Origin of the sequence: Anaerosalibacter sp. Marseille-P3206, from assembly GCF_900155565.1 — a bacterium.
In the GTDB taxonomy this organism is placed as follows: domain Bacteria; phylum Bacillota; class Clostridia; order Tissierellales; family Sporanaerobacteraceae; genus FUHM01.
Genome location: NZ_FUHM01000002.1, coordinates 1,499,460 through 1,614,802 on the forward strand (window position 1 = coordinate 1,499,460; position 115,343 = coordinate 1,614,802).

A 115,343-nucleotide genomic window follows, 5' to 3' on the forward strand; every position below is an offset into this window, starting at 1 on the left:
TCACATGTTGAGGAAGAAGATGAAGACGAAGAATTACCAGAAGTTGAAGTTATAGGAGAAGAAACTGAAGAAACAGATTCAGAAGAATAAACTATCGAATTATGTCGAAATAAGTATTAGTATTTGATATAATATAATAAATAGACAATACTGTGGTGGTGACCTATGAAATATATTATATCTGTATTAATGCTAATAATTATGTTTACTTTCATTTTCTATATTTGTGGAGATGTATTTGCTAATTTAATATGTAGAAAAAAGCAAGTGAAAAGAAATAGTGAAGCTATTAAAAAAACTAGGCATTCTAGAAAATGATAATAGATTTAAAATACCCTTTTAGGGTATTTTTCTTTTTTTGTTTGATATTTCATTAAATATTGCTTAAAATAATAATTAAGGGGGTGTTATTGATGGTTGAAATTGAAGAAAGAAAGGAAAAACCTTATTTAAAAGTTTTTGCATCAGTTATAGGTTCCGTAATTTTTATAGATTTTGTTATATTTATTGCTAATAAATATACAGAAAAATACCCTTATTTGACCAATATATTAGTATTGTTTTTACTTATATTTACTTGCAGTTTAATAATTATTAAATTCTTTTCTAAATATAGTTATACCTTAGAAGAAGAACAATTAAAATTTCATAGACTTATCGGAAAAAAATCTTTTTCAATGTTACAATTAGAGTTAGACAGTATTTCAAATGTTAGGCCATATAGAGATGAAGAGTTAAATTTCAAATATAAATTTGTATTTGGAAAGGATTATACAAATTGTTATGTAGGGGAATACATGGAGAATGGAGAGGTTTGCTATTTTTTATTTAAACCTAGTAGCAAAATGTACAATGTATTGAGTAAAAAAATAAATTAGATTATTGTATTAATATATTTGGAATAAACATGGAAATTGTATAAGCACAAATTTATAAATTGTGAATACTATATAATATAGTGGCAATAATCAAGGTAAAGCTTAATTGAGGGGATGATTTGGTGTTTTGTTCATTTTGCAATCAAAACAAAAGTGAAGGAGTAAGTTTCTTAAATGTTGAATTATGTAATAGTTGCATGGAGGAGATTACCAATATCACAGTTGAAGATGATAAGTACCATTACTACATAGACATTATAAAGAATATATTTAAAAAATGTCAGTTGGATAACTGACATTTTTTTTGAGTGAAAGGAGGACAAGATGGATATTCCTATTTTTGAAGGACTTAAAAAATATATTGAAGAAAAGAATATTTCATTTCATACTCCAGGGCATAAGGGGAAAAATACCCTTGTAGATTGGGGAAAATATATTCCACAAATAGATTTGACAGAAGTAGAAGGTCTTGATAATTTGCATGATCCAAGGGGTATAATTTTAGAAAGTCAAAGTTTAGCAGCTAAGACATTTAAGGCAAAAAAAACCTTGTATTCAGTAAATGGAACTACAGGAGGAATACATATAGCATTGGCTGCAGCTACAAATCCTGGGGAAAAAATTCTCATTCAAAGAAATTCTCATAGTTCTGTTTATAAAGGTGCTATTCTAAATAGACTTCGAATTGAATATATTTATCCTAATTATAATAAAAAATATAATTTACTAACAGGAATTAAGACTCAAGATGTAGAATCTATACTTATGAAGGATTCAAAAATAAGTGCTGTAGTGATTACTTATCCTTCTTACTATGGTATATGTAGTGATTTAGAAAAGATTGCAGAAATAGTTCACAAATACGACAAAATACTCATAGTAGATGAGGCACATGGGAGTCATTTTATATTTTCCAATAGATTGCCAAAATCCAGTTTAGAATTAGGCGCAGATATAGTAGTTCAAAGTACTCACAAGACATTACCTAGTTTTACTCAAACATCTATGATTCATTGTGGTTCCCATAGAATTGACATAGAAAAATTAGAAGAGATGTTTAATCTCTATCAGACTACAAGTCCTTCCTATCTGTTTATGGCATCACTTGATATAGCTAGGGCATATATGGATGGAGAAGGAAGAGATAGACTAGATGAACATTTAAGGAATATAGAAGAGATGGTTAACAAATTAAATAACATAAATGGGGTTTTTGCCTTTACAGGGGATGAAGAAGATGAAACCATCAGTGATTTTGATAAAACTAAGGTTCCTATAAGACTTAAAAATATTAGAGGAACTACTTTGGAATCCTTATTGAGGAAAAAGTATAATATACAGCTTGAAATGTCAGATTATTATTATGGATTATTATTAACTACCCTTATGAATAGCTATGATGAATTGAATTTATTTGAAGAAGCTATTCTGAACTTAGCAACAATTGAACCTTTGGAAGAAATGGTTGATTTTGATTTTGAAATGAACAGTCCTAAGATTGAAATTCCTTTAGATGAAGCATTTTATAAGAAGAAGGAAGTTGTAGGGCTAAGGGAGAGCGTTGGAAGAATATGCGGAAACTATATCATACCATATCCTCCAGGAATTCCACTTATAGTTCCAGGAGAGTTAATTACCAGTGATATTTGTGAGAAGATAGAGTTCTTAAGGAAAAATAATGTGGAAATAGTTGGCTTACTAGATTATAATAAAGAAAAGATAGTGGTTGTAAAATAGGAAAGGAAGACTGAAGATGAGTGGAATATTCATAACATTAGAGGGACCAGATGGCTCTGGAAAGAGTACTGTTGTTGAACAACTCTCTCAATATTTAAAGAATAGCAATATTGAATATATATTTACTAGAGAACCTGGAGGAACTGAGATAGGAGAAGATATACGAGATATTATACTTGATAATAATAATACCAACATGTCTCCTAGAACAGAAGCACTTCTCTATGCAGCTTCAAGAAGTCAACATGTTCATGAAAAGATAAAACCAGCATTACAAGCTGGAAAGGTGGTTCTCTGTGAGAGATTTGTACTTTCAAGCCTTGTGTATCAGGGAATTGGAAGAGGATTAGGAATTGTAGATGTAAAGAATATAAATGATTTTGGTATAGAAGGTGTGAAACCAGATCTTACTCTATTTTTTGATATTGATCCAAGCGTATCTTTGAATAGAAAAATGGTAGGACAAGATATTGATAGATTAGAAATGGAAGGAATTAATTTTCATAAAGAAGTTTATAATGGGTATTTAGATCTTATAAATAAGTATCCTGAAAATGTAGTGCTAATTGATGCATCAAAATCTAAAGAAGAAGTTTTCAAACAAGTAAAATCAGAAGTGGAAAGAATACTTAAAGAAAGGGGTTTGGTAAAATGAAACTTATAGTTGCTATTGTTCAAGACCAAGATGCTCCAACTCTAATAGATGAACTTACAGAAAAGGAATACAGAATTACAAAGCTTGCTAGTACAGGAGGATTTTTAAAATCTGGCAATACTACACTTTTAATAGGTGTGGAGGATGAAAAAGTAGAAGAAGTAATAGATATTGTTGAATCAACTTGTAAGACTAGGGAGATTACAACTTCATTGTTAACTGTATCAATGCCAGGAGATACTTATATACCTTATCCACTGGAAGTGAAAGTAGGAGGAGCAACCATATTTATTCTAGATGTAGAGAAATATGTGAGGCTTTAATTGAAAGGGAGTGATAGAATGAAGCTTTTAATAGCAATAGTTCAAGATGCAGATACACAAAAACTTGTAAAGGAATTGATGAGCAAAAAATACAGAGTTACAAAACTTGCTAGTACAGGAGGATTCTTAAAAGCTGGAAACACTACTCTTTTGATCGGGGTAGAGGAAGAAAAGGTTGAAGAAGTTATTAGTACCATAGAGGGAATATGTAAGTCTAGAGAAGCAAAACAAGGAGTAAATGTGGGAGGCGCCACAGTATTTGTAATGGATATAGATAAATTTAAGAGGGTATAACAATGGACTTTAATGATATATTGGGTCATGAAAATGTTATTAAAAACTTAAAAAGAGCAATGGAAAAGGGAAACTTAAGTCATAGTTATTTGTTTGTAGGTCCTGAGGCTATAGGCAAAAAAAGAGTAGCAATGGCATTTTCTAAAGCCCTCCTTTGTGAAAATGGAGGGCTAGAACCTTGCAATAAATGTACTTCGTGTAGAAAATTTGATTCATCAAATCATCCTGATTTTTATTATGTAGAGCCTATTAAAGACTCAATCAAAAAAGAACAAATAGAAGAGATTATCAAAACTATGCTCACTAAGCCTTTAGAAGGTAAAAGAAAAGTTTATCTTATTGATGATAGTTATACTATGAATAGACATTCTCAAAATGCCTTTTTAAAGACTTTGGAAGAGCCACCAAGCTATGTAAATATTATTCTAATAAGTACAAGCAGTAAAAATCTATTGCCTACTATAATATCTCGCTGTGAAGTCATTAAGTTTTCGCCTTTAGAAAAGGAGGATATTATTAATTTTGCAATTGAAGAATATGAAAAAACTAGAGAAGAAGCTGAATTTCTTTCTTCCTATTCAAAAGGCAGTATTGGAAGGACAATTGAACTTTTAGAAAATGATGAGTTTTTAAATTTGAGAGAAGATACTATTAATACAATAGATGGGGTATTAAAAGGTGATGAGTTAAAGGTACTTAATTCACTAAGTTTTTTTGATGAAAATGAAGAGAATTGTGAAGAAATATTGGATATAATACTTTATTGGTTTAGGGACTTATATATTTACAATGAGATAGGAGAAAGTGATTTGATCATCAACAGGGATAAAATGGAATTGTTATCTACCGAAACTTTTTTATCAAGAAGCAAAATTAATGATATAATAGAATTTATATTGGTGACCAAAGAGAATATACAAAGGAAAGTGAACTACCAACTATCCATAGAGACAATGCTTTTAAGAATGCAGGAGGTATGAGAAATGATAACAGTTGTAGGAGTTAGATTTAAAAGCGCAGGGAAAATTTATTATTTTGATCCAGATGAATTAGATATAAAAGAGGAGGATCATGTAATAGTAGAGACTGCTAGGGGCATCGAGTTTGGTCACGTTGTAGTAGGATTAAAGCAGGTGACAGAGGAAGAAATTGTGCCACCACTAAAGAAAGTACTAAGAATTGCAACAGATGAAGATAGACAAATCCATATGGAGAACAAACTAAAAGCCAAAGAGGCTTTTTCCATATGTTTAGATAAAATAGAAGAGCATAAACTTGAGATGAAACTAATAGATGTAGAATATACTTTTGACAACAACAAAGTTATATTTTATTTTACAGCTGATGGAAGAGTAGACTTTAGGGAACTAGTTAAGGATTTGGCATCGATATTTAGGACTAGGATAGAATTGAGGCAAATAGGTGTAAGGGACGAATCCAAGATGATGGGAGGATTAGGTCCTTGTGGGAAACCTATATGTTGTTCAACTTTCTTAGGAGAATTTGAGCCTGTTTCTATTAAGATGGCTAAGGAACAAGATTTGTCATTAAATCCTACTAAGATTTCAGGACTTTGTGGTAGGCTTATGTGTTGTCTAAAATATGAGCAGGAAGTATATGAACATATTCTAGATAAAATGCCTGAAATAGGAACTATAGTTATTACCCCTTTAGGAAGGGGAACAGTAGTAGAAACACGTACATTAATGGAAAGTGTAAAGGTAAAAGTAAAGTTGCCTGATGATACTGAGGATTTGATATTATATAAAATCAATGAAATAGAGTTTACAGATGAGAAGGATCCAGCTTATATTAGGGTGGATGAAGATGAAAACCATTAAATATATTTAATATCTCTTTAAATATATTCAAATTAATGTTAGAATAATAGCAGGAAATGACAAGTTGGTTGAGGGGGTGAAATAGATGGCTTACAAAATTACAGATGCTTGTATTAGCTGTGGCGCTTGTGCTGCAGAATGTCCTGTAGAAGCAATATCAGCAGGAGATGATAGATACGTTATAGATCCAGAAAAATGTATTGACTGTGGTTCTTGTGCAAATGTATGCCCAGTAGATGCTCCACAACAAGACTAATTTGATTTTAATTAGAAAAGACCCTTTGAGGGTCTTTTTTTTGATATAATAAAATAGAACAATATTATAGAAAACAATTAAAGGAGTTATCATGAACATAGAATTGAAAGAAGGAGAAAAAATTGATATTATTCCTGGGAGCACATTTAAGATAATACAAAACAGGGGAAGATTTAGTTATGGAACAGACGCTATATTGCTTTCTAGTTTTGCTAAATTCAAGAAGAATTCTAAGATAATAGATTTAGGGACGGGAACAGGTATTATTCCACTATTCTTATGCTCAAGATATGAAATCAGCAAGGCTTATGGTATAGAAATACAAGAAGAAGTGGCAGAGATGGCAAATAGAAGTATAAAACTTAATAGACTAGAAGAAAAAGTTAAAATACTTAATATGGATTTAAAGGATTTACCTAGTATATTTGAAGCTGGTGAATTTCATGTAGTTACCTCAAATCCACCATATATGGTAGGGGGAGGAGGATTAGTAAATAAAGACGACAATTTCAAAATATCTCGTCATGAAATAGCTTGTAGCTTAGAGGATGTAGTGAGAATAGCTAGTTATCTATTGAGGGAAGGCGGTAAGTTCTTTTTGGTTCACAGGCCTTCTAGATTAGCAGATATTATTTGGCTTTTGAGGAAATATAGATTAGAACCTAAATCTATTAGATTTGTCCACCCTAAGATGGGGAAGGCGCCAAATATTTTACTTTTAATGAGTATGAAGGGTGGAAAACAAGAACTTAAATTTCAAGATCCCCTATATGTTTATGGTGAAGATGGAAAATATACAGATGAAATCTATAAATTATATGGAATGGACGTGAAGTAAAAAATGAGTAATGGAACACTTTTTGTATGTCCAACTCCCATTGGCAACTTGGAAGATATTACGCTTAGGACACTAAAAGTATTAAATGAAGTGGATATAATTGCAGCAGAAGATACAAGACATACTTTAAAACTATTGAATCACTATGAAATAAAAAAACCACTTACAAGTTACCATGAGCACAATAAATGGGAAAAAGGGCAGGTAATATTGGAAAAGCTTAAGTTAGGGAAAAATATAGCATTGGTATCAGATGCAGGTATGCCAGGTATATCAGACCCAGGAGAAGAGCTAATCGGATTGGCTATAGCTGAAGATATTCATGTGGTGGCATTGCCAGGGGCAACTGCGTCTATTACAGCGCTTATACTTTCAGGACTACCTACAAGGAAATTCGTTTTTGAGGGATTTCTTTCTTCAAATAAGAAAGAAAGGATTAGTGAACTAGAAAGACTTAGAGGTGAAACTAGAACCATAATACTATATGAAGCACCTCATAGATTGATGTATTTATTAAAAGATATGAAAGAGGTTTTAGGAAATAGGAATATATCCATTTCAAGGGAGTTGACAAAGGTCTATGAGGAAACCTTTAGGGGAACTATTGAAGAGGCAATTTTAGCTTTTAAGGACAATCGTAGGGGCGAATTCGTCATAATAATTGAAGGCGGGAAAATAGAAGAAGTAAACCCCTATGAAAATATTTCTATCAAAGAACATATAAAAGCTTATTTGGAAGAAGGCATGACTAAAAAAGATGCTGTAAAAAAGGTAGCTTCTGATAGAAATTTGGCAAAAAATATAGTATATAAAGAGAGTATTGACCTATAAACTAAAAATTCCCGTCCAAATTTGGGCGGGAGTTTTATTAGTTATTATTTTTGTAATTCTTCTAAACAAGCTGGGCAGATGTTTTTACCTTTGAATACTTGTACATCTTTAGCTTGTCCACAGAAAATGCAAGCAGGTGCATATTTTTTAAGTATTATTTGTTCCCCATCAACATAAATTTCTAATGCATCTTTTTCAGCAATTTCCAATGTTCTTCTTAATTCTATTGGGATTACTACTCTACCCAATTCGTCTACTTTTCTTACAATGCCTGTTGATTTCATTTGTCATTCCTCCTAAACATTTGTCAAATCGACTTTTTTCTACAAATTAAATAGTACCATATATGTCAATTATAGTCAACACCTTTTTAACAAATATTTAAATTATTATTTAGAGGAATATTATGATGTATATATTTAGTGTAAAAGTTTTGATATATTATATATAATGAGTTTTTTAAGTGAGGTGTTTTTATGTATGGTGTGAGTGAAGAGTTAAAAGAAAAGGTAAATGAACTCAATATGATCCTAAATGAAAAGTATAGGAAACTTCTTGATATGAACAATGATGATTTGAGAGATTTTATACAACAAAATATTGGAGAAATTGTGAAAGTGGAAAAATTATCCACAGAAGAATTGGACAGCTTCTACAATAGAGGTGGCATAATAGGTGTAGACGGTTCGAAAAATAGATTGGGAGGAGCATATCCCCATTATGTAGAAATATATCAAGGGCTGGCAAAGAGTTCAATATCTAGCAATGAACCTGTATATATTGCAGATTTTTTTACACCATTGAACACGGAAGAAGAAGATGAAATTATCAAGAGAAATGGCAAGGATACTTTGGATACAAGTGGAAATGAAGAATTTATAAGAAACTATAAATTGTCTGGGATAGAAGTTGACGTAGCATTAGAAAGTGTAAAAAAATATAATCCCTATGCCATAATGATGGATGGCTCTCTTATTCGATATGATATTGAATGTTTTGAAAAATGGGTAGAACTTAGGAAGGAATGTGAAAAAAGAGGAGTAATACTCATTGGAGTTATAAAGGATATAAAGACTTCCATGGTTGGAACCATGCTGTTAGAGGAAGGAGTTTTAAGAGATGCAGACTATTTATATGATAGAGAGATGCTCTATGGACTTCTTGGGTACGGAGAGATGATCAAAATAAGGGAAGATGTTGCTAAGAAATCTAAGGAAGGTTTTGCTTCTGTTTTTATGAGAAGTTCTAATACACCAAATGTGATTGGAATGGATATAATAGACAGCCAAAGAGAGTATTTAGATGAGATGGCTAGACTTGTGTTCACTCTTACACCAGTAAATAGTAGAGGTGTTCCATTGTGGCTTGATATTGTGGACAAGGAAGTGAAGCTTTCAGACAAGATGATGAGAAGTTTATTGGAAAATTATTTGGATAGGGACATATTGGAGAAGTTCTTTATATCTGAAAGAGATAAAAGAACACTTTAGGAGGGATAGTATGAAGGTTGTAGGTATAACAACTCAGCAAGAAGTCTATATTGGGTCAAAGGATAGAAATTTTAGAATCAATGAGTTTTTAATTATAATGGATACTTATCAGGGAGAATTGATGGGGGAAGTGGTAGAAGCTAAGACTTATAACAGATATATTCCCCTTAATATCAATGGAGACTTAGTAGATGCTTCAGTTTTAGAATCATTGAGGGCAATAGGATATAATATAGATGAAGATACTATCTATATTGCAAAGGTAAGATTGTTAAATGAAGCCCAATACCCAATTCAAACAGGTTCTGATGTGAGAGTTCCAGAGTTTCATGAAGTAAAAGATATTATGATACAGTCATCAGTGGAAAAGGGATTGGTATTAGGAGTTATAAGGAATACTGATCAGATGGAAGAAGGAATGGATGAGGAATTAAAGGATCTATTATATTTATTTGAAGATGATAAGCTTAAACCTCAAAAGGGGATACCCTATATATTTGATCTAAAATCCATGCATCAATATCCTCATGTAGGTGTATTTGGCGGGTCTGGCTCTGGAAAGTCTTTTGGACTAAGGGTGGTATTGGAAGAACTAATGAGACAAAGTATACCAACTATAATACTGGATCCCCATTTTGAAATGGATTTTAGTGAACCACAGGATTATTTGCCAGAAGAAAAAAAGGAAGATTTCAGTGGAAGATTTAAATGTCTACAGGTAGGATACCATGTAGGAGTTAGATTTGAGGATTTAACTGCACAGGATTTAAAGAATTTGCTAGATGCTTCTAGTCCAATTACTGATGCCATGAGTAATGTGGTAGATATATTATTTAAGAGAAATGATTCTTATCAAAGTTTCCATGACAGATTAAAGATGCTAAGTGAAGCACAAGAAGAAGGTACCCAAGAAAAACTGAGAAGAAGAATAGAAGAAGCTACTACAAATGTTGAAAAGGAAGCTTGGAAGAAGAGAAGGGAATTGTATGATAGCTATGACAAGACTTGCCCTTATAGTTCTGTGAGGGGAATATATTGGAGACTTAGAAAGCTATATTATGAAGGGGTTTTCTCAAATGATATTCATGAAATAGAAGAAGGATTGTTGTTAGGAAAGTTGATTGTGATTCAAGGTAGTACAAGGATGTTACAAGTGTTTAGTACTTATTTACTTAATAATCTATATCACAAGAGAAGGGATTTCAAAGACGCTCAGTATAAACACACTACAGCAGATTATTTTCCTCCATTTTTCATAGTAACAGATGAAGCTCACAATTTTGCACCAAAGGGTTATGATTCTCCATCAAAATCCATATTGAAAGAGATTTCTCAAGAAGGTAGAAAATATGGAGTATTTTTGATATTGGCAACACAAAGACCTACCCTATTAGATGAAACTATTACTGCCCAATTGAATACTAAGTTTATATTTAGAACTGTAAGAGCGTCAGATATTCAGACTATAAAAGAAGAAACAGATATAAAAGAGGAAGAAGCAAGGAGACTACCATATCTTAAATCAGGAGATGTATTTGTATCTTCAGCGACCATAGGAAGAACTATATATGCTAGAATACGAGCTTCTAAGACTTCTAGCCCTCATACTTTAAATCCATTTGACGAACTGTTTAATTACAACAATGAGAAAGAAGAAAAGTTCTACAAAGTTGTTGCAGATAAACTGCCTATAAACGATTCTCAGATACTATCTATTTTAGGAGAAGTAGAAAGAGAATATGGAGAGAGTATGACTATAGAACAGTTCAAAGAGAGAATGGATAATTTAGCAATAAACAAAAAAGTAGAAAAGGTTTCTACACCTTTTGGAGACATGTACAAATGAGTCAGGGGACGGTCCCTTGACTCACTCACATTCGCAAAAAAATGGTTAATACTATTATTAAAAACTCCTTCATATATTAATATGAAAGGGGTTTTTTAATTGATAAGTACAATTTGGTTTTTGATGATATTTATTGGAATCATATATGCTGTTTATACAGGAAATCTTGGAGAGATAAACAATATTATTTTGAGTGAAGCGGAAGAAGGGGTTATGTTTACTATAAGCCTCATAGGCATTATGGCCTTTTGGCTAGGGCTTATGAATATAGCTGAAAAGTCTGGGCTTATTAAGTCTATTGCAAAGTTTTTTAGACCATTGATAAGGCTATTGTTTCCTGAAGTACCAAAGGGTCATCCTGCAGAAAGATGGATACTCATGAATTTTATAGCCAATATGTTTGGCGTAGGGAATGCAGCAACTGCCTTTGGTCTTAAGGCAATGGGGGAATTAAATAGTTTAAATAAGGATAAAAAAGTTGCTACAAATTCTATGGCAATGTTTTTGATAATCAATATGTCTTCACTTCAATTAGTGCCATTGACAGTTCTAAAGATTAGACATGACTATGGTTCATCAAATCCAACTGATATCATAGGGCCTACTATTGTTGCAACAACTCTTTGTACAATAATAGCTATAATAATAGGAAAATGTTTTGAGGTGGCGAAAAGATGATAGAGTTTATTTCAATAGGTATAATACCTTTTATGGTTTTGATAATAGTACTTCATGGTTACATAAAAGGAGTAGATGTTTATAATAGTTTTGTAGAAGGGGCAAAGGAAGGTATGAAAACCTCCATCAAAATAATGCCCTATTTGATAGGCATCTTTATTTCAATAGGTATTTTTAGAGGATCTAATGCAATGGATATGTTTATAGATTTATTAAGCCCTATTACTAATGTCCTTGGCATACCTAAAGAAATACTTCCTTTAGTCCTTATAAGGCCTATATCTGGTAGTGGTGCATTAGGAGTTGTGAAAGATACTATAGCTCAATATGGGCCTGATTCTATGGTTGGCAGACTTTCCTCAATAATGATGGGTTCTTCTGAGACTATTTTTTACACTTTGGCTGTATATTTTGGCTCCATTGGAGTTGAGGATTATGGTCATACTTTAAAGGCAGCACTACTTTCCTATGTAATATCAATTTTCATATCAATATTTATATGTAATTTATTAATTTGAAAAGTTCCTCCCATGTATAGGAAGGAACTTTTTTCATAATTATTTTTCTAAAATATAAACTTTTACTTTTCTTCTACCAAACTGCTTACAGGCTTCTCCACTTGTAAAAAACAAGTCAATCCTGTTACCTTTTATAGCACCACCTGTATCCTCTGCTGTAGCAAAGCCATAATCATTAGTACCATCTAGGGATTCAATATAAAGCTTTGTACCCAGAGGTATAACTCTTGGGTCAACAGATACTACACCTGGTCTGGCTTTAGTACCTGAAGCTGTAATACCATATCCCCTATCTCCTGGATGTTTACCACAACTTGCATAGGACAAATCATAGGCTGTAGCTGTAACAACAAAACTTCTCTTAAATCTAAAGTTTCCTCTTGAGGCAACAATAAAATCTTTTGTGCCTTCTTCAACTATATTTGCCACTGGTTTTGTTACAATTTTTTCAGCGACAATATCTTCTGAGTTTAACTTCCCATTTTTAAAGATTTTTTTAACTTGAACTTCTTTTAATCCATTTTTACCTTCTTGGACAACTTGTGTAGTTCCCTTAGCCAACTTATTAGATTTTCTTGATATGTTTTCAAAAGGAATTTCTTCCTTTACTATATCGGTGGTTTCTTTTATTTGTACCACCTCAATGTTATCCATAGGGTTTACTCTTTCCTTAAGATCAGGATAAGTATAATCATTTTTTCCTAAATCAATTTTTAAGCTTTCAAGTATATTCTCAACTGTGTTCTCTGTAGATTCAACTTCAATCACTTTATTTGCAACTTTTACCCTATAGGTCTTAGGATTCTTAATGACTATAGTAGTGTCATCTTTCAATTCTTCGGTAGCTTTATAATTTATATAAGCTCCTTTTGTAAGTTTTATTCCTTGTTTTTCGAGAAGTTCTCCAACAGTAGATTTAAATGTTCTAACTGTTGCTTTACTATCATCTATGCAAATATTCACCTTTTTTGTCTTGTACTCAATAATGCTAACTATAAGCATAGTTGCTACAGCGAGGATTGTAATAATTTTCAGATGGTGCTTATTAGGTACTGAAAATTTTTCCATATTTTTCCCTCCTCTTAGTTGACTGTATGTTATTCTATTTAATATGAAATAATTTGTCAAATTTCCTTGTAACTTGTAAAAAGATTCAGTAAATTTAGAAAAAGTGCCTTATAAGTAGCTATTATTACCAATTTGAATTAATGCTATTCAACACATTTTAAATTCATTTTTAAATTTCCAAAAAAAAATTATGTGTTTCTAAGCCGCATGTAAACTCAATTAGCTTAGAAACACAGTTCACAAATTCCAAAAAAGTTACTAACAATATTTTACAAAATCGCTTAACGGTACTATTCTTCTATATCCTGAGGGATAAAATTTTCAATATTTTCATGGGATAAATTATCTATTTCATTCATTTCCATAGGATATTCAGGATACATTGGTCTTCTACAACGGTTCATACACATTTCGACACATTGCCTTAGCATAGGATCTCTCATTAGTGGACACATATACATATCATTAGGCGGATATACAGGTTCAGGCATATATGGATGCTCAGGATATATAGGTTCACAAGGTGGATACATAGGTACAGGTTCAGGCATACATGGCGGTTCTTGTGGACACACAGGTTCAGACACATATGTTGGTTCCATTATATACATTGGATATAATGGTGGTACCGCTGGCATATATGGATCTGGATTCATAGGTGAATACATTTAAAAATCAACTCCTTTTTTTAATCTCAATAATAGTATATGAATATACTATCTAGTGGTTCATATAAAATTGACCTTGACAATTTACAAATGTTCATATATATTTATAAGATAAATAGGTAATAATAGTAATAGGTAATGCAGGGAAGAGTAAGTTTAATAGAAAACTAAAGAGAGCTGGACTAGGTGAGAACCGGCGTTTGAAATTAAGCTGAATATGGCCCCTAAACTTTGTAGCTGAAAATAAGTAGGCTATGACGGATTTGCAACCGTTAAAATTGCAAGGTTGTAGAATGCAACCTAAAGAGATTCAAACTGTGAGGTTTGAATAGTCTAGAGTGGTACCGCGAAGATAGCCTTCGTCTCTAAAATAGAGATGAAGGCTTTTTATATTAGGAGGTATAGAAATGGAAAAGAAATATTATCTTACTACGCCAATATATTATCCAAGTGATAATCTTCATATTGGCCATACTTATACAACAGTGGCAGCAGATACTATAAAGAGATACAAACAATTACAAGGTTATGATGTGTTATTTGTAACAGGTACTGATGAACATGGTCAAAAGATTCAAGAAAAGGCAAAGGAAGTTGGTGTAAAACCTAAGGAATATGTGGATAAGATTGTGAAGGATATAAAAGAATTGTGGAAAACTCTAGATATATCCTATGACACATTTATTAGAACTACAGATGAATATCATGAAAAGGCAATTCAAAATATTTTCAAAAAGTTATATGAAAAAGGAGATATATATAAATCAATGTATGAAGGACTTTATTGTACTCCATGTGAATCCTTTTGGACAGAAAGCCAACTTGTAGATGGAAAATGCCCTGACTGTGGTAGAGAAGTTCACAAGACAAAAGAAGAAGCTTATTTCTTCAAACTATCTAAATACACGGATGATCTTATTAAATTATTTGAAGAACATCCAGAATTCTTACAACCAGATTCTAGAAGAAATGAAATGATGAACAACTTCTTAAAGGCAGGATTAGATGATCTATGTGTTTCTAGAACTACATTTGATTGGGGAGTTAAAGTTCCTTTTGATGATGAGCATGTGGTTTATGTATGGTTAGATGCACTACTATGCTATATAACTGCATTGGGCTATGGTTCAGACAATGATGACAGGTTTAAAGAATACTGGCCAGCAAATGTACATCTAGTAGGTAAAGAAATAGTTAGATTCCACACTATCATTTGGCCAGCAGTGTTAATGGCATTGGATATAGAACTTCCTGAAAAGGTATTTGGTCATGGTTGGATACTATTTGAAGATGACAAGATGTCAAAATCAAAAGGAAATGTAATCTATCCAGAACCTCTTATTGAGCTATATGGAGTAGACGCTTTCAAATATTTCTTATTAAAAGAATTCTCCTTTGGTCAAGATGGTTCTTTTGCTAAGGAAAAATTCTTAACTAGACTTAATTCAGATTTGGCAAATGACTTAGGTAATTTGCTTAGTAGAACAGTTGCCATGGTTGAAAAATATTGTGATGGCGTAGTCCCAGAACCTATGGAAACTGGAGAATATGATGATGAACTGATTAAACTTGCAGGAGAAGTTCCTCAAAAGTATGAAGATTATATGGAAAAATTCAATTTTAGTAATGCATTGGAAGAAGTATGGAAATTAATTAGAAGAACAAATAAATATGTAGATGAGACTACACCATGGATACTTGGCAAAGAAGGAAATACTAAAAGATTAAATACAGTATTATATAATCTATGTGAAAGTTTGAGGATTGTATCTATACTTATAAAACCATTTATGAAAAACACTTCTACAGAGATGGTAAGACAACTTGGATTGTCAGAGGAAAGTGCATCTTGGGAAAAGGCAACAAAATGGGGAGTTACTGTAGCTGGTCAAAAGGTAGTAAAAGGAGAAGCATTATTCCCAAGATTGGATATAAAGAAGGAATTAGTTCGACTAAATGAAGCAAATGAAAAGCTTATAAAAGAAAGAAGTAAAAATAAAAAAGCTAAAGAAAAAGAAGAAAGTAAAGAAGAAGAGTTTATAACTATTGATGATTTTGATAAAATAAAATTAAAGGTAGCAGAAGTTGTAAGTGTAGAAGACCATCCAAATGCAGACAAACTTTTAGTTTTGAAACTTAAACTTGGAGATGAAATTAGACAAGTGGTTTCTGGTATTAAAAAGTATTATAATAGGGAAGAACTATTAGGCAAAAAAGTAGTTGTTGTAACTAATCTAAAACCTATAAAACTAAGGGGAGTAGAATCTCATGGAATGGTATTAGCTGCCTCATGTGATGGAAAGCTTACCTTAGTTAGTACTCTAGAAGATATAGCTTCAGGTGCACAAATAAGTTAAGGAGTGTTAAATATGCTTATAGATAGTCATGCTCATTTAGACGAGGATAGATTTGACAAGGATAGAGATAAATTGATCAAATCCTTAAATGAAAACGGAATATCCATGGTTATAAATCCAGGAGCAGATTTGCCAAGTAGTATAAAATCTGTAAAGCTCTCTGAACAATATGATAACATCTATGCTGCAGTGGGGGTTCATCCCCACTCAGCTGATGAGATGGATGAAGGCACAATAGAAGTGTTAAAGGCCTTTGGAAATAGAGAAAAAGTAGTGGCTATAGGTGAAATAGGACTAGACTTCTACTACGACAATTCTCCTAGAGATATTCAGAGGAAATGGTTTAAAAGACAAATGGAACTTGCAAAAGAGTTAAATTTGCCTATTATTGTCCATTCAAGAGAGGCAGATCAAGAGACTTTTGACATGATAAAAGCACAAAGTGATGGAAATCTAACAGGAGTAATACATTGCTATTCTGGAAGTGTAGAGCTTATGAAAGAGTATATAAAATTAGGCTATTATATATCTCTTGGAGGCCCAGTGACTTTCAAAAATGCTAAGACTCCTAAGGAAGTGGCTAAGGCTGTACCACTAGATAGGCTATTAGTGGAAACAGATTCACCGTATTTGACTCCAGAACCTTATAGGGGTAAAAGAAATGAACCCCTTTATGTTAGACATGTAGCAGCTATGATAGCAGAACTTAGAGAAATGACCATTGAAGAGATAGCTAGAGCTACTAGTGAAAACACCAAAAGACTATTCAATCTAAGATAATATTAAGGAGAGATTGACTTGATAAAGGAAATAATAGTAGTAGAAGGAAGAGACGATATTCAAGCTGTAAAGAGAGCAGTAGATGCAGAAGTAATAGCTACGGGAGGCTATGGATTCAATAGAGAATTTCTAGAGAATCTAAAGGTCATTTCAGAGAAAAGAGGAGTTATAATCCTTACAGACCCAGATTTTGCAGGAGATAAGATAAGAAGAGAAATCTCAAAAAAGCTTAAAAATTGCAAGCATGCTTTTCTTCCTAAGGGAAAAGCTATGAAAAATGGGGATATTGGTGTTGAAAATGCCAATAGCGAAGATATACTTGAAGCTATAAACAAGGCAAGACCTATAGTCACCGAAAAGAGAATAGAATTTACCCAAAGAGACATGATACAATATGAACTCACAGGTGAAGAAAATGCAAGAGAGAGAAGAGAAACCTTAGGAAAGATATTGGGCATAGGCTATGGCAATACAAAACAGTTTTTAAATAGACTCAATAACTATGGTGTTACGAGAAAAGAATTCTTAAATGCATTGGAGAGGATGAATAGAGGAAATGAATGAAAAACGACTTTACTCTCCTAGTTATATAAAAGAGATAATAGATTCATATGGATTTAGATTTTCTAAGAGTTTGGGGCAAAATTTTCTTATAGATGGAAATATTGTTAGAAAGATTTGCGAAGAAGGCCAAATCACTAAAGATGATGAGGTTTTGGAAATAGGCCCTGGAATAGGTACATTGACGGAAGAACTAGCCCTTCGTGCTAGAAAGGTAGTAGCAGTAGAAATAGACAAAACACTACTTCCAATACTAGGAGAAACTCTAACTGATTATGATAATATAGAGATTGTCCATGGAGATATACTAAAACTTGATTTACAAGAACTTTTCAAGGAGAAATTTGAGAGTAAAAGCATTAAAGTAGTGGCAAATCTTCCATATTACATTACCACTCCAATTATAAGCAGATTTTTGGAAGAAGAAATAGATGTAGACAGTATCTTGGTAATGGTTCAAAAAGAAGTAGCAGAGAGAATGGGCGCTTCTCCAGGAAGCAAAGACTACGGTTCTCTGTCTGTATTTGTACAGTACTATACAGAGCCGGAAATAGTCCTAACAGTTCCTAAAAATGTATTTATGCCAAGGCCAAATGTGGATTCTGCAGTTATACGTCTTAAGATGAGAAAGGAAAAAATAGCTCTCAAAGATAAAGATATCTTTTTTAAGGTAGTTAAAGCTGCTTTTTCAAAGAGGAGAAAAACCATATTAAATTCTCTTTCCCAAGGATTAAATATGGAAAAAGAAAAAATTAGAGAAATCTTAGAAAAGGCAGGAATTAGCCCAACAGAGAGAGCAGAAAACTTAAATATAGAAGAATTTTCAAAGATTAGTTCACTATTCCCTCCTTTTAACATATATTAATAATAAGATTTAAAAGGAGGGATATTCTTGTCTGGAGAATTCATATATACTAGAAAATATATTATATTTAAAAACGACAAATCAAACATTTCAGGTATAAACCCTAAGGGCCATGGACTATTAGAAGTAAGAGAAAACAAGGGGAATTTGAGTGTAAATGTGGAAAGATGTCAAAGCGATTATTATTACAATATTTATTTAATTGGACGAGAAGGAGAAAATATTGTAGAGACACTCATTGGCAAGGTGATTACAGATGATATAGGTAAGGGCTCAGTAGAATTATACTTTAATCCTAGAAATGTGGAAGGTTCAAATAATCCTATTGAAAATTATACTGGTTTAGTTTTGAGAAGAGGAACTCAAGTTTTACTTATTGGACATATTAAAAATGATAGAGGAATTTTGGAGAAATATCTTTCAAATATAGAGGTACAAGATGATGAAGAAGTAGTGGAGGAAGTTGAAGTAGAACAGGAAATCAAAGAGCCTGATGAAGTTGTAAAAGAGATTGTTGAAGAAATTATTGAAGAATATATTGAACCAAGAGAAGATTATGAAGAAGAAATAGTAGAGGAAAAAGACAAACCTCCTCACACAAAATTCAAATCTCAAATGACTGATTATGTATTGAGCATTTTGAGATTTTTCCCATATGTAAAACCATTCAATGTAGAATTAAATGGATATGATTGGTGGAGAATAGAATCAGATGGAGTGAACATACATAGGGGATTTTTGCCGTTTTATAATTATCTTCTAAATATGTATCATAATTATCCTAATATGCAAAATACAACCACTTGTCAATATCTAATACAAAAGTACAAACACTATTTATTTGGAATCTATAAAGTAAATGGAGATGCTAGATACTATATCTACGGTGTGCCAGGAAGTTTTACTACATTAGAACATCCTTTTAGAGGAGCAACTGGGTTTAATACATGGTATGAATCAAAGGATGGCTTTGGATATTGGCTAATATACATTGATCCCCTTACAGGAAAGGTAATGTATACTATAAATCCTATGATACCTACTTGTTAATTATGGTATAATATAGTCAAAGCTTTTGAAGGGAGGTATATTGCTTAGTTGCAATGGGAAAATGAAAAGAGAAACCAATGAAAAAGAAATATACGAAATAAGTTCATTAGATGATGAAAAAATAACTCGCCTCTCTGAAATCTTCAAAGCACTATCTGATCCAACAAGGCTTAATATTATATATGCTCTTTCTCAAGACTCCCTATGTGTTTGTGATATAGCTCAAGTCTTGGACATGACTCAATCAGCAATATCACATCATTTAAGGATATTGAGAAATTTAAAGTTAGTTAAATTTAGAAAAGAGGGGAAAATGGTTATATACTCTTTGGACGATGACCATGTACTTGAATTATTCAGACAGGGATTAGATCACGTGAACCATCAGTAAACATACAAAATGAGTCAAGGGACCGTCCCTTGACTCATTTGTTGTGCTCATTTTTAGATACTTCTTGTATGGATTCAGCAACTTTTGCTAAAACGGAAATTCTCTTTTGCCTATTTAAAATAAAGGTCTTTTTTTCACTTTCTTCTGAAGAAGAGAGAAAGTATTTAGGCTCTAGATTATTTAAGGCAATAGACTTTATGTCATCAATACAATCATCACATTTACAAATGTCATAATTATCAATTACTTCATTAAGCACTTCGGAAACCAATATTTCCATATAATTTGTTACCATTAATACATCAGCCCTTTTCAATTAACTAAATTATAATTTTATCATATAATTAACTAATTGTATAGTGGGTATAAGAAAAATGTCAAAATATTTTTTAATATGTTGAATTCCAAATATTGATTAAATATATATTAAATAGGGTACTATAAAATTGAAACATTATAAGCTATAAGAAAGGAGATTTTTGTTGTGAATGCTACAATATATACAATAGATACTTGCATTTATTGTACTAAGGTAAAAAAATATCTCTCAGAAAAGAAAATAAAATACGAAGAAAAAAATGTTCAAGAGGATTCAAAAGCTAGAGAAGAACTATTGTCTATGGGATACCGTACAGTTCCTGTGATAGTTTTAGGAAAAGAAGAAATCGTTGGATTTGATAAAGAAAAGATAGATAAAATTATAAGATAATTACCCCTTGACAAATATACCTATAGGGGGTATATTATATATAAAGTTAAAAGATGTGAAATATAGAGGAGGAGTTAGAATGGCTGATATAACTATTTATTCAACAAATACTTGCCCACATTGTGTAGCAGCAAAAGAATACTTTGATCAAAAGGGAATTCCATTTACAGAAAAAAATGTTCAAACTGATATGAATGCAAGAAAAGAATTAATGTCTATGGGACACATGGGAGTACCAGTAATTTTTATTGATGGAGAAGAAGTTGTAGGATTTGATAGGGAAAGAATAGAAGATCTCCTTAAAAAGTAAAAAACAAAAAACCACCCCTAATGAGTACGCATACTCAACAGGGGTGGTTTTTTCTATTGGTTTAATGCTCTAAGCAATTGTTCTAGATCTAATCCATGAACCATAGCTGCTTCTTCTAGTGATTCCATTTGGCTTGATGGACAACCTACACATCCCATGCCAAATCTCATTAATATTTCTATAGCTTCTGGTTTTTGACGAATTAATTCGCCTATAAGCACATCTTTAGTTATCATTGTTTTTTTCCTCCCTTAAAATAACTTTATGAATATAATAGCATACTAATCATAATTATTATACCCTTTTTAATTTTTTTAAAAAAATAAATTAAAAAGCATAAAAAAATTAATTATGGAGAACATTATAACAGGAGGTGTTAAAATGGATAACAATGATAACAACAACAAAACAAGAGATACAAAGAACATCAGTATAGGAGAAATACTACTTAGGATTCTCATCACAGCCATAGTAGTTGGGGTAGCTGCTTTCTTTACTCCCGGATTTTCAATTAACAATCTATGGAGTCTAATATTAGCAGCAATAGTAATAGCGTTATTAGATTACTTTGTACAGAAGATTGCAGGCATAGATGCTTCTCCTTTTGGAAGAGGAATCACAGGATTCATTGTATCTGCAATCATATTATATGTTACAAAGTTTATTGTACCTGGATTTAATATATCTCTTTGGGGTGCCATTATAGGTGCTTTAGTAATAGGAATAATAGATGCAATAATCCCTGGAAAACAAGGGATGTAAAAAAAGGCTTTCTAGCTAAATTTAGCTAGGGGCCTTTTTTCAGTATAAAAATAATTGACAATCCAAAAATAATATTATAAAATATGTTTCAACATACCTATAGGGGGTATATAATAAAAAAGAAAACAAGGAGGAATAAATTATGAATATAAAATTAACAGAATTAGCTCAAGAAGAGTTAAGAAAACAATTACAATCAAAGGATAACAAGTCATTGAGGCTATATATAGCAGGCATGGGCTGAGGTGGACCAACATTTGGTATTGCTTTGGATGAGCAAAAAGATAGAGATGAAGTTATCAAGGTAGATGATTTTACATTTTTATTAGACGAGGATATGAGAGCAAACTTCGATGATTTCAACATAGATTATTCTAATAATTGGTTGAGAAGAGGATTTAATATAAGAGCTGGTAGGGGAGGTTCTTCCTGCTAAAATAAAAGATAGGCAAGGCCTATCTTTTATTTTGTCTAAAACTATTTAAAAAAAACTATTTTTGTGTATATAATAATGTGTAAGGAAAAAATAAGGAGTGATAGATTTGAATATAGACAAAATATATGAGGCATTAGGGAATGTCAATGATCCTGAGCTAAAAAGAAGTTTAGTAGACTTAAATATGATAAAGTCAGTTTCAGAGGAAAAGGGTCATGTAAAAGTAGTAGTGAATTTGACAACAATGGGTTGTCCGCTAAAAAATACAATCAAAGACGATATAATAAGAGAAGTAAGTGCATTAGATGAAGTGAAAAGTGTAGAAGTAGAATTTGGAGAGATGACAAAAGAAGAAAAGGAAAAAATATTTGGAGTGCCAGAACAAAAGGTGAGAAGTTTTGAAAATACAACTGTTTTAGCTATTGGAAGTGGAAAGGGAGGAGTTGGCAAATCTACAGTTACAGCCAACTTAGGAGTTGCTTTAAGTAAGATGGGATACAATGTAGGTATAATAGATGCAGATATATTAGGATATAGTATTCCTCAAATAATGGGAATAAAGGATGAAAGACCTACAGTTATAGGAGAGCAAGTTATTATTCCTGTAGAAAAAGAAGGAGTAAAAATAATGTCTATGGGAAATTTAGTAGGAGAAGATGAAGCTCTTATCTGGAGAGGACCAATACTTACTGGGGTATTACATCAATTTTTAAACGAGGTTCATTGGGGAGAATTAGATTTTCTACTATTAGATTTACCTCCAGGAACAGGAGACATACCTCTAAGTATTATGCAGGAAATGAAGAATTCTAAATTTTTAATAGTTACAACTCCACAGATTACTGCTAAAGGCGTAGCAAAGAGATTGGGTATTATGGCTCAAAAGACAAATACTGAAATAATTGGCGTAGTTGAAAATATGTCTTACTTTATCTGTGATAATTGTAATGAAAAGCATTATATATTTGGTCAAGGAGAAGGAGAGAAATTGAGTAATGAACTAGGAGTAAACTTCCTAGGAGAGATACCTCTTCTTAAGACTATAAGAGAAAGTAGTGACAAAGGAGTTCTTCCTTCATCAGATTTAGAATCAAATATTGGCAGTATTTATAAGGCTATTGGAGAAAAAATTATTAAAAATATTTAATAGTTTCTTGAAAAAATTTCTATTATATAATAATCTATAGATGTGGTTATATCCAACCCTAGAAGAAAAATATTGGAGGTGATGGTCGTGGATTCTGGGCCCTTATGGGATTATTTGTGTGGAGAACAACATAATAAAGGGAAGAACCATGAACATTACCTTTTTTCATTGGTTCTTCTAAGGAGGGAGAATAATGGATCAAAGAATTTTAGAACAATACTTGCAAGATAAAAAGTATCGTGAACTTAGAAGTGAACTCATAGATATGAGAGAAGTAGACATAGCAGAGTTTTTAGAGGAAATAGACATTACTACAGCACTTATGTTGTTTAGAATGTTGCCTAAAGATTTAGCGGTAGAAGTATTTTCATATTTTCCAAGTGAAAAACAAAAAGAGATAGTCGGAAATATTACAGACAAAGAAATACAGTTTATAGTAGATGAAATGTACTTTGATGACATGATAGATTTATTAGAAGAGATGCCAGCTAATGTAGTGAAAAAAATTCTTAGTAATTCAAGTGCTGAAGAACGCAAACTTATTAATCAGTTTTTAAACTACCCTCAAGATTCTGCTGGCAGTTTAATGACTATTGAGTATGTAGATTTGAAAAAGAAGATGACTGTAAAAGAAGCATTAGCTCATATAAAGGACATAGGGCTTTCTAAGGAAACTGTTTATACCTGTTATGTAACCGATAAGAATAGGAAATTAGAAGGAATAGTTTCTCTTAGGAAACTTGTAGTAGGAGAAGAAGAAGAGCTTATCAAAGACATAATGGAGGAAGATGTAGTATATGTAAACACTCATGATGATCAAGAGACTGTAGCTGATGTGTTTAGACGTTATGGTTTTATAGCTCTTCCAGTAGTTGACATGGAAGGTAGACTTACAGGAATTATAACCGTAGATGATATCGTTGATGTTATAGACAAAGAAAGTACTGAAGACTTTCAAAAGATGGCGGCTATGTCACCATCAGAGGAAAGATATCTCGATACAAGTGTATTTACTTTGGCTAAGCATAGAATAATATGGTTGTTGTTTTTAATGGTTTCTGCCACATTTACAGGAGGAATAATCAAAAGGTATGAAAGTGTATTAGAGTCTTCAGTATTGTTAGCTGCATTTATTCCAATGCTCATGGACACTGGAGGAAATGCAGGTAGCCAATCTTCAACCCTTGTGATAAGGGGTTTGGCATTAGGGGAAATTGAGTTAAAAGACGCAGGAAAAGTAATATGGAAAGAGTTTAGAATAAGTACCATAGTTGGAATTATTTTGGCTATAGTTAATTTTGCTAGAATATATTATTTTGAAAAAGTTAATTTTCTTGTAGCATTTACAGTTTCAGTAACCTTAGTAGTAACTGTTGTAGTTTCTAAGATGATTGGTGGATTGTTGCCAATCATAGCAAAAAAGATGAAAATTGACCCAGCTATAATGGCTGGACCACTAATTACAACCATAGTGGATGCATTGAGTTTAACTGTATATTTTACAATTGCTTCAGCTATATTAAACATATGAGAGTGAGCCAAACTGAGTCAGGAGACCGTCCCCTGACTCAGTTTTTTTAATCACCATTAAAACTATAAATACATAATATATATTAAGAGTTATATTAAAGGGGGCTTTAATATGTATGATTTTAAATTTGCAGAAAAACCCCTTGAAGAAATGGTGAAACTGTTACTCCCAACACAGATTGATATAAATTTTCATATAGAATGTTTGAAAGCTCAAGCCATTGTGATAAGAAATAACTTACTCAGAAGTTCCATAAATAATGGAGACGACTGGGATGATTATAGTGGTATAAATTTAGACAAAATTAATAGAGCAGTAGATGAAACAGAGGGTTTAATCATTACATTTGAAGGAAACCCTATAATGGCCTATTATCATGATAGCTGTGGAGGAAGTACGGAAAATTCTGAAGATGTATTAGATTGTAGTGTTACTTATTTGAGGAAAGTCCTTTGTGACTATTGCAAAGATTCTCCAAATTATATTAGTTCAAAACAATATAGTATTGAAGATTTGGAGAGAATTTTAAAAGCAAAAATTCCTAAAGAGAACACTCATGAAGGGGAAATTTCTGGTTTTATTGATAATATAGATAGAGATGAAGAGGGAAGAGTCAAAAGATTGACTATAGGAAGGGTCGAATATACTGGCACAGAGTTAATGGATATGCTGGAATTAGGATCTACTAGATTTTATATTTCTCCATTAAATATACAATTGACCTCTATTGGTAGGGGTCATGGATTGGGTTTTTGCCAAAATGGTGGCAATGAAATGGCCAAAAGAGGATTTTCATTTGATGAAATTCTCAAGTACTATTATACAGGAGTAAAAATAGAAAAATATGTTCTTCCTAGTATAAAAAACCCACTTTTAGGGAAAGTATTAATATTAGACCCAGGTCATGGTGGTAAAGATTTCGGACATATAGGAAAATTAGGTTTAAAAGAAAGCGAAATAGTTCTTAAGGTTTCTAAAGCTGTAAAAGATAAACTTGAAGCACTAGGTGCTGTGGTTTATCTTTCGAGGGATGAAGATAGAGAAGTATTGTTAAAAGAAAGGGTAGAGTTTGCAAATCATATTAGGCCAAATTTTTTAATTTCATTTCATATGAATTATTTTCCTAATTCAAATATGAAAGGCTGTGAAATTTATCACTACAGAGGAGATGTGGAGAGCAAAAACTTGGGCAATATTATACAGAAAAACTTAGAAGGAGAAATGAATATTGTCAACAGAGGTGTAAGAGAGGGGAAGTTTTCCCTATTTAGAAATATAGGTGTGAATTCCATGATCATAGAATTGGGGTTTTTATCAAATGAATATGAAGAAGAAACATTCTTTGATGAGAAATATTTAGATAATATCGCAGAAGTTATAAGCAAAAGTATATTAGAATATTTTGAAAATTATTTTTTGCCCTATTATCGTTGACAAGTCATCTTATTAGTAGTATAATAATTTATTTGACAAACCGGACAATCTATGTTATAATTACTAACATGAGTGTCCTATTGCACTCCTTCTAGCCCCCTTAAAAGAGGGGAGAAATCAAAGGAAGGTGAGGTCTTTGTTAGAAAGGAATTCCCTAACTAAAATTAAAAAGGATGTAGAGGATTCAGTAGGCAAAAAGGTCATATTAAAAGCTAACAAAGGTAGAAAAAAGATTGCAGTAAAGGAAGGAATATTAGAGAGCGCTTATCCCAGTATATTTGTTGTAAAGATATCTAATCAATATGACTCAGTTAGAAGAGTATCGTATACTTATTCGGATATATTGACTGAAACAGTTGAAGTAACGGTATGTGACGGAGAAGAGAGAAAAATCAAAATAAGTTAATTTTAAATCGGACAGGGAATATTCTCTGTCCGACTTTTTTTCCTCCAATTAGTAATTTTTTGGGACATTTGTACATATATTTTCTCATAGGATGTATAAATGGATATAGGGGGGATAATATGCCAGCAGAACTAGTTAAAGATATTCTAAAAGTCGATGAGATAAAGGGTTCGGAAAGTGTCCAAACCTTAGTTGAAACAGAAATATATCTAAATCAATCAAAGCCTGAAATAGAAAACATATTGTGGACTGACGGAAAAGTAGAAATAATGAATGTAAAGATAGTTAAAGACATGGTAATAGTAAATGGAATTTTAATACTTAAAGTTATCTACAAATCTAAAGATGAACATATTCCAATAGTAACAACAGAGACAAAAGTTGACTTTAAAGAAGAGATAAATATGGTTGGAATAGATGAAGAAATGATTGCAACAGTAAAGCCACAGATAGAACACATTGAGTATGAAACCATAGAAGGAAGAAAGATAATACTAGAAGCATTAATAAACTTATCATCCAAAGTAAAAAGAATAAACTCAATTGAAATCGTAAAAGACATTGTAGGTGGAGATGGACTTCAAACTTTAAAGGAAAAAGTAAGATACAATAGGCTGTTAGGAGCAAATGAATCTTATGCTCAAATAAAAGAAGCTTTTGAAATCAAAGAAGCTATGCCAGACATTGAAGAAGTATTGAAATTAGACACAAATATCTATGAACAGGAGACAAAGGTAGTTGAAGACAAGATAATAGTATCAGGGCTTATAGAAGCAGCTATTATATATTATGGCGGTGAAAAGCTCAATACAGTGAGAAGAGAAGTGAATTTCAATCACTTTGTAGATGTAGAAGGTGCGGTAAAAGATGCAGATTGTGATGTAAAACTTGAAATAATGGATGGAGATTTTGAAGTCAAGGAAGATATAGAAGGAAACCTAAGAATAATAGACTTAGAAGTAAAAGTAAAAGTAAGTGGTAAGGTTTATGAAATAGAAGAAAAAGAGTTAGTGCTAGATGCATATTCTACTAAGAAATTGATAAATGTAACAACAGAAGAGATAGAAGTTGGAGAAAATATAAAAAGATTAAAGACAAAAGAAATAATAACTGAAACTTTCAAAGAAACAGGCTTTAGGGAAGTTTACAATGTAGAAGGAGTTCCAAATCTATTAGATTGTAGAATAATTGAAGACAAAGTGGTATTAGAAGGTCTTTTGTCAATGAATGTACTATATCTAGATTCTCTATCAAAAGAAGTAAAATCTATAGTAGAAGAGATTCCATTTAAAACCTATTTAGATGTAGAAGGTATAGACAAAACCATGAAGGCAGATGTAGATATTGTGATAGAGAAGATAGACTACAAAATTGAGGATGAAAATTTAGAAGTAGAAGTTCATCTTCAAAATGTAGTATCCCTTAATAGAACTAAGAAATTGAATATCATATTGGATTTAATAGAAACTGAAGAATATGTTAATAAGAGAAACAGACCTAGCATAACTATATATATAGTTCAAAAGAATGATACTCTTTGGGATATAGCAAAGAGGTATAATACTACTGTAGAAGATTTAATCATTTCAAATAATATCTCATCACCAGATAATTTGATGCCTGGAGAAAAGATAATAATAGAAAAGATTATTGATCTTGGTTTTTAAACTGTGATAGGCGGGCGGGGACAAAGAATCATCCCCGTCTTCTTATTTTTGTGATATAATAACTATGTTAAAAGTAAATGGAAAAGGAGACTAGCATGGAATCAATCACATTAGAAGCCTATGGAAAGATAAACTTATCCTTAGATGTACTAGGAAAAAGAATAGATGGATATCATGACATAGAAACTATAATGCAATCCATAGACTTAAAAGATAAAGTAGTATTAAGAGATAGTGAAGAAGGTATAACTATAGAATGTAACAATCCCCAAGTGCCTACTGATTCTACAAACTTAGTTTATAAGGCATATAGGATATTGAGAGATATGTATAGTATAAAAAGAGGAGTCCATATAAAGATTCAAAAAAACATACCAGTAGCTGCTGGACTAGCTGGGGGAAGTACAAATGCTGCAGCAACTCTTATAGGATTAAATGAACTATGGGGACTTAAATTGTCCAAAGAGAAACTAATGAATATTGGAGTGAAAATAGGTGCTGATGTGCCCTTTTGTATAATGGGAGGCACAGCACTAGCAAAGGGTATAGGAGAAGAACTTATAAGTTTAAAAGATTTTTCTGGTCATTTGGTTTTGTTGGCTAATATTGGAATAGAAGTATCTACAGCTCATGTATATAGTAGCTTGAAAATCGATAATATAGCTAATAGACCTAATATGGACAAGTTGCTTTTGGGAATAGATAAAAATGACCTAAATATTATTTCAGAGAATATGGTCAATGTATTGGAGGAAGTTACCATTGGAGAACATGGCCAAATACAAGATATAAAAAATGAGATGCTAGAGTTTGGGGCCTTAGGTAGCCTTATGAGTGGCAGTGGTCCAACTGTATTTGGATTTTTCGATAATGAAGAAGACTTACTAAAATGTAAAAAAAGTCTAGAAAAAAAAGTTAAAACATTGATAATAACTAAAACTATTTGAATAAATTTTCCACTTCTTGCGAATTATAAGTATATAGTTCGTACAAAGGAGTGGAAATTTTGTTTTTAAGGGTTCTTTCAATAATAAAAGGGTTTTTTAGTTATTATCTCGTTTTTATAATGTTAATTGTAAGCCTATTCACATTGGTGGTTGACATTCCAAAACTTAAAAAAGGTAATTTCAATAGAGAAGCAAATATAGCAAAGGCAATATCAATAATCTACATAATATTAGGCCCTATAATTTATATATTATTGAAGAAAATTTAGGGGGGATAATTATTCTTTCAAAAAAGCTTAAAAAAAATTTAGAAGATATAAAGGAGATCTTAAAAGACTGTGATGATGTTGTATACAGAGATTTCAAAGTAGGTGTAAACGAAGAATATTCTCTAGCACTTATCTATACTGATGGTCTTATCGATAAAAAGCTTATTAGTGAATTTACTATGATGCCCTTAATGATAGGGGTGCGAGAAGTAAACCCCACTCCATTGATTGTAAAACAAGATTTATTAAAGGATATTACAACAAGAAGTTTACCTAATGCTGAAGTTAGTGAATCTGACACAATGGAAGATACTATAGATGCGATATTATCTGGTGATACAGCATTATTAATAGATGGATGTGATAGCACCATAATAATATCTTCAAGGGGCTGGCCTACTAGAGGCATTGAAGAGTCATCATCAGAAACAGCATATCGTGGTCCAAGAGATGGTTTTAATGAAACACTAAAATTTAATATTTCTCTTATTAGAAGGCGTATTAAAGACCCTAAACTTAAAGTAAAAATGCATAAAGTTGGGGTAAGGAGTAAAACTGATGTAGCTGTTATGTATATTGAAGATATTGCAAACGATATGTTTTTGAGAGAAGTAAACAATAGACTAGACAATATAGATGTAGATGCTATCATTGAAAGCTCTATACTAGAGGAATTCATACAAGACAATCCTTATTCACCTTTTCCCCAAGTAGAGAATACAGAAAGGCCTGATGCTGTGGCTGCCTCTCTATATGAGGGGAGAATAGCTCTGATAGTAGACAATACTCCTTCTGTGTTGATAGCTCCTGCAACTATAGGTACACTTATGCAGTCTACTGAAGATTATTATTCAAGATGGCCTATAGCTACTATTGTGAGGATTATTAGATATTTAGCAGCATTTGTTGCAGTATTATCACCTGCTCTTTTTATATCTGTTACATCTTTTAATCCTGGAGTATTACCAACTAGACTTGCTTTTTATGTAGCAGCTACTAGAGTCAATGTACCCTTTCCATCTGTGATAGAGGCGTTTTTGATGGAACTTACAATAGAGTTTTTAAGGGAAGCGGGAACTAGAATATCTGGACCAATAGGAACCACTATAGGCATAGTAGGTGGTTTAATAATAGGTCAGGCTGCAGTTGAAGCTGGAATTGTAAGCCCTTTAATGATAATTGTAGTGGCGATAACTGCTATAGCTACTTTTGCCCTGCCAAGCTATGAACTTTCAGCTGCATTGAGAACCTATAGATTCATACTAATGGTATTTGCAGCAGTATTAGGTGTATATGGGGTAATGTTAGGTGTAATTATAATGGCTACAAATATGGTCAATTTAAACAGCTTTGGAATACCTTTTGCTTCACCATATTCAGGATTAGGGCTTTCAGATGGTGATATAAAAGATACCTTAATCAAAGTGCCTATAAAAGACCTAAAATATAGACCCAAATTTACTTTCCCTAGAGATAAAAGGAGAATGAAATAGGTGATAATATGAATAGAAAAAACAACATTTCATTAAATCAACTTGAATCATTGATAATAACTTCAGTCATAGGAGTAGGAATACTAACTGTCCCTTCTGTAGCAGCAAATATATTAGGTAATGATGGCTGGCTTGTAATATTATTAGGAGGACTTCTAGCCATACCATTTATATACATAATGAATAGACTGAACAGATTGTATCCGGGAAGAATATATTATGATTTTGGCAAGGACATAATAGGACCATATTTATTTAATGTTATCAACTTCATATATGCATGCTTTTTTTTAATCATTGTGGCTTTTACAGTTAGAGTATTTGCAGAAGCTATAAAGATTTTTCTTTTGAACGACACTCCTACAGAAGTGATTATAATTACTATGCTTTTTACTTCTTCTTACATAGCTAGAAATAGTATTGAGTCATTAGCTAGAATGGCGGTTTTGATTTTGCCTATTATCATAATAATAACTCTACTGTTTACCATTCTAGCTATTCCTGCTATAGATTTTACTAATATACTTCCTCTATTTAAATTCAATTTTGGTGATTTAAAAAATATATTTAGAGGGGTAGGAATAGTGTTTTTTAGCTATTCAGGTTATGAAATAATGCTTATAGCTATGGCCTATGTTGGTGAAGGAAAGAAATCTGTAAGATATAGTATTAGGGCTATTTCATATGTGATTATTATATATTTAGTTATGTTTTTTGTTACCCTTGCTGAATTTGGTGTATATGAGCTTAAACGGGAAATTTGGCCATCTCTATCTATGATGAGGGAGATAGAACTTCCAGGATTTTTTATTGAAAATGTAGATGGACTTATATTGTCAGCATGGGTATTAGTTGTATTTGCTACAATTGGACCATATCTATATAGTTTAAGCGTTATACTTTCAAAGATGTTTAATACCCAAAAGCACAATATATTTGTATTACCTGCAATACCAATAATATTTGTACTATCTTTAATACCTCAAAACTTAATTGAAGTATATACCTATATGGAAGTTATATCAAAATACATGGGGATATTAGTAGTAGCCATATTTCCAACCATATTATATATAATTGCACTTATAAAGAGGAGAAGAGAAAAATGTACATAAAGAAAATACTATTTATAATACTAAGTTCAACAATCATATTTCTAACAGGATGCTGGGATTCTGTAGAAATAAATGAAAGGATTTTTGTCACTGCAGTTGGACTTGATTTGAATACAGATCCAAATGCAGAAGGTCGATATTTAGTGACCTATGTATATCCAAATATAGGTGCTTTAGGGAAGAATCCAAGTCAAAAGGAAACGAAAATAATAAAGTCCACAACTGCTATAGCAGGATCTGATGGCAGTAGGCAATTGACCACCAGAGTTCAAAATCCTATATATCTAAAACATTTAAAAGTGTTTGTAATAGGAGAAGAACTATTTAAAAACCCAGATCTTATAAAAGAATATTTTGATGGATTGGCAAGAGACCCTAGAATGAATAGAAAAATTGGCATAATAGTAGCACAAGGTAGTGCTAAGGATGTACTGTCTACAAAAGTAGAAGAATTAGCCATCATAGGAGGACAACTAAATAGTATGCTCAACAATGATAAAGTGGCTGCAAGATTTACAAAGCGGACTTTTTCAAGTATAATGAAAGATTTTCAGTTTTCAAGGGCTTCCCTAGCTCCAAGAGCTGTACCTAAAAAGGATGAATACAAATTATCTGGAGCGGGGATTTTAAAGGATTATAAGCTAATAGGTTGGATTGGGGAAAAAGAAAATAGAGCTATTGCAATAGCTAAAGGTGATTTTAAATCGGATATTATAGATGTAAAATACAATGATGTTATTGGTACATATGTAATTACAGATCACATATCTAATAAGAAAATTGCAAAGGAAAAAGATAATTTAAAGGTAAATTTAAATATTTCATTAGAAGGTTATTTGCAGCAATACAAATTAGGGGAAGATATAAGCATTTTTAATATTAAATTCATAAATAATCTTGAAGAAGAGATAGAAAAGAAAATTGAGAAAGAAATACAAAATGTAGTAAATAAGCTTCAAAATGAATACAATGCAGATGCATTGGGAATTGGAGAATATCTATGTAAATTCCAGCCAGATATTTGGGAAGTTGTAAAGGATGAATGGGATGAAATTTTCCCAAGTATCGATATCAAAGTAAATGTAGTGGCGAAAATAAGAAGAACTGGACTAACTAAATAAATGTAGAAAAGTTGAATATAAAAAACAAAATTGTTAATACTTACAATTAACAGAGAAAAAGTAATAGTTTGGTTTTAGAGGAGGCAATGAAATGAAAAAAATAATTTTAATATTGTCCATGTTCATTATCACTATAGTATACATAGTACATCCCTATATATATGAACCTAGATGTGAATATGAAGAGATTAATGATAAGTTGATTAGATTTCATGTTATAGCTAATAGTGATTCTCCAGAAGATCAAAACTTAAAACTTAAAATAAGAGACAAGATATTAGAAGAAATGGGAGATAAATTTGCCCAATCCACAAGTATAGAAAATTCAAGACAAATAATTGAACACAATATAGATAAAATAGAAAATTTAGCAAAAGATGAAATAAATAAAAATGGCAAAAACTATGATGTAGTTGCTACACTATGTCAAGACAAGTTTCCCACAAAGAGCTATGGAGATTTAACTCTTCCCGCAGGAGAATATGAAGCATTGAAAGTAATTATAGGAGAGGGGAAAGGTAAAAACTGGTGGTGTGTAATGTTTCCGCCACTATGTTTTGTAGATATAACTCATAGTAAAACAACCACAAATGTAAATAATGTAAATTATGATTTAAACAATGGAAAAAAGAATGGAAAGCAACAGATAGTACTCAAATCAAAAGTTGTAGAACTATTTGAAAAAACAAAAATAAAATTTGCAAAAATGAAGTGAGTCAGAGTGAGTCGGGGGACGGTCCTTTGACTCATTTGCTTTTTCGTTGCATAAAAATAAGTTATTTGCAAAAAATAGATGTAAATCAAATGAAAGGAGGATTCTTTTGAAAAAGTGCATGCTTTTAACAACAATATTTGTTTTAGTTTTTCTTTCTATATTCATGTTTTATGAACCTAAAAACTCACTAGAGTCATCAGCAAATGGATTTTTAATGGCACCAAAAGTACTCTATTGGGGAACTACAGGTCAAGATGTAAAAAATGTACAATGGAAACTTAGAAACTGGAAATATTATGATGGAAAAGTTGATGGAGTTTATGGCGCTAGAACCTACAGAGCTGTCAGAAGATTTCAAGCCAAAAATGGTTTAAAGATAGACGGTGTAGTAGGGCCAAGTACTGCTAAAGCTATGGGACTTAATGTATCAGGTACTAAAACGGTTGCAAAGACTTCAACATCAGGTATTAATCAAAAAGGTGATGTGTATCTATTAGCAAGGGCTATTCATGGAGAGGCAAGAGGAGAACCATATGTAGGCAAGGTGGCAGTTGGTGCAGTTATATTAAATAGGGTTAGACATCCATCCTTTCCTAATACTATAGCGGGAGTTATATATCAACCATTAGCTTTTACAGCTGTTGCTGATGGTCAAATGAATCTTACTCCAGGAAAGGATTCTATCAAGGCAGCTAGAGATGCATTAAATGGTTGGGATCCCACTTATGGATGTGCGTACTACTGGAACCCTGCTACTGCTACAAGTAAGTGGATTTGGTCAAGAAAAGTAGTACTGAAGATAGGTAAACACTGGTTTGGGAATTAGGGAGGTGAAAATGTGAAAGATAAAAGATGGATTGCACCAACCATATTGGCTTTAGTTTTGGTGTTATCAGTGGTATGGGGTTACAATCAATATACCTTAAGTGGAAAATTAAATACTGCCCTTACAAATAGTCACCAAAGGCTTTTGTTTGATGTTAAGAAACATGTGGAAAATGTTCAAGTATCTCTATCTAAGGCCTTAGTATCTGAATCTAGAGAGCAAAATGTATTACTCCTTTCCCAAATAATGAATGAGGCGTATTTTGCTCAGGATAAGTTATCTCAATTACCTGTAACACATGCAGATATAGCTAAAACAGAAAAGTTTTTAACTCAAGTGGCAGACTATAGTTATACCCTTATGCAAAATCATTTAAGTGGTCAAGAACTGACAAGCAAACAGAGAGAAGCATTATTTAATCTTCAAAAGGGTTCCGCAGATTTCAATGCAGAGTTGTCAGCTCTTCATGACAAATTGGTAGAAGCAAATTTCAATATAAATAGTATTACTGGAAAGGGAAAAAACAAACTTCAAAAGGCAAATGAAGACACCCTTCAAACAAGACTTACATCACTAGAAAAACAAATGGGTAAGTCTCCAGAATTAATATATGATGGTCCTTACTCAGATCAACAATTAAACAAAAAGCCTTTGGCTTTAGGGGACAAAAAAATCACCATAGCTGAAGGCGAAAAAAGAGCAAGGAATTTTGTTGGGACTAAAAAAGTTGGAAAGGTAACAGCTTTTGAAAGCGGTAAAGATGCAAGTGCAGCTAGAATCCCGTCCTATACCTTTAGTATTGTTCCTAAAAATGCTTCTAAGGAATCAGCAATATACATAGGAGTTAGTACAAAGGGTGGAAAGATTGTATGGATGGAAAATCCTAGAGCTGTTTCAAAGGCAAATATATCTGTTACTCAAGCAGAGAAAAAGGCGTTAAAGTTTCTAGAAGAAAAAGGTTATCCAAATATGGAACCTAATTATTCATTAAAATATGATGGTACAGTTATTTTCAACTTTACTTACAAAGATGGAGATGTAACTATATATCCTGATTTGATTAAGGTAAAGGTTGCTCTTGACAATGGAGAAGTAGTTGGATTTGATGCTTCAACTTATCTAATGAATCATCAAAACAGGAAGATTCCTACACCTGAAATAACAAAGGATAAGGCTAGGGAATATGTAAAAATAGATTTTGATATAGATAGTACACGATTAGCTTTAATTCCTAAGGGTAAAAATGAAGTATTATGTTATGAATTCAAAGGTAAATATAAGGATTCAGATTTTATAATCTATATCAATGCATTAAATGGAAGTGAAGAAGATGTACTTCAAATAATTAAGAATGAAAATGGAACATTAACCTTCTAAAAATAGTTGTCAATTCCCCCTTTTAAATATACAATATAGATAAAGGGGGAATTTTTATGGACAATAGGCCTATTGGAGTATTTGATTCAGGAATAGGTGGATTAACAGTACTTAATGAAATAATGGAACTACTTCCTGGGGAAGATGTTGTTTATTTTGGAGATACAGCAAGAATTCCCTATGGAACAAGATCAAAAGAGACAGTAATAAAATACGCTTTTCAATGTATAAGATTCCTCTTAAAGAAGGATATAAAAGCTATAGTGGTAGCTTGCAATACAGCTAGTGCCTTAACACTAAAAGAAGCACAAGCTAATTTTCAAATTCCAATCATTGGAGTTATTGAACCAGGAGCAGATGCAGCTATATCCTCAACTAAAAACAACAAAGTAGGCGTTATAGGAACTACAGGCACTGTAAACAGCGAGGCCTATCAGAGAAGAATACGAAGACTTCTACCTTCCTCAGAAGTCATTGGAGTTTCTTGTCCCCTATTTGTTCCCATAGTAGAAGAAGGCTGGGAAGATACAGATATAGCCTTTTTAACAGCTGAGAAATACTTACAAGAATTGAAAGAACATAATATCGACACTTTGGTTATGGGTTGCACTCATTATCCTATACTAAGATATACTATAGGAAAGGTAATGGGAGAAAGTGTAAATCTCATAAATCCTGCCTTTGAAACAGCCAAGGCTACGATGGTATTGTTAGAAGAAAAAGGATTGAAGACAGATAAAATTGATGGTGGAAAATATGAATTCTATGTAAGTGATGACCCAGAGAAGTTTAGGAGAATCGGAGGAAATATATTGAGAAAAGAAATAAGTACTATTGAACAAGTGAATATAGAACAATTATAATAGGCACGTTTTTAGTGCCTAAAATTTGGCTGTTGGTGCCTAAAATCAAGCACTAAAGAGGGGTGAAAAAATGAATGATACCTTTATAAAAGAAAATATATATGAAATACTTGATCATGTAGATGAAGGTATTCACATTATAGATAAAAATGGGAGGATAATCTATTATAATAGATTTGCCCAAACAATTGATGATATTGACAGAGAAAGAGCTGTAGGAAGACATATATTAGAGATTTACCCTTCCTTATCAGATGACACCTCAACTCTCTTGACCGTTATGCGGACAGGAGAGCCCATATACAATGTGGAGCAGACCTTCATAAACTACAAGGGAAAGAAGATTACTACTATTAATTCTTCAATTCCAATAAAGGCCAGTGGCAAAATAGTTGGGGCATTGGAAATTTCAAAGGATATAACTCAAGTAAAGGAAATGTCTGAAACCATAGTTGATTTACAAAGTAAACTCTATAGAAACAATAAAGATAAAAATATAGATTCTAAAAACAAAGAAAGAGGAAAATATACTTTTGTAGATATAATAGGCGAGAGCAAAGAGATGCTAGCTCTTAAATCCCTTGCTTTAAAGGCTTCAGAAACAGATGCTCCTGTACTAATATATGGAGAAACAGGAACAGGAAAGGAATTATTTGTTCATTCTATACACAATGCTAGTCCAAGAAGATACAATCCATTTATTGCACAGAACTGTGCAGCTCTTCCTGCAAATCTACTAGAGGGAATACTATTTGGTACAGTAAAAGGTGGATTTACAGGGGCAGAAGACAGGGAAGGACTATTTGAACTAGCTCATGGAGGAACACTTTTCCTAGATGAAATCAATTCCATGCCATTAGAACTTCAGGCAAAACTTCTTAGAGTACTTCAAGACAGCACAATTAGACGAGTTGGTGGAACAAAGACCATAGATGTAGATGTGAGAATTGTTTCAGCAACCAATATCCCACCAGAAGAAGCTGTCGAAAACAAACTTTTGAGAAAAGACTTATATTATAGATTGAGTGTAGTTAATTTTCAAATACCTCCCCTAAAACAAAGAAAGGGAGATATAAAACTACTTACAAATTACTTTATCAAGAATATGAATGAAAAACTTAATAAATCTGTAGTGGGAGTTTCCAATAAAGTGATGAAAATATTTGAAAATTACCAATGGGAAGGAAATGTGAGGGAATTAGAAAATACTATAGAAGGAATAATGAGTTTATACGATATGGAAGTAATAGATGTAGAGCATATCCCTCAGAAGTTTAAGACTCATATTGAAAGGGAAACAAAGCCCCATGGGAAATCTTTAAAAGAAGTGATTGAAGACACAGAAAGAAATATAATAGAGGATACACTAAATATGACAGATGGAAATATAACTCATACAGCGGAAATTTTAAAGGTCCCTAGACAGACATTACAGTACAAAATAAACAAATATGAACTAAAATAGTGCCCAAAATTAGGCGGAAAATATTTTTGGAATGAAGGGCTTTAAAATAGAATGAGGTGTTTACTAGCCTTCAAGGGATTGATATAGTTGGCATATATTTTGCATATTTAATATATACAGAGAAAACAAATTTCATTGACAATATTTTAACAATAGGAGGAATGTAAAAATGAAAAAAGGATGTCCTTACGGAACACACAGAGTTATTGAACCAAAGGGAGTATTACCACAACCAGCTCTTAAAATTGACAATGATATGGAAATATACGACAACGAAATATTAATTGATGTTCAAACACTTAATGTTGACTCAGCTAGTTTTACACAAATTAGAGAACAAGCTAATGGAGATCATGAAGAAATCAAAAAGATCATGAAGGGTATTGTTGCTGAAAGAGGTAAACATCAAAACCCTGTTACTGGTTCAGGCGGAATGCTTATAGGTACAATTGAAAAAATCGGACCAGCACTAGAAGGAAAAACTGATCTTAAAGTTGGAGATAAAATAGCTACATTAGTTTCATTATCCTTAACACCACTTAGAATTGATGAAATAACTGAAATCAGATCAGAAATTGACCAAGTAGATATCAAAGGAAAAGCAATATTATTTGAAAGTGGAATATATGCAAAGATTCCAACAGATTTACCAGAAAACTTAGCACTATCAGTATTAGACGTAGCAGGAGCACCAGCTCAAACTGCAAAATTAGTTAAACCTGGAGATACAGTAGTTATATTAGGTGGAACAGGAAAATCAGGTATGCTTTGTCTATACGAAGCTAAGAAGAGAGCAGGAGTTACAGGAAAAGTTATTTGTATAGGTTCACGTGATAAGACTATTGAAAGAGTTAAGAATGCTAATTTGGCAGATGTTTATATCAAAGCTAATGCAACTAATGCAGTAGAAGTAATGGACAAAATTGCTGAAGCAACTAATGGAGAAATGGCTGACATTGTTATCAATACAGTTAATATTCCAAACACTGAAATGTCAAGTATATTAGCAGCAAAAGACGATGGATTAGTATACTTCTTCAGTATGGCTACTTCCTTTACAAAAGCAGCTCTAGGAGCAGAAGGAGTAGGAAAAGACGTAACTATGATTATGGGTAATGGATATACTAAGGGACATGCTGAAATTTCACTACAAATCATGAGAGAAAGTGAAACATTGAGAAAGATATTTGAAGAATTATATGCTTAATGTAAAATCAAACCTTAAAAAGGAGGAAATCTCAAATGAGGTCATGTAAAGATATCGAAATATGGAAAAACGTCACAGAAGAAGAATGGAATGACTGGCAATGGCAAGTAAGAAATAGAATCACTGATGTAGAAACACTTGGCAAAGTTATCAATCTTACAGAACAAGAAAAATCAGATATAGGGGAAGTACTAAAGAAATTTAGAATGGGTATTACTCCATACTATGCTTCATTAATGGATCCAAATGATCCAAATTGCCCTATTAGAAAACAAGCAGTTCCAACTATTATGGAAACTCATCTAAGTGCTAGTGATATGGAAGACCCACTACATGAAGATACGGATTCACCAGTACCAGGATTAACTCATAGATATCCAGATAGAGTACTATTCTTAATAACTGACCAATGTTCTATGTACTGTAGACATTGTACTAGAAGAAGATTTGCTGGACAAAATGATATGGGTGTACCAATGGATAGAATAGACAAATGTATAGAATATATCAGAAATACTCCTCAAGTAAGAGACGTATTACTTTCAGGTGGAGATTGTCTATTAGTATCTGATGACAAACTTGAATACATCATCAAGAAATTAAGAGAAATTCCTCATGTTGAAATAGTAAGACTAGGTTCACGTACACCAGTTGTTATGCCAATGAGAATTACTGACAATTTAGTAAATATGCTTAAGAAATATCATCCAATTTGGCTAAATACTCATTTCAATCATCCAAAGGAATTTACTCCTGAATCAGCAGAAGCTTGTAGGAAATTAGCAGATGCTGGTATTCCACTAGGAAACCAATCTGTATTATTAAGAGGAGTAAATGATTGTCCAAACATCATGATGGAATTAATGCATGGATTAGTTAAGATGAGAGTTAGACCATATTATATTTACCAATGTGATTTATCAATGGGAATTGAACACTTTAGAACAAAAGTATCTAAAGGTCTAGAAATAATGGAATCTCTAAGAGGACATACTTCTGGATATGCAGTACCAACATTTGTAGTTGACGCTCCAGGTGGAGGAGGAAAAACTCCAGTTATGCCTCAATATCTAATTAGTTCATCACCTACAAAAGTAGTTTTGAGAAACTATGAAGGTGTTATTACAACATACACTGAACCACAATATATAGAAGAAGAATGTAATTGTCCAGTTTGCCGTGGTGAAAGAGAAAGACATATTGGCGGAGTTGCAGGACTTCTTCGTGGACCTGAAGTAAAAGCTCTTGAGCCTACACAATTAGACAGAAGAGAAAGGGCAGAAAAGAGAAATCAAAACAAATAGTCATATAAAGGGGTGTTCTAGTTGCTTTTAGAACTTATCAGAGGAAAATACAAAACAATATCTATAGTAGGAATGGCAAAAAACACAGGTAAAACTGTCACTTTAAACCACCTTATTGAAGAAGCAATTGATGAAGATATTACCATTGGAATCACCTCTATAGGACGAGATGGGGAAAGTGTGGATTTGGTTACAGAAACAGAAAAGCCCAAGGTGTTTGTTGAAGAAAACACCTTGGTAGCTACCACCACAGATGTGCTTCAACTTGGAGATGCAAAAGTAGAATTGATAAAGGTGACAGATTTTAGAACTCCCCTAGGTGCTATTGTAATAGGCAGAGTAAAAGATAGCGGATATATACAGATAGCAGGTCCTCAAAGAGTAAAAGAAGCAAAGGAAATCTCGGATTTTATGCTTCAATTAGGAGCGGAATTTGTCATAATAGATGGAGCCTTAGATAGGGTGTCCTCAGCAGCCCCCTCTGTTTCGGAAGGGACTATCCTAGCTACAGGTGCTACATTGAGTAGAGATATGAACAAAGTAATTGAAGAAACACTACATGCAGCTAATTTATTTAAATTGCCAGAAGTTGAAGATGAAAACACGAGAAGTATCATAGAAAACATAATGGAATCAGGAAGGGTTTCGACTATTGACAAGGACGGAAAGGTAAATGAACTTAATGTGAAAACAGCTCTAAGTTGCGGAAGTATAATAGGAGACCACATAAGTGAAGATACCGAATATGTAGTTCTTCCAGGTTCGTTAGTTAAAAATACTATAGAGGATATGATTAAGACTACTAGAAGATATAAAAATGTTACTTTGGTAGTTAAGGACGGAACCAAAATATTTATACAGCCAAAAGATTGGCTTAGATTCAATAAATATGGTGTGAAAGTCAAGGCATTTAATAAGATAAATCTTGTTGCAATAACAACAAATCCTTATGCTCCTCAAGGATATTATTTTGCTCCAAGAGAATTTGTAGACAAATTAAGAACCTACGTTGTAGATGTGCCTGTTTTAGACGTAGTGCTTGGTGGTGAGTAAAATGGAGTTTCTAGACAATTTAACAAGTGAAGCATTGGATTTTCCTTATATCCTATCAAATATAAAAACCCTAACTCCCTATGGAAAGACTTACAAAGACCAGTTGCGACCATATCTTCCAGGGGAGGAAGCATCCCTTGTTCGTGAATTAGACAAAATAGATAGTGTATTGAAACATGTTCAGGATAGTGAGTTTAAAAAAGATATAAAAGGGATACTTGTTCACATAAAGGACTTGAGAACTTCTGTAAAAAGAACAATGGAAGGCAGCGTTCTCAATGAAGTAGAGTTGTTTGAATTGAAGAATTTTGTATTCTTTTTAAGAGACTTAGAGAAAATAATTAAGAAATACAATTTAGATCAATTTGAAGATATTGAAATAAAGAGAATAGAAAAACTTGAGAAACTGTTAGATCCAGAAGACACGAAAATTTGGACTTTTTATATATATGATGTCTATTCTGACGAACTTAAGAGGATAAGAGAACAGAAAAGACAGACGGAAAAGCAGATAAAAATAGAAAAAAAGGCATTAAAGGTAAAAATAAAAGAAGAATTGCAATTAGACCTTCGTCCCGATGGGACATTAGTAATTTCTAAAGAAGATGCTGATAATCTCCAAATTGTCGAAAAGCATCCTAATCTTTCTTATATTTCAGAAACCTATATGAATGTAAAATTTACAATCAAGCCAACGGAAGAGATAAGTGAACTTGATAGAAAATTGGTACATTTAAAAGAGAGAGAAGAATTAGAAGAGTTCAAAATTCGGGAAAAATTGAGCGGTGAAATTGCCAATTGCAGAAAGGCACTTTTTAGGAATATGGCGAGCATAGGTAAATTGGATCTGATTCTTGGGAAGGCTCAATATGCTGTTGATATAAATGGAGTGAGACCGGAAATATCTGAAAACCACCACATATATATTGAGAGCGGAAGACATCCTAAAGTTGAAGAGTTTTTAAGGAAAAAAGGATTAGAATTTACTCCTATAACTATTGAACTTGATAAAGGAGTTACTTGTATTACGGGAGCTAATATGGGTGGAAAGACTATAAGCTTAAAATTGGTAGGTCTTTTAGCCTCAATGGCACAGTATGGATTATTTGTCCCAGCAAAAAAGATGAGTCTTGGCTTAAGCAATTTTGTATCTACTTCCATAGGAGATATGCAATCTACAGATAAGGGACTTAGTACTTTTGGAGGAGAGATAAAATTAGTTCAAGAAGCTATCATGAAAGCTGATAAGAAAGGTATTATCTTAGTGGATGAACTAGCTCGTGGAACAAATCCAGAAGAAGGATATGCAATATCTAAGGCAGTTGTTAAAGATTTAAAGGACAAAGACTCTATAACTTTAGTTACTACCCATTATGATAATATTGCAAACTTAGAAGGAGTTTTACATTTACAAGTAGTAGGACTTTCAAAGATAGACTTTGATGTATTAGATAGTGAATTAAAAGATGTAGATGCGGACAAAATGGATATAATCAATAGATTCATGGACTATAGACTCAAAGTAGTAGAAAGGACTAGCGAAGTGCCTAGGGATGCAATAAATATTGCTAGACTTATGGGATTAGAAGAGAAAATAATAGAAGATGCTTTAAAGATACTAGAAGAAAAGTAAAGGAGGTTGAAATATGAATAGCAAATTGAATTTAGATCCAAATATCATTGATAGTGCCAGAAATGCTGCAGCAAATATTGCTGAAGATGTTCAAACATTTATAGATGCTCACACTACAACAGCTACAGAGAGAACAGTAGCAAGACTTCTTGGTATAGATGGCATTGATGAAATTGAAAGACCGCTTCCAAATATAGTGGTAGACAATATAAAAGAAGGTGGCGGACTAGGAAGAGGAGCTTCTTTTTGGATAGGAAATGCTATGGTACAAACAGGTGATGATCCTCAAACTATAGCTGAAAAGATTTCCCGTGGTGAAATCGATATAACAAGACTTCCTATAGCAGATGAACAAAAGATAAAAGAAGCAATATTACCAGTAGCAAAAAAAACTGTAGCAAAGATAAAGGCTAATAGAGAAAAGAGAGAAGAATATTTAAGAACATTAGGTGAAGGAAAACAACCTTATATTTATGTTATAGTTGCAACAGGTAATATCTATGAAGATATCCTTCAAGCACAAGCAGCAGCAAAACAAGGTGCAGATATTATAGCTGTAATAAGAACAACAGGTCAAAGTTTACTTGACTATGTGCCATATGGTGCAACTACAGAAGGATTCGGTGGAACCTATGCAACACAAGAAAACTTTAGACTCATGAGAAAAGCTCTAGATGAAGTAGGAGAAGAAGTAGGCAGATATATAAGATTATGTAACTATTGTTCTGGTCTTTGTATGCCTGAGATTGCAGCTATGGGAGCTATTGAAAGATTAGACGTTATGTTAAATGACGCACTATATGGAATACTATTTAGAGATATAAACATGCAAAGAACATTAGTTGACCAATTCTTCTCAAGAGTTATCAATGGATATGCTGGAATAATGATAAACACTGGTGAAGACAACTACTTGACTACAGATGATGCAGTAGAAGCAGCTCATACAGTATTGGCATCTCAGTTTATAAATGAGCAATTTGCCCTAAAAGCAGGACTTCCAGAAGAGCAAATGGGTTTAGGTCATGCATTTGAAATGGATCCATATCTTGAAAATGGATTTTTGTATGAATTAGCTCAAGCACAAATGGCAAGAGAAATATTCCCAAATGCTCCACTTAAATATATGCCTCCAACAAAATACATGACAGGAAATATATTTAGAGGTCATGTACAAGATGCTATGTTTAACATGGTTTCCATCATGACTCATCAAGGACTTCAACTACTTGGAATGCTTACAGAGGCAATTCATACTCCTCATTTACATGATAGATTCTTGGCTATTGAAAATGCTGAGTATGTATTCAACAATTGTAGAAACTTAGGAGATGAAATCGAATTTAAGGAAGATGGAATCATCCAAAAAAGAGCACAAGAAGTTTTAAAAGATGCAGAAGAATTATTAAAACAAATAGACAGAGAAGATTTATTCTCAACAATTGAACGTGGTAAATTTGGTGGAGTAAAAAGACCAAGAGATGGTGGAAAAGGACTTGACGGAGTATGTAAGAAAGATACAGGATATTTTAATCCATTCATCAAATTGATGCTTGGAGGTGAAAGATAATGGCACAAGTTGCAAAAGTAGATTTTACAAAAGTAAAACCTTATGGAGATACGATGAATGACGGAATGGTTCAACTTAGTTTTACCTTACCAGTACCAGATGGAGACGAAGCTATGGAAGCAGCAAGACAACTTGTTAAAAAGATGGGATTAGAAGAACCAAGTGTAGTTCATCATGCAGATTTAGGTTGTGAATATAGTTATTTTGTAGTTTATGCGAAATGTACTCACACTGTAGACTACTCAAAGATAGAAGTACCAAAAGTTGATGTAGAAACTATGAGTAAAGAAGAAGTAGAAGAATATATTGCAGAAAACATCAAGAGAAAAGTAGTAATAGTTGGAGCTTGTACAGGAACAGATGCCCACACAGTTGGAATAGATGCCATTATGAATATGAAAGGCTACAATCATCACTTTGGATTAGAAAGATATGAAGGAATGGAAGCTATAAATATGGGAAGCCAAGTTCCCAATGAAGAACTAGTAGCAAAGGCAATAGAAACAAATGCAGATGCAATACTAGTTTCCCAAGTAGTAACACAAAAGGATGTACACATCCCAAACTTAACACAACTAGTAGAACTACTAGAAGCAGAAGGACTAAGAGATAAGATAGTACTAGTATGTGGTGGACCAAGACTAAGCCACGAGCTAGCAAAAGAGCTAGGCTATGATGCAGGATTTGGCCCAGGAAGCTATGCAGAAGATGTAGCAAGCTTCGTAGTAACTGAAATGGTAAACAGAAACTTAATATAAGTCATGCGACAGCGTGTGAGTCATGAGTCAGGGGACAGTCCCCTGACTCATTTGTCAGTCGGTAAAAATGGTAAAAATGCGACAAACAAACTTACTTCCATTATTATACTTGAAAAAACTTCAACAATTGTTTGACTATTACAAAATTTTATCCTATAATTAATAGTAAATACAATAAAAGGAGGTAAAAGGATGTCTGACAAAGTTAATAAGGGGAGTGAGTTTAAGCCTTATGTGCCAGCCGATAAGGTAATGCCTGAGTTTACCGGCACTGCAATTTTCATTGGAGTAATCATGTCTATAGTATTTGGTGCAGCAAATGCCTATATTGGCCTTAGGGTAGGTATGACTATTAGTGCTTCTATACCTGCTGCAGTTATATCTATGGGAATCATCAGGGGTATCTTAAAGAGAGATTCCATATTAGAAAACAACATGGTTCAAACAATAGGCTCAGCTGGAGAATCATTGGCTGCTGGTGCCATATTTACATTGCCAGCATTATTCATTTGGTCTCAAGAACTTGGCATGGCAGAACCAAAATTATTGAACATCATAGTTATATCATTAGTTGGCGGAACATTGGGAGTATTCTTAATGTTGCCACTTCGTAAAGCTTTGATAGTAAATGAACATGGGACACTTCCATATCCAGAAGGAACTGCATGTGCAGAAGTATTAATAGCTGGAGAAACTGGAGGTTCTAAAGCTAGAACCGTATTTGCAGGTTTAGGAATAGGTTCATTATTCAAATTCATTGCAGATGGAATAAAATTATTCCCAAGTGAAATCGAATATGCTTTCAAAGGTTACAAAGGTGCTGCCATTGGTATGGATACATTGCCAGCACTACTAGGTGTAGGGTTTATTGTAGGCCCACAGATTTCAGGGTATATGCTTTCAGGAGCTATATTAGGATGGTTAGTTATCATTCCTCTTATGACACATCTAGGTCAATTTGTTACAACTGCTATATATCCAGCATCAGATCCATTATCTACATTAGGCTATTGGGATATGTGGTCATTTTATATTAGATATATAGGAGCTGGGGCTGTAGCATTTGGAGGAATATTGAGTTTAGTTAAATCATTACCGTTAATTTTCAGAACATTCAGAGATGCACTAGGTGGACTTAAAGAATCAAGTGGAACTAGAACAAATCTTAGAACAGATGAAGATATGTCAATAAAGATTGCTATCATAGGAGTTATCGCAATAGTATTATTTATAGGATTAACAGATATTATTCCAGTAGGAGTATTAGGTGCAATTATTATAGCCGTATTTGGATTCTTCTTTGCAACAGTATCAGCAAGATTGGTAGGGCTTGTTGGAAGTAGTAACAACCCAGTATCAGGAATGACTATAGCTACACTTTTAATTACAAGTATAATATTTAAGGCAACAGGATTTGTTGGAGAAGCAGGTATGATTGGTGCACTATCAGTTGGAACAGTTATTTGTATCATCACAGCTATGGCTGGAGATATGTCTCAAGACTTAAAAACTGGATTCCTTGTTGGTGCAAGTCCTAAGAAACAACAATATGGAGAACTTATAGGAGTTTTGGCTTCAGGTTTAGTTATAGGTTTAGTATTAGCATTATTAAATAAAGCATGGGGATTTGGTTCATCAGAATTACCAGCACCACAAGCAACTCTTATGAAACTTGTTATTGAAGGAGTAATGAGTGGAAATCTTCCTTGGGTATTGGTATTCATGGGAGTAGGTATAGGAATAATGGTTGAATTACTTGGTATTCAAATACTTCCATTTGCAGTAGGACTATATTTACCAATTCACTTGAGTACACCAATTATCATTGGAGGTATCTTAAGAGGATTACTTGATAAAAAGAAAATGGACGAAAAAGTTCTTCGAGAAAAAATTGATGGTGGAGTACTTTATTCTTCAGGATTGATAGCTGGAGAAGGTTTAGTAGGTATAATATTAGCAATATTAGCTATAATTCCTGCAACAGCAGACAAGAGTGTAGGAGATATTGTTGCATTTGGAAACAATATGCTAGGACAATGGGGTTCATTAATATTCTTTGGATTGTTGATTTTAACTTTGGTTAAGAACTCTTTCTGGAGGAAGGTTGACAATTGAAAAAAACCCAAAACTATTTAGACTATATTCCTGAGAAAGTTGAGAATATAAGTTCAAGGGAAACAGAAGATGGTAGAACACAGTTGATTATTGACAGAAACTCAACTTTAGAAAGAATACTGAGAAAGATTATATATATTCCAGAGAAGTACTATGTGGATTTAGACCCACTAGGTAGTTTTGTTTGGAACAATATAGATGGTGATAGGAGCATTTTTGAAATATCACAAATGGTAAAAGAAGAGTTTCAAGATCAAGCAGAACCTCTATATGAAAGATTGATAGAATATTTTGTCATATTAAAAAACAATAAATTTGTAAAGCTAAAGTGAGCTTTGCGACAGCGGGGACGGTTCTCGCTGTCGCATTTTTTAACCCCAGGCACCAATATTTAAATTATGGTATAATAAAAACAAAATAATCTAAATCTATAGGTATGGAGGTTAAACAATGGTCTTAACAGTTTTGCTGTTATTAAAAATAATGCTTTTTATATATCTTACAAGGATTGAATACAATAAAGTATTAATATTTATTGTTAGCAGTTTGTATATAGTATTTTTCTTTTCTTTAATATACTTTAGTAACAAAAAGAAAAAGCAGGCTATAGCTTTTAGTTTTTATAATATAATATCTGCCATTATGTTTGCGGATACAATGTATTTTCACTATTTCAATGGTATGCCATCAATTAAAATGTTAAAGCAATTAGGACAAGTGGCAGCTGTAGGAGATAGTGTAAAATCAGTTTTAAATCCATTAAATATTTTATTCTTGATAGATATACCTTTTTTATGTTTTTATTCTAGCCAAAAGAAGAAGAAACTTAAAAAATCACAGAAAATTTATAATAGAGATTTAAAAATTGGGATTCCCTATGTAATTATTTCAACTCTCTCAATTTTAATGATAATGATGTATACAAGTGGATATGGTTCTATTATTAGCAAACAAGAGCTGTTCACTTATCATGCTAAAGACATAGTATCTATTTTTAAAGATGAAGGGGAAGCCGTCATGGGTGAAGAACTATTCACCAATGAAGATTTAAGAAACTTAAGAGAAAGGGCCTCTACAATAGAGGGCAAGTATACTGGTATAGGTAAAGACAAAAATTTGATAGTAATTCAAGTAGAAGCACTACAAAACTTTGCATTAAATAGATATTATGAAGGGAAAGAAATCACACCAAATCTAAACGCATTTTTAGAAGAACAGGGAATCATTTATTTTGATAGATATTATCAATTAGTAGGATTAGGCAGTACTTCCGATGCTGAATTTGTTACATTAAATTCTCTATATCCTTCAATGAAAGATCCTAGCTATAATTATTATAAAGACAAAACTTTTTATGGATTGCCTTGGATATTAAGAAATGAAGGATACACTGCTTGGTCATTTCATGGATACAAGAAGGAGTTTTGGAGTAGAAATACTGCTCACAAAACTCAAGGATTTGAAAGATTAATAAGTGAAGAAGATTATGAAGTAGGAGATAAAATAGTCTTAGGGATTACAGATGAAGATTTTTTGGATCAGACTGTTCCGTATATAAAACAATTACAAGAACCTTATTTTTCATTTGTAATTACACTATCCAGTCATAATCCCTTTAATCTTCCTGAAAAGTATAAGGAAATTGATTTGAAGCCAGAACACGAAAACACTTTGTTTGGAAATTATATTCAATCTATTCACTATGCTGATAAAGCTTTAGGTCAATTTTTAACAGATTTAAAAGAGGAAGGATTATACGATGATACAGTTATAGCACTGTATGGAGATCATTTTGCTCTATCCAGTATGGATGAAGAAAACGTAAAAATAATGACTGATTATATGGGTAAACCTTATGATTTTGATGAAATGATGAATATTCCTTTAATAATTCATGTTCCTGAAGAAGAGATAAATGAAACAATATCAACTGTTGGCTCTCAGATAGATTTTTTACCTACAATACTAAATATTATGGGAATTAAAAATGAAAAGGGTGTTATGTTTGGAGTAGACCTAGCAAATTCAAATGAAGGAATTGTTGCTCAACAGATACACATGCTGAAAGGGTCCTTTATAGACAATGAAAAGATGTTTGTTATGTCTAGAGATGGAATATTTGATCACAGCAGAGCCATTGACCTATATAGTGGAAGGGATATAGATTTAATGGAATGTAGAGATAACTATGAAAGAGCCTTAGCTGAAATAGATAAATGTGAATTTATATTGCAAAACAATTTAATTAAAAATTTTATCACTGGTTCTAATGAAATAATATTAGAAGAAAAAGAAGATGATTTTCAAACAGAAGATTTAGAATATGTAGCATTAGGAGGGGGAGAAATAGAAGGTGTACAGAATTCTAATTCTCTAGATGCTATTGACGAAAGCTATAAGAATGGTTTTAGATGTATGGAACTTAATTTTCAGTGGACAAGCGATGAGAAACTAGTACTACTTCAGGATTGGGAAGGATCAGTTAAAAAGTTGTTCAATGTAGAGCCAAAGAAATACAGCCTTGAAGAATTTAAAAGTTTTGTAATGATAAATGGTTTAAAACAGATGACTTTGGAAGATTTAGCAAGTTGGATGAGAGATCATATAGATGCTTACATTATTACAACTATAAAAGAAGAAAATGTTAAAGCTTTAAAGTATATAAGGGATAACTATCCTGATATACAGGATAGAATTATACCTCAGATAAGGTATACAGGCGAATACTATCCAGTACTTGCTCAAAAATATAGAAATATAATATTTAATCTATCCCTTGGCAAGTATTCTGATGAAGAAGTAATAGACTTTTTAAATATTTATAAGCATTTTGCTGTAGTTATGCCAGTTGATAAAGCGAAGGGAGATTTTCCTCAAAAGCTGAAAGAACAAGGAGTTCGTTCTTATGCCTATGTAGTAGGGGATGAAAAAGCAAAAGAAAGGTTGGGGAAAAACGGTGTATTTGGATTCTACACCCACAATCTAGCACCATAAAGGGACAAATGCGACAAAGGGGACGGTTTGAAGTGACCACAGTACCGATATTTAATTCGATTGCTTGAAATTGAAGTCAAAAAAAGAAATAGTCAGGTTAAAAGCCTAGCTATTTCTTTTTCACATTATTGTTCTATTTCAATATTTGATATTATACTTGGATTAGTAAACTCTACAAAAGACGAAGTATTCCAATTCTTAACACGAGCATTTACTGCTTGCCATTCTAAGTTTTGAGTTAAGAACATATATGGCAATTCTTCATTCATTAATTTAACCCATTTTTGATAAATTTCAACACGTTTTTTGAGGTCAAATTCTTTTCTACCAGCTTCTAACAATTTATCATTTTCTTCATTTCTAAATCCTACTGAGTTATTTCCTGAAGGAATGTCTTGTGAAGAATGGAATAATTCTAATGCATCTGGGTCTATAGTTAATGACCAAGCCATGTTGTATATATCAAATTTATGTTGGTCATATATTTTTTCTATTAGTGTAATGAAATCTATTGAATTTACTTCTACTTTAACACCAATCTTTTTCCAATCAGATTTTAACATTGGAATCATAGTTTCAACATACTTACTGTCCGTGTAAGTATCCCATACAAAGCTTAATTTCAGACCGTTTTTTTGCCTGATGCCATCTTTGCCAAGTTTCCATCCAGCTTTTTCAAGAAGTGCTATAGCTTTATTTGAATCATATTTGTATTCGTTAATATCAGTTGTATATGCCCATGATGATTTAGAAACCGGTACATTACATACTTTGGCATAACCATTATAGTATTTATCAATGAATTTTTGTCTATTAAATCCATAAGTCAATGCTTGACGTACTCTCTTGTCAGCAAGTCTTGGATCTCTTAAGTTCCATCCCATGTATCCATAACCGTTTTGAGGATATTCTACAATATTTACAAATTTAGTACCATTTATAATTTTTTTATTATTTTCATTTGGAGAAATTTGAACTTGAACATCTATTGTTCCTTTTTTAATTTCTGACATAGATGTCAAGTTATTATTAAATTTAAAAATTATTTTTTTTACTTTCGGTGATCTTAAAAAATAATTTGGGTTAGCTTTAAATTCTACATATTGTTTTGGTTCGAATTTTTCAAGTACATAAGGACCTGAACCAAGTGGTGTTTGCATTTGTTCTTTTATAACTTCTATATTTCCTTTTTTAAAGTCTGGGAAAACATGTTTAGGCATTATTGCAAAGCTACAATCCCAAATATGTGTTGCAAGTGCTTCTGTAAATGTAAATGAAATTGTATAGTCGTCAATTACTTTGATACCTTCAATATTTTCAGCATCACCATCTCTATACTCTTTAAGTCCTACAATTTGGCTAACTTGATCTGCATATCTTCCATCATAAGTAGAATCGCATAGAACCTTATAAGTAAATTCAATATCATTTGCTGTTAGTGGTTCTCCGTCACTAAACTTTACATCATCTCTTAAATGGAAGGTATAAGTCTTGTGATCTTTAGATAGTTCCCAATTTTTTGCTACATGAGGTATTGGGTTACCCTGTTTATTATTACTAATAAGGCTATCATATACCATATTTACAACATATCCATCAGGTACTGTACTGTAGTAAATAGGTAAGAAATTACCTCTTACTTCAGGCATGCCAATTATAAGAGCATCTGAATCTTTCCTTGTTTTAGCTGGATTTTGAACTGTTTTTTTTGATTCATTTGCAGAATTTGCTAGTAATAGTTCATCTTTTTCTGCGTAACCTGTTGATAATAATGATAAAATTAGCACAAGTGAAAGCATTAAAACTAACTTTTTTTTCATTTGAAATATCCCCCTTTTGTTCTTATATTTTATAGATGTGTAATTTTATTGTATTATACCATTCATTTTCCACAAAGGTCAATAGGTAATGAGTGTAAACGAAAGTTTTCTTGCATATGCCAAATGTTTTCTTGCATATTTAATTTAAAACAAATAAATGCAATATTTATATTTTTCCCATAATGGCTAATTAAAGAGGATAAAGCAAGATTTCTTAAAATTGGGCAAAATGGAACAGTTCTTGCAAATATATATTAGCACCAGGTCTTGTAGGGCCAACCTTCGGCCCTCCAAAACAACTCAATAATTTAGTGCCAGTCATTGACAATTATTTAACAGGAGGTGATAAAATAGATCATACCAAAAGGGTAATAGGAACTATTGAAGACTTTTTTAGCTCATATTATCAAGGTGACAGATTGAAGTTTTATAGTTTCTTTGATACTGACTTTCAACGAGCTGTACCACTAAATATTTTTCTCTATCATCCAAGGTATAACAATATTGACTTAGGAGTATTGAAAGAAATAGAGGAAATCAATGTGGTAAAGGTAGAGAATAAAGCTAATGCTACCTTGAAAGTAGAAAGAAGAACTGAGGTAGTTTCAATAAGACTATATCTCAAAATGGAATTTGGAAAGTGGAAGATTGTAGCAAACAATGTATTTTAGTAATTGCAGTATTAAAAAAAGTAAAATAGAGGGGGATTTACATGACTAACAAGTTTATGCATAAAAAACAAACAGCTTTATTATTAGCTTTAATAATGGTACTTGCATTATTTGCACCATTAGCTGAGCAAGTAGTATTGGCAGAAGGTACATACTCTGCTCCTGAATTGAAAGTAAGTAATGATCGTATATCTCTAACAGAAAAAAGAGAAATAGAAATAACAGTTAACCTAGGACATAAAGCAAATCTAAAAGATTTGAAATGGACACTAGGTGATAAAGCTTTTAGTGAATGGAAAAAATGGGACAAAGAGAAAAAAGATTTCGCAGGAGCACCTTGGATATCATTTGGAAAAGCACCTTATATAGATGATAAGGGATTGGTAAAAGCTACAATAAAAACTGATTTACCATTTGATACAGATGATTTAAATCCAAGACCATATCCACGTTGGGCATATATGGATTTATTAGGCAATGTGGATTTAAAAGTAACAGATACAAAGACAAATAAATCAGTAGCTAGAGAAATAAAAATAAATTCATTTGATTCTTTCCACACTTATGATGAAATAAAACCTGCACTAGATGAAATAATTGAAACTGCAAAACCTAAGAAAGATAGATATTTTGAACATCAAGTAATAGGTAAGAGTGTTGAAGGAAGAGATATGCATTTTATGATAATTGCCAAAAATAAAAAAGCTGTAGACAACTATTTAAATAACACAAAATTAATAGCATTAACTAACCCTAAGAAATTTATTACTGCAATTGACAATAATACTATGGGTGAATATCAAGTTCCAATTTTCGTAAATAATGTTCATCCAGACGAAACTCCTGGAATAGACGCTCAAATCAGCTTAATGGAAAGATTAGCAAAAGAAGATGAAATCACATTTAAAACAGATGAAAAGAAAGAAGTTACATTAAAAGTTAGTGATATATTAGATGATGTAATAATAGTGTTTAACTTAACTCAAAACCCTGATGGAAGATACCACAACTTAAGACACAATGCAAATGGATTTGACTTAAACCGTGACAATGGATACCAAGTTCAACAAGAAACAAAAGCTTTAACAGGACAAATAGCTAAATGGAATCCACTTGTATTCTTAGATTTACATGGATTTATAAAAGAATTCTTAATTGAGCCTTGTACACCACCACATGAACCAAACTTTGAATATGACATGTTAATGGGTGGAGTAATGAATCCAGAAACCAAAGATGTAGATGGAAAACCAGGTGCAATAGAACATGCTAGAGCAATGGGTAATGCTGGAGTTGCAAATTCAAAATACGAAGGATTCATCATGCCAATGTTTGACTATGAATTCGGATGGGATGATGGAGCATTAGGATATACAGGAGTATTCTCACAGATTCATGGTGCAATGGGACATACAGTAGAAATGCCAGATCTAAACCAACACTCCAACGATGCAGTAGTACATGCAATACTAGGTTCAATTAATTATGTAATGAACAATAAAGATGCACTATATAAAAATCAATTAGAAATAAACAGAAGAAGTGTAGAAAATGAAGACAATAGAGCAGTAGACACATGGCATATTGATGAAACTGGAAAACAAATAGGAAGACCAAGAGGAGAAAACGAAAACTTCTTCCCAGAATATTATATTTTACCATTAGATAAAAACCTTCAAAAGAATCCACTAGAAGTATATCATATGGTAGAATACCTAATGAGAAACGGTGTAATAGTTGAAAAAACAACTGAAGAAGTAGAGTTTGATGGAGCTAAATATCCTAAGGGAAGTATTATAGTGTCTATGAGTCAAGCAAAACGTGGTATTGCTAACTCTGCACTGTATGATGGTTCAGATGAATCAAGATGGGCAGGAATGTATGCGGAATTAGTTTCAAACTTCCCAGCTATGAGAGGATTTGACAAAGTAGAAGTAAGAGAAAAAGGACTATTTGATGGGAAAACAGAAGTAGTTAAAGAGGTAACTATACCAACTACTAAGTTTAACGGTTCAGAAGAACGAATTATCATTAGAAACACAAACAATGATGCAATCAAAGCTGTAAATGCTTTACTTAAAGATGGCAAGAAAGTATCTATGATAACAGAAAGCGGTAAAAACTATGAAATGGGAGACTTTGTAGTTTCTAAAACAGATTTAAACAATGTAAAAAATGACTATTATCTTGATGTAATAGGTCTTGAAGATAGTGTAAAAACAAATGAAATTAAAGCTCCAAAGATTAAATTAACACCATCAGGATCAAATTATTCAAGTACAACAGACCACACAAGATTTGTACTAAAAGAATTAGGATTTGAAATAGTAGAAGACAATACTGCAAATGTAATAGTTGACTCTTCAGGAAATGCAGACAAAAAAGATATAGAAGCTGGGAAGTCCTATGTAGGTATTGGCGTAGGAGGACTTTATTTTGCAAAAGAAAATAACATATTACCAGGGTTTGATTACAAAACTACAGATTATTATCATGAAGGATTAATAAAAGGTCATTATGCACAAGATAGCGTAATAAGTGCACCATATGATGAAGATGACTTTATGTATACAGCAAGTGGTTCATTTATCACAAAGGCTCCAAAAACAGCAAAAGTATTAGGAACAATAAGTGACAAAGATGATTTCTATGTAGCTGGATGGTGGCCAGGACATGATGAAGCTAAAGGACAAATATATGCAATAACTGACAAAGTAGGACGTTCAGGAATTACATTATTTGCTGGAGACGTAACTAACAAAGCACACACTCAACACTTATTCAGAATGTTAGCAAATGCTCTATATACTACTCAACCAGAAGATATAAAAGATATCAAAGGTCACTGGGCAGAAGCAAATATTAAAAACTTAGTACAAGATAGTGCAATCGGTGGATATAAAGATGGAACATTTAAACCAAACAATAAGATTACAAGAGCGGAATTTGTAACTATATTAGTTAAGGCTTTTGATTTGGAAGCAGAAGATGGAAAAGGAAAAGTATTTAAAGATACAAAAGAACACTGGGCAAGTGAATATATAAGAATAGCTAATGCTAATGGTATAGTTGATGGTTACAGCGATACTAAGTTCGGTCCTAATGACAATATAACTAGAGAACAAATGGCTGTAATGATAGCAAAAGCTGCAAAACTAGAAGAAGCTAAAGAAGATGTTAAATTTAAAGATGCTGATGAAATATCTTCTTGGGCAGAAACAGCAGTTAAAGTTGCAAAAGAAGCAGGAATAATAAATGGTTATGAAAACAACACATTCAGACCAAAGAACAATGCAACAAGAGCAGAAGCAGTAACAATAATTGTTAATACAATACAATAAAGATTGTGCGATGCGACAGAGGGAAGCGATTCTCTCTGTCGCATTTTTGTATAAAAATTTCTCTAATGCAAACTAGGAGAAAATTGGATATAATGGATGCAGTATCGACAAAAAAGGAGGGCAAAAAATGCAAAAGAAAAAAGTTTTTATACTGGTTTTAACAATGGTTTTAATGGTGAGTCAAGTATCTATGGCAAAATCAAATTCAGTAGGCTATGAGAAAAAGGCAGTTACTATCAACAATCAAAAGAAAACTGTAAATGTAGTGACAGTTGATTTAAATAGTTCCAATGTTCATCTAGGGGTTACAATATCCAATGACAAAATTGGTGGCCATGAAGATTTTTCTAGTATGATAAAGAGGAAAAAGCCTGTAGCAGCTATAAACGCCAATTATTTTGATGCATATAAAACTTTGGAACCTATGGGAGCTATTTTGATAGATAATAAATTTCAATATCTTGAAGGTAGCCCTGCATCTATGATAGTGACAAATGATGGGAAGGTTGAAATAGGTCAATACAAAATGGGCATAAATGGCTACATTAATGGATTTAGAGAAAACAATTGGAACAATGAAACCCAATCAATGGATTATAATCTATTCAAAGTATGGTATGTAAACAATGTACCAAAGGATACTAGTGGTGTATACATATATACTCCAGCAAGGGGAAGCAAAATAGATTTAAAGGGTGGAATAGCTATAGAAGTAATAGAAAACAAAGTCACTAAAGTAACTAAAAATGCAAAACAAGCTTCTATCCCTAAGAATGGCTATATAATATATTATGGTAACACTAAAAACTTTGAAACTTATGTAGACCAAAGATTTAAGGCAGGAAACACAATAGAACTAGAATATGAAATTTTAGAAGCAAAAGAAAAGCCACAACAAAAGCAAGAACCAAAGGCAAACAAACCAAAACCATCATCCAAACAGACCAAACTTTATGGAAGTATCAATAAACAAACTAAAAACTATTGGTCAAATGAAAAAAATGGGATGGTATTTAATCTATTCAATGTTTGGTATATAAACACTAATCCAATTGACTCAAGTGGAGTATATTTATATACACCAGAGAAGGGAGCTTCCCTAGAAGTAGAAGGGGGACATGCTGTTACAGTTAAAGATGGAAAAGTATCAAGTATAGCATTTGATGTAAATAAAATAGACATACCTAAAAATGGTTTTGTAATATATTTTGGTAAAGATGCAGCTGATAAAAATTATATAGAGGCAAGATTTCAAGTAGGATATACAGTTGATTTCTATGAAAAGCCAACATTAAAATTTGATACGAAAAATATAATAGCAAAAGCAGTAAAAGACAATGCCATAGCAATAGAGGAAAAAACAACAACTAAAGAAGAGCCAAAAGCAATAAAACAAAATAATATCAAATCCATAATATCTGCAGGGCCATATTTAGTGGAAAATGGAAAAGCAATTTATGATCCAAACAAAACTGGATTCAAAGAAGATAAAATAACTAAAAACAGAGGTCAAAGATCAGCCATAGGAATAACCCAAAATAACAAATTGCTACTTGTAACAGGTTCTAATATCAATATGAAGGAATTGTCCCAAATAATGGTGAAACTAGGAGCAGTTAGTGCAATGAATCTTGATGGTGGAGCATCATCAGCACTATATGCCAATGGAAAGACCATAACTCCAGCAGGAAGAAAACTGCATACTGTATTGATGGTATATGAATAGGACGAGGGGACAGGTTCCTCGTCCTTACTGATTGAAATATTGGTGCCGGGTGTTAACTTACTAAGTTATTGAAAAAGGTGATAGGAGAAAAACTGATATGATACTCCATAAGTAGACAAGGTAAATAACCAAAACTACTTATGGAGGTTTTTTATGGCAAAATCACCACATACTCCTGAATTTAAAGCGAAAGTATCTCAAGAATATCTTGATGGATTAGGCTCATTCCCTTTTTTAGCTAATAAATATAGTATTGGTCTGCAAACAATACAGTCATGGGTTTCCAAGTATAAACTTTATGGCATTTTAGCTTTTCAAAATAAAGCAGGAAATAAAAAATATACTTCCGAATTTAAAACAATGTGCGTAGAAGCTGTATTATCCGGAGAAGGAAGTGTTAATGATATAACAGCAAAATATAATATTTCAAGTCGTTCTGTTTTAAGTGGTTGGATTTCAAGGTATAATGCCAATATAGAACTCAAGGATTATGATCCTAAAGGGGAGGTATATATGGCAAATTCCAGAAGAAAAACAACTATAGAAGAGCGAAAAGAAATAGTTAAATATTGTATTGAACATAATCGTAATTACAAAGAAGCAGCAAGCCTTTATGATGTTTCATACAGCCAAGTTTACTCTTGGGTTAAAAAGTATGATGATATAGGCGAAGAAGGGCTAATAGATAGACGAGGACACCATAAAAAAGATGAAGAATTAGATGAATTAGAGAAATTACGTCGAGAGAATATTAGATTAAAAAAGAAACTAGAAGAAAAAGATATGGTGGTAGAACTGCTAAAAAAAGTGAAAGAATTCGAAGGGATGTGAGGCTTGGCAAACAACGTAACGAAAATAAGTATCTAGCAATAAAATACTTTTATGAAACAAAAATATGGAGTATTAATTGGATGTGTAAAGTACTTAACATATCAAGAGCATCATACTACAAATGGCTCCACAGAGAAGTACCTCAACAAGAATTAGAAAATATTGAATTAGCAAGATTAATAAAAGAATATGATGAAAGATTTAATCATATTTTAGGATATCGTAGAATGACATCTTGGATTAACCATTTCAATCAAACTAATTACAGTAAAAAAAGAGTCCATAGGATTATGCAAAAATTAGGTATTCACTCAGTAATCCGAAAAAAGAAGAATAAATACATTTCAGTTAAGCCGGAAACAATAGCAGAGAACATATTACAAAGAGACTTTTATGCAACAGAACCAAATCAAAAATGGGTAACAGACATTACAGAATTTAAAGTACCAAGAGAAAAGAAAAAGATTTACTTAAGCGCCATACTTGATTTGTATGATAGGTATCCAGTAGCCTATGTATTAAGTAGTAGAAACGATAACAAATTAGTATTTAAGACCTTTGATAAAGCAATAAAAGATAATCCATTAGCAAAACCAATCTTCCATAGCGATAGAGGATTTCAATACACAAGTAAAGTATTTCAAAGAAAACTGAAAGAACAAGAAATGAAACAGTCAATGTCAAGAGTAGGACACTGTATTGATAATGGACCGGTAGAAGGATTCTGGGGAATAATTAAATCAGAAATGTATCAAATGTATGAAATTACAGATGAAGAGTCCCTAAGATATGCAATTAATGATTACATGCGTTTTTACTCAGAGGAAAGATTACAAGACAGATTTAACTGTAAAACGCCATTAGAAGTTAGGACAGAAGCTTTATCAATTAAAACTCCTATAGAATACCCTATATCTGCGAATAAGAGAATAGAGAAGTACAAAGAAAAATGGACAGCATAAAAACTACCACATAACTTAGATGTCATGTGGTAGTTCATAAAAATTATTTTAGATATTTTACCTGTCTACTTGACAAGGGGCATATCAAACTCTCCTATCACCTTTTTGTGAGTCAGGGGACAGTCCCCTGACTCATCCCCACTGTCGCATCCATTATGGTTGTGTTTTTTTATATACTGTGTATTGATTTTCTTGTTGGTTGTTGTCTCTTACCAATATTTCTGAGATATTTTCTACTTTAATATCTTTTAAAATTGGCGTATTACCTTCTTGGCAATTAAACCAATTTACTGTAGTTCCATCTTCAAGTGTTTGCTCGTACAATTTTCCATCTTTAGTTTTCACTGCATATTCCATCTGTGTAGTAGTTCCATTAAGTTCAAGAGGTTGTACATGGGTACTTAGATTTATAGTTTTCAAGTTTAGTACAGGAGTGAATGTTAATTTCTTTGCTAGACTTGGTAAAGCATCTTTAGTAGCTTTAGTTCTAATATATACTTCTCTAACTAAATCTTCAGTATCTAGATGCTCTCCATCAATCCATGGACCCTTATCTCCTGTCAAGCTATATTCAAGTGTTGTTAGGTTTACTCCAGTAGTAACATTATTTCTATATTTAGTTGAATCAAATCCTACGGATACATTTGGTGCTGATGCAGGTGCTTTGATTACATCTTTCAAAATACTATCTGATGGTAAGGTGTTTTCATTACCTTTAAGCCTAAATTCTAAATTACCTGGAACAAAGTTTACATTATAGGCTAAAACTTTATTTGTATCGCTTCCTAAAACTACATAATCAATATTGACCCAGTTACCGTTATTAATTCTATATTGTAGATTGTTTACAATTTCTTGATGGGTATTTGCATTACTATCTTTAATAGAAATAGTACCTTGTAATATATTGTAATCTATATTGTCTTTTATAAAGTCAGTACTATTTGTAAATTTCTTTTTCTCTATTTTTTTAGTAGTTATTAGTTTTACATTTCTAGGTTTAGCCTTCTCACGGACATAAACTTTCATATCTTCTTTTAGTCTCAATGTAGTTTCTGTTCCATTGCAAGAAACCCAAGTTCCATCTTCTCCATTAGTAGAATTTGTACTGTATTCCATCAATGTGCTTGTATTCACCAATTTAGATTCTCCAACATTTAGCACTACATTGTTTAAATCTAGATTTGATGTAAACTTAATTGTTTGTTCTTGGCTAGGTAGTGTGTGGCTATTGGCTATTATTCTAACTTTAACAGTATTTCCACCTTCAAATTGTGTATCTACTGTACCGTTAATCCAAGTGCCACCATTGATGCTGTATTCATAGTTTTTGCCTTCATCAGTACCAACTTTTTCAATCTTATAATTGACATCATCATATTTTAATTCAGGTGCTGAAGCCTTAGCTTTTATGTCTACTGTAATAATATCTGAAGGTAGGGTTTTTTCAGTACCTCTAGCTCTAAATTGTAATTTCCCAGGTTTAAATTCTACATTAGTTGTAGAAGGTTTATCTTCACTTCCTCTATCAATTAATTCCCAAGCATCATTACCAATTCTATATTCAATAATACGAATATCTTTGTTAGTAATTGTACCTGATAGAATATCATAATCAACTTTATTTTTATCTAAAACAGTTTCTACATCAATTTTTTCAATAAGGTTCTTAAAGTTTAATGGTTTAGACTTTTCTCTTATATAAACTTTCATATCCTTAGCAAAATCAACAGAAGTGCTACCAGAGTTTGCATCAATCCAAGTTCCGTTTTTTCCATCTGTAGAATTAGTACTATATTGCATAGCTGTGGTAGTTCCTTCAATTTTACCTTCTACTACATTGAGTTTTACATTTTCCCAGGTCAAATTGCCTGTGAAATTTACCACTGTAGCTTGGCTAGGTAGTGCATCCTTAGTAGCTTTGATTCTTACACTAACATTTGCATTGGTATTTTTTATTAAGTTCTTTGTTTTATCACCAGACCATTCTGCATTAGATTTCCAATCCCCATCATTGATTTTATATTCTAAGGTATTAACACTTTCTAGCTCAACAAATTGATTACCATTCCAATAGCTAATATCCTTTTTATAATCATCTACTCGTAGTTCTGGTTTAGAGGCAGGTTCTTTTATCGGTTCCTTACCTACATCAACAGGTTCGGAAGCTACATTGTATTTGGTAGCTTTAGTTCTTACTTGAACTTTACCAGGTTTAAATTCTATTTTTTTATTATCAGTAGATAAATCTTTCCAAGGATCATTGCCTATTCTGTATTGGATATTTTCTCTTCCTGGAGAAGTAGCACTAATAGTTCCACCAAGTATATTAAAATCAGTTCCACTAGGTGAATTTTCAATACCCACTACCTTTACTTCCCTTTCATTTACACGATTAGCTTTTTCCCTTACTACTACTTTAGAACCCTTTTCAAACTTCACAGATGTTTCATTGGCCCTAGCAGAATAGAAGGTATCTCCATCCAAACTATATTCCATAGCAGTAGTGGTATTGGTGATTACACCTTTAGCTACATTAATGTCTACATTACTTAAATCCAAAATATTTATTTTAGTATCTAAGGAATGTAAAGAAGAAGCAGTAGCTTTACATCTAATCCTCAAATCAGGGTCTGTAATGTTTGTTAAATCTATTCCATTATCTAAATCAAGCTTACCCCAATTTTTACCACCATCAGTACTTACTTCATATCCATCCGTAGCTGGTTCTTTAATTCCAATTTTAACTTTCATACTATCACTAGTATCATAATTTACTTCACTAATACTAACTCCTGTAGGAGCCTTAGGGTAGTTTAGAGTAGCTACTAAATGGAATACTTTATTATTACTCTTGTCCCTTACATAAACTCTACCAGGGCCAAATCCTTCAGAAACCTCAGTTTCAGTACTTGTACTACAATCATTCCAATCTCCATCACTACCGTTAGTAGAGTCTAAACTATATTGCATTTCCTCACTAGTACTAGTCAGTATTTTACCAGCAACATTAATTCCGACTTTTTTCAAATCTTCAATTATAGACTCTCCTTTAACTAACATACACACAATATCATCAGAGTCTATAGAGTTAGGTTCTGTAACTGCAGTTCCTTTTATCTTTATTTTGACTTCGGTATCATTAGCCAAAGTTGATGATGCTGTATCAGATATTTTAATCCTTATTTGGTTTTTATCTTCAACCTTTGATACATTGGACTTAAGTCCTCTAGGTAGTCCTGTTATAACCACATCATTATTATCTATATCATCCTTTAAAGTTCCAGGGTTAACATCTATAATCCAAGTATCTTTATCCGTTTCTACAATTCTATAATCAGGTGCCATCATAGTTACAGTATTTTTTTCATCAACAACCTTACCCTCAACTTTCAATATATCAGGATATATCTTAAACGTAGGCATTGCAACTATATCAGAAGTAGCACCTAGAATTAAACCTTTATCCTTAGGTATAGTAAGTTTAATAGTTTCATAGCTTGTACCTAAATCAACATCCATAACTTCTGGTAGTGTAATGGTCACCATTTTGCTTGAATTTCTAATTATAGTATTAGGTTCACTTGAGCTTTTCAATTTTCCAACAATTTTTGACCATTCGGTAGTAGTTGTAACAACCTTTCCATCTTCACCAATCACCTTAAAACAATCAAACAAAGTATCCTTCTTATCTGCAATATCACCAATCCATTCTCCATCGCCGAGTTCAATTATAATCGACTTTCCTCCAGCTTTTAGATCTTTTTGTCTTACTATTGAAGACACCACATCTCCCTTGATGGTAGCTTCAACAATAGGTTTGATGATTATATTGCCTTTCACATCTATATTATTTCTTGCCCCTGTAACGCAAGTAGCAGGAATAGTTAAAGTGATTTCTTGATCTTCAGATATATCATATTTCTCTGTCATTGGAAGGAAGAAACTCAATGTTTTGTCATCAATAGTCAATGTTCCACCATCATCTATCAATTTTGTAACTACCTTTGTCCATTCAGTAGATTGATTTGAAGGCCTAAAGCTATTGTATAGGGTATCTCTTTTTGCCTTATCCTTTTTCAAATCTTCCCAAGTTGCGCCATCATCTAAGGTGATAGTTATTTTTTGACCTCCACTATTTATCCTATCTTCAGGAATTGTCAATGTATTCGAACTTGTAGAATCTCCAGTCAATGTTGCTTCAACAGAGTTAATATCATCCTTTGTAACTTCCATACTATTGAATTTTTGAATTTCATTATTATCATTTACTTCAAATATTGTCACATAATCTCCTACAAATACTGAGATATCTTCACCTTTATATTCATCACCAGTTTTTAAAATCTCACCTTTTGCGGGAGTAGGGTATACAGTTTTAGTAACTAATTTTTTGTATGTTCCAGTAGCAGGAAATTTACTGTCACCTTCTTTAACAACCTTTACTGTATCGACTGTATCTCCCTCAGCTAGCTTCACATCTAGTCTTTCTGCATGTTCCTTTACTACATCTGATTTTACATCAATAATAGCATATCCTTTAGTCCTACCATTACTATCGGTTGCTAATAGTAGTATATATCCATACTTAGGTTCATCTTTATTAATTTCCTTTACAGGAATGTCTCTACCTGAAGTATAGCCGATAGTGTCTTTAACTATATAGTTAGTATATATATTATTTTCAATTTGAATTTTTTCTTCAGTCTCAATTAATTTATATTTCCAGTTTGAAGCTCCAGCTGCACCTATGGGGTCTAGTTTACTAAACTTAGTAGTTCCAGGCTTATCTCCTTTTTCTATAATATAATTAGTATCTGAAGCCAATATCTTTGCCTTAGTTCCTTTAATTTGATCAAGGGTAAGTCTAAACTCTTTATAAGCCTTTACTTTGTTATCATTATCAGTAGCTAATAGTAATAGATATTTTCCTTCTGATACATTTTCTATATCTTTACCTATGTTATCAGTAACAGTATATTCTTTGGCTTCTTTTAACACGCTATCATACTCAATAGGTCCAAAACTCTGATTTCCAATCCCATACATCCATTTTGTAGCACCTACTACATTGGTACTAAAATCTAAGTAACTAAACTTAGTACTATTTTCCATACTACCAGGTTCAGGACCTTGGATTTTATAGTTAGTACCGCCAATCAATAATGGTGCATTTGGAGAACGTACATTTTTTGGTTCAATTTTAAACTGCGCATAGGCCTTTATATTTCCAAATCTATCAGTAGCTACAATCAGAAGATTATCTCCTACATTTACTCTTATATTATTACCTGTATTATACTTAGTGGTTCTATCGATTTTACTATTGAATTCAATAGGAGTTTCTATTTTCTCTTGTAAAACCTTATATCTCCATTCATTTACAGTATCTCCGCCAGGTAGTCCCAAAGTATTTAGTGTAGCAATCTTAGTAGTGTCTCCTATACTACCAGGTTCAGGTTGAGAAATATTATCTTTCCATTTATCATCATCTGATATCAAATTAGTCGCTTCTCCCATATAAACTTGTTTTTCGCTTAATTGGAAGGTAGCATATCCTTTTGTTGCATATTTATTTTCTGTATCTTTAACTGTTGCAAGTATTATTATATACTCATTTCCTGTTAAATCTTTGCCTATATCTTTTCCCGCTGTAAGTTCTTCAGAACCATCTACCATAGTATCAATTTCTGGTATATCAAAGGGTTTGGAACTTGTTTTATATCTCCAGTGATTGATACCTGCAATAGTAGGTGCTAATGTTTTAATCTTTGTAGTTCCTTTAGTGGAGCCTTTTACAGGTGAAGTGAAATCAACATTTTCTTTCAACAGTATTGGTGCTGGATCCTTTATAACATCACTTGTTAATTCAAATTTCACATAAGCTTTAACTTTGCCTTCATCATCTGTAGCAAGAATTATAAGATTATCATCAATAGCTACTTTTATATCATTTTCTGGTGTGTAGTTCATACTTCCATCTACTAGCTTGTCTAGCATTGGAGCAGATAAATCTTTTCCTACTACATACATCCATTTAGTAGCACCATTGATATTGGTTAAATTCAATCCAACAACTTTTGTAGTTCCCTCTATTGAACCTTTTCCCAATTTAATAGTATTATCTTTAATTTCTGTTGCAGTCAATCCTTTAACTTGATTTTCATTTACTTCAAATATCTTATATCCTTTAATTTTCCCATCAATTGTTGCCAACAGCATTAAATATTGCTTAGGTTTTATCTTTATATTTTTGCTATCTTCTTCAAAGGAATAAGGAGTGCCATCTGCTTTACTATCAAGAGCGGGAATCTTAGGCTTATCATCAGATATCTTTATTTTCCATTCAGTATTATCTTCAAAACTTAATTTAGTAAACACAGTAGTTCCATCCTCACTACCAGGTACAGGTCCAACATAATTAGTATTTTCCTTAAGTAGTGTAGGAGCTTTAGAAATATTATCTTTTCCAACTTCAAATATCCTGTATCCTACAGTCTTACCATCATTATTAGCAGCGATAAGTATTACATATTTTTTGAAGCTGTCATTCATATTTACAAGTTCATTTTCATCAGCTACAGTTATTTCGCCATTAACATAGTCAACAGCTTCACTCAATTTGTCACCTTTATATAACTTGTCTAAAGGAGTGTTTGAGGCAACTACTTGCCATTTTGTAGCACCTTCTGGTAACTTATCTAATCCACTTACTACTACAGTTCCAGCATATGAACTGCCAGCCTTAATACTTCCAATTTCAAGTTTCAAAGCTTCTTCTCTAGGTTGTTTTATCATCTCGTTAGTTATTTTTATATTTGCATAGGCTTTAATCCTATTGCTACTATCAACTGCATACAATATCAGGTATTTTCCTACTCCTACTTCAATATCTTTATCCTTCACATAGCTATTAGCTTCTTTAAGAGTATAGTCCTTTCTCATAGGTTCAACAGGACTATCTAACACTTGTATTCTCCAACTACTAGCATCACTTGGAAGGTTCAAAGTAGTTATCTTAGTAGTTCCTTCCTTGTAGCCAGGTTCAGGATTAGAGAAATTTTTCTCTGTCAAAAGTGGAGCATTAGTAGCTCCTTGATACTCTTTAGTATCAATAGATACATGAGGAACATTTTTCTTTGCCTCATCCATAATCTTATTCATTTCTGTGCTATTATTAAGAATATACTCTCGAATTTCCTCAGCTGTTTTAAGTCCTTTTTCTTGAACTATCTTTGCCAATGCTTCAAATTGCGCATCTTCTTCTTCCTTTATATTTACATACATTCCATCAGAAGTTTCTCTAAAAAACTTATCTACAGCAAATCCATTTACAATATCATTTACCAACTCTTCTTGTTCACTAGAGTTATTTTTTCTATATATCTTCTTATGTTCAGTATGGATGATATCTCCTTCAGCTGCCAAGGAGGCAACACCGCCAAACATCATCACAAATATAAGGAGAATTGAAACAATCCTCTTATCCACATATATCCCTCCTAATCAATCAATTTAATATTAGTGCCAGGCACTAATTTACTAACTTATTGGGTGACCTACTTTGCGATAGGTAGAACCGACCCCGCTGTCGCATCAAATCATAGCTGTCCATCTAGGACTATTTTTCCATTACCATCATAAACTTTATACTTATATCCTTCTAACTTTGACAAATAGCCTATATCAAAGTCCCAAATTTTAAACTTACCATCTTTACTAGCAAAGGTGGAGTCATATATTTTTCCGCTTGATGACAATAGTTCAATTTTGTATCCTGCAAAATCATTAGTTCCCTTCAACTTTCCGCTAAATAATCCGGTTATATTTGTATTAAAACTCATATCAGTCATATAAATATCTTCTTCCACTTCTACTACTATTGGAACATCATCTAACTTATCAATAAGGATGATATCCTTGTCTTTCATCTTCATATCCAATATTCTTTCAATGATAATGGCTACTTCACCTCTAGTTACCTTATCATTAGCTTTCTTATGGACTTGTCCTAGGCCTAGTTCCAATCCTTTTTCATAATACTCATCAGGATAATCTACAAAGTCTATTCCATCTTCATATCCTAATATCCTCATGAACACAGTCATCATCTCAACATAGGTGATTTTTCCCTTGGGATTAAAGCTGGAATCACCAACACCTCTCATAACACCTTCTCTGTCAGCTATAGTAGTATATCCTACAGCCCAGCCTCCCTGAAACTTATTTACATCCTTAAAAGAGCTTTTTCCACTATAGGATTTTGCTTCCTTCTCTAATCCCATGAGTCTTACTGCTACAGTAGCAAATTCAGCTCTGTTAATATCCTTATCAAGATTTAGCCCTCCTTGTCCTAGATACCCTCTATTTACAACTCTTTTAATTTCCTTTGGTACTTTTTCACCAAAGGCAAAAGAGGGGAGAACGAGGGATAGCAAAATCACAAACACTAAAACTTTCCTATATATTTTTACATTCATCAAACCACCTCCATAAATATTAGTGCCAGGCACTAACTTACTAACTTATTGGGCGACTAGAGATTGCCCCTACAGTGAGTCAAGGGACCGTCCCCTGACTCATTTTAGATTTCCTTCCAATACTAACTTTCCTCCTCCATCATAAACTTTATACTTATATCCTATTATCTTGGATATAGGGTCTATAGCAAAATCTCTTATTTCAAAATTACCATCAGAGTCTATCGCTACCTTGCCATAGGACATTTCTGTTTTTGATAATAATTCTATTTTATATCCACTAAAGTCTGAAACAACATTGCCTGTACTATAAAGCTGTCCTTTAAATACTCCCACTACATTAGTGTTAAAATTATCAATTTTTAAATCAATACCAGTATCTCCACTATTACCTTTATATACTATGACGGTATAGATTCTCTCGATTTTGTTGCTTTCTTTCACTGAAATACTAATAGTGTTTTTAAGTTCGCTTAAAGATACAACCTTACTTTTTCCACTTTCTACAGTATTTCCATCTACTGTAATGGTTCCACTCTTAGCAAAAGGAGTAAGAGTTATACTATCGACATTCCCTGCAACATATACTTCATATTCTAAGATATCTCTTGCAAAACTAGGTTCTAAAACTCCACTATCTACTTTCAAATCAGTTAGCCCATAGGACCAGTTGTCATCTAGAACTACTGTATAACTATGAGTAGACATAGGCCCTTCACCTAGTCCTTCCTTATATCCAAAGGCATTTATCTCTAAATCCCTAGATACAGTAATAGGACCAGTATATAGAGTAGAGTTAGTAGTAGGGATACTGCCATCAAGAGTATAGTATATACTTGCACCTGGAGTATCTGTATATAGATGAACTTTTGTACCTTCCTTTATTTCTCCACTAGATGGATTAGCGTAAACTATCCCTACATTATTTCTATATATATCAAATTCTTTTATAGTAATATTGTTTTTGTCCACAACTTCTGTAGATACATTTCCATCCCAAAGAGAAATTATAAAGCTAATTGCATTGTGTACCTTGTTGCTAAGCTTTTGTTCACCTGTACTACCTGCACTTGTCCACTTATCGTCATCTACTGAAAAATCACTTTCAACTATCATTCGGAAACTATCAAGTCCATCTTCATATATGCCATATTTAAGTTCAAAATTATGCTTTCCATAGCTAAATGAGTTAAAGTTAGTATTTAAGAATTCCTCTGTTTCCCTCAACAAATCTATTGAACGAATTCTGTTTTCAGCTATATTAAACCTTACAGGATCATACTTTTCATTTGGGAAAACTATTTTTCCACTAATCTCTAGCTCAGGATATACTCTCTTTATCTCCCAGTTGAGTTTCTTCAAATACCCCATTTTTGTATATAGAGACCATGTTGCAAAACTATTAGAATTACAGAATACTGTTAGACTCATATCATCTCCATTAGTTTCTGCACTATAGCTAAATTCTACCTTGTTATATTTTTTCAAAGTCTTTTCTAAGTTTTCAGCCAAATAATCTGGTTCAATTCTATAGTCTTTCTTAAGTAAACTTCTAGTAAAGTCGAAGTACAAATCATTGTCCCTAGTATTAAACTTCACATAATTCTTATGAGAAGAACTAGAATATCTATAGTAGTATGGATTCCTGATAGCTCCTTCGATAAGTGCTTCTTCGTTATATAAAGTAGTAATAGCTGTATACATATCCCATACCCAGTTTTCCACATCACTTCTCTTTAACTTAGTCCATTTATAAGCATTATTTCTTGTAAATCCTATATCTAAATACAGCCATTTTCCTGGATAGTCTCTAACCTCTATAGTGGTAGAGAGTTCTCCAATCTTACTAAAGTGCTTGTTTAAATAACTTTCCAAATCCTTTACAGTATTTAATTTACCATATGGAATATTTAGTTTTTCTACAACGTTTTTCCTCATCATCAATTGTTCCATCTGAATACCAAGTAGATAATTTCGCCCCTCTCTAAAGGCAAGCAAATTATCAATAGAAGAATATCTTTTGTTTTTAACTAACACTCCATTACCATCAATATATAGTACATTTCTATCTGCCTTATATGTAGGAGTTATATATAAATGAGGCGAGATATCATTTATTGGCACATATATATCGTCATTATATAAAATTCCGTCTATATCAAGAATATTTTTATCCAAATATACTTTTACATTGCCAAAGTATACCTTGATATTTTTTATTTTAGATCGATCCTTATAATCATATATCTTTCTAAAACTTCTTCCACTTTCAATAATATCAATTTCATCTTCCAAATCATCTATTATTCTCTCTTTTGCATCGATTTCATATCCCATTTGAAAAGAAATAGGGGCCTTAGATTCATTGATATTTAGTTTGAGTTTTCCATCAGAGTCTAAATAGATACTCTTTTTATTTCTATCAAAACTTACTTTTAAACCAAGACCTTTTCCTAAGTCTTTCAGTGGAACCCATATATCATCTTCATATATAAAAGGTTCCTTGTGACTTATTAGCTTTACACCCTCCACCTCAATACTCATATCACTAAAAGCTACATCTATATCTTTTACATACCCTTCTGCTACACTAGGCAAAGGCAGCAGAGAAAATAACACCATAAATACTAAAGTAATACAAATATTTTTTTTATACACTGCATCAGCTCCCTTCAAAAAGTATTCCATTATTATATATCGGCAGATTTCCAATTTTCTTTTTAATTTACTTAAAGAAAGGTCATATTTTGCCGATAAAAATTAATAGACCATACTATAGAAAATGGAGTGATAACATGAATATTAAAAGGGCTATTTCACTTATTCTTATTTTTGCACTACTAATTCCCTTAATACCATTAGGGGAAATCAGAGCATTTGCTGCTGAAGAAAAAGGAGTCTATGACCCAGAAAAATACAAAATAGACGAAGTAATTCTCTATAAAATCTATGATAGAAATAGGAATTTAGAGAAGAGAATATTGGAAGTTCATGGTGCATATTTAAAGAATGCATCAGTTACAATTAGAACGAGCCAAGGTTCAATAGAGCTAAAAAATCCTAAGATAAATAATGATAGCCTTCTTCAATTTGAATTAGGAGAGGAAAAACCAGTTGATAAAATAGATGTTGGTAATACTAAAGATATTCAAATAGATGAAGGTACTATGCCTACATTAAGCGATGTATCAAGAAAAGTTGAAAATGAAAAAGGTACTTTAATGCTTAAAGGTTCAAAATTAGAAAATATAGCAGATACAAGCAATTCCATTAATGCATATTATGAACATCAAACCGGTGGAAAAACTCAAATAGATTCATATTATTTTAATAATATTTCTGATGGAGCAGTTTTTATAGAATTCCTATCAGGACAGTTGGGAATTCAAAATATTATTTTTGAAAAACAAACAGAAGAAAATAAACATTTCAATGAAAAGCATCCAAATGTTAAGTTAAAAACCTCCATTACATATACTTACAAGGATCAATTTAGCTTTTATAGTCCAATAAATGTAAACAATCTAGAAATGAGACCAAATAGAGGTGTTCCAGGAGAGAAGGTTTTTTTTGAAGCACCTATTGGAAACGAAGCTTCAAATCTTCAGGAGTATGATGTATTTTTCTTAAAAGCTACTGATGGAACAGATGAATACAAAGTAGAAAACAAAGGTAAAAACAGAAAATTCCAACCAAAAGTTACTAAAGACGATAATGACTATAGTGTTCTTACAGTAGAAGTTCCCAATATACCAATTGGAGAATACTATGTGATTTTGACTAATGTAACAGATGGAAAGGACCCTATGAAAGCTGTTACTCAAGAAATGGTTCTAGAACAAAAGTTTACTATAATCAATGGTACAATAAAAGCAAAGATATTAGATGTTGATCCTAGCAAAGGACCAGATACAGGTAGCAAAACAACTATTAGTGGACAATTTTTTGGAACACTAAATATTCCAGAATTTAAGCCTAAAAACAAGGAATTAATAGTAGAGAAACCCAAAGAAGAGGATGCTAAAAAATTAACAGTTAATTATGGCGAAGGAACTTATGGTGATGGGGAAAATCCAATAGAAATATCAGAAGCAAAAAGACAGATAAAAGTCATAATAGGTGGAGAAGCTACATTTTTAACTAAAGATGGGGACGATGGAGAAGAGTTTGATGTAATATTTACGGACGACCTTGATGAGATAGAAGTACGAACTAGCAAAGTAACAGACGGAGATACAAATCCTGTAAAGGATGTAGTAGTAGAAACAGAAACAGTGTTAACAAAAAAGGATGGAGGCACAATAGTCATAAGAGAAAGGGCAGAGAAGAAAAATGGCTATACTTATTTGATAAGTAAAATAAAACCTGAAATAAGAACTATTGTTCCGGAAAGAATCCAAGTAGTGGAATCTGGCACTAAATATAAAATACCAGAAAACCGTATGGTAGCCATACATGGGAAGAACTTCATGATTCATAAATACAGAGATGATAGTGGAAATGAAATAGTAAGATATCCAAAGATACAAATAGGCGAGATAACTATAGATAAAAATCAAGACAAAGAAGACAAATACTATGTAAAAGTACTTGATGAAAAAGGCAATGTACTAGATGGAACAGAAGGTAAGGAACTAGGTAGCAAAATATTAATTATATTGCCAAGTGAAACGGAAATCACTAATTTAGGTAAAGCAGATGTAATAGTTCAAAATCCTATTAGAAATTCAGAAAACTATGGTTTATCTCATAGAAAAGAAAATTTAGTAGAATTTGTGTGTCCAACAGAAGGAGAAAACCCAGTTATTACCAACGTAAAACCAGACACAGTTCCAGTAGACGGTGGTGAACAAGTAGTAATAGAAGGTAGCAACTTTCAAGAAGGAGTAAAAGTATTTATAGATGGAGAAGAAGTAAAGACCATCAAGAGAAGAGAAGATGGAAAAGAAATAAAATTCAATGCTCCAAAAGGAAGAGAAGGAAAAACTCAACTTCAAGTTATGAATTTTCAAGGTGGAATGGACACAAGGGAATTCTTTTATGTAAGAACCTTTACCAATCCAAAGATAATAGACTTTGCACCAAAGAGAGGTAATACTGGAACTATAGTGATAGTTAAAGGTGAAAACTTCATGAAACCAGATCCTATAGCTACAGATGAAAGCATATACAGACTCATTGGAACTAGAGTTCAATTAGGAGAAGTAGAGCTAAATGAATACAACAGAGATCCCATCACAAAGGGAATAAAGGTTGAACCATTCTCACCTAAAAAAGCACTATTTTATAAAGAAGATGATAATGTAAAAGCAGAAGATTATTATAACGGTGTTCTTCTTAAAGACGAAAGTGGTAAATACTATACAGTGGATGTAAAACCAAATGGAGAAATAATACTTTCTGATGGAGGATTAAACAATTATAAGATAGAATTAGACGACAACAAAAATATAGTAGCCAACAAACAAGGCGGTGACATTCACAAACTAGGAGTCACTACAAGTTCAATAACAATATACAAGCCTAATTCCAATGAAAAGTTGGTAGAGCTAAAATATGCCAGCCTATACAAAACAGAAGACGGTCAAATAGTAGGTAACAAAGTTAAAGTCATAGATAGAGATACCATATACTTTGAAGTACCTATCCTTGGAGCTCCAGGATTTTATGATTTGACAGTTATTAACCCAGATACAAAGAAAGACTCCAAAACAGGCAAAGCAGGTTTTGAATATGTAACTCAACCAGACTTGAAACCTAGGATCAAGGAAATTATCCCTAATGAAGGTTCAGTAGAAGGGGGTTACTCTATAGATATAATAGGAGAAGACTTTGAAGCTGATAGTTCTAACAAACCAAAAGTATATATAAATGGTATAGAAGTACCAGTAAAAGATACCAATGTCTCTATTGATGGAAAGAAAATCACTGTAGTAGTACCTAAGTACCAAGGAGATTTAAGAGAAGAAAAGGGAACAGATAGATGGCCTGTACCAGTTGTAGTATTAAACCCTGATGGTAGTACAGCGAGTAATGAAAAAGGATTCTACTATGTTGTACCTGCAAGCAATCCAAAGATAAGCAAATTAGTTCCTACAAAAGGTACTGCAGCAGGAGGAGATATAGTAGAAATAATAGGTTTCGACTTCAGATACTTTGAACCTTATGATGACAAGGACAGAAATCAAATGTTGAGTGAAGGTGAAAAGTGGAATGATTTGTATAAAAATAATACTTGGGATGATTTACTCGATATAATAAAAGAGGACAAAGATAGTCCAGTGCTAGGGAAAACCCCTATAGATCATCCTCTATTTGATGCTTATTATGCATCACCAATACTACCTAGAGTATATTTTGGAGGAAAACAAGCCAAAATAGTAGAATTCTCAAGAGGATATATAAAAGTTATCACTCCACCAAATCAGGCTGGAAAAGTAGATGTATTTCTAACCAACAATGATGGGGGAATTTCTAACAAAGTACCATTTAACTACGAAGCTACAACAGTGAAAATAGATTCACTAATACCCAACGAAGGGCGAAAACAAGGTGGCGATAGGATAGAAGTTCATGGTAGTGGATTTGCTACTACAGAAATGGATATATATACTGGGGAATATATAGATGGTAAATCTGATTTTAATACTAAAAACATGCCATTAATTAAATTTGGCGACATATCAAATAGAAATATAGATAGAGAAAAAACTAATGGGGGAAGAATAGATAACAATAGGTCAACAGTAGAATTAGCAGGAGGCCTAAAAGCGGAATTTAATGGTGTAGACGAAAAAATAGTATTGACAATCAAAGAAGGAAAGAAAATATACAAAACAGAAGTATTAGGCTATGACAATACAGTAAAATATATTCCAGTAAATTTACTAAAGGAAGGATCCAACCAATATGATGGAAAAGAACTAATACGAGTAGAAGTATCTGATAAGAAATTTATTGTAGAGAGAGGATATTCAACAGATGCTAATTATTTAAACTCTACTCAGATGACAGTAGAAACACCTTCTTATCACACAGTAGGTAATGTGCCTGTATTTGTTATCAATCCTGATGGTGGAACAGGTGAAGGAAAATTTGAATACAAAAATCCAGATAGTAACCCAGTGATAACTACCATTACCAAAGAGGGAAGAGGTCCTATAGAGGAATACAGAGAAGAGATAAATGGCAACGCAAAAGTACAGAAGGTAAATAACAAAGGTGGAAACATAATATCCATAGAAGGTACTGATTTCAGAGAAGGTGCAGTAATCAAAATATCAAACATCCTAACTATTACAGAAAAGGACATAGACTATAATCTACCAAATAAGCTAACATTCATTATGCCACCAGTTCCAGAATCAGAAGTGGGAAAACTAAATAGAGTAGTAGTCCAAAATAAGGATGGAGGAACAGCAACTTCAGACAAGAATATTCCACCAATATTTATAGAATTCACAAAGGGAGAATCAGATCCTCAAGTGTTAACGGTAGAACCAATAAGTGGACCAGCTACAGGTGGGACAAAAGTTAAAATCACAGGTGAAGACTTCAGAGAAAAAATGGAAGGCTTTGAAGGTGAAAAGCTAAGTGTTTACTTTGGAGAGAGCAAAGTTGAAGACAAAAATATTAAGTATATTGACTACAAAACTATAGAAGTCGCAGTACCAGCCAGTGAAGAACTTGGGCCAGTACCAGTAAGAATAGAAAATCCAGATGGTAGTGTATCTGATGGAAAAGTAAACTTCACTTATATAAGTAAACCAAGTATAGAAACTGTATCACCAAACAAGCTATTCACCAATGACACCAAAACAGAAGTAACCATTACAGGAAAGATGTTCTTGCCTGGTGCAATAGTAATAGTTGGTGGAAAGATAGTAGACAAAAAAGACCTAACTAAGGATATGAAAGTATTAGGAGAAGGAATAATAGGCGTAGATGCACAAGGTAAAAACAGAGAAGTAGCAGTTGTAGGAGGAATAGAAGCAGCTTCAGTAAAGGTAGAAAGTGACAAACTACTTAAAGTTATTTTTAAGGAAGGTAAGGATTTAGAAAACAACAACCTCATAATAATAAACTCAGATGGAGGTATATCAGATCCGTATGACAAATTTCAATATCAAATACCGATTCCATCAAAACCATTAGTATTGGAAGGAATACCAGGGTATGAATCTACAGTTAAGCTTTTGTGGTCTGAATCAGATGAAGACATATTAAACAGAGCAACTAGATATGAAGTATATGGAAAACTAGCTAGTGATAAAGAATACACCTTCATAGGAGATACAAGTGAAGCTGAATACTTAGTTAAAGGACTTAAAGTAAATACAGAATACATCTTTATGGTAAGAGCATTAAATGAACATGGGGCAGCAATAGACTTTGCAACAGTAAAAGTAAGAACATTAAATGCAAGAGAAGATGAGAAACTTAAAGAAAAAGAAGAAAAATTAAAGAAGGAAGAACAAAAACTATTAAGAGAAGGAAAAGAAGAAATAATTGAAGGAAGAGTAATAAAGACCATAGGGACAGACAATTTAATAGGAGGCGTAGGTACAGTAGACTTCTCCTTAGCTAAATACAAAAACAACAATAAATTCACAGTACAAATTCCTATGGAAATGGTGAGAAAAGATTCAAGAATAACCATTAAAGATGGAACATTCTCTTTTATATTTAACCCTAGAGATTTATACACATTAGAAGTAAGCAAAAAAGATAGAGGCAATAGTGATGCATATATAAGAATTCACTTTGAAAGAGAAAAGGAAAGCTATATACCTAGAAGCAAAAAGGCTTCCTCTAAAGCTTACAATATTTCCTTTGATTATATCTATGGAAAAGAGATGCTAGAAATAAAGAGAATGGTCAAATCGGGTAAACTATTTTTGAAACACGATACCATTACTTATCCAAATAGAAAAGATATATACTTGGCAAGATTTAATGAAGCACAAGGCAAATATTTATTTGTTACTAAGGATAGTTCTACTAATATGGTAGATAGTGGTAGATTTATCCTACTATCTGACAAGTAGAAAAGAGGAGATACAATATGAAGAATAGACTTTTAACATTGATGATTATACTATTGATATTTTCAACCTCCTTTGCTTTTGGAGAAACTCTAGAAATTACAAGAGTCTCTCCAAAGGAGAAAGTTGTTAAGGGAACTATACAATCCATTGACTATAAAAGTAATTCAATAACTATAATAGATTTTGACGATAGAACTTATATCGTGAATATACAAGACAAAACTATTATAGAAATAGAAGGAATAGAAGTAGATTTAAAAGAGTTATACTTTGGACAAGAAGTAACAGTAAATTTAAAAGGAAACAACGCACAAAAGATAGTAGGCAATACTGAAGAAGATCCAGATAGGGATGGATACATCATTCCGGGCACTAGATTTAGATTTGGAGAAGTATTATTTGCTAAGGAAAACGAAATAGAGATAAAGACTTCCAAAGGTAGAGAAAAATACAAAATCACCTCTTCCACAGAAGTAATTAAAAACGGAGAAAGAGCTAAACTATTTCAAATAAAAGAAGGGGACAAAGTAATGCTCACCTTCGATGATATATATTCCAGTGACATATCTACTATTAAAGTAGAAGACGAAGAAAGACATATAGAAGGAATACTCAAAGGAAAAATAGAATTAGTAGACGAAAGAAACAAAGACATTCTCCTAAAAGATGTATCTGTATATGAAGGTGGTAAGTGGAAACCTCATAGTGGGTACAATGTAAAGTTAAAAGTTAATAGTAGCAAACTCTATGAAGGTGGAGAAACGATAAATCTAAAAACCCTCAAAAATAGGAAAAATGAAGAAGCATATATAGCCTTTGATGGAGGCTTTGGCACTATGAATGTATCCAAGCTTCTTCTAAAAGGTGGTTCATCTGTAGCCTATAAGGACAAGGTGTCTAATGTAGAATATGGTACAGGAAAGATGGTAGTGGATAACAATGCACTTTACTTCCATCCGGGAACTATAGTTATAAAAGACAAAAGACTTGTGGATCCACTTAATATAGATAAAAATCAAGATATATATGTATACAGTGACTACAAATTAGGACAGAGAAATGCAAGCTTTGTCTCCATAGAAGGCACAGGAATATTAGATGACAGAATAGATGGAACAAAGATATTAGTATATAGAGGAAAAATAGAAGACATATATGATTATGGTATCAAAATAGGCAGAATCAATTATAGACTAGACCATTTACTTCTTACAGACAACAAGTGGGTAGAAAAGAAGAATTCAGAGAAATTTATCCTAACAGAAGATACCCTAATATATGACAGTCAACTTAAAAAAGTCATACCATCAGGCTCTTTTGTATCTTCAAGATACATTAACTACAAGGACATAAAGGACAAGGACATAAGAGAAAGAGTCAAAAATGACTTCTACAAAAATAAAACTGCCTACTTTGTAGTTAAGGAAACTGGTAATGAAAGTGAAGTATTGGCCCTAAACATGACTCCACAACAAAAGGAGTATAGGCAAAATGTTACAACCTATTACAGTACCATAGGAGAAATAAAGACTAAAGACTTAGACAACAACACCATCACCCTAACTAAGACCAAAAATTATAACACATTAAATAACAGATGGGAAAACGCAGGAGATGAAACTATAGACTTAAACAGCTGTGTCATATTACTAAATGACCAACCACTATCAAAGGACGAACTATACAGACTAAGAGACAAGCAAAATGTATATATAATAAAGAACAAAAAATCTTCTATAGATGAAGGCTATGTATTAATAGTAGAAGACTAAGGACGGCTATTGCCGTCCAATTATAAATTGTGAATTGTAAATTGTAAATTGTAAATTATAGGCGACCTTTGGTTGCTAGGTTCATTAATTTAAAATTCAAAAATTTTGCGAAGCAAACAAGCGTCCCCATTTCTTAATTCAATCAAAGAGGTGAAACACATGAAAAAAACAATTTCGTTATTTTTAATTTTATCTATATTACTAATCCCAATATCCAGCTTAGCTGTCAACATCCCCGGCTATGAAGGTGGAATACAAAACGAAAATCTATACAAAGAAGTAATATTCATCACAGGAGAACCCATAGTAGTAGAAGGAACTTTAGACATCAAAACAAAAGAAAAAGATGACACAATAACAGAACAATATACCTACAAGCTAACAAATATAAAAAAAGATGTAGAAGTGAAAAGATCCATTAGGCTAATAGAAAAGTTAGAGAAAAAAGGAAATCAAATCACTTCAAGAAGAGAATTAGACAAATACAAAGAAACTATAACAATAGGAAAGAAAAAATACGAAGTAAAAGATGACAACTATCAATGGAATCAAGGATCAGTAACACACAATGCACCATTGGTAGGCTATTATGCAGGGGACTGGTCTGCAAGAAAGACTTATATAGTAGACAAGGGAGAAGAAACAGTTACAGTTCAAACTATAGGAAACCTAGTAGGATACCAAAGCCCCTGGTCCTCTACAGAAACTCAAGGCCTTCAGTATACAATTAACTATGAAGACAAGCTAAATGCAAAAAACAATTGGGAAGGAACAGCTACAGTAGAATCCTCCCACAACATGACCAAAGACTATGAATATGAAGACAATATTCCAAATCAAATAAGCTTCAAAGGTGGATTTCTTCTAACAGAAAAACAGGAAAATGTTCTAAAATACAATTATGATTTACCTAGATTCAAGGTAGGAAAATTGTCCAAAGGAAGAGACGTTGGAAAGGATAGTTTCACCATAGACACAAATCCAATCATAACACGTCTCAACATACCAGCAGTAAGGGATGTACGAGGGTTTCCAAGTGAAATGGACATCTTTCTACTAGCTAGTATGGAAGCACTACCTCTTGAAAGTACTAACTTAGGACCAGATTCACCTATGAGTAGGGGAGACTTTGCAAGGGCCATAGCTCAGTCTATGGATATGGAGATATACAAAGAAGTAGAACCTAAAAAGAATAAACGAAAGAAAAATGTAGAAGAAGTATTGCCTTCTTATATAGATGTAGGAAAGAACCATAGAAACTATAACTATATTGAAACGGTGACTAGGGAACACATCATGGAAGGAATAGGCAAAGGTAAATTTGAACCTGATAGTCCTCTTACAAGATGCGAAGCTACAACTATACTCATAAGAATTTTAGGATTTCAAAACTTAGCACCTATTAAAAACTATTCAACTGGGTATAAAGACAATGATGCTATTCCTGCTTGGGCAAAAGATCATATCTATATGGCAAAGGAGCTAGGTATCATAGATAAAAGCGACTACTTCTATCCAAATAGATATATAACCAAGGCAGAATCATCAGAACTAATAGTAAACTTTATCAACTATCTTCAAGAAAATTTGAGATATGACTACAGAGAAAACATATTGAATTAGACGGCAAAGCCGTCTAATTCAAAATTTTAAATTGTGAATTACGAATTGTGAATTAAAAAATGTAGGGGCGACCTTTGGTCGCCTAATTTACAATTTAAAATTCACAATTTTCGCGAAGCGAACAAGGAGGTTAAAAATGAAAAAAAGAAACGTTTATAAGATAGTTTTGGTATTTGCCCTAATAATATCTACAGTATTCTCTGTACCAGCTGTTTCAGTAGCTGAAACAGGCGTACAAGATGAGTATTCCTTAGGATATTTTCATCAAATAATGAAACTAATAGAAGAAAACTATGTCTATGATGTAAATCAAGATGAACTACTAGAAGGAGCTCTTCAAGGACTATTCTACAATCTAGACGAACACAGTGAGTATTATACAAAAGATGAATTAGATACACTCATGAAAGACATTGATGGAAACTTCGTAGGAGTGGGCGTAGTCATATCACAAGAACCTAATGGAGACATAGAAGTAGTAACTCCCCTAGAAGGAAGTCCAGCAGAAAAAGTAGGTATGAAATCAGGAGACAAAATAATATCTATTGATGGAAAATCCATCAAGGGACTAACCACTGATGAAGTAGTACAACTTATCTCTGGAGAAATAGGAACAAAAGTGAAAATAGGAGTACAAAGAAGCAGAAATAAAACACCTATTTATTTAACCATTACTAGAGACGAAATCAAAATAAACCCTATAAGTCATAAGATACTAAAAGGCGACATAGGATATATTAATATTTCTCAATTCAATGACAATACCTATGAAAATCTACTTCCAGTATTAAAGAAATTTGACAAAGCAGGTATTTCAGATATAATAATAGACTTGAGGGATAATCCGGGAGGATTGTTAGATGAAGTAGTTAAGGTTTCAAGAAAGTTTATCCCAAAGGGACCGATAGTTCATATCAAACACAGGGGAAAAATAGAAGAAACATATTATTCATATTTGCCAAAAACAAAATATAAACTAGCAGTATTAGTAAATGAAAACTCAGCTAGTGCCTCAGAAATATTCGCTGGAGCAGTACAAGATACAAAAGTTGGGACAATCATAGGGGTTACCTCTTATGGAAAAGGCACAGTACAACAAATACGGCCTCTTCCTAATGGAGACGGTATGAAACTAACTATAGCTGAATACCTAACACCAAAAAAGCGAAGTATCAATGGCAAAGGAGTAGTCCCAGATATAGAAGTAAAGGAAAATCCATTAGACCTAACAAAAGATATACAACTAGAAAAGGCAATAGAAATTGTAACACAACTGTAATGGTAATTCAGATTTATTTAATATATAATGAATATATAGAGAGAGGAATGAATTTCTCTCTCTATGTTACAATCTGATTACAATAGCATGAATCTTATTGACCTAAAAATCAGATGATGCTATAATACTTTATAGAATGCAAATCTTTCCAATGTTTTGCAATCTGTAAAGTATAAAAAATTTAAAAAACCAAAATATCAAAGGAGGTCTTTGAAAAATGAAAAGAACACTTTCATTACTATTAGTACTAGCAATGGTACTATCTAGCTTTGGATTTGCTTTCGCAGAAGAAGCTAAGGAAGCAACTCCAGCAGAAATCCTAAATGACTTAGGAATTCTTAAAGGAAACGCAGAAGGCGACTTAATGTTAGACAAAAATTTAAAGAGACAAGACATGGTAGTTATGCTTAGCCGTCTACTAGGAGTAGAAGACGAAGCAAAAGCTTTTGAAGGAGAAGTATCCTTCACAGACGTAGCAGACTCATTCTATGTGCCATACATAGCATGGGCAGAAGCTAAAGAATTAACAAATGGTGTTGGCGACAACAAATTTGGATTTGATAGGGAAGTTAAAGAAAACGAAGTTGTAGCTTTCTTATTAAGAGCATTAGGCTATGGCGAAGTTAAATGGGAAGAAGTTCCTGCAAAAGCTGTAGAACTTAAATTAGTTGAAAAAGACGCTGATCTTACAAAAGACGCAACAAGAGCAAGATTAGCAGAACTTACTCTAACAGCTCTTAAGACTAAGATGAAAGACAGCGACAAGACTTTAGCTGAACATCTAGAATTAAAATTACCTCAACCAGCAGTTCTAGAAGTTAAAGAAGTTAGAGCTGACAACTTAAAAGAAATCAAAGTTGTATTCAACAAAGCTGTTGATAGAGACAATGTAGAAGATAGAGATATCTATACTACAAATGCAGGTTCAGTTAAAGACGTTCAATTAGTAGATGATAGTATTGTTATCTTAACACTAGAAGGTAATATGACAAACAAAAAAGAATACAAACTTACTATTAGAGGACTAAAAGACGCAAAAGAATTAAACAAAGACTATAAATTTAAAGCTTATGACAACACTGTTCCAGAAGTAGAAGAAGTAGCAGGATTAGGAACAAAAGCTATTAAAGTTCTTATGTCAGAACCAGTTAAGAGTGCTAAATCATCAAACTTCAAGATTGATGGAAAATCATACTATGGATCAGTAAGTACTACAGGAAGAGAAATCGTCCTTAAACCTTACGGTTCAGATTTTTCAGTAGGAGATCACAAGCTAGTAGTTAAGTCATTAGAAGACTATGCTGGATTCAAATCAGTAGAAAAAGAACTTGAATTCACAATAGTAGAAGACAAAGAAGCTCCAACAGTAGTAGATGTAAAAGGTACTCTTGAAAGAGTAATTGTTACATTTAGCGAAGATGTAGATGATGCTACAGTTTCAAAAGATAGTCTATACTGGGGTGGCGCTAAATCCAATAAGGCTGACAAGGCAGTTAGACTTTCAGGGAATAGATATGCATTTGAATTCTCAGGAACTAAGACATTACCAACATATGAAACAACAATAACTGTAAAAGAAATAAAAGACTATTCAGGTAACGAAATGAAAGCACAAGATGTAGCTTTCAAAGCTGAAATAGATCAAACAAGACCAGAAGTACTAGAAGTAGAAGTAGATGTAAATGAAATAGAAGTTAAATTCAACAAGAGAATAAACAAAGAAGATGCTACTGATAAGAGAAACTATGTAATAAAAGATGAAGATGGTAAGAAAGTAAGCATTAAATCATTAGACCTTAGTGCTGATGGAAGAACAGTTACAATTGTTTTATATAGTAACTTAAAAGAAAGCAAAGATTATACATTAGAAATAACAGGTATTAGAGATAATACAAAATTAGCTAACACAATTTTACCATACAAAGAAACAATAACAGCTGGTAATTATAAGAGACCAGTAGTTAACGCAGTAACAGTAAATCCTGAAAAGGAAACTATTCACATACTATTCAATAAGAAAATGGATGTAGAAACTATTGCAAATCCAGCTAACTATATGTTAGTTCACAAAGATGGAACAAGATATGCAGTAGATGATCTAGGTGGCAATGTAAATGTTATTCAAGATGGAAAAGCTGTTATACTTGAATTAGAAGGATGTAAAATCAATAAAGTTAAAATTAAAAACTTGACATTTGGTAAGGGTAAAGATATCGTAGGAGTTATCCTATCAGGTTTAATACAAGACACATCTGAAAATAGAGTACAAAAATATGGTGAAGTAATTGATTTCACTGAAGGAATAGTTACAGCTGAAGCAGAAGCTACAGATAAGAGAACTATAGAATTAGAATTCTCACATCCAATAACTGCAGCTAAAGCAAGCGATTTTGATTATAAAGGATTTGAAATAGACAGAGTTGTTGTTAATGGAACAAAAGATGTAGTTATTGAAACAACAAAAGACTTAGATCCAGCACTTACTGGTGTAACACTAGCAATAGCTGATGGAAATAAAATTGAAACTGTTTTAGATGTTAAGGTAGGAAAACAAGCTATAAAAGTAGCTGATGGAATAGCACCAACATTAAAAGAAGCTGAAGGAACAATAAATAAATCAGCAACAAAACTTACACTTGTATTAACATTTGATGAAGAATTAAGCAAAGACTATGAAGGATTAATCAAGAGAGACTTGACTATTAAGAGATCATCAGATGGAAAATCTGTAGATATGAGTAAAGCTGACGTTGTATCAACTGTAAGTGGAAAAACTGTTACAATAGTAACAGAACAACATGTTGAAAAAGGAACAGCTTATGAAATAGAAATAACTAGCCCAAGTGCTATAAGAGACATAGCTGGAAATAAAGCAAACAAAACTGACGGTGCAGTAGTAGCTGAAGAGATTAAAGAAGTAGAAGATGAAGTTAAACCAGTTGACAAAACTGAACTAGTTAATGCTATAGCAAATGCAGTTAAAGTTGTAGCAGACAAAGAAAAATACACAGAAAAATCTTATAAAGAATTTGAAGCAGCTTTAAAGAAAGCTGAAGAAGTAAAAGCTAACGAAAAAGCTACTAAAGAAGAAGTTGAAGCAGCTGCTAAAGCTTTAGAAGAAGCTATAGCTGGATTAAAGACAGTTGAAGAACCAGCAGAACTAACAGCAAAACTTGAAGTAGTTGAAATAACAGCTATAAGAAAATTTGTAGTAAAGGTAAAATTAAGTGATGAAACTAAAAACGATAAAGTTGAAAAATTTGTTATCGATGATAATGACTATACAGTAGCTGGTATTAAAGATGGCTATGTAGTATCAAATGGTACTTTTGATAAGGCTCCAGTAAAAGTACAAGTGGTAGTTGAAGGACAACCAATTCTTGCTCAACAATAGAATGTTATTGTAAGAATAAAAAACTCAACTTGTTCTCAATATGGGAACAAGTTGAGTATTAAAAAAATGAAGGAGGGTTTTCGTAGATGAAAAACAAGAGAACAGCGTCACTTTTATTGGTTATGGTTCTAATATTGTCAACATTTTCAAGTGTATTTGCTGCAGAACTTGATTTAAAGAATACTCAAACTAATAAAGAGTACTCTCTATTAGATTGGTTTGAAGATCCCATGGTGCTATTAGATTTAAATGATAATCCACAAAACTATGTAATTGAAGTGGGAGAAAAAACATACAATTTATCCGAAATAACTGAAAAAATGCAAGCAGACAAGGATCTAACTTTAGAAGAAGCAGTTAAAGATTTAACTCCAGTAGATGAAAAACCAGTTGAAGATGAATTAAAAGTTGTAGAGATAAGTGCTATTAATGCAACAGAAATAAGAGTAAAATTTTCAAATGGTGATGTTGAAAATTTTACTGTAAAAGAGTTAACTGAAGGTGAAAACACTGTTGAATTTGAATACAAAGGTCAAAAGTTCACAGAAAAAGTTAACTTTGCAGCGCCAGTAGAACCTGTAGAAAAAGCTGAAGTTGAAAGTGTTGAATTAGTTAACTACAGACAAATGAAAGTTACATTCAATAGAGTAGTAAACGAAACATCAGCTACAGACCCTGCAAACTACTACTTTGAATTAGTAGATGGTTTAGCTGGAAAATTAGGGGTAGCAGGAGATGTAACTAAAAACAACACTTTAGCAGATATTGATACAACTAATACTGGTTGGTGGGGAACTGCAGCTGCTAGAACAAACATTACAGCATCAAGAGAAGCTGATAAAACAGTAGTAACAATCAACCTACCAGAAGATGCTAGATTTGATAACGGATTAACAATTAAAGACATGGTTACTAGTGGAACAACAGAAAAAGTACTAAGAGAAGGTGTAAGCTTTAAATTTGCTGTAAGAGATGTAAAAGATGCAAGTGGTAAAAAATCCATTGATACAGCAGTAGAAGAAATAATAGTTAAAGATAATGTAAAACCAGAATTGAAGGCAGTTTCAATATTACATGCAGATACTACTGTAACTAAAGATGTAGATTTAAGCAAAACAGTAGATGTAAAAGTTGATGATAAGATAGTATTAGAATTTAGTGAGCCACTAGAAGCTCATAATACTGTAGGTAAAGAAGTTAAAGTTTATAGAGATGGTAAAGAATTAAATACAACTACAAATACAGTTGGAGCAAATGCTATTGCAATAGAAAAAGTTGCAACTACAACATATGATGATGCAAAATTAGCTACAATAGACCTTGGTTCAACTAATGGATTCCTTGAAGGTTTAACACCAACAAAAGGTGATACTTTTGTAGTAGCATTAACAGGGATCAGAGACTTAGCAGGAAACATAATTCAAGAAGCTATATCATTTAACATCAAAGTTGTAGAAGACGAAACAACACCTCCAACAACACCTGATACAGTAAAAATCTTAGGAGTAGAACAAGTATTAGATAATGTATTGAGAATTGAAGGAAATAAGGCAGCAGCAGAAGCAACACTTGGAGCAGTAAATGTAGTAATTAAAGAAGCAGCTATGGACAAAACTGATGTAGTAGTAGAATTTGATGGAACAACAAATAAATTAACATTTGCACAAAATCCAGATGACGGAAAATACTATGCATATGTTGCATTCCCAGCAAAATATAAGGCAACAACTGCAGCAGAGGGAGTTGACTTTAAAGGTGGATTCTATCTAAACAAAACAGTAGTAGTAGAATCAAAAGCAACTACACCAGAGTTTGAAACATGTACAGAAGAAAATATGCATATAGAAATTGACAGACAAGCACCAACACTTAATACAGATCAAATAGATATAGAATATGCAGATGCAAGTTCTACAGACTTAAAATTAAGAATAGGCTTTACAGATGTTAATCCAGAAAACTGGGTAACAGATTCAACTGTAAAAGCAATCCAGGAAAAAATATTTACAAACAATGCTAAAGACTATATTACATCCGTAGTTGATGGCATTAGAGTAAAAGTAGAATATGTAAATGATAACGAAGATAAAGTTAACAGATATGTAGATATAGATTATGTAGCTGCAGCTGCAGCTGGTAAAGCTCACATAGATGGAACTACTAATGAATTAGTAATCGACTTAAAAGGCACAAATCTATTAGTCGATAAAACTAATACTGAATTAACTAATTTACAACAACTTAAATCAGGAGCAACATTCGAAGTAAGTTTACCAAAAGGAGTAGCATCAGATGATTATCTTGGAAAAGATACTGGTTTAACAGTACAAACAGGTACAACAGCTGCTACTGCAATATTCCTAGATGAATCAGGAAGAGCTAATACTACTGGAACTGATGAACATGGATATACATCTGTTGCAGCTAATGTAACAATAATAATTGGAGAAGATAAAACTGCTCCTACTGGAAAAGAAAACAAAGTTCCACAAACTTCAAAGAAATTAATTGCATATGATAGAAATACTGATGAATTAGTAATCCTAGTAACTGGATTACCAACTAAAGATTCAGTAGAAGACCTAGACAACTATGTACTAAATGGTAAAACACTTACAGAACGTGAAGTAACAAAAGCAGATGTATTATTTGCAGATGCAAAAGATGAAGATGTATTACTAGTATCTGGTTTGGCGACTATTAGTGCAGCTACAAGTGCAGGATATCAAACAGCTGATAAATACAAAGTTATCAGAATCAAATTGCCAGAAGGTTCAATAAAGAAAGATGGACCAGCTGACTTAACAGTAAGAGGATTAAGACATATAGAAGAAGGAATGATGGCTGAAGTATCAGTAGTAGTAGAAGGTCTAAAAGACAATACTGCTCCTGAATATGTATCTGGCAAGATAGAAGGAAGTAACAAATTACTATTAAAATTTGACGAACCAGTAGTTTTAGTTGAAGATGCACTTCCAACATCAGCTATTAGAAACTTCAAAGTTAAAATAAACGGAGAATTAGTAAGCATATTGTCAGTAAATGCTAACGGTTCTAATATCTTAGAAATAGAAATAGCAAATGATAATACAATAATTAACAAGGCAGAAATAGAAATAGTAATGAATAACAATGGTAAAATGGAAATAGCTGATGAAGCTGGTAACGAACTAAAAGTTACAGAAACACCAATAGTTATAGTAAAATAATTAAATGATCACTAAAAGAAGTGGGGGAGTTTTTCCTCCACTTTTTTAATATATTAGCATATACCCTAGGGATTTAATCCTTGGGGGTTTTGTTATATGATGGAGGTAGGGGGATGGGGCGTAGGGATAATAATTCGTGGGAGAAACCCAATGAGTTATTTGCAATATTACGCTGTACTAATAAGAAGTATGCTAAAAGGTTTGTAGATTTAGGCTCTATAAAATTTAACACTCCTAAATCTTGGGTCGAAGAAGAAAAAGGGAAGGGAAAAGGAGATATACTTGAAGGTGTGTTTGCTGCATGTGATATGTTAGATGCGCAAAGGTACCGGGTACCACCCGACTTTTGTCGAAACTTGCTGATAATAAAGAGAGACTCAAATGGACAAAGGAACAATCCTAAGTCCTAGGGTCTCTCTTTTATGAATAGAAAAAGCCACACTAGCTTAGTTTACAGATGTAGTTATAGAATTCAAATTTCTTTTATTAGCTTGATGTCTTTTTTAAAGATATGTATATTGTCTTAGCTTCGTCAAATAGTACAGCTACATTATTTGCTAAGGACTTATCATAGCATGGGAATAAGCTCAGGGGAGTAATCCTCCCCCTCGCAAAGGTACCCGGTATCTCCCGACTTTTGTCGAAACTTGCTAATAAGGTAAAGAAGGGCTCTAGCAAGGGTACTGTAAAGTAACATACCCTCAGGGATTTAATCCTTGGGGGTTTTGTTATATAATGGGGGTAAAAGGGGGAGGGGGAAGATGAAAAGGTTAAATTTAAAATACATAATATTTGGTCTGACTTTTATAATTATAGTTAGTATTTTTCCGCTTATAATAGATAGATTGATAATAGGAAATACTGTGTATTCTAATATAAGCAATTCAGACTGGGTATCATTTTTAGGCAGTTATATAGGAGCCATACTAGGTGGGATATTTACTTTTATAGGTGTTAAAATAACTTTATATAATGGCATTGAAAAGAAAAAGCAGAGAGATATGTTAGTATTGCAATTAAAGTTAACTTATAATGATATTAATCGGTTTGCTAATTCTGATCCTGAAATTAAATATCCAATACAGCAGTTTCTAGTAGATAAAAGTTGGCCAGATAGATTGGCAGCAATTCATAGTAATATAAGTGAGGAAGATTTTTGAAATATTTATATGTGGTTTACAGCTTTGGAATTTTTGAAAACCCACCAAGATGAAAATGGATTAGTTAAAGCATCTATTATTAAAAGATCTTTTGGAGGTATTCTTGATGATGTGCCTAAAATGATTAAAAGGCTAGAAAAATCAAGAATATAGATTTTTTAAAGAATAGAATGTGAACTATAAAGGTTTCAAATTTTATCGCAAAGAAAAAGGACTATACTTTGATTAGAGGGGGATGGGAACATGGAGCAAGACTTTTTAACACTTGATAATGTTGGAAATTTTACATTTCAATTATTTGCTGTTGTGGCTGCTACAGAATTTACGAAAAGATCAATAAATAAGATATGTAAATTAAAGCATAAGGATAATAAGTTTGAAACTGAATTTATAGTTTTTGGATATTCACTAATTCTATCGCTCATAAAAACTCTATCTGATAGTGAAGTGTTATGGAGCAATTTTCGTGATGGATTAATAAATATTCTCTTAATATTAATGAATGCTCTTATTATTAGTTACCTTTCAACAGCAAGTTATAGCAAAATTTTAGAAAATAATAAAAAGCCACAATCGGAATCTTCAGTGGATAATTAGCAATTTCAAGAGAGTAAACTTCTCCAGTAAAAATACTACATCTGAAATTTTTGGAATGAACAAAATGAGAGACCCAAATGGACAAGGGAGCAATCCTAAGTTCTAGGGCCTCTTTTTTTTATACAGTAAAAAGCCACACTGGTTAAGTCTTCAGTATGGCAGTTTATACTAAAATTCATAATCTGTATATTTACCTTCATCTAAATCTACAAGCATAATTGAAATTTTAATATTTAAATGTATGGGAGGATAGTTTATCATATAATTAAAAATCTTTTCATCATTAACTGCAATAGTAAATTTGGTAATAGGGGTTTTGTTATATACAGCTAATCTACCATAGAGTCTGGTAGCAACATCTTTTGCTCTAAATTCCTCTCTAAAATTTTTATCATCATCGCAAAGGTACCCGGTATCTTTGAGAGGGGGAGGGCTTTTCTCCCCTGAGCTTGCTGGGCACTAATTAAGTGGCTTAGATTCTAGATAAACCGAATCTACGCATAAGTCAATTCTGTTATTCCAATGGATACTAGAATCTATATTTTCATCTATATCCCATGCAATGTTTCCATACTCATCTAGAAATACTTTCTTAAACTTAGCTCTGTCCTTTAAAACCTCAAACACCCCAAACAGCATATCATTCATATCATAAGCCCTTATTTCACCATTATCAAAATGAATAGTCAAAGAATAATCTTCATTTGGTATGACCTTTTCTATTGTTCTTGGTCCTGTTGCAAAATATTCTTTTACTTTCTTTGGCATTTCAACAGTTTTCATATGGAACACCTCCTTCTACTTTATAGGATCTATCGGGAATAATTCCTTTTGCTGTTGTGCTAAATACCACACTTCTCTAAGTTCTTCCTGATGCAGTGCAGCCCATCCATAAATCATTTTTAACTGCTTATTCGGCATTGTGCCATTCATTATCTCTATTTCTTCAATAGACACGCTACACATATACTCTCCATACTCTGCATGAAAATGTGATGGTAAGTGGTCTCTATAATTAACAAATATTTTTATTCCCCTAAACATACTTATAGTAGGCATTTTTTCTATTCACCCTTTTAGTCTTATTACTATAATTATACCATTAATTTAGCACCTTATTCAATATAAAAAACTATACAAATTTTTGAGTCAATAATCAGGCACCAAATTCTAGTTTTGTGTAATAAAAAAAGACCCTAGGACTTAAGGTTTCCCTTGTCCATGTGGGTCTCTCTTTATTATCAGCAGGTTTCGACAAAAGTCGGGAGATACCCGGTACCTTTGCGAGGGGGAAGGCTTTTCTCCCCTGAGCTTGCTATGAGTAAATAAAGTATTTTTCTTTATAAAATTAAACCACAGAGATTTTCTCTGTGGTTTAATTTTAGCGGATTTCCAATACTATCTTAGCATCATTAATATTAATATCCTTTAAATACTTCTCTATTTCAACATTATAATTAAATTCTCTATCTCTTTCTAAAACCTTATTTTCATATATTACTATCTTCTTTTTCCCTGATTCTATATATAGATTAAGAGTTCCTTCTTCTTTCATATTGATATTTATATCTACTGACTTTATCTCTCCATTATAGCTGTTTGAATAGGAGCTAGCATTATTAATTTTACTTTGTTTAATGAAGGTAAGTGGAAAATCTTTTACTTTTATTTGATACTCTCCATCTTTTGCAGGGTTATTGTTTAAATCTAGCCCATTCCAGTATATTGTATTTATGCCTTCTTGACCCAATATACCTTTTTCCTTATGAACTATTTCTCCTGTAATATTAGCAATCTCTACATCATAGATCCCTTTACCTTTAAACTTTATGTCAAATTGTACTCCTTCTAAGACTTCTGTGTTTAATATTTCTTGAATAATATCTCTCGTGTCTATTTCTACTGCTACCATTTCTCCTAGCCCATCCATAGTAAATGGTTGAATATATCTGATAATCCTTCCAGGACTATCAATAGAGCCTATATATTCATTATTATAAAAGTTTAATATTACCCTTTTGTTTTCATCTAACAATCTATATCCTGATACGCCTTCTATTTTATCAAATGTAATTTTATATTTTGTTGGCGATATTGGTTCTCCTTTTAAATTTTCTATTTCAGGAATATAGTTTTCATTTACTAAGTCTGTAAATACATAGCCGCCTTCAATATTTGTTACATAGGCATCATAGCTTAAGTAAGCAAAACCATTGTTTCCCCATTCCTTGCCATAGGAGTTTATTATCTTAAAAGCTCCGTATCCTTCTGGAGTTTCTAAATTATCATCATAGCCAACAACTACTATTGCATGTCCATAATTAGCATAATTATCTGTTGTTATAATAGCATTACCTAAGTGATCTATCATAGGATAATTAAATTTAAATCCTACTTTTATTCCTGCAACCATCAAGTCACCTGTATTCAGGTATTCTTTTGTCTTTTGAATTATATAGTCTTTCGAATCATTCTTTGTATAAAGTATTCTCCAATCTCTAATCCTATGAGGATATGCTGCTTGGATTGCTTCGCCATTAGGTTGAGTCCAATAATCTCCTTCTATATAAGGGAAGTATGACAATGGACTGGCACCAATTCTCATCAATAAATTTCCAGCATCATCTATAAATGCACCACCATCTGTTCCTTCATTTATTTGATTGTAGATAAAAGCGGGGCTGAATACTCTTGAAGGATTGGCATAATCTCCATCTTTAATCTTCCATTTTAAATCCATCCCTTGTTGATAAGTTCTTAGATAATATCCTGTTGACCATCCTACACAGGAGTTTTCGTGTTGTCTACCTACTGGTGGTAAATAAGGGCTAGAAGAATAATCTAATTGTGAGGGTAGATTGTAACTATATATACCCATTTGTTTAAGTTTTCTAGGCAATATTTCTCCTATATCATCATCTTTTTCTTCTCTAGTGATTTTAAGTCCTGTTGGCATTAATTCTATAGGTTCTGTATCTATAAGTACATCATCTTCTATAAACCTTCTATAATACATTCCATCTAATTCTGTAAATAGTTCCTTTGTTCCATCAAAATTTATTCTTTCGTCTAATATTACTTCACCATCCTCTAATAGCTTATCTGCATTGACTATATTGGTAGGATAGATAAGTAAAAGTATGAGTAAAAATATAGATAACTTTTTCATTTGCATACCTCCAAATACTGTTATTATAAATATTATAACATAATTTTTATTACATCAATATATTGTTATGTACAATAAAAAGGAACTCCTTTGGATTTAATTCCATTGGAGTCCTTTTTATTAACAGGGTTCGATTAAAGGCTAGTGATGACTGATACCTTTATAATGAGTGTACTTTATCTCCATGAATTTGGTATAGTAAATTTCATTTTTACACCTTTTTTTAGTTCTTTCCCAGTTGTAGATTTTATATTTTCAATGTATAGATAATAAGCTCCACTATCATAGATTTTAAAAGGTCGGATGCTTATTGTTGTTTCATTCTCAAAATATAAGATTGTGTTATGAATAATATTCCCTTGACTATCTTTGATATAAATATTTCTACTGTCTAAATCAGATCCATCTATTGGATAGTTAAATCGGATCTTCCATTCTTTATTAGAAGGAACATTTGTTTTTTCTTTCCATTCAATGTACTCAACTTCAGTAGGTTCTGGTTCAGGCTTTGGTTCAGTCACAGTTACCTTACAAGTAGCTGTCTTACTACCATCTTCAGTTGTGACAGTAATTGTAGCTGTTCCTGCAGCTATAGCGGTTACTTTTCCAGATCCATCTACAGTAGCTACTTTTACATCACTGCTTGACCAATTTACCTTTTTATTAGTTGCATTTTCTGGATTTACAGTTGCTGTTAAAGTTTCAGTTTTGCCTATTTCTAAATTCAAAGTACTTTTATCTAGTGATACTGATTCTACTAAAATTTTTGGTTCAGTCACCGTTACCTCACAAGTAGCTGTCTTAATCCCATCTTCTGTTGTAACAGTAATTGTAGCTGTTCCTGCAGCTATAGCGGTTACTTTCCCAGATTCATCTACTGTAGCTACTTTTACATCACTGCTTGACCAAGTTACCTTTTTGTTGGTTACATCTGATGGACTTACAGTTGCTATTAATGTTTCAGTTTTGTTTATCTCTAAGTCTAGTGTTTCTTTATCTAGTGATACTGATTCTACTTTAACTACAGTAGGCTTTGGTTCGGGTACCGTTACCTCACAAATAGCTGTCTTACTGCCATCTTCAGTAGTGACAGTAATTGTAACTGTTCCTGCGGCTATAGCGGTTACTTTTCCAGATCCATCTACAGTAGCTACTTTTTCATCACTGCTTGACCAATTTACCTTTTTGTTGGTTGCATTTTCTGGATTTACAGTTGCTGTTAATGTTTCAATTTTACCTATTTCTAAATCTAAAGTACTTTTATCTAGTGATACTGATTCTACCTTAACTTCAGTAGGTTCAGGTACTGGTTCAGGTTTAGGATCTGGTATTGGCTCAGGCTTTGCTTCAGGTACTGTTACCTCACAAGTAGCTGTCTTACTACCATCTTTTGTTGTGACAGTAATTGTAGCTGTTCCTACAGCTATAGCGGTTACTGTTCCTGATTCATCTACAGTAGCTACTTTTTCATCACTGCTTGACCAATTTACCTTTTTATTAGTTGCATTTTCTGGATTTACAGTTGCTGTTAAAGTTTCAGTTTTGCCTATTTCTAAATTCAAAGTACTTTTATCTAGTGATACTGATTCTACTAAAATTTTTGGTTCAGTCACCGTTACCTCACAAGTAGCTGTCTTGCTTCCATCTTCAGTTGTGACAGTAATTGTAGCTGTTCCTGCAGCTATAGCAGTTACTTTCCCATATTCATCTACAGTAGCTACTTCTTGATTACTGCTTGACCAAGTTATATTTTGGTTAGTTGCATCTGATGGATTTACAGTTGCTGTTAAATTTTCTGATTTGCCTATTTCTAAATTCAAAGTACTTTTATCTAGTGATACTGATTCTACTAAAATTTTTGGTTCAGTCACCGTTACCTCACAAGTAGTTGTCTTAATCCCATCTTCTGTTGTAACAGTAATTGTAGCTGTTCCTGCAGCTATAGCAGTTACTTTTCCAGATTCATCTACAGTAGCTACTTTTTCATCACTGCTTGACCAAGTTATATTTTGGTTAGTTGCATCTGATGGATTTACAGTTGCTGTTAAATTTTCTGATTTGCCTATTTCTAAATTCAAAGTACTTTTATCTAGTGATACTGATTCTACTGAAACAGTTTCACTATTTTTTGTAAAAGCTTTTAGAGTTACATTGGTATTTGGAGAGTTTGCAGCCACATCCTTCCAATGCTCTCCATCAGAACTCTTGAAACTTTGACCGCTTCCTGCTGTAGCTTTACTACTATAGTTATTTTCTGGTTTTTCTAAAGGAATAGGATAATCTCCACCAGTAGCCTTAACAATAACTGCAAATGAACTGTTAGAAGCTATAGTTTTTGGCTCAAATGTAACAGTATGATAACCAGCAAATTCTACAATTCCATCGGCTACTTTTTCTCTAATATTTAAATCTTCACTAGTACTTATAAATACTTCATATTCATATCCATCTGATGGTACAAAAAAACTCACTCCCATTAATTTTTCATTTACTTCTCCTGTTTTAAAGACATTAGCAAACCATCCAGTATTAGTACCCACATAACCAGTAAAAGCAGTCATTCCTAATGGATCATATTGATATATATTGTCAAAATTGTCAGTATCCTCTGCAATATATACAGCATTTTTTGTCCCTATAAATGTATCATAATATGAGACATAAAAATATCCAGCTTGTCCCCAATCTTGACCCCAACTATTTTTTACTATAAAAGCCCCATTTCCAGCTGGTTTGAATTTAAAATTATCTTTGCTATAAGTATCATCCCATCCTACAATAGTTACAGCATGATTTGTTTCGCCACTAGAACCATTATAATAATAACTTTTGTTTTCGCTATAGTAATCTTCATCAGAACATATACTAGTTTGTACTGCCCCATAATTCGTTAAAGCATGCTTAATCAAATCATTATCTACCGCGTTTGCTCTATCAGGTATATACAATACATTAGTAAGGTGTTTTTGTATTGTAAGATTTGATGGTGAAGTATAATCACCTACTTTGTAAGGGTCATCTTTTTCCAATACTGGCCCATCCCATCTTGCTAAGTAAGCAGTTGACATACCTCGATTTCCACCACTTTTCCAATCAAAACCATGATTATTTTTCATATTATTTTCTGAAAAATCCCATTTTTTTTCTGGCATAAAATAAGATTCTAAAGTACCATAAGCAGCAAAAGCCCAACAAGCTCCTTCATCACCTTGATCTTTAACAGGTGTTACTTTATTTTTGTCTTCATCCCTTAAATCAAATTTTTCTGGATAAGGTTGAGAGTATTTTTGCCCAAATTTAATGGATTTGTTTCTTTCAATAATATAAGGTTCAGGAATGAGACCATTTTCCCTTTCATTCCAAAGGCTCCCTAGTTTATTCTTTTGTTTTATGTATTCTATAAATTCTGGATTCATAGGAGCCAAAGTGGGCGTTAATTCCCCTGCAAAAATAATATTGGGCATAAGCATACCCATAATCATAAGAACCGCTGATACTAATACTAGTATTTTACTTTTTATCTTCATGTCTTCCCTCCTTGTAATTTTATATAAATACTTTAATAAATGTTTGAAACTTACATCCCAATTATACCATAATTAACCACAGTTTTCACTGAAGTTACAAGTTTAGGAGAGAAAATCCTCCTCCGTAAAGGTACTCGCCCATTTGCTGCATAAATGATTTATAGTATAATGAATGTATGGGGCATTGTAGTAAATATGACTAATAAAAAACAAGGAGTGATTTGATGAAAATAAAAACAATAGTCATACTAAGTCTTATATTTATCTTATCAACAATGAGTCCAGTTTATGGGGATACATTTGATAAATCATTAAATGTACCACTAGACAAAGTATGGACCGTTAAATTTAACAAAAATATCGATCCAGCTTCTATTACTAGCGAAACTATCTATATCCAATCAGAGGACGGCAATAAGTTTAATATAAAATACTATTTTGAAGAACTAGAAAATATTAACCAAGTCAAACTTTTACATGAAGATAACTTATTTGAACCTCAAAAAAAATATACTATACACGTAAAAAATGTAAAAGGTATAAATAAGGAAAAATTGGCAGAGGAGTATACCAAAGAATTTATCACAAAAAGTATAGATTCTAGTACTAAAAGGATTAATTTAGATAAGCCTGGAATGGAGGAATGTTATAAAGTCAGAGTTCTTGGAACAATATTTCACCCTTTTTCCTATGACCCAGTGAATAGGGAACATTATACATATGTTGTAAGGGGACTTGCTAACATTGATGAAAGAGGAAACCTAAAGCCATATCCTGTACCAGAAAATATAGTTTTTACTAAAACTCTTGATATATATTCTTTAGTAGATACCAACAATTATCTAATAGAAAATCACCAGACTAATTTGACTATAGAAGATTTAAAACTGTACCAACAAACTATAATGGAATTTACTAAAGAAAAGCCATATTGGGTAGAGAAGGTATCATTTAAAAAACTACCCAAAAATCATGGAATTTTATTTTATGTCATACACAATTGTGACTATGATCCATCTATGATGTTGTTTGAGCAACAGCAGTTTCATTTTATGAATTCAGGCATGTATAAATTTACTCGTTTTTCAAGAGAAGAGGCAAATACACACCTACCATTAAATGAAATATTTAACAACGAACTCTTAGATGTGAAAGAATATCGTAAAATATATGAAAATCATGATATTAACAAATGCAATCATCGAGATAGCTTTGGCGATTTTTATAATGAAGTAAGAATTATAGAAAGAAATGATGATTTTATCTATTATAATTTAGTTAATGCTCCAAATCAAAATCAAGATGGGGGATATATGTATAATAGAAAAGATGGTACAAGTAAAAAGATATTAGATGGGTGGATTGATGCAATTGATGAAAAAAACATATATTATACTAAAGATCATATTATAAAGAAAAATAAAGAAGACGGTAGTGAAAGAATTCTATATTGTAAGCCTGAATCACCATGTTTAGAATATTTTGTTTCATTGTATTTACATGACGAATATATATATGCTTATAATCGGTTTAGTCCAGGGGAGATTTGGAGAATAAAAAATGATGGTACAAATCCTAAATTAATTGTTAAATCCCACCAATTACAAGATGGTTTTGCAGTATCAGAAGATGGCGTGTTTTATGCTTTAGACGATGGAATATATCAGGCAACATTGGATGGCGTATATAATAAAAAAATAGTTGATGGAGAATATATCGTTCTATACTGTGAAGATGGTTATTTATATTATAGAAAGGCTGAAGATTTCTATGATTATGATGAATATAGGATTAAAGTTTCAAGCAAATAATTCTTTTCAATAAAAAATATTCTATTGTAGCTTATCATCAAATTTCCATAAAAGTCCGGTACCTTTGCGAGGGGGAGGGCTCTCCCCTGAGCTTTGTATTTAGAAAAAACTCCTCTCTTTTTAGAAAGGAGTTTTTTCTTTCATGCTTATAATTTTTTTCTTATGCTTCTGGTTCTATTTCAACATCAAAGATGAATATTTTTCCTCCAAATTCATCTTTCAAAGTAACGATTACTTTTCCATCATTTTCAGAGTATACGAAATTATCTCCATCTATGATGTCAGATTCTAATTTAGCATCTAATTTATCATCACCAACTGTTAATTTTGCAGCTATAGAAGCAGCATTAACTTCTGTTCCGTTAGCTAATACTATTTTGTCTTTTCCATCTTTGATAGCTAATTTTTCTATTTGAGGAGTTGTATTTTCTACAGTTATTTCTATATCAAATACCTTAACTTCTAAATCTCCATCTTTTGTATATAAGGAAATAGTAGCTTGTCCCGCTGTTTTAGCTGTTACAGTAGCTTTTGCAGATTCAATAGTTCCTACTATTGCTACTTTTTCATTTGAAGATTTAGCTATTAAATTTGATGGTAAAGCCACTTCTACACCATTTACATAAGCCTTTACATCCATTGCTAGTGTATTTTTAGCTTCTTCTCCTGTAAGAAGTGGATTTATATCTAGAGTAGTATCTTTAGCAATTAATTTGTATTCATCTGGTTGTCCAGTTACATCTATTGCTTCAATATTAAATGTTCCGATTTCTTTTTCTCCAGATAGAACTACTACTTTGTGAATTCCTTTTGCTAAATTTGCAGCTACAGATCCTTCACCATCAGTTAAATCTGTTTCAACAGCTTCAGCTTCTCCAACTTTTACGTTTACTTTTTGACTAGCTAATCTTAGGTTTTCACTATATTGATCTAGCACGTTTATCTTAACTGTTGCTTTATCATAAACAAGCTCAGGGGAGAAAATCGCTCCCCCTCGCAAAGGTACCGGGTACCACCCGACTTTTGTCGAAACTTGCGAATGAGATAAAGAGACCCAAATGGACAATTTAAGTTCGTTGGGTTTCTTTTTTATCACGAAGAAAGGAAGTGAATAGAATGAATCCTCAAGAATTGATAAATGCTAAAAATCTAATTTTAGCCATGCCTTTAAATCAGGTTATGGAACTGAAAGAGATTTATGGTGAAAGTTGGAGTAGTATTTCTTCTCCCACTACTTTTGGTAAGAAGTTTAAGAAGGAATACGATAATGAAAGTTTTCCAAATTTAAAATGGCATGGTGTAAAGCCAAATGGACCAAACCATGAGAGATATGAAAGAATAAAATAAGCTCCAGCAAGCTCAGGGGAGAAAAGTCCTCCCCTTCGCAAAGGTACCCGGTATCTTCCGACTTTTGTCGAAACTTGCTAAATACAGAGAACTGACCTTTCGAGGTTGGTTCTCTGTATTTATGCAAAGAAAAAGGTCATGGCTGGAATTGTAATTTACTAGTCATGACCATTAAAAAATAGTTCTTCAAAGTCATCATTTCTAAGGATTAAAATGCTTGTTACGATGTCTAGGTGTACAGGATTAAGTTGAAGGAGCTGTCTACCTATATCACGTCTATCTACAACTATGGAATATTTGGTGATAGGTTTATCATATACTGCCAATCTACCAAATCTAAGTAAAAGCTGCTGTCTTCCCATACCCATCCCTACAGGATATTTATTTACATCTCTAGGAAATAGCGAAGCAAGATTGTTGCAAAGGGAATCCAAAAGTTTCGGCTATTGAAAAAGAAGTGTCTAAGCACCTAACAGGTAAAATACTTGTACCTATTAGGTGTTTTTTGTATTGTAAATAGTATGGTAAAATGATAATATTTAACTATACAAAATTATCAGAAATTATTGAAAATAAGAACTAAGGGGGCTTAATATATGGGGAAAAAGAAAAGGATTTGGTATCCAGGGGCAGTTTATCATATTATGAATCGTGGGAATAGAAGATCTGATATATTTAAAGATGAAGAGGATTACCAAGTTTACATGACTATTTTAGAACAGGCAATGGAGAAATATCCATATATATTGTATTCTTACTGTCTTATGACTAACCACATACATATGCAGATAGAAACTAAAAACGTGGAAATATGGAATATTATGAGATATATAAATTTATTATATACTAAATATTTTAATAATAAATATAATCTTGTAGGACATTTATTTCAGGGAAGATATAGGGCGGAAATAATTGAAAGTGATTCTTATAATCTTCAAACAAGTAGATATATACATCTCAATCCAGTGAAGGCAGCTATGGTAGAATCACCTATTGAATATAAATGGAGTAGTTATGGTGTATACATGGGAGAAATAAAAAAAGATATTGTTACAGATGAAAGAATATTATCTTATTTTAAAGACAATAGCAGAGAATTATATAAGGGATATGTAGAATCAAAACTAATAAATCACGAAATAGACAGAGAAATTGAAGAAAAAATGGAGGTGGAATAGTTGGTATCTATAGTAAATAGCTTTGCTATATCTGGAATAGAAGGATATTTAGTAGAAATAGAAACAGATACTATTTATGGACAACCTTCAATTTCTATAATCGGATTAGGTGACAGAGCAATCAAAGAATCAAGTGAAAGAATACAAGCAGCTATCATTCATGAAGGATATGAATTTCCTAAGATGAAGATAGTCATAAACTTGGCACCAGGAGATGTTAAGAAAAAAGGTTCTCACTTTGACTTAGGTATGGCCATAGGATTTTTGTTGCAGTCTAATCAATTTGTGACTAAGGATATAGAATTAAATAATTTTGGATTTATCGGTGAATTGTCTTTAAACGGCAAAACAAGGCCTTGTAGCGGTGTATTGCCTATGGCTATAGCTGCAAGAAGGGCTGGTATAGAAAACATAATAGTCCCTCTAGAAAATGCTCAGGAGGCTTGTTTAGTAAGTGGAATAAATGTATATGGATTTGAGGATTTAAAATCTATAATTAGTTTTTTAGAAGGTAATAGCCAAGCAGAGCCAATAACTGAAAACATAAGAACAACTTCAAATACAAATTATATTTTTGATTTTAGTGATGTTAAAGGACAAGATGTATTGATAGAATACATAGTAGTTGCAGCAGCTGGAGGACATAATATGCTCATGGTTGGAACTCCAGGCTGTGGTAAGTCTATGATTGCCAAAAGGATACCAACTATTTTGCCTAGAATGAGCGAAAAAGAAGCTTTGGAAGTAACTAAGATATATAGCGTGGCAGGTTTACTTAAAAATAGGGGTAATTTAATTACTCAAAGGCCTTTTAGAGCTCCTCATCATAGTGCATCTTTAAACTCCTTAATCGGTGGTGGAAATAATGCTATGCCAGGTGAAGTATCTTTAGCTCACAATGGAGTTCTATTTTTAGATGAAGTAGCGGAATTTAGCAAAAAAACACTAGATGCTTTAAGGCAACCTATCGAGGACAAAAAAGTAACGATATCTAGGGTGAATTGCACCAATATATATCCTTCAAATTTTATGTTTATTGCAGCAATGAATCCATGTCCTTGTGGCTATTATGGTACAAGTAAATGTAAATGTACAGATTATGAAGTAATAAAGTATAGGCAAAAAATTTCAGGGCCTATACTTGATAGAATAGATATACAAAAATATGTGCAGCCAGTAGATTTTATTGAATTAACGGATAATAAAAAAGGTGTATCTTCAAAGGAACTAAGGGAAAGAGTAGAAAAAGCAAGGAAAATACAGTTGCTAAGATATAAAGATATTAAGGGTATCAATTGCAATGCACAAATGACTCCTGATCTAATTAAAGAATACTGTGAATTAGAAAATGATTCTAAGGAACTACTTAGGATGGCTTACGACAAATATGGATATAGTGCTAGAACCTTTGATAAATTTCTAAAAGTAGCTAGGACTTTTGCTGATTTAGATGGCTCTCCTAAAATTAGAAAAAAGGATATTGCTAATGTACTATTATCAAGGGATTTGGACAAAGAAAAAACTAGGATGTACACTGTTTAAAAAAGGAGATAAACCAATGCTATATTGGATTTGGTTAACACAGATAAATGGATTAGGCCCTATAAGACAAAGGGCATTGTTGGAAAAATTTAATACTCCTGAAAATATTTATAGGGCATCTTTAGAGGATTTATTAGAATGTAATGGCATAGGCCATAAAACAGCAGAAAGAATAATTGAAGAAAGATCATTAGAAAAAGCCAAAAGAATACTAGATAAAACAGAAAAATTAGATATTAGGCTATTGAATCTAGATAATCCACTATACCCTTTTGAAGCTAAGAGCATTAACGAAATGCCTATTTTAATATATTATAAGGGTAATATTATTAAAAACAGTATGGGCGTTGCCATAGTCGGTTCTAGAAGATGTAGTGAGTATGGGAAAATGGTTACTAATTCAGCTGCTACTTATTTGGCTAATGAAAAGATTTGTGTGGTAAGTGGAATGGCAAAAGGTATTGATGGTTATGCACATACTTCTTGTATAAAATCAGGTGGCTATACAATAGCTGTATTGGGAAACGGATTAGATATATGCTATCCATCAGAACATATGGAACTTATGGAGAGTATAATTGAAAATGGTGCTGTTATATCTGAATATCCTCCTGGAGTTAAGCCAGATTCTAAGCGTTTTCCTCGAAGAAATTTACTTATTAGTGCATGGTCATACAAGATACTAGTTGTAGAAGCAGGAGTCAAAAGTGGAGCCTTAATCACTGCTAATTATGGAAAACAATATGAAAGAGAAGTTCTAGCACTGCCTGATAGTATATATAGGCAAGAAAGCATGGGAAGCAATAGATTAATTTATGATGGGGCTAAAATTTATTTATATGAAGAACAATTGTTGATAGATAATAGGTATGAATCTAAAATTGTAGAAAACAAGGATGATAAGCAATTAGTCAATTTAGATGAAACAGAAAAAAAGATTATCGAAATATTATTAAATGAAGGAGAAAAAACATTAGAAGAACTAAGTATACTTACCGAAATGGATATGATGCAATTAGTAGAAAAACTATCTTTTATGGAATTAGAAGACAAGGTCATTATTAGAGGATCTGTAGTAAATGTACAATGAAAAGACTAAGTTTCGACAAAAGTCGGGAGATACCCGGTACCTTTGAGAGGGGGAGGGCTTTTCTCCCCTGAGCTTGCTGTAAACAAAAAAGAAAAAACATCCCACAAGTATTTTTACCTGTGAGATGTCAGTTTTTAGTTCATTCGCAAGTTTCGACAAAAGTCGGGTGGTACTCAGTACCTTTGCGGGGGGCTTTTCTCCCCTGAGCTTGATCTAACTACTCTTTAAAATTTAAGTTTAGCTCATAAGCACCGTAACCTGATCTATTATATACGCCTATATAGTAAGTACCTTTGTCTAAATCTGAAATTATTTGCACTTTTTGGCTGCTATAATCTCTAGTTATATAGTTACTATCAGTACCATATTCATTATATAATGTTATTCCAATTTCTCCACCATCTAATTGTGTACCATCTATTCTTAGTTTGCCAGAGCTTGGAATTTCTATTTTATAAAAGTCTTGAGTATTCACGTTCCCATTAGATCTAGTGTAGCCTATATGACCTGTTATTCTATCATTTATAGATATTTTTTCTGCTTTTATATAATTATTTGAAGCATTATCATTAGCTATAGTTTGTTTTGAGAAATCCAAGTTTAGCTCATAAGCACCGTAACCTGATCTATTATATACGCCTATATAGTAAGTACCTTTATCTAAACCTGAAATTATTTGCACTTTTTGGCTGCTATAATCTCTAGCTATATAGTTACTATCAGTACCATATTCATTATATAATGTTATTCCAATTTCTCCACCATCTAATTGTGTACCATCTATTCTTAGTTTGCCAGAGCTTGGAATTTCTATTTTATAAAAGTCTTGAGTATTCACGTTCCCATTAGATCTAGTGTAGCCTATATGACCTGTTATTCTATCATTTATAGATATTTTTTCTGCTTTTATATAATTATTTGAAGCATTATCATTAGCTATAGTTTGTTTTGAGAAATCCAAGTTTAGCTCATAAGCACCGTAACCTGATCTATTATATACACCTATATAATAAGTACCTTTCTCTAAACCTGAAATTATTTGCACCTTTTGGCCGCTATAATCTCTAGCTATATAGTTACTATCAGTACCATATTCATTATATAATGTTATTCCAATTTCTCCGCCATCTAATTGTGTACCATCTATTCTTAGTTTGCCAGAGCTTGGAATTTCTATTTTATAAAAGTCTACATTATCATTTTGACTTTTTAGTTCTCCTATTATCGTTTCATTTAAATAAATTTCATTTGCTTGCATGAAATTATCATTTGGTTCTATATCGGCATTCCTGTATTCAGGTTTAGTGTAAAAATTCATTTTATACTTTCTTCCATTGTTTAAAAATATCCTCATAGTATATTCACTATTGCCTGAGAAAGAATCTATAGGCTGCACTGTTATGGTATCGTACTTTGTTTTAGTAATTCTTACTGGAATAAATTGATTATCTTTCTCTATGGCTATACCATCTAAATTTTCCATATTAACTGTAGATGAGAATTTGACAGTCCAAACTTTTTCTAAATCTATATTCGTTTTAGAGGGAAAGGTCTCCCAATTACTAGATTTTGCCCGCATATTCCCTAATAATTTTTCCTCAGCTAATAACTGCTTGTCTAAAGTTTTGAATCCATATTCATTGAATCCCAGTTCACTTTCAATTGGCTCTGCAAAAACACTACAATTTAATAATAAAATAGAAATAGATAGAATAATACTTAATAAAAGTCTGCTTTTCTTCATATAATTCCTCCTTAAATAATCTATAATAATATAATATTATTATACTATATATAAGTAAACTTTTCCATTCTGAGTCATAAAATCATATTTAAATTCACCACTTAGTTCTATTATTGTTTTAAAAGTTCCTCCATATTGACCTAAAATTCCTGAAAAGAGACCCTAGGACTTAGGATTGCTCCTTTGTCCATTTGGGTCTCTGGGTCTCTCTGTTTTATTCGAGTTTCGACAAAAGTCGGGTGGTACCCGGTACCTTTGCGAGGGGGAAAGCTTTTCTCCCCTGAGCTTGAATATAGTACAGAAAAAGGTAAGCTACATATCAGCAATCTATGGCTTCATCTAATGGGAATTGATATTCCTTCTGGTATCATTAAAAACGCAAGTTGTAAAAGACAAAATTTAACAATAAGAACTTTTCTACATATTTTCTTAATCGAAGAAGATAATATAATACAAAAAGATAGTATCCTTTTTCAAAAGGGAGGTTATTCTAAAACTGCAATATTATCTACGCTTTTATATCTCATAACAGGCAACTCATTTGAGGATAATGAAGAATTTGATGAAAAACCAATTAAGGAAGCTAAGAAAACAGCTGTTATAGAATATATAAATAATAGCTTATCTGATTTAGCATCATTAAAAAATGAATTGCCTGACTATGGGTATTATAATTTAGGTTTCATTGAAGAAAATATAAATTCCATATTAAATCAAATTGATAGTGCTGAAAGTAACCTTTCACAGGCTGTTAAAAGAAGTGAGACTTTATCAAGTGAAATATATGAACTTAATAATCAAATCGCTGAGTGTAATATGCTTCATAACAGATATCAAGTATTACAAGGGCAGTATGTTTCAGATATTAACAGACTAACTTTCCTCGTAGAAGGCGAAGTACATAGACCTGAATATATACAAGAAACCCTCTGTCCATTTTGCAATGGTGAGCTTGAAAAGGGATATCAAGAATCTTGTATAGAAGCAGCTTCTGTAGAATTAAAAAAGATTATGTTACAACTTAATGATTTAAATGATGCTGAAGAAGATATTTCTATAGAAAAAAATAATCTAGAAGAGATGAATAATGTATTACAAATGGAAAGAGCCCAGTTAGAAGAAATAATTAATTCTAAGTTAAAGCCTAAAATAAAACATCTGCGTCATCTACTACACCTATATCGAAAGTCTATGGAAGTTCAAAGTCAAATTAGAACTATTAGACATCTTGAACATAATATGATTGATGACTTAAATGCATTTGAAATGAAAAATGAAGTCGAAGTTAAGTATAAACCTAAAGAATATTTTGATTTTCTAATCTTACAAGGCATAAGCACAATTCTTGAAAGCATCTTAGAGGCATGTAACTTTGATAACTTAAGCTCTGCGTACTTTAGTAAAGATACTTTTGATGTAGTAGTAAACGGAAAAGAAAAATCTAAGTTCGGCCAAGGATACCGTGCATTTCTAAATACAGTAGTTGCATTAACATTTATGGAGTATTTAAAGCAATGTGGAACTTACTCTCCAGGAATATTAATAGTTGACTCACCTATACTTTCATTAAAAGAAAAGAAATCTGAACAAGCTTCTGAAAATATGAAAGAGTCACTGTTTAGATATATGCTAAAGCACCAAGATAATGGTCAGATGATAATTGTTGAAAATGAAATCCCTGAATTAGATTATAGCAATGCCAATCTCATCTACTTTTCTAAAGATATAGATGATGGTCGCTATGGCCTTCTATATGGATTAACTGAATAACTAACTTTGGCCACATCGGTAAACCCAACCAGTGTGGCTTTTTTTTACATAAAAAAAGAGACCCTAGGACTTAGGATTGCTCCCTTGTCCATTTGGGTCTCTCTATTATTAGCAAGTTTCGACAAAAGTCGGGTGGTACCCGGTACCTTTGCGAGGGGGAGGGCTTTTCTCCCCTGAGCTTGCTTACTCCCCTGAGCTTATTTAAAAAAAGTGGAGGAAAAGCTCCCCCACTTCTTTTAGTGACTGTTTATCTTTCTACCTTTATTTCTATTCCTTCTGCTAGTTTGTTTCCAACTAGGTCTTCTATTAACATATCACCATTGTGGTTTAGTACTGTTGATACAGTAATTTCACCTTCTGGCATATCTCCTTCAAGAACAAGTGTAACTGCAGTTCCATCAATTTTTACTTCGTTAACTAATTTTTCAACGTTTCCTACCATAACTTTGAAGTTCTTACCTGCTGTTGCTGCTGTTTCACCATCTTTTAGTATAACTGGTTCGTCAAATGTTAATATAATCTTTTGTGAACCGTCTTTTTTAGCTTCTAATATTTCTGGTGCTGTATTGTCTTTCAATGTAATCTTTGTATCAACTGGTGTCATTTTAGCGCCATTTTTGTTAGCTACATCTCTTATTATAAATGCTACATCTCCTGTTACTGGTACACTTCCTTCTGGAACTGTAAATACTGCATATTTGTTAGATTCTTCTTCTTTTTCTCCATCTATTACGTATTTAATGTCTTCTTTTGTCATTTCCCAATCTGCTAAAGTTTTTCCGTTTAATACGTAGTTTTCAGGGTTTCTAAGAGTTTCTGGATCTACTGAACCTATAAATCTAACATGAATTTCTTGTTTTCCTAGTGCATTATCTTTTACTTCTATTAATGGTTTTGATGTTTGAGGTACTTCATCTTCTTCAACTTTTTCTTCAACTTTGTTTGGAACCTCTATTTCTACTGTAAATGCTAAAGATGTAAATCCGTTCTCATCTTCACGTTTAGCATCTACATACATACCTTTAAGTTCTTCTTCTGTTGGAACATCACCGTCTGTTGCAGGTGCAAAGTCAAATTTACCAGTGTACTCGCCATCTGAATCAAAACCATATTCACTACCAAATGGAACTTCGGCATCTTTCTTTGGATCTGCAAACATTCCTTTTGGTACTTCTATTGTATATGTTGCACCTTCAACTAAGTTATCATCTTTGTCTAGTAGTTTTACATCTGCTCCTATTATAACATCATTTAAGTCAATAGTTAGAGCGTTATTTTTAAAATTAGTATCCTTAACTTCAACATCTGCTGTTCTAATTATACCGTCTTTTTCATAGGATACTTTTACGTTTAATGGTGCAGGTGTTCCTCCATATGTCATAAGCATTACTTCATCTAATGCTTGTGGGTCAAATGGAACATTGTCTGTCATTATCATTGTTATTTCAGAACCAATATCATCTGTATAACCTTTTACACCATAAAGATCCGTTGTGATATATGAGAAAGCATGTTCTGGTGCTAATTCGTCTTTTACTAATTCCATGCCTTTCTTGTTATAAGCTTCTTTATTTTCAGCATCTTTTGTTGCTTTATTATCCTCATCTAAAGTGTAACCAACTATACTATCTATAGTGATATTTCTGTTGATGTCTTTTTGTCCTGCATAGTATATTGTTTTATCTGCAGGTGAATCAGGTCTTGCATCATCTGTTGCACCAACTGCTACATATGAGAAGAAACCTACAAAGTTACCGTCATTATCAAATTCAGGTCTTGATAATGATACAGGTTCATCTTCAACTTCTGTTATTTTATCATCTATAGTTTTTATAGTTAATTTACCTGTTGCATTTGCTCTATTCCATTCTACTTTGAATAGATTATCTGCTATTTGTACTATGTCTTTTACAATTGGTTTTACTGCTTCTGGTGTTTTTGTTTTATCGTTTATTAGTTTAAAGTTAAATGTAATTGTACTTGGTACCATAATATTGTCTGCATAGTCTCTGATTCCAACTATTTTTACATTGTATAATTTATCTGATGCTTTGAAGTTAGCAGCAACTACTGCTTTTTCTAAATCAAATCCTACAATTTTAGCATCGTCATAACTAAGAGTTGCATCTTTTGGCGTAGCATATACTAATGCATCTTGTACTTCTACTCCATTTACATATACTTTTACAACGTCTTTATTATTAACTTCTTTCTTTTCTATTGGTTCGCTAAATTCTAAGTCAAGTTGTTTTGTAGTTGAAGTTGCTTCTACTTCTATTGTTTTATTAATATCAACTTCTACTGGTACTAAATCTCCTGATTTTTTTACTGTATTGTCATATTTATATACTTTGTCTAATTTTGGTTCTACTTTGTCTTCAATGAACATTGGGAATACAGCTGTGTCTATTATTCTAACTTCGTCTTTGTCTCTTACGTTTCTAACTGCTACGTTTACAGTCATATCTTTGTCAAGTTTCTTTTCAATTGTGCCTTCTTTAATTTCAAGTTTTCCACCATCAAATCTTGCTAACTCTGGCATTCTTATTGTAACTACAGTTTTGCCTTCTATAGTTTCTGCTATGATATTGTTGTACCAATACCATCCAGCATTACCTGCAAGTGCTGGATAAGCATTTGCGAATCTCTTATATGCTGTTGTAGTCTCTGGTGCACCTGGGAATGCACTATCGTCTATAGACATTAAGTTTAAGTCTTCTTTCATTTCTACAGCAAGTTTATCTGGTTTACTTTCTACTATTTCAAAGTAGTAGTTTCTTGGATCTGTTGCTGTTTCTTCATCTACTACTGTGTTGAATACTACTCTGAATTGTCTGTAGTTGTCGAATATAACTTCTTCAACTTCAGCCTTATCTACAGGTTCTACTGGTGCTGTAAAGTTAACTTTTTCTGTGAACTTTTGACCTTTGTATTCAAATTCAACAGTGTTTTCACCTTCAGTTAACTCTTTTACAGTAAAATTTTCAACATCACCATTTGAAAATTTTACTCTTATGGTTGTTGCATTAATAGCACTTGCCTCCACAAATATAATCTATACAATTAAGCCTGTACAACGATAAAATATCTAGAAATGGAGGTAATATTATATGAAGTATTATGAGGCTGTAGAAGGGTTCCTTAAGCACTTAGAATCTATTGATAGGTCCTATGAAACTATTAAAGGATATAGAAAGGAATTAGGGTATTTTGGAAGGTTTTTAGAAGGGAAGTATTCATATGAAAAAGATGTAGGGGATATAACCATAGAAGATTTAGAGGATTATATGTATTACTTAAAAAAATCAGGTAAGATGAGTGCAACAAGGAGTAGGGTAGTATATATATTTAGAAGTTTTTATAACTATTTAAACAAAAGGGAACTTTGTTCAAAAAACTTAGCTATGTTTTTAGAACCAATAAGGGTAAAACAAACTGAAAGAATATATCTTTCTGAGGAAGAATTTATTTTATTAACAGGGAAGATAGACAAGCCTATTGTAAAAGTAGCAGTACAGACTATTTTTTATACAGGTCTTAGAGTTTCAGAAACTGTTAATTTAACTCTTGATAATGTTGATTTAGATGAAAAAATAATATATGTAATTGGGGGCAAGGGGAATAAGGATAGGGTAATCCCCATCTGTGAAAAGCTTTACAATATACTTATTGATTATATAGATAATATAAGGCCTTTAGTAGATAGCAATAAATTTTTTTGTACTAAAAAAACTGGAAAATTGTCGCCACAATATATCAATGTTATTCTTCATAAAGCTAAAGATTCTCTTAAATGGCAAAAGAATGTCTCTGCCCATATATTGAGACATTCTTTTGCAAGTAACCTTATAATCCATAATGCACCTTTACCATCGGTTCAAAAGCTTCTAGGGCATTCTGATCTAAGAGTTACTAGTAGATATATACATCAAGACTTAGAACAGCTTAAAAAGGCTGTTAAGTTGTTGTAACGCCATTTAGAAAAAACTCCTCTCTTTTTAGAAAGGAGTTTTTTCTTTCATGCTTATAATTTTTTTCTTATGCTTCTGGTTCTATTTCAACATCAAAGATGAATATTTTTCCTCCAAATTCATCTTTCAAAGTAACGATTACTTTTCCATCATTTTCAGAGTATACGAAATTATCTCCATCTATGATGTCAGATTCTAATTTAGCATCTAATTTATCATCACCAACTGTTAATTTTGCAGCTATAGAAGCAGCATTAACTTCTGTTCCATTAGCTAATACTATTTTGTCTTTTCCATCTTTAATAGCTAATTTTTCTATTTGAGGAGTTGTATTTTCTACAGTTATTTCTATATCAAACACCTTAACTTCTAAATCTCCATCTTTTGTATATAAGGAAATAGTAGCTTGTCCTGCTGTTTTAGCTGTTACAGTAGCTTTTGCAGATTCAATAGTTCCTACTGCTGCTACTTTTTCATTTGAAGATTTAGCTATTAAATTTGATGGTAAAGCTACTTCTACACCATTTACATAAGCCTTTACATCCATTGCTAGTGTATTTTTAGCTTCTTCTCCTGTAAGAAGTGGATTTATATCTAGAGTAGTATCTTTAGCAATTAATTTGTATTCATCTGGTTGTCCAGTTACGTCTATTGCTTCAATATTGAATGTTCCGATTTCTTTTTCTCCAGATAGAACTACTACTTTGTGAATTCCTTTAGCTAAATTTGCAGCTACAGATCCTTCACCATTAGTTATAGCTGTTTCAACAACTTCAGCTTCTCCAACTTTTACGTTTACTTTTTGACTAGCTAATCTTAGGTTTTCACTATATTGATCTAGCACGTTTATCTTAACTGTTGCTTTATCATCATTAGCTTTAACTTTAATAGTTGTACCATTTTCTTTGATACTTGTTGCAACTTGTGCATCTCTTATTTGAACTGGAACTTCTACTGTTTTTTCAACATTTACAAATTTAACAGTAAATACAACGTTTCCAGCTTTTAAAGCTTTGATACCATTTTCATAATAAGCAGTTGTTATATCACTTGAAGTAATCTTTTCAACTTCTGGAAGTTTAACTTCTTCAATTTCTTTTCCTAGTCCATTTATTGCTTTTTTTGCTTTTATAGTTATATTTTCATCAGTCAATGTTATATAGCCAAGTTTCCAAGCATCACTACCTGAAATTAGGCTTATTTCTGTTACTTCTGAAGCTTCTGCTGCATCAATAACTTTTACATCTGTCCAATCTGATACTAATTCTTGTCCATCTTTTGATACTTTTACTGCATATTTGAAGTTTTCTTCTCTAGTCACTTTACCAGTTGACTTTTCATCTGCTAATGGTGTAAAATCATATAAGAATACAACAGTATATCCAGCTGATTTTAATTCTTCAATTGTTACTGTTTGCTTTCCATTGATTTGTATTTCAAGTTGTTCCTCTGTTCCTTTTGCTGTTGTTTGTGTAATAGCACATATATTACCAAAATAATTCCCAATAAAAGGTTTCTTGAAATCCAGTATAATACAGGGATAGGAAGGACAAGCCTTTTGTTACTTTGTAATAACATCATTAGAATAATAAATGGTTTTATAATGCTTATGAAATAAAATGTTAAATATTTAACCAATATAAAATTAAGCTTGTTAATAACAAGTAAATTATAATGAATAATAGTAAAAAAAACCCTTATATTCAATATAATATAAGGGAAAAAGGTTTTTTAAAAGAAAAGAGCGTTAATTTCGCTTTCATATCCATATTTTTTTAAGAATTCTATTATAGCGATTTCAAAAATTTCTTTTTGGCTTATATTTTTTTCTATGCTAAATTCTTTTACTAAATTAGCTAACCTATGAGACATGCATATGGATTTTGTAATCGTTATTCCACCAACTACGTATCTAGGTATTGTACCTTCGTCATTTATTACTAAAAGATCTAAAATTCTTTCTTTGTTTTTGTCTATCGTTTCTAATAGGGGAATTAGTTTTTCGAGTCTATCAAGTTTAGATAAATATGTAGTGGGTTCTGTTTCGTATTCTATGTTAACGTTTTCAGGTGTGTTATTATTTATACTAACTGTATTTGTTTGTGGGATCTCTCCTTTTATGAGTGTATAGTTTTGTTCTTCTGGAGACCAAGCATAACCTTTATCTTTCATATATTGTGCTATAGCCATATGGTCTGTCATTCCTACTCTTTTAGCTATTTCTTTTGGATCAATTTTAGCTTTAAAAAGATCTATTATTTGCTGTACTTTTGACGAGGAGATAGAATCATAATCATCATTTGTTTTTTGAGATTCTAGTATATAGTTTTGCTTTTCGCTATCCCATTTGTATCCTCTTCTTCTCATAAACATATCTAAGGTTCGAAAGCTTTTATGTTTTAATATTTTAGCTATTTCTTCTCTAGTTTTGCCTTCTGCAAGGCTTCTTAATATAAAATGTTCATCATAGTCTATTCTGCTACTACCTTGTAGAGTTGCTGCTATTTCTTCTTTTGTTTTTCCGTTCAATAGTTCAGTGAGGATTAAATCTTCATATAGTTTAATATCTTCAAACGAATTTTTTTCCATATAAAGTCCTCCTTTTTATTATAATAGATTAACTGATTCATTTAAATCATCCATTTCTGTATGAGTATATATAGAGGTTACTTTAAGGTTAGAATGCCCTAAAAGTTTTTGAACATGAACTATATTTACTCCTTTTTTAATTAGATTTGATGCAAAGCTATGTCTTAAAATATGAGCTGTTACTTTTTTCTCCCAACCAAGACGTTCAACAGTATCTTTTATTATTCTATTTACATAGACAGAGCTAATTTTCCCAGTTTTAGATGTAGCAAATAGATAATCAGTATCTACATCTGGACGCCAATTTGAAAGATAATCTTTAAGTGGGGGAATTAGGTTTTTGTTTAAAGGTATATTTCTGTCTTTTTTACCTTTTCCATTAATAATATATATCATGTTTTTTTCAAAATCTACATCTTTTAGTCTAAGATTTAAACATTCACCTATTCTCATTCCTGTATAGAAAAGGGTTTTGCATATAAGTTGAGTAAGGGGATGGTCGATAGCTTCTATTAATTCATGAGCTTCCTCTGTAGTA

93 protein-coding genes and 1 other annotated feature (2 of these 94 cut by a window edge) are annotated in these 115,343 nt (G+C 32.3%); of the genes, 72 read left to right on the forward strand and 21 right to left on the reverse strand.

Annotation, left to right across the window (positions count from 1 at the left end; genetic code table 11):
• From BQ9840_RS08610 to rsmI, 13 genes are all read left to right on the forward strand, one after another.
• On the forward strand, positions 1 to 90 hold the 3' end of the coding sequence (locus BQ9840_RS08610; protein WP_077369396.1) for a 50S ribosomal protein L25. It extends 555 nt beyond the left edge of the window; 90 of the gene's 645 nt are visible here — the last part of the coding sequence; its start codon lies off the left edge, out of view; its stop codon occupies positions 88 to 90.
• A gap of 75 nt (positions 91 to 165) precedes the next feature.
• The gene (locus BQ9840_RS12530; RefSeq protein WP_159436128.1) at positions 166 to 318 is read left to right on the forward strand and encodes a hypothetical protein; all 153 of its coding nucleotides are present in this window, start codon (positions 166 to 168) and stop codon (positions 316 to 318) included.
• Positions 319 to 413: 95 nt separating this feature from the next.
• Complete coding sequence (locus BQ9840_RS08615; protein ID WP_077369397.1) at positions 414 to 878, forward strand: hypothetical protein; 465 nt, start codon at positions 414 to 416, stop codon at positions 876 to 878.
• A 122-nt stretch (positions 879 to 1,000) separates the two neighbouring features.
• Positions 1,001 to 1,174, forward strand: coding sequence for a sigma factor G inhibitor Gin (locus BQ9840_RS08620; protein WP_159436129.1), 174 nt, complete (start codon positions 1,001 to 1,003; stop codon positions 1,172 to 1,174).
• Between the two features lie 28 nt (positions 1,175 to 1,202).
• On the forward strand, positions 1,203 to 2,615 hold the full coding sequence (locus BQ9840_RS08625; protein WP_077369399.1) for an aminotransferase class I/II-fold pyridoxal phosphate-dependent enzyme: 1,413 nt from the start codon (positions 1,203 to 1,205) through the stop codon (positions 2,613 to 2,615).
• Positions 2,616 to 2,631: 16 nt separating this feature from the next.
• Positions 2,632 to 3,270 carry a dTMP kinase gene (gene tmk, locus BQ9840_RS08630; protein WP_077369400.1) on the forward strand — a complete coding sequence of 213 codons (639 nt, stop codon included), beginning with the start codon at positions 2,632 to 2,634 and terminating at the stop codon, positions 3,268 to 3,270.
• Positions 3,267 to 3,593 carry a cyclic-di-AMP receptor gene (locus tag BQ9840_RS08635; protein WP_077369401.1) on the forward strand — a complete coding sequence of 109 codons (327 nt, stop codon included), beginning with the start codon at positions 3,267 to 3,269 and terminating at the stop codon, positions 3,591 to 3,593. Before tmk ends, BQ9840_RS08635 begins: the two co-directional genes overlap by 4 nt.
• Positions 3,594 to 3,611: 18 nt before the next feature.
• Entirely contained in the window at positions 3,612 to 3,887 is a 276-nt protein-coding gene (locus BQ9840_RS08640; RefSeq protein WP_077369402.1) for a cyclic-di-AMP receptor, read from the forward strand.
• Between the two features lie 2 nt (positions 3,888 to 3,889).
• Positions 3,890 to 4,867, forward strand: a complete 978-nt coding sequence (gene holB, locus BQ9840_RS08645) for a DNA polymerase III subunit delta' (protein WP_077369403.1) — start codon at positions 3,890 to 3,892, stop codon at positions 4,865 to 4,867.
• 3 nt (positions 4,868 to 4,870) lie between these two features.
• Positions 4,871 to 5,728: a PSP1 domain-containing protein gene (locus BQ9840_RS08650; RefSeq protein WP_077369404.1), complete on the forward strand. Its 858-nt coding sequence runs from the start codon at positions 4,871 to 4,873 to the stop codon at positions 5,726 to 5,728.
• Between the two features lie 85 nt (positions 5,729 to 5,813).
• Positions 5,814 to 5,984: a DUF362 domain-containing protein gene (locus BQ9840_RS08655; RefSeq protein ID WP_077369405.1), complete on the forward strand. Its 171-nt coding sequence runs from the start codon at positions 5,814 to 5,816 to the stop codon at positions 5,982 to 5,984.
• Positions 5,985 to 6,075: 91 nt separating this feature from the next.
• A complete protein-coding gene (locus tag BQ9840_RS08660; RefSeq protein ID WP_077369406.1) occupies positions 6,076 to 6,822 on the forward strand; it encodes a tRNA1(Val) (adenine(37)-N6)-methyltransferase in 747 nt (248 codons plus the stop codon).
• A gap of 3 nt (positions 6,823 to 6,825) precedes the next feature.
• Positions 6,826 to 7,653 (forward strand): 16S rRNA (cytidine(1402)-2'-O)-methyltransferase, encoded by an 828-nt coding sequence (gene rsmI, locus BQ9840_RS08665; RefSeq protein ID WP_077369407.1) that lies wholly within the window; start codon positions 6,826 to 6,828, stop codon positions 7,651 to 7,653.
• 44 nt (positions 7,654 to 7,697) lie between these two features.
• On the opposite strand, the gene BQ9840_RS08670 is transcribed toward rsmI, so the two are convergent.
• Positions 7,698 to 7,937, reverse strand: a complete 240-nt coding sequence (locus BQ9840_RS08670) for an AbrB/MazE/SpoVT family DNA-binding domain-containing protein (protein WP_077369408.1) — start codon at positions 7,935 to 7,937, stop codon at positions 7,698 to 7,700.
• A gap of 192 nt (positions 7,938 to 8,129) precedes the next feature.
• Here BQ9840_RS08670 and BQ9840_RS08675 point away from each other — a divergent pair, with 192 nt between their 5' ends.
• From BQ9840_RS08675 to BQ9840_RS08690, 4 genes are all read left to right on the forward strand, one after another.
• Positions 8,130 to 9,143, forward strand: coding sequence for a DNA double-strand break repair nuclease NurA (locus BQ9840_RS08675; RefSeq protein ID WP_077369409.1), 1,014 nt, complete (start codon positions 8,130 to 8,132; stop codon positions 9,141 to 9,143).
• A gap of 10 nt (positions 9,144 to 9,153) precedes the next feature.
• The gene (locus BQ9840_RS08680; protein WP_077369410.1) at positions 9,154 to 10,989 is read left to right on the forward strand and encodes an ATP-binding protein; all 1,836 of its coding nucleotides are present in this window, start codon (positions 9,154 to 9,156) and stop codon (positions 10,987 to 10,989) included.
• A 99-nt stretch (positions 10,990 to 11,088) separates the two neighbouring features.
• On the forward strand, positions 11,089 to 11,667 hold the full coding sequence (locus BQ9840_RS08685; RefSeq protein ID WP_077369411.1) for a nucleoside recognition domain-containing protein: 579 nt from the start codon (positions 11,089 to 11,091) through the stop codon (positions 11,665 to 11,667).
• Positions 11,664 to 12,185: a spore maturation protein gene (locus BQ9840_RS08690; protein WP_077369412.1), complete on the forward strand. Its 522-nt coding sequence runs from the start codon at positions 11,664 to 11,666 to the stop codon at positions 12,183 to 12,185. Before BQ9840_RS08685 ends, BQ9840_RS08690 begins: the two co-directional genes overlap by 4 nt.
• 39 nt (positions 12,186 to 12,224) lie before the next feature.
• On the opposite strand, the gene BQ9840_RS08695 is transcribed toward BQ9840_RS08690, so the two are convergent.
• A complete protein-coding gene (locus tag BQ9840_RS08695) occupies positions 12,225 to 13,253 on the reverse strand; it encodes a 3D domain-containing protein (RefSeq protein WP_077369413.1) in 1,029 nt (342 codons plus the stop codon).
• Positions 13,254 to 13,543: 290 nt separating this feature from the next.
• Complete coding sequence (locus tag BQ9840_RS08700; RefSeq protein WP_077369414.1) at positions 13,544 to 13,921, reverse strand: hypothetical protein; 378 nt, start codon at positions 13,919 to 13,921, stop codon at positions 13,544 to 13,546.
• A 129-nt stretch (positions 13,922 to 14,050) separates the two neighbouring features.
• Positions 14,051 to 14,291: a binding site (T-box leader), on the forward strand.
• Between the two features lie 37 nt (positions 14,292 to 14,328).
• Here BQ9840_RS08700 and metG point away from each other — a divergent pair.
• The 6 genes from metG to BQ9840_RS08730 all read left to right on the forward strand — a co-directional run bounded on the left by metG (position 14,329) and on the right by BQ9840_RS08730 (position 19,925).
• Positions 14,329 to 16,278: a methionine--tRNA ligase gene (gene metG / locus BQ9840_RS08705; RefSeq protein ID WP_077369415.1), complete on the forward strand. Its 1,950-nt coding sequence runs from the start codon at positions 14,329 to 14,331 to the stop codon at positions 16,276 to 16,278.
• 12 nt (positions 16,279 to 16,290) lie between these two features.
• Positions 16,291 to 17,058 carry a TatD family hydrolase gene (locus BQ9840_RS08710; RefSeq protein ID WP_077369416.1) on the forward strand — a complete coding sequence of 256 codons (768 nt, stop codon included), beginning with the start codon at positions 16,291 to 16,293 and terminating at the stop codon, positions 17,056 to 17,058.
• 18 nt (positions 17,059 to 17,076) lie between these two features.
• The gene (gene rnmV / locus BQ9840_RS08715; RefSeq protein WP_077369417.1) at positions 17,077 to 17,622 is read left to right on the forward strand and encodes a ribonuclease M5; all 546 of its coding nucleotides are present in this window, start codon (positions 17,077 to 17,079) and stop codon (positions 17,620 to 17,622) included.
• A complete protein-coding gene (rsmA, locus tag BQ9840_RS08720; RefSeq protein WP_077369418.1) occupies positions 17,615 to 18,484 on the forward strand; it encodes a 16S rRNA (adenine(1518)-N(6)/adenine(1519)-N(6))-dimethyltransferase RsmA in 870 nt (289 codons plus the stop codon). The genes rnmV and rsmA overlap by 8 nt, the downstream gene beginning before the upstream one ends.
• 27 nt (positions 18,485 to 18,511) lie before the next feature.
• Positions 18,512 to 19,534 carry a hypothetical protein gene (locus tag BQ9840_RS08725; RefSeq protein ID WP_077369419.1) on the forward strand — a complete coding sequence of 341 codons (1,023 nt, stop codon included), beginning with the start codon at positions 18,512 to 18,514 and terminating at the stop codon, positions 19,532 to 19,534.
• Positions 19,535 to 19,595: 61 nt separating this feature from the next.
• Positions 19,596 to 19,925: an ArsR/SmtB family transcription factor gene (locus BQ9840_RS08730; RefSeq protein WP_077370140.1), complete on the forward strand. Its 330-nt coding sequence runs from the start codon at positions 19,596 to 19,598 to the stop codon at positions 19,923 to 19,925.
• Positions 19,926 to 19,959: 34 nt separating this feature from the next.
• Here the strand turns inward: BQ9840_RS08730 and BQ9840_RS08735 are convergent, their stop codons facing one another.
• Positions 19,960 to 20,241, reverse strand: coding sequence for a late competence development ComFB family protein (locus BQ9840_RS08735; RefSeq protein WP_159436130.1), 282 nt, complete (start codon positions 20,239 to 20,241; stop codon positions 19,960 to 19,962).
• 168 nt (positions 20,242 to 20,409) lie between these two features.
• Between BQ9840_RS08735 and BQ9840_RS08740 the strand changes: the two genes are divergently transcribed.
• Together BQ9840_RS08740 and BQ9840_RS08745 are read left to right on the forward strand one after the other, a co-directional pair.
• On the forward strand, positions 20,410 to 20,634 hold the full coding sequence (locus BQ9840_RS08740; protein ID WP_077369421.1) for a glutaredoxin family protein: 225 nt from the start codon (positions 20,410 to 20,412) through the stop codon (positions 20,632 to 20,634).
• A gap of 79 nt (positions 20,635 to 20,713) precedes the next feature.
• The gene (locus tag BQ9840_RS08745; RefSeq protein WP_077369422.1) at positions 20,714 to 20,944 is read left to right on the forward strand and encodes a glutaredoxin family protein; all 231 of its coding nucleotides are present in this window, start codon (positions 20,714 to 20,716) and stop codon (positions 20,942 to 20,944) included.
• A 53-nt stretch (positions 20,945 to 20,997) separates the two neighbouring features.
• Here the strand turns inward: BQ9840_RS08745 and BQ9840_RS08750 are convergent, their stop codons facing one another.
• Complete coding sequence (locus BQ9840_RS08750; protein ID WP_077369423.1) at positions 20,998 to 21,180, reverse strand: DUF1858 domain-containing protein; 183 nt, start codon at positions 21,178 to 21,180, stop codon at positions 20,998 to 21,000.
• A gap of 145 nt (positions 21,181 to 21,325) precedes the next feature.
• Here BQ9840_RS08750 and BQ9840_RS08755 point away from each other — a divergent pair, with 145 nt between their 5' ends.
• The 26 genes from BQ9840_RS08755 to BQ9840_RS08875 all read left to right on the forward strand — a co-directional run bounded on the left by BQ9840_RS08755 (position 21,326) and on the right by BQ9840_RS08875 (position 51,152).
• Positions 21,326 to 21,706 (forward strand): phage holin family protein, encoded by a 381-nt coding sequence (locus tag BQ9840_RS08755; protein WP_077369424.1) that lies wholly within the window; start codon positions 21,326 to 21,328, stop codon positions 21,704 to 21,706.
• Positions 21,707 to 21,848: 142 nt separating this feature from the next.
• Positions 21,849 to 22,142 (forward strand): HesB-like protein, encoded by a 294-nt coding sequence (locus tag BQ9840_RS13100; protein ID WP_369800189.1) that lies wholly within the window; start codon positions 21,849 to 21,851, stop codon positions 22,140 to 22,142.
• 106 nt (positions 22,143 to 22,248) lie between these two features.
• Positions 22,249 to 23,289, forward strand: a complete 1,041-nt coding sequence (locus tag BQ9840_RS08760) for a P-loop NTPase (RefSeq protein WP_200804906.1) — start codon at positions 22,249 to 22,251, stop codon at positions 23,287 to 23,289.
• 193 nt (positions 23,290 to 23,482) lie between these two features.
• A complete protein-coding gene (gene mgtE / locus BQ9840_RS08765; RefSeq protein WP_077369425.1) occupies positions 23,483 to 24,820 on the forward strand; it encodes a magnesium transporter in 1,338 nt (445 codons plus the stop codon).
• 111 nt (positions 24,821 to 24,931) lie between these two features.
• On the forward strand, positions 24,932 to 26,254 hold the full coding sequence (locus tag BQ9840_RS08770) for an N-acetylmuramoyl-L-alanine amidase (protein ID WP_077369426.1): 1,323 nt from the start codon (positions 24,932 to 24,934) through the stop codon (positions 26,252 to 26,254).
• A 127-nt stretch (positions 26,255 to 26,381) separates the two neighbouring features.
• Positions 26,382 to 26,660: a Veg family protein gene (locus tag BQ9840_RS08775; RefSeq protein ID WP_369800190.1), complete on the forward strand. Its 279-nt coding sequence runs from the start codon at positions 26,382 to 26,384 to the stop codon at positions 26,658 to 26,660.
• 119 nt (positions 26,661 to 26,779) lie between these two features.
• Positions 26,780 to 28,327 carry a DUF3794 and LysM peptidoglycan-binding domain-containing protein gene (locus BQ9840_RS08780; protein WP_077369428.1) on the forward strand — a complete coding sequence of 516 codons (1,548 nt, stop codon included), beginning with the start codon at positions 26,780 to 26,782 and terminating at the stop codon, positions 28,325 to 28,327.
• Between the two features lie 77 nt (positions 28,328 to 28,404).
• Positions 28,405 to 29,274, forward strand: coding sequence for a 4-(cytidine 5'-diphospho)-2-C-methyl-D-erythritol kinase (ispE, locus tag BQ9840_RS08785; RefSeq protein WP_234978640.1), 870 nt, complete (start codon positions 28,405 to 28,407; stop codon positions 29,272 to 29,274).
• 50 nt (positions 29,275 to 29,324) lie between these two features.
• Positions 29,325 to 29,543: a CLC_0170 family protein gene (locus BQ9840_RS13105; protein WP_369800191.1), complete on the forward strand. Its 219-nt coding sequence runs from the start codon at positions 29,325 to 29,327 to the stop codon at positions 29,541 to 29,543.
• A 56-nt stretch (positions 29,544 to 29,599) separates the two neighbouring features.
• Positions 29,600 to 31,036: a spore germination protein gene (locus BQ9840_RS08795; protein WP_234978669.1), complete on the forward strand. Its 1,437-nt coding sequence runs from the start codon at positions 29,600 to 29,602 to the stop codon at positions 31,034 to 31,036.
• Positions 31,037 to 31,044: 8 nt separating this feature from the next.
• Positions 31,045 to 32,151, forward strand: a complete 1,107-nt coding sequence (locus tag BQ9840_RS08800) for a GerAB/ArcD/ProY family transporter (RefSeq protein WP_077369432.1) — start codon at positions 31,045 to 31,047, stop codon at positions 32,149 to 32,151.
• Positions 32,142 to 33,272, forward strand: a complete 1,131-nt coding sequence (locus tag BQ9840_RS08805) for a Ger(x)C family spore germination protein (RefSeq protein WP_077369433.1) — start codon at positions 32,142 to 32,144, stop codon at positions 33,270 to 33,272. Before BQ9840_RS08800 ends, BQ9840_RS08805 begins: the two co-directional genes overlap by 10 nt.
• Positions 33,273 to 33,363: 91 nt before the next feature.
• Entirely contained in the window at positions 33,364 to 33,987 is a 624-nt protein-coding gene (gene spoIIR, locus BQ9840_RS08810) for a stage II sporulation protein R (RefSeq protein WP_077369434.1), read from the forward strand.
• Positions 33,988 to 34,093: 106 nt separating this feature from the next.
• The gene (gene sleB, locus BQ9840_RS08815) at positions 34,094 to 34,813 is read left to right on the forward strand and encodes a spore cortex-lytic enzyme (RefSeq protein WP_234978641.1); all 720 of its coding nucleotides are present in this window, start codon (positions 34,094 to 34,096) and stop codon (positions 34,811 to 34,813) included.
• Positions 34,814 to 34,825: 12 nt separating this feature from the next.
• Positions 34,826 to 36,190 carry a germination protein YpeB gene (gene ypeB / locus BQ9840_RS08820; protein WP_077369435.1) on the forward strand — a complete coding sequence of 455 codons (1,365 nt, stop codon included), beginning with the start codon at positions 34,826 to 34,828 and terminating at the stop codon, positions 36,188 to 36,190.
• A gap of 56 nt (positions 36,191 to 36,246) precedes the next feature.
• Positions 36,247 to 37,053, forward strand: a complete 807-nt coding sequence (murI, locus tag BQ9840_RS08825) for a glutamate racemase (protein ID WP_077369436.1) — start codon at positions 36,247 to 36,249, stop codon at positions 37,051 to 37,053.
• 70 nt (positions 37,054 to 37,123) lie between these two features.
• Complete coding sequence (locus BQ9840_RS08830) at positions 37,124 to 38,518, forward strand: sigma-54 interaction domain-containing protein (RefSeq protein WP_077369437.1); 1,395 nt, start codon at positions 37,124 to 37,126, stop codon at positions 38,516 to 38,518.
• Positions 38,519 to 38,687: 169 nt separating this feature from the next.
• The gene (locus BQ9840_RS08835; protein ID WP_077369438.1) at positions 38,688 to 39,725 is read left to right on the forward strand and encodes an L-erythro-3,5-diaminohexanoate dehydrogenase; all 1,038 of its coding nucleotides are present in this window, start codon (positions 38,688 to 38,690) and stop codon (positions 39,723 to 39,725) included.
• 35 nt (positions 39,726 to 39,760) lie between these two features.
• Positions 39,761 to 41,029, forward strand: a complete 1,269-nt coding sequence (ablA, locus tag BQ9840_RS08840; RefSeq protein ID WP_077369439.1) for a lysine 2,3-aminomutase — start codon at positions 39,761 to 39,763, stop codon at positions 41,027 to 41,029.
• A 21-nt stretch (positions 41,030 to 41,050) separates the two neighbouring features.
• Positions 41,051 to 42,082 carry a lysine 5,6-aminomutase reactivase subunit KamB gene (locus BQ9840_RS08845; RefSeq protein WP_077369440.1) on the forward strand — a complete coding sequence of 344 codons (1,032 nt, stop codon included), beginning with the start codon at positions 41,051 to 41,053 and terminating at the stop codon, positions 42,080 to 42,082.
• A 1-nt stretch (position 42,083) separates the two neighbouring features.
• A complete protein-coding gene (locus BQ9840_RS08850; RefSeq protein ID WP_077369441.1) occupies positions 42,084 to 43,715 on the forward strand; it encodes a lysine 5,6-aminomutase reactivase ATPase KamC in 1,632 nt (543 codons plus the stop codon).
• 13 nt (positions 43,716 to 43,728) lie between these two features.
• Positions 43,729 to 45,285 carry a lysine 5,6-aminomutase subunit alpha gene (locus BQ9840_RS08855; RefSeq protein WP_077369442.1) on the forward strand — a complete coding sequence of 519 codons (1,557 nt, stop codon included), beginning with the start codon at positions 43,729 to 43,731 and terminating at the stop codon, positions 45,283 to 45,285.
• A complete protein-coding gene (locus tag BQ9840_RS08860) occupies positions 45,285 to 46,043 on the forward strand; it encodes a lysine 5,6-aminomutase subunit beta (protein WP_077369443.1) in 759 nt (252 codons plus the stop codon). Before BQ9840_RS08855 ends, BQ9840_RS08860 begins: the two co-directional genes overlap by 1 nt.
• Positions 46,044 to 46,235: 192 nt before the next feature.
• Positions 46,236 to 48,158 (forward strand): OPT family oligopeptide transporter, encoded by a 1,923-nt coding sequence (locus BQ9840_RS08865; RefSeq protein WP_097677475.1) that lies wholly within the window; start codon positions 46,236 to 46,238, stop codon positions 48,156 to 48,158.
• Entirely contained in the window at positions 48,155 to 48,490 is a 336-nt protein-coding gene (locus BQ9840_RS08870; RefSeq protein WP_077369445.1) for a PqqD family protein, read from the forward strand. Before BQ9840_RS08865 ends, BQ9840_RS08870 begins: the two co-directional genes overlap by 4 nt.
• A 118-nt stretch (positions 48,491 to 48,608) precedes the next feature.
• The gene (locus BQ9840_RS08875) at positions 48,609 to 51,152 is read left to right on the forward strand and encodes a sulfatase-like hydrolase/transferase (protein ID WP_077369446.1); all 2,544 of its coding nucleotides are present in this window, start codon (positions 48,609 to 48,611) and stop codon (positions 51,150 to 51,152) included.
• Between the two features lie 125 nt (positions 51,153 to 51,277).
• Here the strand turns inward: BQ9840_RS08875 and BQ9840_RS08880 are convergent, their stop codons facing one another.
• On the reverse strand, positions 51,278 to 52,972 hold the full coding sequence (locus BQ9840_RS08880) for an ABC transporter substrate-binding protein (RefSeq protein ID WP_077369447.1): 1,695 nt from the start codon (positions 52,970 to 52,972) through the stop codon (positions 51,278 to 51,280).
• Positions 52,973 to 53,283: 311 nt separating this feature from the next.
• Here BQ9840_RS08880 and BQ9840_RS08885 point away from each other — a divergent pair, with 311 nt between their 5' ends.
• From BQ9840_RS08885 to BQ9840_RS08905, 5 genes are all read left to right on the forward strand, one after another.
• Complete coding sequence (locus BQ9840_RS08885) at positions 53,284 to 53,643, forward strand: hypothetical protein (protein ID WP_077369448.1); 360 nt, start codon at positions 53,284 to 53,286, stop codon at positions 53,641 to 53,643.
• Between the two features lie 41 nt (positions 53,644 to 53,684).
• The gene (locus tag BQ9840_RS08890) at positions 53,685 to 56,984 is read left to right on the forward strand and encodes an S-layer homology domain-containing protein (RefSeq protein ID WP_077369449.1); all 3,300 of its coding nucleotides are present in this window, start codon (positions 53,685 to 53,687) and stop codon (positions 56,982 to 56,984) included.
• Positions 56,985 to 57,111: 127 nt separating this feature from the next.
• A complete protein-coding gene (locus BQ9840_RS08895; protein ID WP_077369450.1) occupies positions 57,112 to 58,710 on the forward strand; it encodes a phosphodiester glycosidase family protein in 1,599 nt (532 codons plus the stop codon).
• Between the two features lie 153 nt (positions 58,711 to 58,863).
• Positions 58,864 to 59,541, forward strand: a complete 678-nt coding sequence (locus tag BQ9840_RS12870; RefSeq protein WP_077368208.1) for a helix-turn-helix domain-containing protein — start codon at positions 58,864 to 58,866, stop codon at positions 59,539 to 59,541.
• A complete protein-coding gene (locus tag BQ9840_RS08905) occupies positions 59,538 to 60,503 on the forward strand; it encodes an IS3 family transposase (protein WP_077368205.1) in 966 nt (321 codons plus the stop codon). Before BQ9840_RS12870 ends, BQ9840_RS08905 begins: the two co-directional genes overlap by 4 nt.
• A gap of 153 nt (positions 60,504 to 60,656) precedes the next feature.
• Here the strand turns inward: BQ9840_RS08905 and BQ9840_RS08910 are convergent, their stop codons facing one another.
• The 3 genes from BQ9840_RS08910 to BQ9840_RS08920 all read right to left on the reverse strand — a co-directional run bounded on the left by BQ9840_RS08910 (position 60,657) and on the right by BQ9840_RS08920 (position 71,641).
• Positions 60,657 to 67,994 (reverse strand): hypothetical protein, encoded by a 7,338-nt coding sequence (locus tag BQ9840_RS08910; protein ID WP_077369451.1) that lies wholly within the window; start codon positions 67,992 to 67,994, stop codon positions 60,657 to 60,659.
• Positions 67,995 to 68,104: 110 nt separating this feature from the next.
• Positions 68,105 to 68,983 carry an S-layer homology domain-containing protein gene (locus tag BQ9840_RS08915; RefSeq protein ID WP_077369452.1) on the reverse strand — a complete coding sequence of 293 codons (879 nt, stop codon included), beginning with the start codon at positions 68,981 to 68,983 and terminating at the stop codon, positions 68,105 to 68,107.
• A gap of 99 nt (positions 68,984 to 69,082) precedes the next feature.
• Positions 69,083 to 71,641: a chitobiase/beta-hexosaminidase C-terminal domain-containing protein gene (locus BQ9840_RS08920; protein ID WP_097677476.1), complete on the reverse strand. Its 2,559-nt coding sequence runs from the start codon at positions 71,639 to 71,641 to the stop codon at positions 69,083 to 69,085.
• 137 nt (positions 71,642 to 71,778) lie between these two features.
• Between BQ9840_RS08920 and BQ9840_RS08925 the strand changes: the two genes are divergently transcribed.
• The 9 genes from BQ9840_RS08925 (at position 71,779) to BQ9840_RS12540 (ending at position 90,620) form a co-directional block, all read left to right on the forward strand.
• Positions 71,779 to 78,030 carry an IPT/TIG domain-containing protein gene (locus BQ9840_RS08925; protein WP_077369454.1) on the forward strand — a complete coding sequence of 2,084 codons (6,252 nt, stop codon included), beginning with the start codon at positions 71,779 to 71,781 and terminating at the stop codon, positions 78,028 to 78,030.
• Between the two features lie 17 nt (positions 78,031 to 78,047).
• Positions 78,048 to 79,802, forward strand: a complete 1,755-nt coding sequence (locus tag BQ9840_RS08930; RefSeq protein WP_077369455.1) for a hypothetical protein — start codon at positions 78,048 to 78,050, stop codon at positions 79,800 to 79,802.
• Between the two features lie 159 nt (positions 79,803 to 79,961).
• Positions 79,962 to 81,425, forward strand: coding sequence for an S-layer homology domain-containing protein (locus BQ9840_RS08935; RefSeq protein WP_077369456.1), 1,464 nt, complete (start codon positions 79,962 to 79,964; stop codon positions 81,423 to 81,425).
• A gap of 136 nt (positions 81,426 to 81,561) precedes the next feature.
• Positions 81,562 to 82,704: a S41 family peptidase gene (locus BQ9840_RS08940; protein ID WP_077369457.1), complete on the forward strand. Its 1,143-nt coding sequence runs from the start codon at positions 81,562 to 81,564 to the stop codon at positions 82,702 to 82,704.
• A 217-nt stretch (positions 82,705 to 82,921) separates the two neighbouring features.
• Positions 82,922 to 86,098 (forward strand): Ig-like domain-containing protein, encoded by a 3,177-nt coding sequence (locus tag BQ9840_RS08945; RefSeq protein ID WP_077369458.1) that lies wholly within the window; start codon positions 82,922 to 82,924, stop codon positions 86,096 to 86,098.
• Between the two features lie 86 nt (positions 86,099 to 86,184).
• The gene (locus BQ9840_RS08950) at positions 86,185 to 89,307 is read left to right on the forward strand and encodes a hypothetical protein (protein ID WP_077369459.1); all 3,123 of its coding nucleotides are present in this window, start codon (positions 86,185 to 86,187) and stop codon (positions 89,305 to 89,307) included.
• Positions 89,308 to 89,420: 113 nt separating this feature from the next.
• Positions 89,421 to 89,717, forward strand: a complete 297-nt coding sequence (locus BQ9840_RS08955; RefSeq protein ID WP_077369460.1) for a hypothetical protein — start codon at positions 89,421 to 89,423, stop codon at positions 89,715 to 89,717.
• A 351-nt stretch (positions 89,718 to 90,068) separates the two neighbouring features.
• Positions 90,069 to 90,467 carry a hypothetical protein gene (locus BQ9840_RS08960; RefSeq protein WP_077369461.1) on the forward strand — a complete coding sequence of 133 codons (399 nt, stop codon included), beginning with the start codon at positions 90,069 to 90,071 and terminating at the stop codon, positions 90,465 to 90,467.
• A 9-nt stretch (positions 90,468 to 90,476) separates the two neighbouring features.
• On the forward strand, positions 90,477 to 90,620 hold the full coding sequence (locus tag BQ9840_RS12540; protein ID WP_159436132.1) for a hypothetical protein: 144 nt from the start codon (positions 90,477 to 90,479) through the stop codon (positions 90,618 to 90,620).
• A 137-nt stretch (positions 90,621 to 90,757) separates the two neighbouring features.
• Here BQ9840_RS12540 and BQ9840_RS13110 read toward each other — a convergent pair whose 3' ends face one another.
• From BQ9840_RS13110 to BQ9840_RS08985, 5 genes are all read right to left on the reverse strand, one after another.
• Positions 90,758 to 90,892, reverse strand: coding sequence for an HNH endonuclease (locus BQ9840_RS13110; RefSeq protein WP_143254327.1), 135 nt, complete (start codon positions 90,890 to 90,892; stop codon positions 90,758 to 90,760).
• A gap of 631 nt (positions 90,893 to 91,523) precedes the next feature.
• Entirely contained in the window at positions 91,524 to 91,847 is a 324-nt protein-coding gene (locus tag BQ9840_RS08970; protein ID WP_077369463.1) for a DUF2442 domain-containing protein, read from the reverse strand.
• A gap of 15 nt (positions 91,848 to 91,862) precedes the next feature.
• Positions 91,863 to 92,123 carry a DUF4160 domain-containing protein gene (locus BQ9840_RS08975; protein WP_077369464.1) on the reverse strand — a complete coding sequence of 87 codons (261 nt, stop codon included), beginning with the start codon at positions 92,121 to 92,123 and terminating at the stop codon, positions 91,863 to 91,865.
• A gap of 322 nt (positions 92,124 to 92,445) precedes the next feature.
• Positions 92,446 to 94,233 (reverse strand): FlgD immunoglobulin-like domain containing protein, encoded by a 1,788-nt coding sequence (locus BQ9840_RS08980; RefSeq protein ID WP_159436133.1) that lies wholly within the window; start codon positions 94,231 to 94,233, stop codon positions 92,446 to 92,448.
• Positions 94,234 to 94,409: 176 nt separating this feature from the next.
• Positions 94,410 to 97,760 (reverse strand): Ig-like domain-containing protein, encoded by a 3,351-nt coding sequence (locus BQ9840_RS08985; protein WP_077369466.1) that lies wholly within the window; start codon positions 97,758 to 97,760, stop codon positions 94,410 to 94,412.
• A 224-nt stretch (positions 97,761 to 97,984) separates the two neighbouring features.
• Here BQ9840_RS08985 and BQ9840_RS08990 point away from each other — a divergent pair, with 224 nt between their 5' ends.
• Positions 97,985 to 99,571 (forward strand): Ig-like domain-containing protein, encoded by a 1,587-nt coding sequence (locus BQ9840_RS08990; protein WP_077369467.1) that lies wholly within the window; start codon positions 97,985 to 97,987, stop codon positions 99,569 to 99,571.
• A 160-nt stretch (positions 99,572 to 99,731) separates the two neighbouring features.
• Here BQ9840_RS08990 and BQ9840_RS08995 read toward each other — a convergent pair whose 3' ends face one another.
• Complete coding sequence (locus tag BQ9840_RS08995) at positions 99,732 to 100,571, reverse strand: hypothetical protein (protein ID WP_077369468.1); 840 nt, start codon at positions 100,569 to 100,571, stop codon at positions 99,732 to 99,734.
• A gap of 116 nt (positions 100,572 to 100,687) precedes the next feature.
• Here BQ9840_RS08995 and BQ9840_RS09000 point away from each other — a divergent pair, with 116 nt between their 5' ends.
• On the forward strand, positions 100,688 to 100,918 hold the full coding sequence (locus tag BQ9840_RS09000; RefSeq protein WP_077369469.1) for a hypothetical protein: 231 nt from the start codon (positions 100,688 to 100,690) through the stop codon (positions 100,916 to 100,918).
• A 158-nt stretch (positions 100,919 to 101,076) separates the two neighbouring features.
• Here BQ9840_RS09000 and BQ9840_RS09005 read toward each other — a convergent pair whose 3' ends face one another.
• The gene (locus tag BQ9840_RS09005) at positions 101,077 to 101,280 is read right to left on the reverse strand and encodes a hypothetical protein (RefSeq protein WP_077369470.1); all 204 of its coding nucleotides are present in this window, start codon (positions 101,278 to 101,280) and stop codon (positions 101,077 to 101,079) included.
• A gap of 234 nt (positions 101,281 to 101,514) precedes the next feature.
• On the opposite strand from BQ9840_RS09005, the gene BQ9840_RS09010 reads away from it, so the two are divergent.
• From BQ9840_RS09010 to dprA, 3 genes are read left to right on the forward strand one after another with little or no spacing between them, the layout of a single operon-like run.
• The gene (locus BQ9840_RS09010; protein ID WP_077369471.1) at positions 101,515 to 102,099 is read left to right on the forward strand and encodes a transposase; all 585 of its coding nucleotides are present in this window, start codon (positions 101,515 to 101,517) and stop codon (positions 102,097 to 102,099) included.
• Positions 102,100 to 103,641, forward strand: coding sequence for a YifB family Mg chelatase-like AAA ATPase (locus BQ9840_RS09015; RefSeq protein WP_077369472.1), 1,542 nt, complete (start codon positions 102,100 to 102,102; stop codon positions 103,639 to 103,641).
• Positions 103,642 to 103,657: 16 nt separating this feature from the next.
• The gene (gene dprA, locus BQ9840_RS09020; protein ID WP_097677506.1) at positions 103,658 to 104,731 is read left to right on the forward strand and encodes a DNA-processing protein DprA; all 1,074 of its coding nucleotides are present in this window, start codon (positions 103,658 to 103,660) and stop codon (positions 104,729 to 104,731) included.
• 217 nt (positions 104,732 to 104,948) lie between these two features.
• Here dprA and BQ9840_RS09025 read toward each other — a convergent pair whose 3' ends face one another.
• Entirely contained in the window at positions 104,949 to 106,475 is a 1,527-nt protein-coding gene (locus BQ9840_RS09025; protein ID WP_077369474.1) for a PPC domain-containing protein, read from the reverse strand.
• 255 nt (positions 106,476 to 106,730) lie between these two features.
• On the opposite strand from BQ9840_RS09025, the gene BQ9840_RS09030 reads away from it, so the two are divergent.
• Positions 106,731 to 108,245, forward strand: a complete 1,515-nt coding sequence (locus BQ9840_RS09030; RefSeq protein ID WP_077369475.1) for a hypothetical protein — start codon at positions 106,731 to 106,733, stop codon at positions 108,243 to 108,245.
• Positions 108,246 to 108,492: 247 nt separating this feature from the next.
• On the opposite strand, the gene BQ9840_RS09035 is transcribed toward BQ9840_RS09030, so the two are convergent.
• Positions 108,493 to 111,291, reverse strand: coding sequence for a SwmB domain-containing protein (locus tag BQ9840_RS09035; protein ID WP_077369476.1), 2,799 nt, complete (start codon positions 111,289 to 111,291; stop codon positions 108,493 to 108,495).
• A 64-nt stretch (positions 111,292 to 111,355) separates the two neighbouring features.
• Between BQ9840_RS09035 and BQ9840_RS09040 the strand changes: the two genes are divergently transcribed.
• Positions 111,356 to 112,216, forward strand: coding sequence for a tyrosine-type recombinase/integrase (locus tag BQ9840_RS09040; protein ID WP_077369477.1), 861 nt, complete (start codon positions 111,356 to 111,358; stop codon positions 112,214 to 112,216).
• 67 nt (positions 112,217 to 112,283) lie between these two features.
• On the opposite strand, the gene BQ9840_RS09045 is transcribed toward BQ9840_RS09040, so the two are convergent.
• From BQ9840_RS09045 to BQ9840_RS09055, 3 genes are all read right to left on the reverse strand, one after another.
• The gene (locus BQ9840_RS09045; RefSeq protein WP_077369478.1) at positions 112,284 to 113,537 is read right to left on the reverse strand and encodes a hypothetical protein; all 1,254 of its coding nucleotides are present in this window, start codon (positions 113,535 to 113,537) and stop codon (positions 112,284 to 112,286) included.
• 410 nt (positions 113,538 to 113,947) lie between these two features.
• A complete protein-coding gene (locus BQ9840_RS09050; RefSeq protein WP_077369479.1) occupies positions 113,948 to 114,805 on the reverse strand; it encodes a hypothetical protein in 858 nt (285 codons plus the stop codon).
• 18 nt (positions 114,806 to 114,823) lie between these two features.
• A protein-coding gene (locus BQ9840_RS09055; RefSeq protein WP_200804907.1) for a tyrosine-type recombinase/integrase crosses the window boundary here: on the reverse strand, positions 114,824 to 115,343 show its 3' portion. 209 nt of this gene lie beyond the right edge of the window; only the last 520 of its 729 coding nucleotides appear in the window; its start codon lies beyond the right edge, outside the window; its stop codon occupies positions 114,824 to 114,826.

What these genes read in the sequence shown, in the direction of transcription:
- BQ9840_RS12530 (WP_159436128.1), top strand. Translation starts at nt 166, where the DNA reads ATGAAATATATTATATCTGTATTAATGCTAATAATTATGTTTACTTTC.
- BQ9840_RS08615 (WP_077369397.1), top strand. Translation starts at nt 414, where the DNA reads ATGGTTGAAATTGAAGAAAGAAAGGAAAAACCTTATTTAAAAGTTTTT.
- BQ9840_RS08625 (WP_077369399.1), top strand. Translation starts at nt 1,203, where the DNA reads ATGGATATTCCTATTTTTGAAGGACTTAAAAAATATATTGAAGAAAAG.
- tmk (WP_077369400.1), top strand. Translation starts at nt 2,632, where the DNA reads ATGAGTGGAATATTCATAACATTAGAGGGACCAGATGGCTCTGGAAAG.
- BQ9840_RS08635 (WP_077369401.1), top strand. Translation starts at nt 3,267, where the DNA reads ATGAAACTTATAGTTGCTATTGTTCAAGACCAAGATGCTCCAACTCTA.
- BQ9840_RS08640 (WP_077369402.1), top strand. Translation starts at nt 3,612, where the DNA reads ATGAAGCTTTTAATAGCAATAGTTCAAGATGCAGATACACAAAAACTT.
- holB (WP_077369403.1), top strand. Translation starts at nt 3,890, where the DNA reads ATGGACTTTAATGATATATTGGGTCATGAAAATGTTATTAAAAACTTA.
- BQ9840_RS08650 (WP_077369404.1), top strand. Translation starts at nt 4,871, where the DNA reads ATGATAACAGTTGTAGGAGTTAGATTTAAAAGCGCAGGGAAAATTTAT.
- BQ9840_RS08655 (WP_077369405.1), top strand. Translation starts at nt 5,814, where the DNA reads ATGGCTTACAAAATTACAGATGCTTGTATTAGCTGTGGCGCTTGTGCT.
- BQ9840_RS08660 (WP_077369406.1), top strand. Translation starts at nt 6,076, where the DNA reads ATGAACATAGAATTGAAAGAAGGAGAAAAAATTGATATTATTCCTGGG.
- rsmI (WP_077369407.1), top strand. Translation starts at nt 6,826, where the DNA reads ATGAGTAATGGAACACTTTTTGTATGTCCAACTCCCATTGGCAACTTG.
- BQ9840_RS08670 (WP_077369408.1), bottom strand. Translation starts at nt 7,937, where the DNA reads ATGAAATCAACAGGCATTGTAAGAAAAGTAGACGAATTGGGTAGAGTA.
- BQ9840_RS08675 (WP_077369409.1), top strand. Translation starts at nt 8,130, where the DNA reads ATGTATGGTGTGAGTGAAGAGTTAAAAGAAAAGGTAAATGAACTCAAT.
- BQ9840_RS08680 (WP_077369410.1), top strand. Translation starts at nt 9,154, where the DNA reads ATGAAGGTTGTAGGTATAACAACTCAGCAAGAAGTCTATATTGGGTCA.
- BQ9840_RS08690 (WP_077369412.1), top strand. Translation starts at nt 11,664, where the DNA reads ATGATAGAGTTTATTTCAATAGGTATAATACCTTTTATGGTTTTGATA.
- BQ9840_RS08695 (WP_077369413.1), bottom strand. Translation starts at nt 13,253, where the DNA reads ATGGAAAAATTTTCAGTACCTAATAAGCACCATCTGAAAATTATTACA.
- BQ9840_RS08700 (WP_077369414.1), bottom strand. Translation starts at nt 13,921, where the DNA reads ATGTATTCACCTATGAATCCAGATCCATATATGCCAGCGGTACCACCA.
- metG (WP_077369415.1), top strand. Translation starts at nt 14,329, where the DNA reads ATGGAAAAGAAATATTATCTTACTACGCCAATATATTATCCAAGTGAT.
- BQ9840_RS08710 (WP_077369416.1), top strand. Translation starts at nt 16,291, where the DNA reads ATGCTTATAGATAGTCATGCTCATTTAGACGAGGATAGATTTGACAAG.
- rsmA (WP_077369418.1), top strand. Translation starts at nt 17,615, where the DNA reads ATGAATGAAAAACGACTTTACTCTCCTAGTTATATAAAAGAGATAATA.
- BQ9840_RS08730 (WP_077370140.1), top strand. Translation starts at nt 19,596, where the DNA reads ATGAAAAGAGAAACCAATGAAAAAGAAATATACGAAATAAGTTCATTA.
- BQ9840_RS08745 (WP_077369422.1), top strand. Translation starts at nt 20,714, where the DNA reads ATGGCTGATATAACTATTTATTCAACAAATACTTGCCCACATTGTGTA.
- BQ9840_RS08750 (WP_077369423.1), bottom strand. Translation starts at nt 21,180, where the DNA reads ATGATAACTAAAGATGTGCTTATAGGCGAATTAATTCGTCAAAAACCA.
- BQ9840_RS08755 (WP_077369424.1), top strand. Translation starts at nt 21,326, where the DNA reads ATGGATAACAATGATAACAACAACAAAACAAGAGATACAAAGAACATC.
- mgtE (WP_077369425.1), top strand. Translation starts at nt 23,483, where the DNA reads ATGGATCAAAGAATTTTAGAACAATACTTGCAAGATAAAAAGTATCGT.
- BQ9840_RS08770 (WP_077369426.1), top strand. Translation starts at nt 24,932, where the DNA reads ATGTATGATTTTAAATTTGCAGAAAAACCCCTTGAAGAAATGGTGAAA.
- BQ9840_RS08780 (WP_077369428.1), top strand. Translation starts at nt 26,780, where the DNA reads ATGCCAGCAGAACTAGTTAAAGATATTCTAAAAGTCGATGAGATAAAG.
- ispE (WP_234978640.1), top strand. Translation starts at nt 28,405, where the DNA reads ATGGAAAAGGAGACTAGCATGGAATCAATCACATTAGAAGCCTATGGA.
- BQ9840_RS08800 (WP_077369432.1), top strand. Translation starts at nt 31,045, where the DNA reads ATGAATAGAAAAAACAACATTTCATTAAATCAACTTGAATCATTGATA.
- BQ9840_RS08805 (WP_077369433.1), top strand. Translation starts at nt 32,142, where the DNA reads ATGTACATAAAGAAAATACTATTTATAATACTAAGTTCAACAATCATA.
- spoIIR (WP_077369434.1), top strand. Translation starts at nt 33,364, where the DNA reads ATGAAAAAAATAATTTTAATATTGTCCATGTTCATTATCACTATAGTA.
- murI (WP_077369436.1), top strand. Translation starts at nt 36,247, where the DNA reads ATGGACAATAGGCCTATTGGAGTATTTGATTCAGGAATAGGTGGATTA.
- BQ9840_RS08830 (WP_077369437.1), top strand. Translation starts at nt 37,124, where the DNA reads ATGAATGATACCTTTATAAAAGAAAATATATATGAAATACTTGATCAT.
- BQ9840_RS08835 (WP_077369438.1), top strand. Translation starts at nt 38,688, where the DNA reads ATGAAAAAAGGATGTCCTTACGGAACACACAGAGTTATTGAACCAAAG.
- ablA (WP_077369439.1), top strand. Translation starts at nt 39,761, where the DNA reads ATGAGGTCATGTAAAGATATCGAAATATGGAAAAACGTCACAGAAGAA.
- BQ9840_RS08850 (WP_077369441.1), top strand. Translation starts at nt 42,084, where the DNA reads ATGGAGTTTCTAGACAATTTAACAAGTGAAGCATTGGATTTTCCTTAT.
- BQ9840_RS08855 (WP_077369442.1), top strand. Translation starts at nt 43,729, where the DNA reads ATGAATAGCAAATTGAATTTAGATCCAAATATCATTGATAGTGCCAGA.
- BQ9840_RS08860 (WP_077369443.1), top strand. Translation starts at nt 45,285, where the DNA reads ATGGCACAAGTTGCAAAAGTAGATTTTACAAAAGTAAAACCTTATGGA.
- BQ9840_RS08865 (WP_097677475.1), top strand. Translation starts at nt 46,236, where the DNA reads ATGTCTGACAAAGTTAATAAGGGGAGTGAGTTTAAGCCTTATGTGCCA.
- BQ9840_RS08875 (WP_077369446.1), top strand. Translation starts at nt 48,609, where the DNA reads ATGGTCTTAACAGTTTTGCTGTTATTAAAAATAATGCTTTTTATATAT.
- BQ9840_RS08880 (WP_077369447.1), bottom strand. Translation starts at nt 52,972, where the DNA reads ATGAAAAAAAAGTTAGTTTTAATGCTTTCACTTGTGCTAATTTTATCA.
- BQ9840_RS08890 (WP_077369449.1), top strand. Translation starts at nt 53,685, where the DNA reads ATGACTAACAAGTTTATGCATAAAAAACAAACAGCTTTATTATTAGCT.
- BQ9840_RS08895 (WP_077369450.1), top strand. Translation starts at nt 57,112, where the DNA reads ATGCAAAAGAAAAAAGTTTTTATACTGGTTTTAACAATGGTTTTAATG.
- BQ9840_RS12870 (WP_077368208.1), top strand. Translation starts at nt 58,864, where the DNA reads ATGGCAAAATCACCACATACTCCTGAATTTAAAGCGAAAGTATCTCAA.
- BQ9840_RS08915 (WP_077369452.1), bottom strand. Translation starts at nt 68,983, where the DNA reads ATGAATGTAAAAATATATAGGAAAGTTTTAGTGTTTGTGATTTTGCTA.
- BQ9840_RS08925 (WP_077369454.1), top strand. Translation starts at nt 71,779, where the DNA reads ATGAATATTAAAAGGGCTATTTCACTTATTCTTATTTTTGCACTACTA.
- BQ9840_RS08930 (WP_077369455.1), top strand. Translation starts at nt 78,048, where the DNA reads ATGAAGAATAGACTTTTAACATTGATGATTATACTATTGATATTTTCA.
- BQ9840_RS08935 (WP_077369456.1), top strand. Translation starts at nt 79,962, where the DNA reads ATGAAAAAAACAATTTCGTTATTTTTAATTTTATCTATATTACTAATC.
- BQ9840_RS08940 (WP_077369457.1), top strand. Translation starts at nt 81,562, where the DNA reads ATGAAAAAAAGAAACGTTTATAAGATAGTTTTGGTATTTGCCCTAATA.
- BQ9840_RS08945 (WP_077369458.1), top strand. Translation starts at nt 82,922, where the DNA reads ATGAAAAGAACACTTTCATTACTATTAGTACTAGCAATGGTACTATCT.
- BQ9840_RS08950 (WP_077369459.1), top strand. Translation starts at nt 86,185, where the DNA reads ATGAAAAACAAGAGAACAGCGTCACTTTTATTGGTTATGGTTCTAATA.
- BQ9840_RS08955 (WP_077369460.1), top strand. Translation starts at nt 89,421, where the DNA reads ATGGGGCGTAGGGATAATAATTCGTGGGAGAAACCCAATGAGTTATTT.
- BQ9840_RS08960 (WP_077369461.1), top strand. Translation starts at nt 90,069, where the DNA reads ATGAAAAGGTTAAATTTAAAATACATAATATTTGGTCTGACTTTTATA.
- BQ9840_RS12540 (WP_159436132.1), top strand. Translation starts at nt 90,477, where the DNA reads ATGTGGTTTACAGCTTTGGAATTTTTGAAAACCCACCAAGATGAAAAT.
- BQ9840_RS13110 (WP_143254327.1), bottom strand. Translation starts at nt 90,892, where the DNA reads ATGAGCGATAGAATTAGTGAATATCCAAAAACTATAAATTCAGTTTCA.
- BQ9840_RS08970 (WP_077369463.1), bottom strand. Translation starts at nt 91,847, where the DNA reads ATGAAAACTGTTGAAATGCCAAAGAAAGTAAAAGAATATTTTGCAACA.
- BQ9840_RS08975 (WP_077369464.1), bottom strand. Translation starts at nt 92,123, where the DNA reads ATGCCTACTATAAGTATGTTTAGGGGAATAAAAATATTTGTTAATTAT.
- BQ9840_RS08980 (WP_159436133.1), bottom strand. Translation starts at nt 94,233, where the DNA reads ATGAAAAAGTTATCTATATTTTTACTCATACTTTTACTTATCTATCCT.
- BQ9840_RS08985 (WP_077369466.1), bottom strand. Translation starts at nt 97,760, where the DNA reads ATGAAGATAAAAAGTAAAATACTAGTATTAGTATCAGCGGTTCTTATG.
- BQ9840_RS08990 (WP_077369467.1), top strand. Translation starts at nt 97,985, where the DNA reads ATGAAAATAAAAACAATAGTCATACTAAGTCTTATATTTATCTTATCA.
- BQ9840_RS09000 (WP_077369469.1), top strand. Translation starts at nt 100,688, where the DNA reads ATGAATCCTCAAGAATTGATAAATGCTAAAAATCTAATTTTAGCCATG.
- BQ9840_RS09005 (WP_077369470.1), bottom strand. Translation starts at nt 101,280, where the DNA reads ATGGGAAGACAGCAGCTTTTACTTAGATTTGGTAGATTGGCAGTATAT.
- BQ9840_RS09010 (WP_077369471.1), top strand. Translation starts at nt 101,515, where the DNA reads ATGGGGAAAAAGAAAAGGATTTGGTATCCAGGGGCAGTTTATCATATT.
- dprA (WP_097677506.1), top strand. Translation starts at nt 103,658, where the DNA reads ATGCTATATTGGATTTGGTTAACACAGATAAATGGATTAGGCCCTATA.
- BQ9840_RS09025 (WP_077369474.1), bottom strand. Translation starts at nt 106,475, where the DNA reads ATGAAGAAAAGCAGACTTTTATTAAGTATTATTCTATCTATTTCTATT.
- BQ9840_RS09040 (WP_077369477.1), top strand. Translation starts at nt 111,356, where the DNA reads ATGAAGTATTATGAGGCTGTAGAAGGGTTCCTTAAGCACTTAGAATCT.
- BQ9840_RS09050 (WP_077369479.1), bottom strand. Translation starts at nt 114,805, where the DNA reads ATGGAAAAAAATTCGTTTGAAGATATTAAACTATATGAAGATTTAATC.